The sequence below is a fragment of the Microbacterium sp. ER1 genome, from assembly GCF_023383675.1.
Taxonomy (GTDB): domain Bacteria; phylum Actinomycetota; class Actinomycetes; order Actinomycetales; family Microbacteriaceae; genus Microbacterium.
The window spans coordinates 279469-391256 of the sequence record NZ_QCXO01000138.1 but is presented as its reverse complement, the minus strand read 5'-3'; the positions used below and the strand labels follow the sequence as shown (position 1 = coordinate 391256).

General features: G+C 69.7%; 114 protein-coding genes, 1 tRNA gene and 1 pseudogene (2 of these 116 only partly in view). 69 read left to right on the top strand and 47 right to left on the bottom strand.

Going from position 1 to position 111788, the window contains the following annotated elements; translation table 11 throughout:
* On the bottom strand, positions 1-649 hold the 5' portion of the coding sequence (locus BV453_RS15250; RefSeq protein ID WP_051582188.1) for a class II glutamine amidotransferase. The gene continues 203 nt to the left of window position 1, outside the view; the window shows 649 of its 852 coding nt (coding positions 1-649); its start codon is at positions 647-649; the stop codon falls past the left edge of the window.
* An 89-nt stretch (positions 650-738) separates the two neighbouring features.
* Positions 739-1533, bottom strand: coding sequence for a hypothetical protein (locus tag BV453_RS15245; protein ID WP_249521970.1), 795 nt, complete (start codon positions 1531-1533; stop codon positions 739-741).
* Positions 1534-1617: 84 nt separating this feature from the next.
* Here BV453_RS15245 and BV453_RS15240 point away from each other — a divergent pair, with 84 nt between their 5' ends.
* The 4 genes from BV453_RS15240 (at position 1618) to pepN (ending at position 7028) form a co-directional block, all read left to right on the top strand.
* Positions 1618-2895: an MFS transporter gene (locus tag BV453_RS15240; RefSeq protein WP_025103295.1), complete on the top strand. Its 1278-nt coding sequence runs from the start codon at positions 1618-1620 to the stop codon at positions 2893-2895.
* A 9-nt stretch (positions 2896-2904) separates the two neighbouring features.
* Positions 2905-3411 (top strand): hypothetical protein, encoded by a 507-nt coding sequence (locus tag BV453_RS15235; protein ID WP_025103296.1) that lies wholly within the window; start codon positions 2905-2907, stop codon positions 3409-3411.
* Positions 3412-3484: 73 nt separating this feature from the next.
* Positions 3485-4495 carry a DNA topoisomerase IB gene (locus tag BV453_RS15230; RefSeq protein WP_249521969.1) on the top strand — a complete coding sequence of 337 codons (1011 nt, stop codon included), beginning with the start codon at positions 3485-3487 and terminating at the stop codon, positions 4493-4495.
* A gap of 49 nt (positions 4496-4544) precedes the next feature.
* On the top strand, positions 4545-7028 hold the full coding sequence (pepN, locus tag BV453_RS15225) for an aminopeptidase N (protein ID WP_249521968.1): 2484 nt from the start codon (positions 4545-4547) through the stop codon (positions 7026-7028).
* A gap of 22 nt (positions 7029-7050) precedes the next feature.
* Here pepN and BV453_RS16690 read toward each other — a convergent pair whose 3' ends face one another.
* The 4 genes and pseudogenes from BV453_RS16690 to BV453_RS15210 form a co-directional block, all read right to left on the bottom strand.
* Complete coding sequence (locus BV453_RS16690) at positions 7051-7410, bottom strand: trypsin-like serine protease (RefSeq protein WP_374209037.1); 360 nt, start codon at positions 7408-7410, stop codon at positions 7051-7053.
* Between the two features lie 119 nt (positions 7411-7529).
* Positions 7530-7781 (bottom strand): annotated as a pseudogene (locus tag BV453_RS16970) (trypsin-like serine protease); the annotation flags it as partial.
* Between the two features lie 293 nt (positions 7782-8074).
* Positions 8075-8560: a GNAT family N-acetyltransferase gene (locus tag BV453_RS15215; RefSeq protein WP_249521967.1), complete on the bottom strand. Its 486-nt coding sequence runs from the start codon at positions 8558-8560 to the stop codon at positions 8075-8077.
* 53 nt (positions 8561-8613) lie between these two features.
* The gene (locus tag BV453_RS15210) at positions 8614-9252 is read right to left on the bottom strand and encodes an MBL fold metallo-hydrolase (RefSeq protein ID WP_025103300.1); all 639 of its coding nucleotides are present in this window, start codon (positions 9250-9252) and stop codon (positions 8614-8616) included.
* Positions 9253-9404: 152 nt separating this feature from the next.
* On the opposite strand from BV453_RS15210, the gene BV453_RS15205 reads away from it, so the two are divergent.
* Positions 9405-9477 (top strand) — tRNA-Glu (locus BV453_RS15205).
* A 61-nt stretch (positions 9478-9538) separates the two neighbouring features.
* Here the strand turns inward: BV453_RS15205 and BV453_RS15200 are convergent.
* The 4 genes from BV453_RS15200 to BV453_RS15185 all read right to left on the bottom strand — a co-directional run bounded on the left by BV453_RS15200 (position 9539) and on the right by BV453_RS15185 (position 13035).
* Positions 9539-10780: an MFS transporter gene (locus BV453_RS15200; RefSeq protein ID WP_249521966.1), complete on the bottom strand. Its 1242-nt coding sequence runs from the start codon at positions 10778-10780 to the stop codon at positions 9539-9541.
* The gene (locus BV453_RS15195; RefSeq protein WP_249521965.1) at positions 10780-11328 is read right to left on the bottom strand and encodes a helix-turn-helix domain-containing protein; all 549 of its coding nucleotides are present in this window, start codon (positions 11326-11328) and stop codon (positions 10780-10782) included. Before BV453_RS15195 ends, BV453_RS15200 begins: the two co-directional genes overlap by 1 nt.
* A gap of 64 nt (positions 11329-11392) precedes the next feature.
* Positions 11393-12481, bottom strand: coding sequence for a DUF4349 domain-containing protein (locus tag BV453_RS15190; RefSeq protein WP_249521964.1), 1089 nt, complete (start codon positions 12479-12481; stop codon positions 11393-11395).
* Positions 12478-13035: an RNA polymerase sigma factor gene (locus tag BV453_RS15185; RefSeq protein ID WP_025103304.1), complete on the bottom strand. Its 558-nt coding sequence runs from the start codon at positions 13033-13035 to the stop codon at positions 12478-12480. Before BV453_RS15185 ends, BV453_RS15190 begins: the two co-directional genes overlap by 4 nt.
* Before the next feature lie 267 nt (positions 13036-13302).
* Here BV453_RS15185 and BV453_RS15180 point away from each other — a divergent pair, with 267 nt between their 5' ends.
* Positions 13303-14310, top strand: coding sequence for a TerC/Alx family metal homeostasis membrane protein (locus BV453_RS15180; protein ID WP_085606982.1), 1008 nt, complete (start codon positions 13303-13305; stop codon positions 14308-14310).
* Between the two features lie 16 nt (positions 14311-14326).
* Here BV453_RS15180 and BV453_RS15175 read toward each other — a convergent pair whose 3' ends face one another.
* Together BV453_RS15175 and BV453_RS15170 are read right to left on the bottom strand one after the other, a co-directional pair.
* On the bottom strand, positions 14327-15640 hold the full coding sequence (locus BV453_RS15175) for an LLM class flavin-dependent oxidoreductase (RefSeq protein ID WP_249521963.1): 1314 nt from the start codon (positions 15638-15640) through the stop codon (positions 14327-14329).
* Positions 15637-16932 carry an O-acetylhomoserine aminocarboxypropyltransferase/cysteine synthase family protein gene (locus BV453_RS15170; protein ID WP_249521962.1) on the bottom strand — a complete coding sequence of 432 codons (1296 nt, stop codon included), beginning with the start codon at positions 16930-16932 and terminating at the stop codon, positions 15637-15639. Before BV453_RS15170 ends, BV453_RS15175 begins: the two co-directional genes overlap by 4 nt.
* Positions 16933-17120: 188 nt before the next feature.
* Between BV453_RS15170 and leuC the strand changes: the two genes are divergently transcribed.
* The 6 genes from leuC (at position 17121) to BV453_RS15140 (ending at position 23481) form a co-directional block, all read left to right on the top strand.
* Complete coding sequence (gene leuC, locus BV453_RS15165) at positions 17121-18557, top strand: 3-isopropylmalate dehydratase large subunit (RefSeq protein WP_025103308.1); 1437 nt, start codon at positions 17121-17123, stop codon at positions 18555-18557.
* Between the two features lie 2 nt (positions 18558-18559).
* Positions 18560-19180, top strand: a complete 621-nt coding sequence (leuD, locus tag BV453_RS15160) for a 3-isopropylmalate dehydratase small subunit (protein ID WP_126892996.1) — start codon at positions 18560-18562, stop codon at positions 19178-19180.
* A 61-nt stretch (positions 19181-19241) separates the two neighbouring features.
* Positions 19242-20609: a UDP-N-acetylglucosamine 1-carboxyvinyltransferase gene (gene murA / locus BV453_RS15155; protein ID WP_025103310.1), complete on the top strand. Its 1368-nt coding sequence runs from the start codon at positions 19242-19244 to the stop codon at positions 20607-20609.
* Between the two features lie 5 nt (positions 20610-20614).
* Positions 20615-21370 carry a 1-acyl-sn-glycerol-3-phosphate acyltransferase gene (locus tag BV453_RS15150; RefSeq protein WP_029989231.1) on the top strand — a complete coding sequence of 252 codons (756 nt, stop codon included), beginning with the start codon at positions 20615-20617 and terminating at the stop codon, positions 21368-21370.
* A complete protein-coding gene (locus BV453_RS15145; protein ID WP_060922899.1) occupies positions 21360-22499 on the top strand; it encodes an NAD(P)H-dependent glycerol-3-phosphate dehydrogenase in 1140 nt (379 codons plus the stop codon). The genes BV453_RS15150 and BV453_RS15145 overlap by 11 nt, the downstream gene beginning before the upstream one ends.
* Positions 22399-23481 (top strand): D-alanine--D-alanine ligase family protein, encoded by a 1083-nt coding sequence (locus BV453_RS15140; RefSeq protein ID WP_249521961.1) that lies wholly within the window; start codon positions 22399-22401, stop codon positions 23479-23481. The genes BV453_RS15145 and BV453_RS15140 overlap by 101 nt, the downstream gene beginning before the upstream one ends.
* A gap of 22 nt (positions 23482-23503) precedes the next feature.
* Here BV453_RS15140 and BV453_RS15135 read toward each other — a convergent pair whose 3' ends face one another.
* Positions 23504-23986 carry a DUF3515 domain-containing protein gene (locus BV453_RS15135; protein WP_126892994.1) on the bottom strand — a complete coding sequence of 161 codons (483 nt, stop codon included), beginning with the start codon at positions 23984-23986 and terminating at the stop codon, positions 23504-23506.
* Between the two features lie 23 nt (positions 23987-24009).
* Between BV453_RS15135 and thiL the strand changes: the two genes are divergently transcribed.
* On the top strand, positions 24010-25005 hold the full coding sequence (gene thiL / locus BV453_RS15130; protein WP_249521960.1) for a thiamine-phosphate kinase: 996 nt from the start codon (positions 24010-24012) through the stop codon (positions 25003-25005).
* Here the strand turns inward: thiL and rsmD are convergent.
* Positions 24975-25589, bottom strand: a complete 615-nt coding sequence (gene rsmD / locus BV453_RS15125) for a 16S rRNA (guanine(966)-N(2))-methyltransferase RsmD (protein WP_249521959.1) — start codon at positions 25587-25589, stop codon at positions 24975-24977. The genes thiL and rsmD overlap by 31 nt on opposite strands.
* A 60-nt stretch (positions 25590-25649) precedes the next feature.
* Here rsmD and BV453_RS15120 point away from each other — a divergent pair, with 60 nt between their 5' ends.
* From BV453_RS15120 to mutM, 6 genes are all read left to right on the top strand, one after another.
* Entirely contained in the window at positions 25650-27824 is a 2175-nt protein-coding gene (locus tag BV453_RS15120; protein WP_249521958.1) for an ATP-dependent DNA helicase RecG, read from the top strand.
* 31 nt (positions 27825-27855) lie between these two features.
* Positions 27856-28353, top strand: a complete 498-nt coding sequence (gene coaD / locus BV453_RS15115) for a pantetheine-phosphate adenylyltransferase (protein ID WP_025103318.1) — start codon at positions 27856-27858, stop codon at positions 28351-28353.
* A 136-nt stretch (positions 28354-28489) separates the two neighbouring features.
* Positions 28490-28984, top strand: a complete 495-nt coding sequence (locus BV453_RS15110) for a DUF177 domain-containing protein (protein WP_025103319.1) — start codon at positions 28490-28492, stop codon at positions 28982-28984.
* Positions 28985-28986: 2 nt separating this feature from the next.
* Positions 28987-29196 (top strand): 50S ribosomal protein L32, encoded by a 210-nt coding sequence (gene rpmF / locus BV453_RS15105; protein ID WP_013586329.1) that lies wholly within the window; start codon positions 28987-28989, stop codon positions 29194-29196.
* A 10-nt stretch (positions 29197-29206) separates the two neighbouring features.
* Entirely contained in the window at positions 29207-29899 is a 693-nt protein-coding gene (gene rnc / locus BV453_RS15100; RefSeq protein ID WP_060923098.1) for a ribonuclease III, read from the top strand.
* A complete protein-coding gene (mutM, locus tag BV453_RS15095) occupies positions 29892-30755 on the top strand; it encodes a bifunctional DNA-formamidopyrimidine glycosylase/DNA-(apurinic or apyrimidinic site) lyase (RefSeq protein ID WP_025103321.1) in 864 nt (287 codons plus the stop codon). The genes rnc and mutM overlap by 8 nt, the downstream gene beginning before the upstream one ends.
* A 51-nt stretch (positions 30756-30806) precedes the next feature.
* Here mutM and BV453_RS15090 read toward each other — a convergent pair whose 3' ends face one another.
* The 4 genes from BV453_RS15090 to BV453_RS15075 form a co-directional block, all read right to left on the bottom strand.
* A complete protein-coding gene (locus BV453_RS15090) occupies positions 30807-32126 on the bottom strand; it encodes an FtsX-like permease family protein (protein WP_025103322.1) in 1320 nt (439 codons plus the stop codon).
* Positions 32123-32818 carry an ABC transporter ATP-binding protein gene (locus tag BV453_RS15085; RefSeq protein WP_249521957.1) on the bottom strand — a complete coding sequence of 232 codons (696 nt, stop codon included), beginning with the start codon at positions 32816-32818 and terminating at the stop codon, positions 32123-32125. Before BV453_RS15085 ends, BV453_RS15090 begins: the two co-directional genes overlap by 4 nt.
* Positions 32819-32917: 99 nt before the next feature.
* Entirely contained in the window at positions 32918-33997 is a 1080-nt protein-coding gene (locus tag BV453_RS15080; RefSeq protein ID WP_249521956.1) for a GNAT family N-acetyltransferase, read from the bottom strand.
* A gap of 109 nt (positions 33998-34106) precedes the next feature.
* Entirely contained in the window at positions 34107-34391 is a 285-nt protein-coding gene (locus tag BV453_RS15075; RefSeq protein ID WP_025103325.1) for a hypothetical protein, read from the bottom strand.
* A 521-nt stretch (positions 34392-34912) separates the two neighbouring features.
* Here BV453_RS15075 and smc point away from each other — a divergent pair.
* Positions 34913-38458 (top strand): chromosome segregation protein SMC, encoded by a 3546-nt coding sequence (smc, locus tag BV453_RS15070; protein WP_249521955.1) that lies wholly within the window; start codon positions 34913-34915, stop codon positions 38456-38458.
* A gap of 112 nt (positions 38459-38570) precedes the next feature.
* Here the strand turns inward: smc and BV453_RS15065 are convergent, their stop codons facing one another.
* Positions 38571-39248 carry an alpha/beta hydrolase gene (locus BV453_RS15065; RefSeq protein WP_249521954.1) on the bottom strand — a complete coding sequence of 226 codons (678 nt, stop codon included), beginning with the start codon at positions 39246-39248 and terminating at the stop codon, positions 38571-38573.
* A gap of 28 nt (positions 39249-39276) precedes the next feature.
* On the opposite strand from BV453_RS15065, the gene ftsY reads away from it, so the two are divergent.
* Together ftsY and BV453_RS15055 are read left to right on the top strand one after the other, a co-directional pair.
* On the top strand, positions 39277-40149 hold the full coding sequence (gene ftsY / locus BV453_RS15060) for a signal recognition particle-docking protein FtsY (protein WP_025103328.1): 873 nt from the start codon (positions 39277-39279) through the stop codon (positions 40147-40149).
* 43 nt (positions 40150-40192) lie between these two features.
* The gene (locus tag BV453_RS15055; protein ID WP_060922216.1) at positions 40193-40693 is read left to right on the top strand and encodes a DUF2004 domain-containing protein; all 501 of its coding nucleotides are present in this window, start codon (positions 40193-40195) and stop codon (positions 40691-40693) included.
* A 10-nt stretch (positions 40694-40703) separates the two neighbouring features.
* Here BV453_RS15055 and lipA read toward each other — a convergent pair whose 3' ends face one another.
* Positions 40704-41693: a lipoyl synthase gene (gene lipA, locus BV453_RS15050; RefSeq protein WP_025103330.1), complete on the bottom strand. Its 990-nt coding sequence runs from the start codon at positions 41691-41693 to the stop codon at positions 40704-40706.
* Positions 41690-42340, bottom strand: a complete 651-nt coding sequence (gene lipB / locus BV453_RS15045) for a lipoyl(octanoyl) transferase LipB (RefSeq protein ID WP_249521953.1) — start codon at positions 42338-42340, stop codon at positions 41690-41692. The genes lipA and lipB overlap by 4 nt, the downstream gene beginning before the upstream one ends.
* 87 nt (positions 42341-42427) lie before the next feature.
* Between lipB and BV453_RS15040 the strand changes: the two genes are divergently transcribed.
* Both BV453_RS15040 and ffh read left to right on the top strand, forming a co-directional pair.
* Positions 42428-43015: a TetR/AcrR family transcriptional regulator gene (locus BV453_RS15040; protein ID WP_062635215.1), complete on the top strand. Its 588-nt coding sequence runs from the start codon at positions 42428-42430 to the stop codon at positions 43013-43015.
* Positions 43016-43163: 148 nt separating this feature from the next.
* Positions 43164-44726 carry a signal recognition particle protein gene (gene ffh, locus BV453_RS15035; RefSeq protein ID WP_025103333.1) on the top strand — a complete coding sequence of 521 codons (1563 nt, stop codon included), beginning with the start codon at positions 43164-43166 and terminating at the stop codon, positions 44724-44726.
* A 12-nt stretch (positions 44727-44738) separates the two neighbouring features.
* Here the strand turns inward: ffh and BV453_RS15030 are convergent, their stop codons facing one another.
* Positions 44739-45647: an EamA family transporter gene (locus BV453_RS15030; RefSeq protein ID WP_249521952.1), complete on the bottom strand. Its 909-nt coding sequence runs from the start codon at positions 45645-45647 to the stop codon at positions 44739-44741.
* 78 nt (positions 45648-45725) lie between these two features.
* Here BV453_RS15030 and BV453_RS15025 point away from each other — a divergent pair, with 78 nt between their 5' ends.
* Positions 45726-46601: a LysR family transcriptional regulator gene (locus BV453_RS15025; RefSeq protein ID WP_249521951.1), complete on the top strand. Its 876-nt coding sequence runs from the start codon at positions 45726-45728 to the stop codon at positions 46599-46601.
* A gap of 161 nt (positions 46602-46762) precedes the next feature.
* Here the strand turns inward: BV453_RS15025 and glpK are convergent, their stop codons facing one another.
* The 3 genes from glpK to BV453_RS15010 form a co-directional block, all read right to left on the bottom strand.
* On the bottom strand, positions 46763-48277 hold the full coding sequence (glpK, locus tag BV453_RS15020; protein WP_060922209.1) for a glycerol kinase GlpK: 1515 nt from the start codon (positions 48275-48277) through the stop codon (positions 46763-46765).
* A 36-nt stretch (positions 48278-48313) separates the two neighbouring features.
* A complete protein-coding gene (locus BV453_RS15015) occupies positions 48314-49069 on the bottom strand; it encodes an MIP/aquaporin family protein (RefSeq protein ID WP_025103336.1) in 756 nt (251 codons plus the stop codon).
* A gap of 92 nt (positions 49070-49161) precedes the next feature.
* Complete coding sequence (locus BV453_RS15010) at positions 49162-50871, bottom strand: glycerol-3-phosphate dehydrogenase/oxidase (protein WP_249521950.1); 1710 nt, start codon at positions 50869-50871, stop codon at positions 49162-49164.
* 102 nt (positions 50872-50973) lie between these two features.
* Between BV453_RS15010 and BV453_RS15005 the strand changes: the two genes are divergently transcribed.
* The gene (locus BV453_RS15005) at positions 50974-51945 is read left to right on the top strand and encodes a sugar-binding transcriptional regulator (RefSeq protein ID WP_025103338.1); all 972 of its coding nucleotides are present in this window, start codon (positions 50974-50976) and stop codon (positions 51943-51945) included.
* A gap of 12 nt (positions 51946-51957) precedes the next feature.
* Here BV453_RS15005 and BV453_RS15000 read toward each other — a convergent pair whose 3' ends face one another.
* Positions 51958-53109 (bottom strand): glutamate--cysteine ligase, encoded by a 1152-nt coding sequence (locus BV453_RS15000; protein ID WP_025103339.1) that lies wholly within the window; start codon positions 53107-53109, stop codon positions 51958-51960.
* A 208-nt stretch (positions 53110-53317) separates the two neighbouring features.
* On the opposite strand from BV453_RS15000, the gene rpsP reads away from it, so the two are divergent.
* Genes rpsP through BV453_RS14970 form a run of 6 tightly spaced genes read left to right on the top strand, consistent with a single transcriptional unit; the run spans position 53318 to position 56568 of the window.
* A complete protein-coding gene (rpsP, locus tag BV453_RS14995; RefSeq protein ID WP_025103340.1) occupies positions 53318-53755 on the top strand; it encodes a 30S ribosomal protein S16 in 438 nt (145 codons plus the stop codon).
* Between the two features lie 6 nt (positions 53756-53761).
* Entirely contained in the window at positions 53762-53992 is a 231-nt protein-coding gene (locus BV453_RS14990) for an RNA-binding protein (RefSeq protein ID WP_025103341.1), read from the top strand.
* Position 53993: 1 nt separating this feature from the next.
* Complete coding sequence (gene rimM, locus BV453_RS14985; RefSeq protein ID WP_126892983.1) at positions 53994-54590, top strand: ribosome maturation factor RimM; 597 nt, start codon at positions 53994-53996, stop codon at positions 54588-54590.
* Between the two features lie 19 nt (positions 54591-54609).
* A complete protein-coding gene (gene trmD / locus BV453_RS14980; RefSeq protein WP_249521949.1) occupies positions 54610-55314 on the top strand; it encodes a tRNA (guanosine(37)-N1)-methyltransferase TrmD in 705 nt (234 codons plus the stop codon).
* A 40-nt stretch (positions 55315-55354) separates the two neighbouring features.
* The gene (locus tag BV453_RS14975) at positions 55355-56089 is read left to right on the top strand and encodes a class I SAM-dependent methyltransferase (RefSeq protein WP_249521948.1); all 735 of its coding nucleotides are present in this window, start codon (positions 55355-55357) and stop codon (positions 56087-56089) included.
* Positions 56086-56568, top strand: coding sequence for a pyrimidine dimer DNA glycosylase/endonuclease V (locus tag BV453_RS14970; RefSeq protein WP_249521947.1), 483 nt, complete (start codon positions 56086-56088; stop codon positions 56566-56568). Before BV453_RS14975 ends, BV453_RS14970 begins: the two co-directional genes overlap by 4 nt.
* Here BV453_RS14970 and map read toward each other — a convergent pair.
* The gene (map, locus tag BV453_RS14965) at positions 56531-57313 is read right to left on the bottom strand and encodes a type I methionyl aminopeptidase (protein ID WP_249521946.1); all 783 of its coding nucleotides are present in this window, start codon (positions 57311-57313) and stop codon (positions 56531-56533) included. The two genes, BV453_RS14970 and map, sit on opposite strands and share 38 nt — an antisense overlap.
* A gap of 109 nt (positions 57314-57422) precedes the next feature.
* Between map and BV453_RS14960 the strand changes: the two genes are divergently transcribed.
* The 9 genes from BV453_RS14960 (at position 57423) to BV453_RS14920 (ending at position 63862) form a co-directional block, all read left to right on the top strand.
* Positions 57423-57911 carry an MFS transporter permease gene (locus tag BV453_RS14960; RefSeq protein ID WP_249521945.1) on the top strand — a complete coding sequence of 163 codons (489 nt, stop codon included), beginning with the start codon at positions 57423-57425 and terminating at the stop codon, positions 57909-57911.
* A 169-nt stretch (positions 57912-58080) separates the two neighbouring features.
* Positions 58081-58431: a 50S ribosomal protein L19 gene (rplS, locus tag BV453_RS14955; protein WP_025103348.1), complete on the top strand. Its 351-nt coding sequence runs from the start codon at positions 58081-58083 to the stop codon at positions 58429-58431.
* Between the two features lie 119 nt (positions 58432-58550).
* Entirely contained in the window at positions 58551-59276 is a 726-nt protein-coding gene (gene lepB / locus BV453_RS14950; protein ID WP_025103349.1) for a signal peptidase I, read from the top strand.
* Positions 59273-59932: a ribonuclease HII gene (locus BV453_RS14945; RefSeq protein WP_249521944.1), complete on the top strand. Its 660-nt coding sequence runs from the start codon at positions 59273-59275 to the stop codon at positions 59930-59932. Before lepB ends, BV453_RS14945 begins: the two co-directional genes overlap by 4 nt.
* 56 nt (positions 59933-59988) lie before the next feature.
* Positions 59989-60315 carry a DUF2469 family protein gene (locus BV453_RS14940; RefSeq protein ID WP_017204525.1) on the top strand — a complete coding sequence of 109 codons (327 nt, stop codon included), beginning with the start codon at positions 59989-59991 and terminating at the stop codon, positions 60313-60315.
* Between the two features lie 111 nt (positions 60316-60426).
* The gene (locus tag BV453_RS14935) at positions 60427-60789 is read left to right on the top strand and encodes a YraN family protein (protein WP_249521943.1); all 363 of its coding nucleotides are present in this window, start codon (positions 60427-60429) and stop codon (positions 60787-60789) included.
* The gene (locus BV453_RS14930) at positions 60786-61466 is read left to right on the top strand and encodes a magnesium chelatase domain-containing protein (protein WP_308195772.1); all 681 of its coding nucleotides are present in this window, start codon (positions 60786-60788) and stop codon (positions 61464-61466) included. Before BV453_RS14935 ends, BV453_RS14930 begins: the two co-directional genes overlap by 4 nt.
* A gap of 222 nt (positions 61467-61688) precedes the next feature.
* On the top strand, positions 61689-62435 hold the full coding sequence (locus BV453_RS14925) for a hypothetical protein (RefSeq protein ID WP_249521942.1): 747 nt from the start codon (positions 61689-61691) through the stop codon (positions 62433-62435).
* A complete protein-coding gene (locus BV453_RS14920; protein WP_249521941.1) occupies positions 62432-63862 on the top strand; it encodes an SIR2 family protein in 1431 nt (476 codons plus the stop codon). The genes BV453_RS14925 and BV453_RS14920 overlap by 4 nt, the downstream gene beginning before the upstream one ends.
* Here the strand turns inward: BV453_RS14920 and BV453_RS14915 are convergent.
* Positions 63840-64598, bottom strand: coding sequence for a ComF family protein (locus tag BV453_RS14915; RefSeq protein WP_249521940.1), 759 nt, complete (start codon positions 64596-64598; stop codon positions 63840-63842). The two genes, BV453_RS14920 and BV453_RS14915, sit on opposite strands and share 23 nt — an antisense overlap.
* A 176-nt stretch (positions 64599-64774) precedes the next feature.
* On the opposite strand from BV453_RS14915, the gene BV453_RS14910 reads away from it, so the two are divergent.
* From BV453_RS14910 to BV453_RS14885, 6 genes are all read left to right on the top strand, one after another.
* Positions 64775-65938 (top strand): hypothetical protein, encoded by a 1164-nt coding sequence (locus BV453_RS14910; RefSeq protein WP_249521939.1) that lies wholly within the window; start codon positions 64775-64777, stop codon positions 65936-65938.
* 40 nt (positions 65939-65978) lie between these two features.
* Positions 65979-66881 carry an abortive infection family protein gene (locus BV453_RS14905; RefSeq protein ID WP_249521938.1) on the top strand — a complete coding sequence of 301 codons (903 nt, stop codon included), beginning with the start codon at positions 65979-65981 and terminating at the stop codon, positions 66879-66881.
* 27 nt (positions 66882-66908) lie between these two features.
* Positions 66909-67820, top strand: coding sequence for a hypothetical protein (locus tag BV453_RS14900; RefSeq protein ID WP_249521937.1), 912 nt, complete (start codon positions 66909-66911; stop codon positions 67818-67820).
* A gap of 146 nt (positions 67821-67966) precedes the next feature.
* Entirely contained in the window at positions 67967-68650 is a 684-nt protein-coding gene (locus BV453_RS14895; protein ID WP_249521936.1) for a hypothetical protein, read from the top strand.
* The gene (locus BV453_RS14890) at positions 68553-69767 is read left to right on the top strand and encodes an XRE family transcriptional regulator (protein ID WP_308195771.1); all 1215 of its coding nucleotides are present in this window, start codon (positions 68553-68555) and stop codon (positions 69765-69767) included. The genes BV453_RS14895 and BV453_RS14890 overlap by 98 nt, the downstream gene beginning before the upstream one ends.
* A 125-nt stretch (positions 69768-69892) precedes the next feature.
* The gene (locus tag BV453_RS14885) at positions 69893-70063 is read left to right on the top strand and encodes a hypothetical protein (RefSeq protein WP_249521934.1); all 171 of its coding nucleotides are present in this window, start codon (positions 69893-69895) and stop codon (positions 70061-70063) included.
* Positions 70064-70106: 43 nt separating this feature from the next.
* On the opposite strand, the gene BV453_RS14880 is transcribed toward BV453_RS14885, so the two are convergent.
* The 8 genes from BV453_RS14880 to BV453_RS14845 form a co-directional block, all read right to left on the bottom strand.
* Positions 70107-70940 carry a hypothetical protein gene (locus BV453_RS14880; protein ID WP_249521933.1) on the bottom strand — a complete coding sequence of 278 codons (834 nt, stop codon included), beginning with the start codon at positions 70938-70940 and terminating at the stop codon, positions 70107-70109.
* Between the two features lie 3 nt (positions 70941-70943).
* Positions 70944-72323: a hypothetical protein gene (locus tag BV453_RS14875; protein WP_249521932.1), complete on the bottom strand. Its 1380-nt coding sequence runs from the start codon at positions 72321-72323 to the stop codon at positions 70944-70946.
* 200 nt (positions 72324-72523) lie between these two features.
* On the bottom strand, positions 72524-72724 hold the full coding sequence (locus tag BV453_RS14870) for a hypothetical protein (RefSeq protein ID WP_249521931.1): 201 nt from the start codon (positions 72722-72724) through the stop codon (positions 72524-72526).
* A 55-nt stretch (positions 72725-72779) separates the two neighbouring features.
* Entirely contained in the window at positions 72780-73397 is a 618-nt protein-coding gene (locus BV453_RS14865) for a hypothetical protein (RefSeq protein WP_249521930.1), read from the bottom strand.
* A 147-nt stretch (positions 73398-73544) separates the two neighbouring features.
* Positions 73545-73988, bottom strand: a complete 444-nt coding sequence (locus BV453_RS14860; protein ID WP_249521929.1) for a hypothetical protein — start codon at positions 73986-73988, stop codon at positions 73545-73547.
* Between the two features lie 92 nt (positions 73989-74080).
* A complete protein-coding gene (locus BV453_RS14855) occupies positions 74081-75382 on the bottom strand; it encodes an RES domain-containing protein (protein ID WP_249521928.1) in 1302 nt (433 codons plus the stop codon).
* A 172-nt stretch (positions 75383-75554) separates the two neighbouring features.
* Positions 75555-76286: a hypothetical protein gene (locus tag BV453_RS14850; RefSeq protein ID WP_249521927.1), complete on the bottom strand. Its 732-nt coding sequence runs from the start codon at positions 76284-76286 to the stop codon at positions 75555-75557.
* Between the two features lie 119 nt (positions 76287-76405).
* Complete coding sequence (locus BV453_RS14845) at positions 76406-76747, bottom strand: hypothetical protein (RefSeq protein ID WP_249521926.1); 342 nt, start codon at positions 76745-76747, stop codon at positions 76406-76408.
* On the opposite strand from BV453_RS14845, the gene BV453_RS14840 reads away from it, so the two are divergent.
* Positions 76697-77104, top strand: a complete 408-nt coding sequence (locus BV453_RS14840) for a DNA-processing protein DprA (protein ID WP_308195770.1) — start codon at positions 76697-76699, stop codon at positions 77102-77104. The two genes, BV453_RS14845 and BV453_RS14840, sit on opposite strands and share 51 nt — an antisense overlap.
* Before the next feature lie 92 nt (positions 77105-77196).
* A complete protein-coding gene (locus BV453_RS14835) occupies positions 77197-78099 on the top strand; it encodes a tyrosine-type recombinase/integrase (RefSeq protein ID WP_249521925.1) in 903 nt (300 codons plus the stop codon).
* Positions 78100-78120: 21 nt separating this feature from the next.
* On the opposite strand, the gene BV453_RS14830 is transcribed toward BV453_RS14835, so the two are convergent.
* Positions 78121-78723, bottom strand: coding sequence for a murein hydrolase activator EnvC (locus BV453_RS14830; RefSeq protein ID WP_249521924.1), 603 nt, complete (start codon positions 78721-78723; stop codon positions 78121-78123).
* 306 nt (positions 78724-79029) lie between these two features.
* On the opposite strand from BV453_RS14830, the gene rpsB reads away from it, so the two are divergent.
* The 9 genes from rpsB (at position 79030) to BV453_RS14785 (ending at position 85789) form a co-directional block, all read left to right on the top strand.
* Positions 79030-79971 carry a 30S ribosomal protein S2 gene (gene rpsB, locus BV453_RS14825; RefSeq protein WP_025103356.1) on the top strand — a complete coding sequence of 314 codons (942 nt, stop codon included), beginning with the start codon at positions 79030-79032 and terminating at the stop codon, positions 79969-79971.
* Positions 79972-80012: 41 nt separating this feature from the next.
* Positions 80013-80840 (top strand): translation elongation factor Ts, encoded by an 828-nt coding sequence (gene tsf, locus BV453_RS14820; RefSeq protein ID WP_025103357.1) that lies wholly within the window; start codon positions 80013-80015, stop codon positions 80838-80840.
* 90 nt (positions 80841-80930) lie between these two features.
* Positions 80931-81647: a UMP kinase gene (pyrH, locus tag BV453_RS14815; RefSeq protein ID WP_025103358.1), complete on the top strand. Its 717-nt coding sequence runs from the start codon at positions 80931-80933 to the stop codon at positions 81645-81647.
* A gap of 67 nt (positions 81648-81714) precedes the next feature.
* Positions 81715-82269, top strand: coding sequence for a ribosome recycling factor (frr, locus tag BV453_RS14810; protein ID WP_062766584.1), 555 nt, complete (start codon positions 81715-81717; stop codon positions 82267-82269).
* 5 nt (positions 82270-82274) lie between these two features.
* Positions 82275-83420: a phosphatidate cytidylyltransferase gene (locus tag BV453_RS14805; protein ID WP_025103360.1), complete on the top strand. Its 1146-nt coding sequence runs from the start codon at positions 82275-82277 to the stop codon at positions 83418-83420.
* On the top strand, positions 83420-84022 hold the full coding sequence (locus tag BV453_RS14800) for a DivIVA domain-containing protein (protein WP_139833330.1): 603 nt from the start codon (positions 83420-83422) through the stop codon (positions 84020-84022). Before BV453_RS14805 ends, BV453_RS14800 begins: the two co-directional genes overlap by 1 nt.
* 67 nt (positions 84023-84089) lie before the next feature.
* Positions 84090-84773: a transglycosylase SLT domain-containing protein gene (locus BV453_RS14795; protein WP_249521923.1), complete on the top strand. Its 684-nt coding sequence runs from the start codon at positions 84090-84092 to the stop codon at positions 84771-84773.
* A gap of 9 nt (positions 84774-84782) precedes the next feature.
* Positions 84783-85070, top strand: coding sequence for a hypothetical protein (locus BV453_RS14790; protein ID WP_025103363.1), 288 nt, complete (start codon positions 84783-84785; stop codon positions 85068-85070).
* Between the two features lie 2 nt (positions 85071-85072).
* The gene (locus BV453_RS14785) at positions 85073-85789 is read left to right on the top strand and encodes an alpha/beta hydrolase (protein ID WP_126893054.1); all 717 of its coding nucleotides are present in this window, start codon (positions 85073-85075) and stop codon (positions 85787-85789) included.
* Positions 85790-85807: 18 nt separating this feature from the next.
* Here BV453_RS14785 and BV453_RS14780 read toward each other — a convergent pair whose 3' ends face one another.
* Positions 85808-86869 (bottom strand): AI-2E family transporter, encoded by a 1062-nt coding sequence (locus BV453_RS14780; protein WP_025103365.1) that lies wholly within the window; start codon positions 86867-86869, stop codon positions 85808-85810.
* Positions 86870-87047: 178 nt separating this feature from the next.
* Here BV453_RS14780 and BV453_RS14775 point away from each other — a divergent pair, with 178 nt between their 5' ends.
* Both BV453_RS14775 and BV453_RS14770 read left to right on the top strand, forming a co-directional pair.
* Positions 87048-88994 (top strand): glycosyl transferase, encoded by a 1947-nt coding sequence (locus BV453_RS14775; protein WP_249521922.1) that lies wholly within the window; start codon positions 87048-87050, stop codon positions 88992-88994.
* Complete coding sequence (locus BV453_RS14770; RefSeq protein ID WP_025103367.1) at positions 88991-89929, top strand: tetratricopeptide repeat protein; 939 nt, start codon at positions 88991-88993, stop codon at positions 89927-89929. The genes BV453_RS14775 and BV453_RS14770 overlap by 4 nt, the downstream gene beginning before the upstream one ends.
* A gap of 38 nt (positions 89930-89967) precedes the next feature.
* Here the strand turns inward: BV453_RS14770 and glgB are convergent, their stop codons facing one another.
* The 3 genes from glgB to glgX form a co-directional block, all read right to left on the bottom strand.
* Positions 89968-92169 carry a 1,4-alpha-glucan branching protein GlgB gene (gene glgB / locus BV453_RS14765; RefSeq protein WP_249521921.1) on the bottom strand — a complete coding sequence of 734 codons (2202 nt, stop codon included), beginning with the start codon at positions 92167-92169 and terminating at the stop codon, positions 89968-89970.
* Positions 92166-94235, bottom strand: a complete 2070-nt coding sequence (locus BV453_RS14760) for an alpha-1,4-glucan--maltose-1-phosphate maltosyltransferase (RefSeq protein WP_126892974.1) — start codon at positions 94233-94235, stop codon at positions 92166-92168. The genes glgB and BV453_RS14760 overlap by 4 nt, the downstream gene beginning before the upstream one ends.
* 64 nt (positions 94236-94299) lie before the next feature.
* The gene (gene glgX / locus BV453_RS14755; protein ID WP_249521920.1) at positions 94300-96372 is read right to left on the bottom strand and encodes a glycogen debranching protein GlgX; all 2073 of its coding nucleotides are present in this window, start codon (positions 96370-96372) and stop codon (positions 94300-94302) included.
* Between the two features lie 101 nt (positions 96373-96473).
* Here glgX and BV453_RS14750 point away from each other — a divergent pair, with 101 nt between their 5' ends.
* Genes BV453_RS14750 through ligA form a run of 3 tightly spaced genes read left to right on the top strand, consistent with a single transcriptional unit; the run spans position 96474 to position 101110 of the window.
* Entirely contained in the window at positions 96474-97649 is a 1176-nt protein-coding gene (locus BV453_RS14750; RefSeq protein WP_249521919.1) for a cysteine desulfurase family protein, read from the top strand.
* A gap of 9 nt (positions 97650-97658) precedes the next feature.
* Positions 97659-98756 (top strand): tRNA 2-thiouridine(34) synthase MnmA, encoded by a 1098-nt coding sequence (gene mnmA, locus BV453_RS14745; RefSeq protein ID WP_085607427.1) that lies wholly within the window; start codon positions 97659-97661, stop codon positions 98754-98756.
* Positions 98757-98794: 38 nt separating this feature from the next.
* A complete protein-coding gene (gene ligA, locus BV453_RS14740) occupies positions 98795-101110 on the top strand; it encodes an NAD-dependent DNA ligase LigA (protein WP_249521918.1) in 2316 nt (771 codons plus the stop codon).
* 3 nt (positions 101111-101113) lie between these two features.
* On the opposite strand, the gene BV453_RS14735 is transcribed toward ligA, so the two are convergent.
* Genes BV453_RS14735 through BV453_RS14725 form a run of 3 tightly spaced genes read right to left on the bottom strand, consistent with a single transcriptional unit; the run spans position 101114 to position 105199 of the window.
* Positions 101114-101593 carry a GNAT family N-acetyltransferase gene (locus tag BV453_RS14735; RefSeq protein WP_249521917.1) on the bottom strand — a complete coding sequence of 160 codons (480 nt, stop codon included), beginning with the start codon at positions 101591-101593 and terminating at the stop codon, positions 101114-101116.
* Positions 101594-101604: 11 nt separating this feature from the next.
* Positions 101605-103452, bottom strand: a complete 1848-nt coding sequence (locus BV453_RS14730) for a DEAD/DEAH box helicase (protein WP_374209035.1) — start codon at positions 103450-103452, stop codon at positions 101605-101607.
* Positions 103453-103498: 46 nt separating this feature from the next.
* A complete protein-coding gene (locus tag BV453_RS14725; protein ID WP_025103376.1) occupies positions 103499-105199 on the bottom strand; it encodes a long-chain-fatty-acid--CoA ligase in 1701 nt (566 codons plus the stop codon).
* A 64-nt stretch (positions 105200-105263) separates the two neighbouring features.
* Here BV453_RS14725 and gatC point away from each other — a divergent pair, with 64 nt between their 5' ends.
* Genes gatC through BV453_RS14695 form a run of 6 tightly spaced genes read left to right on the top strand, consistent with a single transcriptional unit; the run spans position 105264 to position 110816 of the window.
* Positions 105264-105563: an Asp-tRNA(Asn)/Glu-tRNA(Gln) amidotransferase subunit GatC gene (gatC, locus tag BV453_RS14720; RefSeq protein WP_025103377.1), complete on the top strand. Its 300-nt coding sequence runs from the start codon at positions 105264-105266 to the stop codon at positions 105561-105563.
* On the top strand, positions 105560-107077 hold the full coding sequence (gene gatA / locus BV453_RS14715; protein WP_025103378.1) for an Asp-tRNA(Asn)/Glu-tRNA(Gln) amidotransferase subunit GatA: 1518 nt from the start codon (positions 105560-105562) through the stop codon (positions 107075-107077). The genes gatC and gatA overlap by 4 nt, the downstream gene beginning before the upstream one ends.
* A complete protein-coding gene (gene gatB / locus BV453_RS14710; RefSeq protein ID WP_025103379.1) occupies positions 107077-108591 on the top strand; it encodes an Asp-tRNA(Asn)/Glu-tRNA(Gln) amidotransferase subunit GatB in 1515 nt (504 codons plus the stop codon). Before gatA ends, gatB begins: the two co-directional genes overlap by 1 nt.
* Before the next feature lie 48 nt (positions 108592-108639).
* The gene (locus tag BV453_RS14705; protein ID WP_249521916.1) at positions 108640-109896 is read left to right on the top strand and encodes a DNA polymerase IV; all 1257 of its coding nucleotides are present in this window, start codon (positions 108640-108642) and stop codon (positions 109894-109896) included.
* A 37-nt stretch (positions 109897-109933) separates the two neighbouring features.
* A complete protein-coding gene (locus BV453_RS14700; protein WP_249521915.1) occupies positions 109934-110251 on the top strand; it encodes a hypothetical protein in 318 nt (105 codons plus the stop codon).
* Complete coding sequence (locus tag BV453_RS14695; protein WP_062634657.1) at positions 110235-110816, top strand: aminobenzoate synthetase; 582 nt, start codon at positions 110235-110237, stop codon at positions 110814-110816. Before BV453_RS14700 ends, BV453_RS14695 begins: the two co-directional genes overlap by 17 nt.
* 6 nt (positions 110817-110822) lie before the next feature.
* On the opposite strand, the gene BV453_RS14690 is transcribed toward BV453_RS14695, so the two are convergent.
* The 3 genes in view from BV453_RS14690 to BV453_RS14680 are tightly spaced (each overlapping or abutting the next) and all read right to left on the bottom strand, a layout consistent with a single transcriptional unit that may run on beyond the window.
* Entirely contained in the window at positions 110823-111320 is a 498-nt protein-coding gene (locus BV453_RS14690) for a DUF2017 family protein (RefSeq protein WP_249521914.1), read from the bottom strand.
* The gene (gene clpS / locus BV453_RS14685; protein ID WP_126893245.1) at positions 111317-111616 is read right to left on the bottom strand and encodes an ATP-dependent Clp protease adapter ClpS; all 300 of its coding nucleotides are present in this window, start codon (positions 111614-111616) and stop codon (positions 111317-111319) included. The genes BV453_RS14690 and clpS overlap by 4 nt, the downstream gene beginning before the upstream one ends.
* On the bottom strand, positions 111607-111788 hold the 3' portion of the coding sequence (locus BV453_RS14680) for a metallopeptidase family protein (protein WP_025103385.1). It continues 166 nt past the right edge of the window; only the last 182 of its 348 coding nucleotides appear in the window; its start codon lies beyond the right edge, outside the window; its stop codon occupies positions 111607-111609. The genes clpS and BV453_RS14680 overlap by 10 nt, the downstream gene beginning before the upstream one ends.

The window sequence follows — 111788 nt, the reverse complement described above, 5'->3', positions numbered from 1 at the left end:
GGGAGCGGGAGCGCCCAGCCGTCGAGTACCGGAACGCCCAGACGGTGGTGCCCTCGGAGACCGCGAAGGTTCCCTGCACGGGGAAACGGACGCCATGCTCGCGCCCCACGCGCTCGGCCTCCCGGATGGCCGCCCGCATCCCCGCGATCGGATCGTCCTGCAGGCCGTGGGTCAGAGCGAGGTGGAACAGCACCTCGGAGTCGGTGGTGCCCTGGATCTCCGGGTAGAGGGAGGGATCGACGGCGAGAGTGAGGTCGCGTTTCACGGTCAGGAAGTCCGCCAGGCCGCCATTGTGCATGAAGAGCCAGTTCGCGTACCGGAAGGGGTGGCAGTTGGTCTGCTGGACCGGCGGCCCGGCGGCCGCTCTCACATGGCTGAAGAAGAGCGGGCTGCGGATCGTGCGGGAGATCTCGCGCAGGTTCAGATCGTTCCAGGCGGGCTCCATGCTGCGGAACAGTGCAGGCTTCGGAGGCTGCCCAGAGTCGTCACCGTTCGACGCCGGATACCAGCCGAGGCCGAACCCATCCCCGTTCACGGTCTCCGCGCCGAGGGGCGAGTCCAGGGACTGCGCCACGAGGGAATGTCGCGCGTCGAGGATCACCTCCGACGGGTGCAGCGGTTCTCCCACATACGCCAGCCACCGACACATGTCGACACCTCGTCCCCGACCCGGTCAGGTCTGTGCCCGACGATACGCTCGGTCGGCCTCCCCGGCGAGACCCGCGGATGGCTGACCGGCTACTCGCACTCCCCGAGGAACCCGAGATAGCACACGGCCTCATGCGTGACGGCCGCCTCGGCATCGTCGTTCGAGACCTGGCGCGTCGCCGTCTCCGGCGTCCGGGTGAGGTGCCCGAAGTCGCCGAGGGAGGCCACGTACATCCCGTCCGCGTCCTCCGCGATCATCCGGTCGATCTCGGTACGGTGCTGCGCGCACAGGTCCGCGGAGGCCGGGATGAGGTCGACCCCGGCGCATGCTCCCGCGTACTCGGCCTCCATGAGCCCGATGCAGTCCGTCCAGTCCTGGTCCACCGCGCACGGGCTCACGCCGTCGTCGGCGACGAGGTACTTGCCGGTCTCGTACTCCTCGCTGTGGAAGGTCTCGGGCTTCTCCGGTACGTCGATCTTGGTCCAGTGGCGTGCGGTCGCGAAGGCGAACACCGTCACGATCGCGGCGATCAGGAGCAGCGCGCCCACGATGCCCAGCGTCACCCAGAGTCCGACCCGGCTCTTCCGCTCCGGGCTCTCCGCGGGCGTGGGGGCCCACGGGGCGGCGACCGGTGCCGGCGGGGGTGCCGCGGCGAATCCCGGCGCGGCGGCGACGGGGAGCTCGTGTCCCCCGAGCGGTGCCGCCGCCGCAGGGGCGGTCGGCGCCGTGGCCGTGGTCGCGAGGAAGTAGTCGTACCAGGCCCGGCTCGCCTGCTCGTCCGCGGCGACCTGCTGCGCCTCGGCGTCGGTGAGCACGAGGCCCCACGCGTCACGGGCCGGTGCATGGGGGAGGGTGGAGCGGAAGTCTTCGAACGACACGGGCATGTTCGCAGAATATCGGCTTCTTCCCCGCGGCCCCGGCGGTCATCCGATGTCCCCGGCTCCTGGAACAATGACGAGGTGATCGGTATGAAGTCCTTCTGGAACGAGTTGCCCACCGAGGGACGCTGGCTGCTGTCGACCGTGGCGATCCAGACCCTCGGGCGGGGGATGACGCTGCCGTTCACGATCATCTACCTCCACGAGGTCCGCGGCTTCGACCTCGGGTTCTCGGGTGCGCTCATGAGCCTCATCGCGATCACGGGGCTCGTCGTCACCGGTCCCGGTGGCACGCTGATCGATCGCTTCGGCGCCCGGCGCGTGCTGATCGTGGGACTCCTGGCGATGATCGCGGGGTGCACGCTCCTCGCCTACGCCACGCATCCCGCCGTCGCGACGGTCGCGGTCGTGCTCATCGGGATCAACTTCGGGGTCTCCTGGCCCGGCTTCAACGCCCTCATCGCCTCGGTGGTCGACGGCGAGGTCCGTCAGCAGTACTTCGGCGTGAACTTCGCCCTCGTCAACCTCGGCATCGGCGTGGGCGGGATCATTGGCGGGTTCTTCGTCGACGTGACGGAGCCCTCGACGTTCACCACGATCTTCCTCATCGACGCGGCCACGAGCCTCATCCCGCTCGCTCTGCTCCTTGGCCCGCTCCGGCACGTGCGCACCCAGGCGGACCCGGACCCTGCGGTGACCACCGAGGGCGGTTACCGGGAGATCCTGCGGCGCCCCGCGGTGCTCTGGATGACGCTGCTGACCTTCTTCTCCGTCTTCATCGGCTACGGACAGATCGAGGCGGGCTTCCCCGCCTACGCCCGTCAGATCGCCCAGGTCTCGACCGCCGTCGTCGGCATCTCGTTCGCGGTGAACACGGCCGTCATCGTGCTGCTGCAGTTCGCCGTCCTCCGGCTCATCACTGGGCGCCGGCGCACCAGGGTCATGCAGGTAATGGCCCTCATCTGGGCCGTCTCCTGGGTCATGCTCGGCGCCGCGGGCCTGCTTCCCGACTCGGTCACGGCTGCGATCGCCGTCATCGCGTTCATGGGCGTGTTCGCCTTCGGGGAGACGATGATGCAGCCGACGATCCCGGCCATCTACAACGATCTCGCGACGGACCGCACCCGCGGGCGCTACAACGCCCTCAACTCCGCGGCCTTCCAGGGTGGTGCCATCCTCGGCCCGCTCGTCGCGGGAGTGCTCCTCGGCGTCGGCGTCAGCGGCTGGTTCATCGCGGTCATGGTCGCGGGCAGCCTCGCCGTCGGCGTGCTAGCGGTCGTACTGGAGCGGGTGCTCCCGGCAGCGGCCAACGGCAGCAGCGCCGAGGTCCATCGAACGGACGAGGTCGAACGGACGCCGCCGGTCTAGGCTCCGAGCATGGCCCTCGAACCGCTCTTCCTCCGTCTCGACCGGATCGCGGGTGGGCGGCAGGCCGGCGTGCTGATCAGCGACGCCGGTCGCACCCATCCGCGGACCGTCCGTGCCTTCACCTGGATCCTCTGGCTGCTCGTCGCCGAGCTGGTGCTCGGGGTGGGTGCCGTAGTGGTCGCCCTGGTGCTCGCCGCCGACGGCGACAGCGTGCCGTTCGCCGTGTGGATGCGCACCCTCGTGGTGCTGGCGATGACCGCGACGCTGTTCTACTTCGCCTGGCGCGCGCGCCGCGGATGGCGCTGGGCCTATCTCCGCCTGCGGCTGTTCGCGCAGATCTTCCCGGTCATCACGCTCGTCATGGCGGCGATCCCCGGCCTCTACCCGGTCTGGATGGTCACCGAGCAGATCGTCTTCAGCCTGATCATGATCGGCATCGCGGACTTCCTCACCAGCGACCACATGCGGGCGGTCTTCGCGAAGGACGCCGACCCGGATAGCACGCCGGCGGGGTGAGACGCCACTCCCTTCCGGCCGAGACCGCGGTCACTCCACACTCGGAGGAGCTGCACGGCGGGAGGAGAGACGCATGGCGCGACTGGTGCGAGTGGTGCCCGGCCAGGACCCGGGTTTCACACGGAAGCGGACGAGCTCGGGATTCCGGTACGTCGATCCGACGGGGGAGCCGGCGCCCGAGGCGGATCGCGAACGCATCAGCGACCTGGTGATCCCGCCGGCGTGGCAGGACGTGTGGATCGCGGCCGACCCGCTCGCGCACATCCAGGCCGTCGGGATCGACACCGCCGGGCGCAAGCAGTACCTGTATCACCCGCTCTGGCGGGTCTCCCGCGACCGTCGCAAGTTCGTCCGTGCGCTGGACCTCGCCGCAGCTCTGCCCAGCGCTCGGGCGCAGGTCACCAAGGCGCTCAAGGAGGACGGGCAGACGAAGGAGCGCGCCCTCGCGATCGCCTTCCGCCTCCTCGACGACGCCGCGCTGCGGATCGGTTCGGAACGCTACCTGGCGCGTCACGGCAGCCGGGGCCTGACCACGCTCCGCCGCCGCGACGTCCGTATCGATGGCGGCGACGTCGCCCTCTCTTTCCCGGCGAAGAGCGGACAGACCGCCGCGATCGAGATCACCGACGAAGCCCTCGCCGAAGCCCTCACCGACTTCGCGAGCGGTGCCTCGACCGCTTTCCTCCTGGCGTACCGGAAGGGTCGGCGGCGGGTGAAGATCACGCCCGCCGAGGTCAACACGTACCTCAAGGACGTGCTCGGGGCCAGCTTCTCGGCAAAGGACTTCCGGACGCTGCACGGCACGATCATCGCCGCGGACGCCCTCGCCCGCATCGGAGCCCTCGACCGCCGCGGTCAGCGGAACCGGGCCGAACGTCTCGCGGTGCAGGCGGCGGCGACCGCCCTCGGCAACACGACCGCGGTCGCCCGCAACAGCTACATCGATCCCCGTGTGTTCCGGCAGTACGGTCGGGGGCGGACGCTCGACCTCGACGTGACGCCCGAGACGGCGATCCGGCGACTGCTGGGCGGACCGGAGACGTCGCGGAAGGTCAACCGGCGAGGAACGGGGCGGCGCGGTTGAACGCGCCGACGCTCCCCGGTCGTCGCCGGGAAGATGCCAGGATGGGGGGATGCACACCGCGAACCTGACCCGTGAGGAGACCGCGGCGCGATCCGCTGCGATCACCCTGCACCGCATCCGCGTCGAGCTGGACCTGACCGGAGCCCCGGAGCGGGCGCGCACGGGCTTCCCGACCACGACCGTCCTGGAGTTCGATGCGACCGTCCAGAGCACGTGGCTGGACTTCATCGGCGAGGAGGTCGTCCGCGTCGAGGTGAACGGGGAGCAGCGGGATGTCGTCTACGACGGGGCGCGCCTGACGATCGACGGCCTCGCGGCCTCGAACGTCGTCCTGGTCGAGGCGGTCGGTGCCTACAGCCGGTCGGGGGAGGGTCTGCACCGGTTCCACGACCCGGCAGACGACCGCACCTACCTGTACACCCAGTACGAGCCCGCGGACTCCCGCCGGGTGATGGCCTGCTTCGAGCAGCCGGACATGAAGGCGGAGTACACCTTCGTCGTCGACGCGCCGTCCGGGTGGGAGGTGCTCTCGAACCAGTCGCCGGCTCACGTCGACCTCGGCGTCGGCGTGCAGCGGGTGCAGTTCGCCCCCACCCTGCCGATCTCGAGCTACATCACGGCGATCGCGGCCGGCCCCTATGCCCGCGTCGACGGGGAGTGGACCAGAGACGAGCAGCAGGTCGCCCTCGGGGTGTTCGTCCGCCGCTCGCTCGTCGATCACCTCGAGGCCGACGAGATCCTCGAGGTCACCCGGCAGGGGCTCGACTTCTTCACCGACGCCTTCGCCTATCCCTATCCGTGGGGCAAGTACGACCAGGTCTTCGTCCCCGAGTACAACCTCGGTGCGATGGAGAATCCCGGTCTGGTCACCTTCACGGAGGGCTACCTCTCGCGCGGCGCCGCCACCGAGGCGCAGCGGGCGAGCCGGGCCAACACGATCCTCCACGAGATGGCGCACATGTGGTTCGGCGACCTCGTCACGATGACGTGGTGGGACGACCTCTGGCTCAAGGAGTCGTTCGCCGACTACATGGGCTCGCACGCCTCGGCGGTGGCCACCCGGTTCCACGACGCGTGGGTGACGTTCGCCATGCGTCGCAAGGCCTGGGCCTATCAGCAGGATCAGCTCCCCACGACCCACCCCATCGTCGCCGACATCCCCGACCTCGAGGCCGCGAAGCTGAACTTCGACGGCATCACCTACGCCAAGGGCGCTTCGGTGCTGAAGCAGCTGGTCGCCTTCGTAGGCGACGAGGCGTTCTTCGAGGGGGCTCGCCGGTACTTCGCCGCCAACGCCTTCGGCAACACAACTCTCGACGACTTCCTCGTCGAGCTCAGCGCGGTGTCCGGCCGGGACATGACCGACTGGGCGGCCGCCTGGCTGCAGACGACGGGCGTCTCGACGATCTGGACGGAGACCGACGCCGACGGAGGACACCACCTCGTGCAGGACGACGTCCGTCCGCACCGCCTGCGGATCGGGCTGTACGACCGCGTGGATGGCCGCATCGTGCGGCGGGAGCAGCGGGAGCTGGACCTGATCGGGGAGCGCGTGGACATCGACCTCCCCGAGGCCGATCTCGTGCTGCTCAACGACGACGACCTCACCTATGCGAAGGCGCGCCTCGACGAGCGGTCCCTCCGCACCGTCGAGGAGTCGCTGTCCGACATCGAGGACCCGCTCGCCCGGGCGCTCGTGTGGTCGTCGCTCTGGAACGCCACCCGTGACGGCGAACTCGACGCGGCTCGCTTCGTCGCGATCGTGCGGGCGCACGCGCCGCGGGAGTCGAACGGCGGTCTGCTGGCCGCAGCGCTCCTCGACGCCGCTTTCGCGCTGCGGCATTTCGTCCGCGACGACCGACGCGACGCGGAGCAGCGCGCCTGGACCGAGGCCACGTGGTCGACGCTGCAGCAGGCGGACGCCGGCAGCGACGCCCAGCTCTCCTGGGCGCGCGCGCTGGCGGCGGCCTCGGCTTTCGATGACATCCATCACGCCGAGGTCCGTGCCCTGCTCGACGGCGATGTGCCCGAAGGGCTCGTCGTGGATCCCGACCTGCGCTGGCAGCTCCTCACGGCCCTCGTGACGACCGGCCACGCCGATCTCGCGGACATCGCTGCGGAGGAGGAGCGGGACGACACCGGCGACGGACGCACCGCCGCCCGCCGCGCTCGCGCCTCCGTCCCCGACGCGGCGGTGCGCGCGGCCGCCTGGACGGCCGCGTGGGACGACCGGTCGCTCACCAACGACCACCTCGATGCCGAGATCGGGGGCTTCCGCGCCGGCGGCCGCCGCGAACTCATCGAGTCCTTCGACGAGGAGTACTTCGAGCGGATCGGGACCGCGTGGTCGGAGCGGAGCATCGAGATCGCTCGTCGCCTGGTGATCGGTCTGTTCCCCGCGCGGTCCTCGCTGGACCTGGTCGATGCCTGGCTGTCGGCCACCCCCAAGGCCCCGGCGGCGCTGCGACGACTCCTCATCGAGCAGCGCGACCACCTCGCGCGTGACCTGCGGGTGCGGGGCGCTCAGGGCTGACCGACAGCGATCCCGGCAGCGGTCAGCGCCTCAGGCTCTTCGCGATGGCCTTGCCCTCAGGGGACTCTGCCAGCGTGTCCCAGAGGTCTGCGGAGCTCAGCGACACGTACACCCCTGGCGCGCCCTGCTCGCCGCAGCCGTCCCCGTAGGACACGACGCCGATCTGGTAGGCGGTGTCGCGCGCCGGAGGTCGGCGGAAAAGCGGCCCGCCGCTGTCTCCCTGGCAGGAGTCCTTGCCGACGACGCCGGCACACATGTTCACTCCCGGGCGGAAGGAGTCGTAGCTGAGCTCGCACTCCTCCGTCGCGAGTATCGGCACCTGGACCTGACGGAGCCGGTCCGGGAAGTTCCCGCGAGCGGTGTCGGTGTTGCCCCAGCCGATGACCGTCGCCGACTGTCCAGGACGGAGGAGGGCGTCCGTCCCTTGGTGGGCAGCTTCACGGGCACGATGCCCGAGACCGGGCGGTCGAGCGTCACGAAGGCGAGGTCGTAGGCCTCATCCCCCTGGAGGTACCGCGGGTGCACGACGACCGGGCCGCCGGCGTCCGCGCCGGCGAGACCGCGATCCTGACCCTGACTGCCGTCGGACAGCACGGTGCGGCCGACCGTCACCGTCACTCCGTCCACGTCGGGCACCGGGAGCCCGCTGAGGGGGTCGGCGCCCGTGACGCAATGCGCGGCGGTCATCACGACGCGCGGCGCCACCAGCGAGCCGCCACAGAAGGCCTCGCCGGCGAACTGGAGGGACGCCATGAACGGATAGGCGTCGTTCGGCACCGCCGTGCCTCCGATGATCCGCGAGCTGGCCCGTTCCTCGCGGTCGCCGAAATCGTCGTCCGCCCGTGCCGTCGCCGCCGTCGTGCCGACGAGGCCGGACGCGACGAGGGCGACGCCGGCGAGGGCGAGCCCGATCCTCTTCCTGCTCTGGTGAACTCCGGTCATCATCATGAGGACTGCTCCTTTCGTGACAGGTAACACGTTACGAGCGCCCAGTACAGCATCCGGTCACGACCGGAGCAAGAGTGCCCCGGTATCCTGGCCCGCGGTCAGGAGGTGCTGCCGGTCGCGGCCTCCACGGTCATGCCCATCACGGTCCGCACGATCCACGGATGGGCGTGGTCATCAGCGATGTGGCTCATGCCGAGCTTCTCCGCCACGCCTCGTGACGCCTGGTTCTCGGGGTGGATGATGGCGGTGAGGAGTATCGGCGCCAACGTCTGCGCGACGAGGTCGACGCAGGCGCGCGCCGCCTCGGTCGCATAGCCGCGCCGCTGGCGGTCGGCGCGGACGTGATAGCCGACTTCGAGGACGGGGGAGTCGTTCACCGACTGCCAGGTGAGACCGCAGTCGCCGAGGAACTCCCCGTCGTGCGTCTCGATGATCCAGAGACCGTGGCCGTCCTCGCGGTAGCGCTGCTGCATGCGCGCGATCCACGCGGCGGCTTCGGTTCGCGACTTCGGCGCCGGGTAGTAGGCCATGACCTTCGGATCCCCGAGGAGCGCCGCCATCTCGTCGAGGTCGTCGGCGGTCATCTCCCGGAAGGTGAGCCGCGGCGTCGGGGCGGGAAGGAGGCGTCGCGGTGCGGTCACAGATCCACGGCGTCGCCGGGTTCGAGCACGAGGAACTCGCCGCCGCCCTGCTCGGTCGCCCACTGCAGCCGCTGGCGGTGCATGTTCTTGCCGATCACGGACAGGGTCATGTCGTGCGTGCCGAACGCGCGGCGGGGCTTCACGGCGAGCACGTAGTCGATGGCTTCCCCGATCTTGAGCCACGGGGCTCCGAGCGGCGCGGCGAGGGTGCCGACCTCGACGCCCTCGGGCACCGCATAGGAGTCGCCGGGGTAGTAGAACGTGTCGTTGACGAGCACGCCCACGTTGTCGATGGTCGGGATCGACGAGTGGATCACCGCGTGCGTGCCGCCGAAGAAGCGCAGGGTGAAGGCGCCGACCTCCACGGTGTCGCCGGGGGAGACGACGGTGACCTCGTAGCCCTCCGCCGCCTTCGCCACGCCCTCCGGCCCGAAGATGGGGGTGCCGGGGGCCGCGCGGAGGATCCGGTCGAGGTGCTCCGGCGTCCAGTGGTCGGGGTGCTCGTGCGTGAGCACGATGGCGACCAGTCCGCTGAGATCGTGCAGCGGGGCGGTGAAGGATCCGGGATCGATCAGGAGGGTGTCGTCGTTCTGGTCCAGGCGAAGGGTGGCATGTTCGAACTTGGTGACGCGCATGAGACGAGTCAACTCCTTCCCGGGGGTCTGCGGCAAACGGAAATCGGCGCGCCACGCCCGGGATCTCGGGTGAAGCGGCCTCGATTTGGCGCAGTGAGAATCGCCGTGGCATACTTGAACGGTTGTCGCGGAACGGAAAAGTTCCGCAAGACGGCCCCATCGTATAGCGGCCTAGTACGCCGCCCTCTCACGGCGGTAACGCGGGTTCGAATCCCGCTGGGGTCACACAACACGACGAAAGCCCTCCGGTTCTCCGGGGGGCTTTCGTCGTTCCCGACCGTGCGCGTCAGTCGTCCGCGCGCAGCGACAGGGTCCGGAACGCGCGGGCCCGGAGCGGCACGAGCATGAGCGTCATCATCGCGCCACCGGCCACGACGAACGGCACCCAGACGGCGGTGAGGGAGGCGAGTGCGCCGAAGCCCGCCATCGCGAGCGGCATCAGGCAGTCGTCGCCGAGCCGGGTGAGGGAGCTCATCCGACCGAGGAACGCGGTGTCCACCGTCGCGGCGAACGTCGCGCTCAGCAACACGGAGGCGTATCCCGCGGTGGCACCGACCACAGCCGCGGCGACGGCCACCGTCCAGACGGGGCCGAACCCGAGCGCGACGATGCCCGCTCCCTGCACGAGGAGAGCGCCGAATCCGCTCCGCGCCTCGTGGCGCGGCCGCCATCTCGCGACCGCGGCCGCGCCCACGGCGGCACCGAGGCCGAGGAGGCCCTCGAACAGGCCGACCGCGGGAGCTCCCCAGCCTTCGGCGTGCGCCCGCAGGGCGAGGCCGATGCCGACGGCCGGCCCGACCGCGAGGTTGAGCCCGGAGAGGGCGATGACGAGCGTGCGCGTCGTGGGGTTCGCCCCGAGGTGGGCGAACGCCGCGCCGATCGCGCGCAGGGACGACGTGCGCGGGGCCCGGGCGAGCCGGAACCGCGGGCGCAGGGCGATCGCCAGGAATCCGACGACGAGGGCGAAGGTCACCGCGTTCGCCGATGCGCTCCCCGCGAGACCGGCCTGCGCGACGAGCAGGCCGCCCAGCGCGGCGCCGCCCATCGTGCCCAGGCGTGATGCCGTCTGGATGACAGCCGCGTAGGAGGGGAGATCGTCCGTGCGCACCAGCTGTCGCCCGATGGTGCCGGCCGAGGGCTCGTAGAACGCGTCGCACACCCCGAACGCCACGGCGGCGGCGAGCAGGACGGGCACGGTCGGCGCCTGCGAGACCGTCCACACGGCAGCGGCGACGAGCACGCCCACACGCGCCGCGTTGCAGACCATCATCACCCGGCGGGCGTCGGCGCGATCCGCGATGACTCCGCCGAAGAGCAGGACCATGGCGCGCGGAATCGTGCCGGCGGCGACGACGAGTCCGGCGACGGCGGGGGAGGCGATCTGCACGGCCGTCCACGCCACCGCGATCGTCCACACGGCGTCGCCGGCATCGGACAGGGCCTTCACGCCGATCCACGCGTGCACCATCCGGTCGCGCCGGAAAGGAGGAGGGGCCGAGAGCTCGAGGGGCGGGGTGAGTGCGGTCATCACGGTTCCGTGGGGAACGCGTGGGCGAAGAAGAACACGGGCGTGCGCTCCTGGCCGTCGTCCTCGTCGATCGATGCCTGCCAGTCCCGCAGCGCCTGCAGGACGCGTGCGGAGAGATCGCGCAGCTCGTCCGGGGTCGCCCAGGCGGTGGCCTCCGTGTTGGAGGCGTCGTAGTCCGCCACGGCGGGATGGCCTCGGCGGCGGCGCCAGCGCTGCAGACGGTCGATCTGCATGCGGATGCCCTGCCGCTGTGCTTCCCGGGCGAGGAGCGCATCGGCGGGGGAGTCGGCGAAGTCCTCCACCGACCAGGTGAGGCCGCGTCGTGCGACCGTCCACCAGCTCGTGCGCCGATCGCCGGTCGGGTCGGGGGCACGCGCGACGATCCCGGCGCGCTCGAGCATCCGGAGGTGATGGCTGATGCTGCCGACCTGGCTGTCGAGTGCGCGGGCGATCGCCGTCACCTGCGACGTGCCGTAGAGCAGGAGGTGGTCGTAGATGCGACGCCGCAGCGGATGGTGCACGGCGGTGATCACGGAGATGTCTTCCACGCCCCGAAGGCTATGCAGCGGTTCGGAGACGCACAAGACTTCTTGTATACCGCGGAACGTCGGGTTATTCCTCCGTGCGGGGCTCAGCGGGCGCGGCCTTCCGGCGCCGTCGGCCGCGGCGGACGAGCCAGACGACCAGGACGACGACAGCGGCCACCGCAAGCCAGGGGAGGAGGAAGCCGAACGCGATCACCAAGGCGTTGAGCGAGACGACCAGACCGTTCCATCCGGCCCGCAACCCGTCGCCGAAGCCCGCGGGGTCCGCTGCGGCCGGGGCGTCCACCCGCGACAGCTCCACCGTGAGGGACGACAGGGCCACCTGATCCTCCAGTGCGGCGAGCTGCTGTTCGTACGACTCGAGCTGTGCCTGGCGATCGGTGAGCGCGACCTCGGCCTCGATGAGATCGGCGACCGAGCCCGACTGGCTCATGAGCTCCGTGAGCCGTTGCACCGAGGCGCGGGTCGACTCCACGCGGGCGCGGAGATCGATCGCGGTGGCGGTGACGTCCTGCTTCGTGACGGAGGACGACAGGACCTCCCCGGTGTCGCCGAGGGCGGCGATCACCGTCGTCAGGTCGTCGGCGGGGACGCGGACCGTGATCCAGCCGTACCCGGAGTCCGCGGGGACCCGCTCGGCGGGGGCATCCGTCGCGACCGCCTTGCCGACCTCGGTGCTCTCGACGTAGCCGCCGTGCTCCGCGGCGAGGTCGCCGATGGCGGCAGCGGCGTCGACGATGTCCTTCACGCGCAGAGAAGCCTGGGCCGTGGCGACGATCTCCCTGGTGTCCTCGGCGGATGCCGCCGCGTCCGATCCGACGGCACCGGGGAGGGTCGCCCCTTCGACGGCCCGGTCCGGCACGGCCGAGCCCGCCTCGTCGGTCGACCAGCCCACGACGCCGTCCGCGGTGGACACGGACGAGCCGCCGCCTCCCACGGCACCGAGGATCGGCGGCGTCACCAGGACCCCGACGACGAAGGCCGCCGCGATCCCGCCGGCCGTGAGCCACCGGCGTCGACGTCTCCTGGCGCGCTCTGCGCGCGGCGGAACCGGCGGCCGCTCACCCTGGATCTCGCTGAAGACGGCGTCCTCGATCCGCGCGACGGTCGCGTCGGACACGGGCGGGAGGCTCTGCTGCGGGGTCTGGTCGTTCATGCGTCCCTCACTTCCTTGACGGCGCCGCGCAGCTGGGTGCGCACGCGCGAGAGACGGTTCCGGACGACGGCGTGCGTCACGCCGAGCTCGTCGGCGGCGGCCTGGTAGGCGTAGCCCTCGGACGCGCACAGCCGGAAGATCTCCCGGTCGAGCTCGTTCAGGGTGCCCACCTCCGCGGCGATCCGCGCGGCGAGCGCCGCCGTGATCACCTGGTCCTCGACGCTGACGACGTCGGGGAGCTGGTCGTCGGCCGCGTCCGTCGTGTGCGCCTGGTCGCGGCGCCGCTGACGCAGCCGGTTCGCTGCTTGGAAGCGGCAGATCGTCGCGAGCCAGGGGAGGATCGATTCTCCCTGCAGCTCCAGGCCCGGAAGCTTGCGCCAGGCGACCACGAAGGTCTCCTGCGTCACGTCCTCCGCGTCGGCGGCGGCGCCCAGGATGCCATGGGCGATCCAGTACACGGGGCGCACGTGGGCACGGTACAGCGCGCGGAAGGCGCTCTGGTCGCCGGCCGCCGCCTGGGCGGCCCATCGCTGGTCACTCGTCTGTGCGGGCATCCTGGTTCCGTTCGGTGTCTCTCCCTGGAGAGTGTCGGCGGATGTCCCATCGTCTCAGCACGGATGCGGATCCGCCGCCGTGTGTCGACATCCTCGTCCCGATGACCCCCACCTCCGGTAGCATGGCCCGGGCGAGAGGGAGTATCCCGAATCCGCGCGTAACGTCATCACGAGCACCGACATCGCTGCTCCGGGCGCGCGCCGCACATCTGCGGGGGAGAGACTTTCGACTCATTCCCGACCCCTCGCGAAAGGTGCACAGCGCCCGTGGACATCCCCGTCTGGTTCGAGATCACCTCGATGGTCGTCCTCACGATCATCCTGATCGGCGACCTGCTCCTCATCCGGCTGCGCCCGCACATCCCCTCCACCAAGGAGTCGACCCTCTGGGTCGTGTTCTATGTGGGTCTCGCCCTGCTCTTCGCGGTGCTGCTGGGGACCGCGGGCGGATGGCGGAACGCCGGGGACTTCATCACCGGGTGGGCGCTGGAGTACAGCCTCTCCGTCGACAACCTCTTCGTCTTCGTGCTGATCATGGCGCAGTTCGCGGTGCCGCGACGTCTGCAGCAGCAGGTGCTGATGGTCGGGATCATCATCGCGCTGGTCCTGCGCGGGCTGTTCATCCTCGTCGGCGTGACGATCATCGAGAACTTCTCGCCGATCTTCTACCTGTTCGGCGCCTTCCTCGTCTACACCGCCATCCGGCAGGCGATGCCGGAAGGCGAGCACGAGGACGACGTCAAGCGTGAGAACTTCATCGTCCGGCTGCTCCGCCGCCGGATCGACATCAGCGAGACCTACGACGGCTCGAAGATCCGCACGACCGTCGACGGGAAGCGGATGTGGACGCCGATGATCATCGTGTTCATCACGATCGGCGTCACTGACCTCATCTTCGCGATCGACTCGATCCCCGCGATCTTCGAGATCACGACCAACGGCTTCCTCGTCTTCGCCGCCAACATCTTCGCGCTCATGGGGCTGCGCCAGCTCTACTTCCTCCTCGGCGACCTCCTGGACCGCCTCCGCTACCTGCACTACGGCATCGCCGTGATCCTCGGGTTCATCGGCATCAAGCTGATCCTGCACGCGCTGCACGTCAACGAGCTCCCGTTCATCAACGGCGGTGAGCACGTGGAATGGGTGCCGGACATCGACAACATGGTGTCGCTCGCCGTGATCCTCGTGTCGATGACGGTCGCGACGATCGCGAGCCTGATCGCCTCGTCCCGGGAGAAGCGCGCCGAGAAGCGCACCATCCCGGTCGGCGACTGAGTCCGCGCGGAGCGGGTCAGAACGCCTGCAGATTCGCCTGCAGGCCGCCGTCCGCGTACTCGCGGCGGAGGAGCCCGCGGCGGCGGAGGATCGGCACCAGCTCGTCGAGGGTGCGGTGCAGGGTCACGGGATGGAAGTCGCCCCAGAGTAGTACGCCGTCGTTGCCCCACTCGCCGAGTTCCTCGACGAGATCGGCGAACTCCTCCGCGGTGCCCACGAAGCCGCTGCGGTCGCGCAGGCGGCCGGTGCGGGCGAGTGCGGTCAAGTGCGCGCGGAGCGGGGCGTCCTCGCCCCGATCGCCGATCAGGCGCTGGATGCTGCCGCGGGAGACGTGCGCTCCGAAGATCGACGTGTCGAGGGGGCGGTCCAGATCGAGGGTCGTGAGATCGGTCTCCAGATCACTCGACTGCTTCCGGGCGATCTGCGCGAGTGCGGCGTCGTCCGGGTGTGCGGAAGCGGCCACGATCCGGTCGGCCTCCTCGGCGGACGCCGTGATCACGGGCTGGATCGCGAAGAGGATCTTGACGTCCTCGGCCCGGCGTCCGCGGGCGAGAGCCGCGTCGTGCACCCGCTGCCGATACTCCCGCACCGACTTCTCGTGCAGGGGAGCGAGCGCCAGCTGGACGTCCGAGTTCGCCCCCGCGAACGCCAGGCCGCGCCCGGAGCCGCCGGGGGAGACGATGCCCGGCTCGCCGTCCGTGAAGGGCAGGGCGTTCAGAGGGCCGTCGAAGTCGTAGTGGGGGCCGCGGTGCTGCACCGGACGCATGCGCGTGCCGTCCGCGTAGACCCCGGAGACGAGATCGGCGACCAGCGCACCGTCGTCCCAGCTCCGCCAGAGCGCGCGGATGCCGGCGAGCCATTCCTCGGCACGGTCGTACGCCTCGTCATGGCCGAGTTGCGGGGCCGCCGAGAAGTGCCGGGCGCTGCCGGTGTCGGTGACCACGTTGAGGCCGAGCCGGTGCCCGCTCAGGTGCTGCAGGGTCGCGAACTGCCGGGCCGAGGTGTAGGGCAGCGAGGCCGCGGGGTTCACGGTGGGCACCACCCCGAGATGACGGGTCGCCTGGAAGAGGTACGGTGCGAGCAGCAGGGGATCGTGCTTCGGGCCGCCGAACGCATGACGCACGCGCAGGTCGATCGTGTCCGCCGAGCCGAGCGAGGGGCTGTCCTCGATGATCACGAGGTCGAAACCGGCCTGCTCCAGGGTGCGGGCGGCTTCCTGGTAGACCTCCGGTCGCGTCCAGTCGTAGTCCCAGTCCAGGGACGGATATCCCCACCCCTGAGGACCGAAGCCCCGGGCGAGGAACCACCCGAAGTGCTGCAGGCGGCTCATGCCACCGTCTCCCTGACGCTCTCGAGCACCCGCGCGAGGTCGCCGATCAGGTCGTCGACATCCTCGATACCGATCGACAGCCGCAGCGTGCCGGGGCCGACGCCGAGGATCCGACGCTCCTCGTCGGTGCGCTGCGCGTGGCTGGTCGTGCCGGGGTGCAGCACGAGCGACCGCACGTCGCCGATGTGCGTCATGTGGGTGAACACGGACACCTCCTCCACGAAGCGACGGGCCGCGGGGAGACCGCCGCGCAGCGTGAAGGTGAAGATGGAGCCGAATCCGCCGTCGAGGTAGCGCAGCGCGGTCTCGTGGTGAGGATGCGAGGGCAGGCCGACGTAGTCCACGCTCTCCACGGCGTCGTGTGCGGCGAGCCAGCGTGCGACGGCGAGGGCGTTCTGCGACTGGCGCTCCACGCGCAGGCTGAGCGTCTCGGTGCCCTGGCCGATGAGGAACGCATTGAGGGGCGAGGGCGAGGCACCGAACCGCGGAGCCACCGACTCCCTGGCGTACCCGATGCGTGCGCGGCCGCCGTGCCGGGCGAAGACGCTGGGTGCGCCGCCCCGCCCCGGCAGCACGAGGTGCGGGGCGTTGTGCCCGGCGCGCTCCGCATCGAACCGGCCGTCGTCGATCACGACGCCGCCGAGCACCGCGCCCTGCCCCGCGAGGAACTTCGACGCGGAGTGCACCACGATCGCCGCGCCGTGCTCCAGCGGTCGGAGGAGGGCGGGCGTGGCCAGGGTGTTGTCGACGATCAGGGGGACGGCGATCTCGTCAGCCACGGCGCTCACCGCCGCCACGTCGAGCACGTCGTTGCGGGCGTTGGCGAGCGACTCCGCGAACAGCGCCCTGGTCGTCGGGCGTACGGCCTCCCGCCAGGCATCCGGGTCGGCGATGTCGTCCACGAACGTCGTCTCGATGCCGAGTCGGGCGAGGTTGTCCAGGAACAGCCCGCGGGTGCCCTCGTAGATGTGGGTCGAGGAGACGATGTGGTCGCCCGCCCCCACGACCGAGAGCAGAGCGGTGGTCACCGCGGCCTGTCCGCTGGCCACGAGCACGGCGTCGGCACCGGACTCCAGGCTCGCGAGCTGCCGCTCCACCGCGTGCACCGTGGGGTTGCCGGTGCGGGTGTACCCGAATCCGGTGCCGGTGCCGAAGTGGTCGGCGGCGTGATCGAAGTCGTCGAACTCGAACCCGGCCGTCAGGTAGATCGGCGTCACACGGGAGGCGGCAGCGGCTCGGCCTCTCGCGGCGTGGACGGCGCGGGTGGCGAAGCGGGCGGTCTCGACGGTCATGCGGGGGCCTCTCGGTCGATCGGGTGAGCAACAGAGTGTCACGGCGTGTCTCGGCGTGTCCGAGCGGTGGTAACCTGACGTCATGCGGACCGTGCTCCTTCTTAGCGGCCGCGGCGAGACCTCGATCTGAGCCCCTCCTCGTCGCGGAGTCCATCGTGGGCCGAACCGCCATCCACAGGAGACACGCCATGACCACCACCGCCGGTGCGGATTCCGCACGCCCCAGGACGCTCGCCGAGAAGGTCTGGGACGACCACCTCGTCGTCAAGGGCGAGGACGGCCAGCCCGACCTCATCTACATCGACCTGCACCTCGTGCACGAGGTCACCAGCCCGCAGGCCTTCGACGGCCTCCGCAGCGAGGGACGGCCGCTCCGCCGGCTCGACCTGACCATCGCCACGGAGGACCACAACACGCCGACGTGGGAGATCGACAAGCCCATCGCCGACCTGACCAGCCGCACGCAGATCGAGACGCTGCGCCGCAACGCCGCCGAGTTCGGCGTGCGTCTGCACTCACTGGGGGACGCGGAGCAGGGGATCGTCCACGTCGTCGGCCCGCAGCTCGGCCTCACCATGCCCGGGATCACCGTGGTCTGCGGCGACTCGCACACGTCCACGCACGGCGCGTTCGGCGCGATGGCGTTCGGCATCGGCACCAGCGAGGTCGAGCACGTCATGGCGACCCAGACGCTGCCGCTGAAGCCGTTCAAGACGATGGCCATCAACGTCGAGGGCACGCTGCGTCCCGGCGTCACGGCGAAGGACATCATCCTCGCCGTGATCGCCAAGATCGGCACCGGCGGCGGTCAGGGCTACGTGCTCGAGTACCGCGGCAGCGCGATCCGCGCGCTCTCCATGGAGGGCCGCATGACGATCTGCAACATGTCGATCGAGGCGGGCGCCCGCGCCGGCATGGTGGCTCCGGACGAGACGACGTTCGCCTACCTCGAGGGGCGTCCGCACGCGCCGAAGGGCCAGGACTGGGACGACGCGGTCGCCTACTGGCGCACGCTGCCGACCGACGAGGGCGCCACCTTCGATGCCGAGGTCTTCATCGACGCCGACGAGCTGGAGCCGTTCGTGACGTGGGGGACGAACCCCGGCCAGGGCAGCTCGCTCTCCGCCTCGGTGCCGAACCCGGCGGAGATCGCCGACCCGAACGAGCGGGCCGCCGCCGAGCGGGCGCTGGAGTACATGGACCTGACGCCGGGCACGCCCCTGAAGGAGGTGCCGGTCGACGCGGTGTTCATGGGCTCGTGCACGAACAGCCGCATCGAGGACCTCCGGGCCTTCGCCTCCATCATCCAGGGCAAGAAGAAGGCCGACGGCGTCCGGGTGATGGTCGTTCCCGGCTCCGCCCGCGTGCGACTGGAGGCCGAGGCCGAGGGCCTGGACCAGGTCATCAAGGACTTCGGAGCGGAGTGGCGCTTCGCAGGATGCTCGATGTGCCTGGGCATGAACCCCGATCAGCTCGCCCCGGGGGAGCGCTGCGCCTCCACCTCGAACCGCAACTTCGAAGGGCGCCAGGGCAAGGGCGGCCGCACGCACCTCGTGTCGCCGCTCGTCGCGGCGGCGACCGCCATCCGCGGCACCCTGTCCAGCCCGAGCGATCTGGAGGCCTGACCATGGAGAAGTTCACCACCCACACGGGCATCGCCGCGCCGCTGAAGCGGTCGAACGTCGACACCGACCAGATCATCCCCGCGGTGTTCCTCAAGCGTGTCACCAAGACGGGCTTCGAGGACGCGCTGTTCCACGGCTGGCGGCAGGACCCCGCCTTCGTGCTCAACCAGGCGCCGTATCAGGGGGCGTCCGTCCTCGTCGCCGGGCCCGACTTCGGCACCGGTTCCAGCCGTGAGCACGCCGTCTGGGCGCTTCGCGACTTCGGCTTCAAGGTCGTGCTGAGCCCGCGGTTCGCCGACATCTTCCGCGGCAACGCGGGCAAGCAGGGCCTCCTCGCGGCGACCATCTCCGAGGCGGATCTGGAGCGGTTCTGGGCGATCATGGACGCCGATCCCGGCGCGCGCATGACGGTCGACCTCGAGGCGCGCACCGCCGCCATCGGCGACCCCACCGGAGGCGCGGAGGCCCGCTTCCAGGCCGACATCGGGATCGACGATTACACTAGATGGCGGCTCCTCGAAGGGCTCGATGACATCGGGCTCACGCTGCGCAACGAAGACAAGATCGCGCAGTTCGAGGCCCGTCGCGAGTCGTGGCGGCCGCGGACCCTCCCCGTCCAGTGAGACGGAGGGGGCGGGGGAGCCAGGGGTAACCCCGCCCCCGATGAATGAAGTGAGGCCCCGAATGACGACACCCGTGCGCGACGCTCTCTCCGACGACGTCCCCGCGCTGACCGGAGACGTCCTCGCCATCCGCGGAGGTCGTCCGCTGCGCGGACGGGTCGACGTGAAGGGGGCGAAGAACCTCGCCACCAAGGCGATGGTCGCGTCCCTGCTCGGGGAGACCACGAGCGTCCTGCGCGACGTGCCGGCCATCAGCGATGTCGCCGTGGTGCGCTCGCTGCTCGAGGTGCACGGCGTCCGCGTGTCGGAGGGCGACGAGCCCGGCTCCCTGGTCTTCGACCCCAGCGATGTCGAGTCGGCCCACTTCGAGGAGATCGACGCCCACGCGGGCGCCTCCCGGATCCCGATCCTGTTCTGCGGCCCGCTGCTGCACCGCCTCGGCCAGGCCTTCATCCCCGACCTCGGCGGGTGCCGCATCGGGGACCGTCCGATCGACTTCCACCTGGACGCGCTGCGCAAGTTCGGCGCGATCGTCGAGAAGCTCCCGAGCGGCATCCGCCTCTCCACGGGAGGAACCCGCCTGCACGGGGCGAACATCCACCTCCCGTACCCGAGCGTCGGCGCGACCGAGCAGGTGCTGCTGACCGCCGTCCGCGCCGAGGGCGTCACGGAGCTGCGCAACGCGGCGATCGAGCCCGAGATCATGGACCTGATCGCCGTCCTGCAGAAGATGGGCGCGATCATCTCCTACGAGCCGAACCGCGTCATCCTCATCGAGGGCGTCGAGAAGCTCCGTGGCTACGACCACCGGTCGATCTTCGACCGCAACGAGGCGGCCTCGTGGGCCTCGGCCGCCCTGGCCACGGACGGCGAGATCTTCGTCGGCGGTGCCAAGCAGCAGGAGATGCTCACCTTCCTCAACGTCTTCCGCAAGGCGGGCGGCTGGTTCGACATCCAGGAGGACGGCATCCTCTTCCGCCGCGACGGCGACATCAAGCCGGTCGTGATCGAGACCGACGTGCACCCGGGCTTCATGACCGACTGGCAGCAGCCGCTCGTGGTCGCCCTCACCCAGGCGCACGGCCGCTCGGTCGTGCACGAGACCGTGTACGAGAACCGGATGGGCTTCACCGAGGCACTGGTCAAGATGGGGGCCGACATCGTCGTGCATCCGCGCGGCCTGCAGGACGGCCCGCGGCGCGTCCCGCGTCGTGACCTGGAGCAGGCTGCCGTCATCACCGGTCCCACGCCCCTGCACGGCGCCGACATCGTGGTGCCCGACCTGCGCGGCGGCTACAGCCACGTGATCGCGGCGCTGACGGCCACCGGCGAGTCGAAGGTGTCGGGCGTCGACATCCTGAGTCGCGGATACGAGAAGTTCCTCGCCAAGCTCGACGCGCTCGGCGCCGACTTCGACGTCCTCCGGTGAGCCCGATGGCTTCCCGGTCGCCGGAGAAGACACGGCCGAGCGTGTTCTGGCCGCTCGCGGCGATCGTCGTCCCGCTGGTGTCGCTGATTGCGAAGGTTCGCATCATCGGGGCGGAGAAGCTCCCGCGAGAGGGTGCTTTCGTCCTCGCGCCGAACCACTACTCGGAGTTCGATCCGCTGATCGTCGCCTTGGCGGTCTGGCGGATCGGGCGCGCTCCGCGGTTCATGGCCAAGGAGAGCCTCTTCCGCGTGCCCGTGCTCGGGTGGTTCCTGCGCAAGACGGGGATGATCCCGGTCGCACGCACCTCGTCGGCGTCGTCCGCGAAGCAGACGATGGCCCAGTCGGCAGCTCTCGTGGAGCACGGCCGCGGCGTGATCGTGTACCCGGAGGGCACGCTCACCCGTGACCCAGACATGTGGCCTATGCGCGGCAAGTCGGGGGCGGTGCGGCTCGCCCTCGCCGACGGCATCCCGCTGATCCCGATGGCTCAGTGGGGGACCCAGGCGATCATGGGGCGCTACCAGAAGGGGCTCAGCCTCTGGCCGCTCCGGAAGCCCGTCACCGTCATCGTCGGCGACCCCGTCGACGTCTCCGATCTCCGCGGCCGCGCGGGTGAGCCGGCGGCTCTCACGGAGGCCACCAACCGACTCATGAACGCGATCACCGCGCTGCTGGAGCAGGTGCGCGGCGAGAAGGCCCCCGCGGAGCGCTGGAACCCGGCGAGCCACGGCCAGAAGGAGACCGGACGCCTTGACCCCTAAGAGAACCGCGCCGGCCGGACCCCGCGTCGCCGTGATCGGCGCCGGCAGCTGGGGAACGACGTTCGGCAAGATCCTCGCCGACGGCGGCGCCCACGTGACGATGTGGGCGCGCCGGGCCGAGCTCGCGCATGAGATCGACGAGGCGAAGCGCAACTCGCGTTACCTGCCGGGCATCAACCTGCCCCGCACGATGGCGGCCACGCACGAGCTGGCGACCGCGCTCGACGGCGTCGACCAGGTGTACCTGTCCGTGCCGAGCCAGTCGCTGCGGGAGAACCTCAAGGCACTGCGCCCGCTGATCGCTTCGGGCGACGCCAAGATCGTCAGCCTCATGAAGGGCGTCGAGCGGGGCACCGGCCTGCGCATGAGCCAGGTCATCCAGCAGGAGCTGCAGTGCGATCCCGACCGGATCGCCGTGGCCTCCGGACCGAATCTCGCCCTGGAGATCGCGCGGGAGCAGCCGACCGCAGCCGTGATCTCGTCGCGCAGCCAGGAGACCGCGGACGTCGTGGCTCGGGCCGCGCGCAACTCCTACTTCCGGACGTTCGTGAACACGGACGTCATCGGCACGGAGTTCGGCGGAGTGCTCAAGAACCTCATCGCCGTCGCCATCGGCATCGTCGACGGCGTCGGGTACGGCGAGAACACCAAGGCGTCCATCATCACCCGAGGCCTCGTCGAGATGACCGACTTCGCGGTCGCGAACGGCGCCCAGCCGGAGACCCTGCAGGGACTGGCCGGTCTCGGCGACCTCATCGCGACCTGCCAGTCGCCCCTGAGCCGCAACAACACCGCCGGGCGGCTGCTCGGGCAGGGCTACAGCTTCCAGGACGTCGTGAAGCAGATGCAGCAGACGGCCGAGGGGCTCGCCTCGGTCGCGCCGGTGCTGCAGCTCGCCCGCGAAGCCGATGTGCACATGCCGATCGTCGAGCAGGTGAAGATGGTGCTCGACGGCAAGATGGATCCCCGGGACATCGCCCCGCATCTCACGACGGACGACGACACCCCGCAGGGGGAGAGGACCAACCATGGACAAGCAGACGGTGGTGGTGCTCTTCGGAGGGCGCTCCAGCGAGCATTCGATCAGTTCCGCAACGGCGGGGGGAGTGCTGGGCGCGATCGATCGTGACCGGTATGCCGTGATCCCGGTGGGGATCACCCGCGAGGGTGCCTTCGTCCTCGAGGACGACGACCCGGCGAAGTTCCCGCTCGACGCCGCGCATCTCCCGGAGGTCGTCGACAACGGCACCCGGGTGCTCTGGCCGGAACCCGGGGGCGACCGCACCCTGCGGGTCGTGCATCCGGGCGGCGAGACCGAGGGACTCGGCGAGATCGACGTCGTGCTGCCGATCCTGCACGGACCGCACGGCGAGGACGGCACGATCCAGGGCTACTTCGACACGCTCGAGGTCCCCTACGCCGGGGGCGGCGTCCTCGACTCGGCGCTGTGCATGGACAAGCACTTCATGAAGATCGCCCTGCAGGCCGCCGGGATCGCGGTGGCGCCGGGCGTGACCGTGCGCCGTCGTGAGTGGGATGCGGATCCCGATGCCCTCCGCGCCCGCGCCGCCGACTTCGGCCTGCCCGTCTTCGTCAAGCCCGCTCGCGCCGGGTCGAGCGTCGGCGTTTCGAAGGTGTCGGCGCCGGAGGAACTCGACGCCGCCCTCGCCATCGCGTTCGCCGAGGACGACAAGGTGCTCATCGAGGCCGGTGTCACCGGCCGGGAGATCGAGGTGGCCGTCCTTGAGACGGCCGACGGCGTCCGCGCCTCCCTCCCCGGCGAGATCGTGCTGACCGACCGCGGCTTCTACGACTTCGAGGGGAAGTACCTCGGCGGCGACGGTGTCGACGTGGTGTGCCCGGCGGAGCTCACCGAGGCGGAGGTGGCCGCCGTCCAGGAGGCCGGCGTCCGGGCCTTCCAGGCGGTCGACGGTCGCGGCCTCGCCCGGGTGGACATGTTCCTCACCCCGACCGGCGAGCTCGTCGTGAACGAGCTCAACACCATGCCCGGATTCACGCCCATCTCGATGTTCCCGAAGTGCTGGGTGGCATCGGGAGTGAGCTACGGCGACCTCATCACGGAACTGGTCGAGGCGGGCCTGCGCCGCTGACGGCGTGGTTCCCCGCGCGTGCTCAGCCCGCGGGGAACTCCACCCGGTCGGTGCACTGCGCGGTCGCCGGGGCGAGCCCGGACTGGATGTTCGACGACAGGCTGTCGACGATCGACTGGAAGTCGACCTGCTCGCCGCGGCGGATGATCACCTCGATGGCCGGTTCGCGACCGTAGGTGACGAGGCGCTGGCGCTCCTCCTCCTGCTCCAGGACGAGCCAGTCGACGCCGCCGAGGGTGGTGCAGACGAGATCGGACGGGGCGGGCGGCTCCACGCCGCAGCGCAGGACGACCGTGGGGTCTCCCCAGGCGCCCGTGGCCTGCGCGTCGGTCCACACGCGCTCGTACCCGCCGACGGTGTCCGGTAGGAGCACGGAGACGTTCGCGCAGGCCGGGTCGTTCGCGTCGGCCGCCGGCTCCAGGTGCACGGTGGTGGAGCATCCGGCGAGTCCGGCGGCGAGGGCGATCGCCCCCGCGACGGCAGCGAGGCGGCGGGAACGAAGCATGTATCCAGGCTACCTTTGACGACATGCCCTCCCGACCCGACCCCGACGATCCGCGCCTGGGAGATCTCTCGGAGGGTCGCATCCTCCGCTCCATCCTCCAGCGCACCGCACCGGGCGCGCACACGCTCCTCGGTCCCGGGGACGATGCCGCCGTGGTCGCCGCCCCCTCGGCATCGGTCGTCGCGACGACGGACACGCTCGTGCACGGGCCCGACTTCCGGCTCGCCTGGACGAGCGGGTACGACCTCGGCTGGAAGGCGGCGGCGGTCAACCTCGCCGACATCGCCGCGATGGGCGCACGCCCGACCGCGCTGCTCGTGGCCCTGGCGGTGCCGCGCGACCTCCGGCTGTCCTTCGTGGAGCGCCTGGCCGACGGCTTCCGCGAGGCCTGCGCGGCGCTCGCCCCCGGGTGCGCGGTGGTCGGCGGGGACCTCACGGTGTCCGAGGTGCTCACGGTCGCTGTGACGGCTCTGGGCGACCTCGAAGGCCGCCCCCCGGTGACCAGGGCGGGGGCACGACCGGGCGATGTCGTCGCCGTCGCCGGAGAACTGGGTCACGCCGCACACGGGCTGGCCGTGCTGTTCGGACGCTTCCGAGACGGCGAGATGCCGGTCCCGGTCGATCCCGCGGCTCTCGCACCCGGGGAGAGCGCTGCGGTCGCCGCGCAGCTGCGGCCGTCGCCGCCCATCGGCCTCGGCGTCGTCGCGGCCGCGGCCGGCGCGACCGCGATGATGGACGTCTCGGACGGCCTCGCCCTCGACGCGCGGCGCCTCGCGGAGGCCTCCGGCGTCACCCTCGCGCTGGACGGCGCCGCGCTCGGCGCGAGTCCGCAGCGGGCGCTCGCGGGCGGCGAGGACCATGCGCTGCTCGCGACGTTCCCCGACGGCGTGCTGCCGCCGGGCTTCCGTGCGATCGGCGTCGTGCGTCCGCGCGGCGAGGAGGACCTGCTCTGCGACGACGGTCCCGTGGACGTCAGCGGCTGGGATCCCTACCGGGACTGGGACTCCGTCTCGGGCTGAACGTCCGCCGACGCGGTGTCCTGCGGGCCGGGCTCCGCCCACCACAGGGTCGTGTCGCCGTAGGTCTTCTCCCGGAACACCCGGAGCCCGGCGGCTGCGAAGTCGGGGGCGGCGGAGCGCCGGGCGCGTTCGACGACCACCACGGCATCGTCGCTGAGCAGCGGAGCGAGGGCGGCGAGGTCGCCGTCCATCGCCTCATCGTCGATGTCGTACGGCGGATCCGTGAACACGAGGTCGTAGGGCCCGGACGCGCGGCCGAGGAACGCTCGGACCGTCGCCTCCTGCACCCGTGCGTTCGCGGTACCGGAGGCCTTCGCGACGGCCGCGGCGTTGCGCCGCACGACGGCTGCGGCCTGCCGGCCCCGCTCGACGAGGTCGGCGCTCCGGGCGCCGCGACTCAGGGCCTCGAGCCCGAGCGCTCCCGAGCCCGCGTAGAGGTCGAGCACGCGGGCGTCCCCGATCGCGTCGAGCGACTCCAGGGCGCCGAACAGGGATTCGCGCACGCGGTCGCTCGTGGGCCTGGTCCCGGCGCCGGGGACGTCGAGCCGGGTGCCGCGTGCCGTTCCGGCGATGATCCTCGTCACCCGTTCACGATACGACAGGCCGCGGACGGTCGTGTCCGTGCGGTTCCCTAGACTCGGAGCATGTCGCTCACGCTCGAATCCTCGCTCGAGGAGGCCCTCGGTGCGGCGTCGGCCAAGACGCTCGACCGCGCCTTCGGCATGAAGACCGTCGGCGACCTGCTCGCGCACTACCCGCGTCGGTACGCCGACCCGGGGGAGCTCACTCCCATCCGCGACCTCCCGATCGGGGAGACCGTCACGATCGTCGCCGAAGTCCTCTCGTCGAGCTTCCGCCGGATGCGCAATCGACCGGGGGCCATGGTCGACGTCGTCATCGGCGACGGCGTCGGTCGCATGTCGCTGACTTTCTTCGCGAAGAACGTCGGCGCGGCGGAGTGGCGCTCCAAGGACCTGGCGGTCGGGCGCCGTGGTGTGTTCTCCGGCAAGGTCGGCGAGTTCAACGGCATGACCCAGTTCGCCCACCCGGAGTACGAGCTGTTCGACGACGAGGACGCGGCGCGCCGGCGGGCGGATGCGAGGGCGGCGGTCCCGATCCCGATCTATCCGGCCACCTCCGCGATCCAGACGTGGCAGATCGCCCGGCTCGTCGGGCGCGTCCTCGACGACCTGTCGTCGGTCCCCGACCCGCTGACCCCGGAGATCCGCACCCACGAAGAGCTGCTGACGGCGCGGGAGGCCCTGGAGGCGATCCACCGCCCGCGCTCCCGCAACGACATCGATCCCGCGGTGCGCACGCTGCGCATGCACGAGGCGCTCACGCTCCAGACGGCCCTGCTCCAGCAGCGCGACGCGGTGCGCGCCCTGGCCGCCACCTCGCGGCCGGCGACACCCGGCGGGCTGCTGGAGCGCTTCGACGCCGCCCTGCCCTACACGCTCACGCCGGATCAGCAGACCGTCGGCGCCCAGATCGCAGACGATCTCCTCGGCTCCTGGCCGATGAACCGGCTCGTGCAGGGCGAGGTCGGTTCGGGAAAGACGCTGGTGGCGCTGCGGGCGATGCTGCAGGTCGCCGAGAGCGGGGGACAGGCGGCCCTGATCGCTCCGACGGAAGTCCTCGCGGCGCAGCATCTGCGTTCGATCACGAAGATGCTCGGCCCGCAGCTCGCCCCGCTGCTGATGCCGACGCTGCTCACCGGGCAGATGCCGGCGGCGGATCGCCGCAAGGCCGCGCTGCGCGTCGCCTCCGGCCAGGCGCTGATCGTGGTCGGCACCCACGCGCTCCTCGGGGAGAAGACCACGTTCGCCGATCTCGGTCTCGTCGTGGTCGACGAGCAGCACCGCTTCGGAGTCGAGCAGCGGGAGGCGCTGCGGGCGAAGGGGTCCAGCCCGCACGCGCTCGTCCTCACCGCGACCCCGATCCCGCGGACGGTCGCGATGACGGTCTTCGGCGACCTCGACACCTCGGTCATCCGCACGATGCCGGCGGGGCGCGCCGGCATCGAGTCGTACGTGGCGCCGTTGGCCGAGCACCCGGGCTGGTTCAACCGGGTGTGGGAGCGGGCGGCGGAGGAGATCGCGCAGGGCCGGCAGGTGTTCGCGGTCTGCGCGGCCATCGACACCGCGGCGAAGACGGCCGAGGCGGGGGAGCAGGCGCTGCTCGCCCCGGAGGGCGGCAAAGGCCCTCGGTGGGGCGTCGTTCAGCTCGACGAGGCGCTGGCCACGCATCCGACCCTCGGCGGTCTGCGACGTGCGGTGCTCCACGGGAAGATGCCCTCGGAGGAGAAGGACGCCGTCATGCAGGCCTTCGCCCGCGGGGAGATCGACCTCCTGCTCGCGACGACCGTGATCGAGGTGGGCGTGGACGTCCCCAACGCGTCGACGATGATCGTGCTGGACGCCGACCGTTTCGGAGTGTCCCAGCTGCACCAGCTCCGCGGTCGGGTGGGACGAGGGGGCGTCCCGGGTCTCTGCCTGCTCGTGACCGAGGCCGAGGCCGGATCGGTGGCCCGCGAACGCGTCGATGCGGTCGCCGCCACCCTCGACGGGTTCGCGCTGGCCGAGGTCGACCTCGAACTCCGCGGCGAAGGCGACGTGCTCGGCGCGGCACAGGCCGGGGTGCGGTCGTCCCTCAAGCTGCTGCGTGTCGTGAAGGACGCCGCTCTCATCACCCGGGCCCGCGAGCTCGCGGAGGACATCCTCGCCGCCGACCCCGAGCTGGCCGCTCACCCCGGGCTCCGGGAGGCCATCGGGCGGCGCGTCACCGACGAGGATCGCGCGGCGCTGGCGAAGAACTGATCGCCGTTCCGGGTGCCCTAGGCTGAATTCCATGAGCAGCCGGATCGCCGTCGTCCCGGGTTCCTTCGATCCGCCGACCCTGGGTCACCTCGACGTGATCCGGCGCGCGGCCGCCCTCTACGACGAGCTGCATGTGCTCGTGGTGCACAACCCGGGCAAGGAGGCGATGCTGCCGATCGCGCAGCGGCTCTCCCTCCTGGAGCGTTCGATCGCCGAGGACGGCATGGCGGGCAACATCGTCATCGGCTCCTGGAGCATGGGACTCCTCGTCGACTATGCGCGCGACGTGAACGCCGGTGTGCTCGTGAAGGGCATCCGCTCGCAGGTCGACGTGGCGTACGAGTCGCCCATGGCGATCGTCAACCGGCACCTCGCCGACATCGAGACCGTCTTCCTGCTGCCCGACCCCGCGCATGCGATGGTCTCGAGCTCGCTGGTGCGTCAGGTCGCCGGTCTCGGGGGCGACGTCTCGCCGTTCGTCCCGCCGGCTGTCGCCTCGTTCCTCGACACCGGCGCGCGCGGTATCTGATCCGCGACCACGGTCCCGTTCCCGGCGGTCTCCCGGCCCTCCTCACCGGTGACCCGGGTAGCATGGCGGGGTGCGTTCCCGACTCAACAGCCCTTTCGTCCTCCCCGTCCGTGACATCGTCCGGCGCCCGGGGGAGATGCGCGAGCACTCCTTCTCGGTGCCCCTGACGGAGCAGTGGGGGGAGGGCATCGTCTCGTTCGAGGCGGGCTCGGAACTCGATCTCGACGTGCGGCTGGAGTCCGTCCACGAGGGCATCCTCGTCACCGGAGAGGCGGAGGGCGAGTACGTCGGCGTGTGCGGTCGATGCCTCACCGACATCGCTCGGCCCGTCGAAGTCGAGTTCCAGGAGCTTTTCGCGTATCCTGGTGAGGAAGAAACTGACTTCGAGGTTCAAGACGACCACGTGGATCTTGAAACTCTCGTCAGGGATGCGGCCGTACTGGCCCTTCCTTTTCAGCCGGTGTGTCAGCCGGATTGCCTCGGGCTCGACCCGGTCACAGGCGAGAGGCTGACCGAGAGCACCGGAACGGAGCAGGCCGCTCCCATCGATCCTCGGTGGAGCGCGCTCCAGCAGATCACAGACCAGGACGGCACGGCAGAACGCGGTGCCGCCGAGAAAGAAGAGAGCTAGTCATGGCTGGTAACCCCCCGAAGCGCAAGGTCTCCCGTTCGAACACCCGCTCGCGCCGTGCGCAGTGGAAGGCCGAGGCCCCCGCGCTCGTCAAGACCATCGAGAACGGCAAGGTCGTCTACAGCCGTCCGCACCAGGCGAAGGTCGTCACCGACTCGCAGGGCACCGAGCTCTTCCTCGAGTACAAGGGCCGCAAGGTCGCCGACGTCTGAGTCGCGAACCGTGACGGAGGTCCCCGGGGGGACGAGGCCTCTCCCAGATAAGCTCCGCGTCGATATCGACGCGGAGCTTCTGGAGTTGGCCCTCACCCACCGCTCCTACGCGTACGAGCACGGCGGCATCCCGCACAACGAGCGTCTCGAGTTCCTCGGCGACTCGGTGCTGGGTCAGGCCGTGACCGTCATGCTGTTCACGCGGCACCCCGAACTCGACGAGGGGGAGCTGGCGAAGCGCCGGGCGAGCGTCGTGTCGACGGTCGCGCTGGCGGAGGTCGCTCGCGGCATCGATCTCGGCAGCCACCTGCTGCTTGGGCGCGGTGAGGAGCAGACCGGTGGGCGGGACAAGGACTCGATCCTCGCGGACACCATGGAGGCCGTCATCGGCGCCACCTACCTGTCCGCCGGGCCCGAGGCCGCGACGGCGCTCGTCCTGCGTCTGACCGAGCCGCTGCTCGCCGACCCCGAGCGGTACGGCGCGGCGATGGATCCGAAGACGAGCCTGCAGGAGCTCGCAGCCCGTCTCGGCGCCACGCCGCCGCAGTACTCGGTCGAGGCCAGCGGCCCCGACCACGACCGGCGCTTCACGGCGACCGTCGCCGTCGGCGACGTGCGCATGACGGGCGCCGGCAGCAGCAAGAAGACGGCGGAGATGGCCGCGGCCCTCAGCGCCTGGCGCACGCTCAGCGAGCGTGCCTGAGCTCCCCGAGGTCGAGGTCGTCCGCTCCGGCCTCGCACCGGCCGCCGTGGATGCCGTCATCACGGGCGTCAGCGTCTTCGACGAACGCGCCCTCACCCGGCACACCGCCGGAGCCGCGGACTTCGTCCAGCGTCTGGAGGGTCGCCGCTTCACCGCGGCCGCGCGGCGCGGCAAGTTCCTCTGGCTCCCCGTGGACGATGGCGACTCCGCTCTGATCGCGCATCTGGGCATGAGCGGCCAGATGCTGCTCCGCGCGCCGGACGCGCCGACCGAGCGCCACGAGCGCGTCCGCCTCGGGATCGAGCATCCCCGGCACGGCGAGCTCGCGATCGTGTTCGCGGATCAGCGGACGTTCGGCTCCCTTGCCGTCGACGCTCTCATCGCCGACGGCCCCTCCCGCATCCCGACACAGGTCGCGCACATCGCTCGCGACCCGCTCGACCCGTTCTTCGACGACCGGGTCTTCCGGGCCGCTCTCGCCCGGCGGCACAGCGCGATCAAGCGGGTGCTGCTGGACCAGGGCGTGGTGAGCGGCATCGGCAACATCTACGCCGACGAGTCGCTGTGGGCGGCCCGCATCCATCCGGAGACACCGGCCGACGCTCTGCCGACCCGAGCCGTGAATCGCCTGCTCGCGGAAGTGCGGTCGGTCCTGCAGAAGGCTCTCGCCGAGGGCGGCACGAGCTTCGACGCCCAGTACGTCAACGTCAACGGGCAGGCCGGTTACTTCGCGCACTCCCTGAACGCCTACGGGCGCGGAGGGAAGCCCTGCCCGCGCTGCGGCACGCCGATCACCCGTGCCGCTTTCATGAACCGCTCTTCGCACTTCTGCCCGCGCTGCCAACGGAGGCGCTGACCGGGGCCGAGTCGCGCGTGGCGGGCCGGACGGACCCGGCCCGCCACCGTCTCACGCCGGAGCGAAAGCCCGATCCAGCAGCGGGCGGGTCGCCCAGGTGCTCGCCCACACGACACCGATGCCGACGGCGACGACAGTCGCGATCGTCATCAGCGAGAGGGGCGCGACGATCAGCGCGATGCCCACCAGCGGGAACACGAGCACGGCAGCGCACAGCGCGGATCCGACCGCCGTGACCAGCAGTGGCGACATGATCGCGCGACGGCGCGCGCGGTCCACGGTCTCGACGGGCATGCCCAGATGGTGCAGGCTTTCGTGCAGGTCGCTCTTGTCGAGCACGTCCGAGGCCTGATTCACGCCGACGGAGGCGGCCACCATGAGGAACGACCCGATGAGGGTGATGATGAGCCCGGTGCGGATGTCCTCCGCGAGCGCAATGCTGGACGGATCGTCGCTCGCCCCGATCGTGTCGAGGAGCGCGACGCCGGTGCCCGCGAAGACGGCCATGAAGCTCGCCATCGCGATGCCGCCGACCTGACGCCAGGCTGCCTTCGGGGAGTCGAGAACGAGGCGGGCCGCGAGCAACCGCTCCGGGCGCTCCGCCCGCCGGAGCTGGCGCCCCGCCGAGACCTTCAGCACCCACGGACCGAGCAGATTGAGGACGCTCAGCGCGAGGGCGAACATCGCAGCGAGCACGGCGATCGTCGCCACGACCCCGCCGATCATCGGGAACACCTTGATGAGCGCGAACGCGATGGCGATGCCCGCGACCGCGATGACGGCGCGGATCCAGTGCACGTTCGTCGGCGCCGTGCGCGTGCGGACCCCGAGCGGCGAGATCACGACCCGACGCAGCCCCACGACGGCGCTGCCCGCGGCGAGCAGCAGGACGCCGCCCACGACGGCGGCGATCATCACCGGGGAGAGAACGACGGCAGCCAGGCCGAGCGGCTCGCCGCGGAACGGTATCAGACCGATGAGCGGACTCAGGGCCAGGTGACCCCCGATACCGATGACGGCGCCGGCGGCGGCGACGAGGACCGACTCGACCACCGTGGCCGTCGTCACACCACCCGGGGTCACCCCGAGCAGCCGCAGCGTGGATAGCCTTTCGTCGCGGCGCCGCGCGGACAACCGGGCGGCGGCGCCGCCGAGCGAGGTCAGCGGCACGACAAGCAGGACGAGAGCGATGGCGGCGAGGCCCTGATAGAGAACAGCCTCGTCGTCGGTCCAGGTCCAGAAGGCCTGGGCCCCGCCGACGACGGTGAGGACCAGGGTCGTGACCACCGCGAAGGCGACGATCGGCAGCGCGAGGACGCTACGCTGGCCGGGAGCCGGGCGCAGGAGCAGGCCGAGGACGGAGAGATTCATGCGTTCACCGCCGAGCCGAGGATGCGGCCGTCCCGGACGGCGACGGTGCGCGTGCAGCGTGCGGCGACGTCGGCGTCGTGTGTGACGACGATGAGGGTGCGGCCCTGCCCGGTCGTGGACCAGAGGAGAGCGTCCATGACCTCGGCGGAGGTGTGCGAATCCAGAGCGCCGGTCGGCTCGTCGGCGAAGACGAGGTCCGCACCCGTCGCCTGGGCTCTGGCGATGGCCACGCGCTGCGCCTGTCCTCCGGAGAGCTCGCCGATGCGCCGTTCCTCCATACCGCCGAGACCCAGCGCCGCGAGCCACGACGCCGCGCGGGGGAGGGCGTCCTTCTTGGCGACGCCGTTGATCATCGAGGCGAGGGCGACGTTCTCCACCGCCGTCAGCTCGGGGATCAGCAGTCCCTGCTGGAAGACGAACCCGAAGCGCTCGCGACGCAGCCGGGAGCGCGCCGCCTCACCCAGCGCGGTCACGTCGATGGCCGTGCCCGTCGAGGGCTGGAAGACCACGCGGCCGCTGTCCGGTGCGGTGATTCCCGCCAGCACATGCAGGAGTGTCGTCTTCCCCGAGCCCGACGCGCCCATGATGGCGACGGACTCGCCACGGTGCACCGCGAGGTCGACACCGGCGAGGGCGTGGGTGACGCCGTAGGTCTTGACGAGGGCGTGGGCTTCGATCACGGGAGTGTTCATGCTCCCAGCCTCGCCGTGGGGCCGTGCCGGTGTCGTCGGCCCGGCGGATGAAGCTGAGCGGTGGCCGTCATCCGGGAGGATGACGGCCACCGCTCGTCGTCAGATCTTCTTCTGCCACGCCCCTGCGTACGACACGGCCACGAAGCCGATCGCCTCGTTGATGTCGAGCATCGGCCGGTTCTCCTCCGCATTGAAGGTGGAGACCACGGTCGACCCGGGGACGAGCTCCCGCCAGCGCAGGAGGTTGGCGCATTTGACGATCGTGCCGAGGCGGTGACCGCGGTGATCCTTCGCGACCAGCGTCCCGAACTGGTGGGTGGTCCCGGACTTCTCCGCGCCGATCAGCAGCTCGTTGTACGCGACGAGCGTGCCGGTGGGGACGTGCTCCACCGCCACCACGGAGACGGTCTGACCAGCGCCCGTGAGACGCGCATCCCGGCGGATCACCCGCTCCGCGTCGTACACCTCGGCGACGAAATCCATATCGCCACTGGGCGCATCGGTCGACAGCCGGGCGAGGACAGCGGCATACCCGTCGCGGAGCTCCGGCGGGGTGGGCAGCTCCCACTCGACCACGCGGTAGTCCGGCCCCGCGGCCGCGAGGGCCGCATCCAACGCGCGGCGCAGGGGCTCCGGATCGGCGCGCAGATCGAGTTCGCTGTTGCGCTCGACCTGCTCCAGGGTGAAGCCGTGGGCCTCGGCGACATCGCTCAGCGGTGTCGCCGGGATCCGTCCCCAGCCGGTCCGCGGCTGGAGCATGCGATCGGCCTCCTCGGGCCGGTGCAGGGTCCAGATCTGCAGGACGCTCCGGCCGCGCGCCCTGGCCTCGGCCTCGGCGCGGTCGAGCAGCGCGTCCTCGACACCGCGTCCGGCGTGGGCGGCCGGGACGAGGAGATCGAGCTCGGCGGCGCGCGCGTCCTCCTCCTGCGGGAAGGACACCGTCACCATGCCGATGATGTCGTCCCCCTCCCTGGCGACGAATCCGAGGTCCAGCGCATCGGAGTCGTCCTGCCAGTTGGGCAGCATCTGCGCGGCGTCCGGCGCGAGGTCGGGGAGACCGACCTGCTCGTCGCAGATCTGTCGGTTCAGGGCGCCGTACGCGCGGAAGTCCGCGGCGTTCGCATCGTCGAGGGTGGCCGGGACGATCAGCGGCGTGATCGTCAGTGCGGCGGTCGTCATGTCAGGTCCTTCGTGTCGGAGGGAGGAGGAGGTGCCGGGTGTCCCGGCGCCCGTCCGCGGGTAAACGGACGGATGCCGGGTCGGCGTCGATGCGGTCGTCATCGCCCGGTCAGCGCATTCCGCGCTGCATGTCGTACATGAGGAGGGCGTGGGATTCCGCGGCCGAACGGTGACGCTGCTCTCCGACGAGGAACAGGTCTCCGGGATCGACGGTCCACGACCGGCGCGGACGGCGGGGCCGCTGCGCCCGCTGGAACAGCCAGAGGCCGATCCGGAGCGAGAGGCGGTCCGCGATGCCGAGCTCACGGAGCTCGTCGTCGCGGGGGATCTGGAGGACCTCGCGGTCCTCGGTATCGGGCGGATGGGTGGTGCTGCGTGACAGCGTGATGTTCACGATGGTTCCTTCGAAAGGGGTGGATGGGTGCGGAAGCACCACGTCAGGACCGAGTCGTCGGCCGCGGCGGGTGCGGACGAGAGCAGCGCCTGCGGAGCCGCGGAATGCGGAGGCCGGAGGCGGCGGGGATCCATGATCCGAGGGGATCAGAGGGTGGGACGCGACAGAACAGGCGGGAGAAGACCCGGATCGGGCCTGCGTTCCCAGGCTGCGGTTCTAGCCGAGCGAGCCGTGACGGACGCCGGCGGTCACCGATGCCGCGAGGCGCGGCGCAAAGTGCGCGGGCGCGGCGAGGCCAAAGGCCTCTGCGGTGTGCTGAGTGATCATCATCGGTAACCTCCTTTCGTGTGGCGATCCGGAGGCCACCGTAGCGAAACTCTCAGGAGATCGTCAAGCAGTTCGTGGTAGCACCGGCGTGTCGCGGTGGAGGCGGGGTCCGCGACGACCGCGCGGGATACCGGCCGTTCCGCGGGATTCCGGTAGCGTAGCGGCGTGAATCTCCCCGGACGAGCGGTCGCCCCATGCACCTGAAGAGCCTGACGCTCAAGGGGTTCAAGTCGTTCGCGCAGCCCACGACCTTCGTGTTCGAGCCCGGCGTCACGTGCATCGTCGGACCGAACGGCTCCGGAAAGTCCAATGTCGTCGACGCCCTCGCATGGGTGATGGGGGAGCAGGGAGCGAAGACCCTCCGCGGCGGGAAGATGGAAGACGTCATCTTCGCCGGCACCTCGACCCGTGGTCCCCTCGGGCGCGCCGAGGTGCAGCTCACGATCGACAATGCCGACGGCGCGCTGCCGATCGAATACGCCGAGGTCACCATCAGCCGCACGCTCTTCCGCAACGGCTCCAGCGAGTACGCCATCAACGGCGAGAGCTGCCGTCTGCTCGATGTGCAGGAGCTGCTCAGCGACTCCGGCCTGGGTCGGGAGATGCACGTCATCGTGGGTCAGGGGCGGCTCGACACCGTGCTCCAGGCCTCGCCGGAGGATCGCCGCGGCTTCATCGAGGAGGCGGCCGGCATCCTCAAGCACCGTCGTCGCAAGGAGAAGACGCTGCGCAAGCTCGACGCGATGGAGGCCAACCTCACGCGTCTGAGCGACCTCGCCGGGGAGATCCGCCGACAGCTCAAGCCCCTCGGGCGCCAGGCGGAGATCGCGCGCGAGGCGCAGACCATCGCCGCCGTCGTGCGCGATGCCAAGGCCCGTCTGTTCGCCGACGACGTCGTGGCGCTGCGCACGGCCCTCGCGGACCACACCCGGACCGAGCAGGAGCGGCACACCGAGCGTCTCGTGCTGTCCGACCAGGCCGAGACGGTGCGCGCCGGGATCGCTCGGCTGGAGAAGAACCAGAACTCGATCGCGGTCGACGAGGCACGCAGCGTCGCGTTCGGACTCGAACAGGTGCAGGAGCGGATGCGCGGGCTGTACACGCTCGCCAACCAGCGCCTCGCGCTCCTCGGGTCCGAGGAGGACGACGCGGCCGTGACCGCGGTGACCGTCACGCAGGCGACCATCGACGAGGCGAAGGAGGACATCGAGACGATCTCCTCCGGCCTGGGCGACGCCCAGGACGCCGCGGCCGCCGCCAGCCGCGAGGTCGTGAACGCCCGTGCCGAGCTGGACACTCTCGACGTCGACATCGCGGAGCAGAGCGCGCTCGTCTCCGAGTACGACATGCGGCTCTCCTCGCTCCGCGGGAACGCCGATGCGGCCGGGTCCGCACTGGCCGCCGTCCGCGGTGCGGTGCTCCGTCAGGAGAACGCCCTCGAAGCAGCGCACGCCCGGCGGCGTGAGGCCGAAGAGGCCCTGGAGGCGATCGACGACGCGGAAGCTCCCGAGGGCACGGCCGTCGAGTATGCCGCCGCCTACGAGAGCGCTCAGCGTGCGGCGACGGCGGCGGAGGCGGAACGGGAGAGCCTTCGCGAGCGCCTGCACGCCGCGGAGCGCGAGGTCGACGCCCTCACGGCGAAGGCCGCCGCGTTGAGCAGTGCGCTGTCGCTCTCGGGAGGTGCCGCCGAGATCGTCGCGGAGGGCGGCCCCGGAATCCGCGGTCTCGTCGGCGATGCCGTGCAGGTGCGGGCGGGATACGAAGCCGCGATCGCGGCCGTGCTCGGTCCGCTGGCCGAGGGTGTGCTGGTCGGTTCCGCGGAGGACGCGTTCATCCTGGCGGCGGAGGCCGCGGAGCGCCGCCGTGGGGTGGTCGACTTCGTGGTCGCCGAGGCCCCGAGGGAGCGGGCGCCGCACCCGGCCGTCGACGGCGTGATCGCCGCGACCGAGACGGTGACCGCGCCGGACGGCGTCCTCGGGATCCTGGCGCATGTGCTCATCGCCGACGACCTCGATGCGGCGCGGGCCGCACGGCGCGCTCTGGACGCGGCAGGTGACACCGCGACCACGATCGTGACGACCGGGGGCGACGTCATCACCGCCCAGACGCTGCGGACCGGCTCCGGAGGGGAGCGCTCTCGCCTCGAACTCGCGGCCGAGCGCGATGCCGCGACCGAGCGGCTCACCGAGATCCAGATCGTCGTCGACTCCCTGCGCGAGGCGCGCATCGACGCCGACGAGGCCGTGGAGGAGACGCGGCGGCAAGCGAAGGACGCGCTGCGCGCGCTCCGCGAGCACGACGCCGCCCTCGCGACGCACGAGGAGCAGGTCAACAAGGTGACCGTGCGCCATGAGGCCGCTGTCGCCGAATGCGACCGTCTCGAGACCGGCCTCGCCCAGGCGCAGGCCGCCGTGGCGGACGCGGAGGCGAAGGCGGAGACCGCGAAGGCGGAGCTCGACGCTGCCGTCGCGGCGCCGCGTCCGGTGCTCGACGCGTCGGCGCGGGATGGACTGCTCGAGGCGCTGGAGCGCGCCCGCGAGGGCGAGGTCCGCGCCCGCCTGGAGGTCGAGACCCTGCGTGAGCGTGTCCGTGCCGCGCAGTCCCGGGTGACCGCGTTGGAGCGGCAGCGCGAGCAGGAGCGGGACGCCGCCGCGGAGGCCGCCCGCCGCGCTGTCATCCGCCGGGCGCAGCGCGAGGCGGCGTCCGGAGTCGTGGACGAGCTGCCGCGCATCCTCGACTCCCTCGACCGCTCGGTCACCGAGGCCCGTGTCGCCCTGGCGGAGGCGGAAGCCGCGCGGTCGGCGCAGAACGAGGAACTGGTCGCTCTGCGCGCCCAGGAGTCGTCGCTGCGGGAGCGTCTGGCCGGGCTCACGGAGAGCGTGCACGGCCTGGAGCTGCAGATCCACGAGAAGAAGCTCCACCTGAACAGCCTCTTGGAGCGCGTGTCCTCGGAGCTCTCGCTGGACGAGGACGTGCTCGTCGCCGAGTACGGTCCTGATCAGCTCGTACCGCGGGATCCCGGGGCGGAGCCGGCCGACGGCGAACTGCTCGACGACACCGCGATCCCGTTCGACCGGCGCATCCAGCAGCGGCGCCTCGCGGACGCGGAGCGGAAGCTCGCCCAGCTCGGGCGGGTCAACCCGCTCGCGCTGGAGGAGTTCGCCGCCCTGGAGCAGCGCCATGCTTTCCTCACCACGCAGCTCGCGGACCTGACGCAGACCCGGCAGGACCTCTTGACGATCATCGCCGACCTCGACGAGCGCATGCAGACGATCTTCGCCAGCGCGTTCGAGGACACCAAGGAGGCGTTCGGTCAGGTCTTCCCGCTGCTGTTCCCCGGCGGCACGGGCAGCATCTCGCTGACTGATCCGGAGAACATGCTGACGACGGGGATCGAGGTCTCGGTCCGTCCCGTCGGGAAGAAGATCGAGCGGCTGTCGCTGCTGTCCGGCGGCGAGCGGTCGTTGGCCGCGGTGGCGCTCCTGGTGGCGATCTTCAAGGCGCGCCCCAGCCCGTTCTACATCCTCGACGAGGTCGAGGCCGCCCTGGACGACGCGAACCTCGGCCGGCTCCTCACGGTGTTCGAGCAGCTGCGCGAGAGCTCCCAGCTCCTCGTCATCACGCACCAGAAGCGGACGATGGAGATCGCCGACGCGCTCTACGGCGTGTCGATGCGTCAGGACGGGGTCTCCGCGGTGGTCGGGCAGCGCGTCGGCGACCGCGCCGCCGCCGCCGTCTGACTCACCCCGGGCACGACTGCGGAGATCGTGGCCCCCACCTGGCGTGTCGACGGTCGGATCCGGCGTGTCGCCCGCGGTCCCCGAAGCTGTGCTCGGACGGACCCGGGGCGGGTCACATCGTGAGGGACTGTTCGAATGCGGTCACGGCGGCGGGGAACCCGGGGTGGTCCTGGGGGCGGTGAGCGAAACCGGAGAGGACGATGTGCTCGGCCCCGACATCGACGAGCCGTCGGGCGATGAGCTCGTACTCCTCGTTCCAGCCGCCGGTGACCACGAGGGTCGGCACCCCGGCGAGAGAATGCTCCCGGATGCCGTGTCCCCAGGGGAGATTCGCGGTCGCCCAGTGCTCCGCGACCGCCCGTTCGTCCGGCCAGGACTCGCGGTGCAGCGGGCCGCTGAACATGAGCGGGCGCAGGATCGACCAGAAGCCGTAGAGGTCGTCCTCGGCCGCGCGTGATCGCGCCTCCGTGACCACGGCGATATGCCGCTCGATCGGTGCGTCACCGCGAGCGATGTCGTACAGGGCGGGCTCGACGAGGACGAGGCCCGACACCCGCAGACCGTCGGCGAGGGCGCGGACGGCGGTCACCGCGCCGATGGAGTGGGCGAACAGGAGCGGCGTCCGGTCACGTTCTTCCTCGACGAGAGCGCCCGCCTGCGCTTCGACGGACGACTCCGGCGGGAAGCTGAGGAAGGTCCCCGACTCCGGACCCTGCGAGGGCCATGCGGCGGTGCCGCGCCTCCCGGCGCCATGGAGGAACACCCGGTGCGGGAGCGGCGCGCGGTGCATCCCTGGATGCTACCCGTAGGCTGGACGCATGGCAGAGAAGTCCTGGTCTCTCGGTCGCGCGCTGCGCGGCATGTTCGTGAAGCCCACCATCGACGAGACGACGTGGGAAGACCTGGAGACGGCGCTGATCACGGCGGACTTCGGCCCCGACATCAGCGAGCGCATCGTCGAAGAGCTGCGCGACAAGGTCGCGAAGTACCGCACCACCGACCCCAAGGACCTCCAGCGCATGCTGCGGGAGACCCTGGAGGAGCACTTCGCGAAGTTCGACACCACGCTCAAGCTCACCGAGCGCCCGGCCGTGGTCCTCGTCGTCGGGGTGAACGGCGTGGGCAAGACGACCACGATCGGGAAGTTCACGAAGTTCCTCCGCGGGTACCAGCGGAGCGTGGTCGTCGGCGCCGCCGACACCTTCCGTGCCGCCGCCGTCGACCAGCTCGCCACCTGGGCCCAGCGCGGGGGAGCGGCGATCGTCCGCCCGCAGCAGGAAGGCCAGGACCCGGCTTCCGTCGCTTTCCAGACCGTCGAGTACGCGAAGCGCGAGGGTATGGAGATCGCGATCATCGACACGGCGGGACGCCTGCACACCAAGGGCGGCCTCATGGACGAACTGGGCAAGATCCGCCGTGTCGTGGAGAAGCAGGCTCCCATCAGCGAGGTGCTCCTGGTCCTCGATGCGACGACGGGGCAGAACGGCGTCATGCAGGCGGAGACCTTCCTGCAGCACGCCGGCGTCACAGGTCTCGTGCTCACCAAGCTCGACGGCTCGGCCAAGGGCGGCTTCGTGCTCGCGGTGCAGGAGCGCACGGGCATCCCGGTGAAGCTCCTCGGCCAGGGCGAGGGCATCGACGATCTGACCGGTTTCACGCCGCACGTCTTCGTGCAGGCGCTGGTCGGCTGACACAGGGCTTCCGCCCCGAGCACCAGGCTGGTTTCATAGCGTTATGGCGATCGAACACGACTACTTCGGACTGCTGTCGTCGGGCCCCGACGGCTCGATCTTCTGGTCGGAGACGGTCGAGCTCGGCGACCAGAGCGTGACCGTGGATCTGACGGCCCCGGACCAGGACGACGTCTCCGCCGACGCCCTCGACATCGCCGCCGGGCTCATCGCCGGCCTGGAGAACGTGGACGCGACCGCACGGCGCGGGATGCTCGCCGAGGTGGACGACCGCACGAGCGAGGTGACCGAGTACATCCTGCAGCAGCAGGAGGTGTTCGGCGACGACCTCCCCGACGTCCTCATCGACGTGTCCGGGGACGCGGCCGTGGACATCATCCGATCGCTGCGCCTGATGAGCATGACGATCCTCGCGGACGAGCACGGCGGCTCCGAGCCGTTCGCCGTGCTGGAGTACGCGCTCGACGACAGCGCCACCGACGACGTGCTGCTCGTGAACCTGGGCTCCGACGGCAGCGTGCAGTCGGTCATGAGCGCCGACTGACCGCCGCTGGTCAGACCGCCTGCGCGAAGCCGAGGTCGGCGCTCTCCGCGATGTGCGCGAGGTGCGCGGGGATCTCCCGTCCCTTCGAGGTCATCGACTGCGCCCAGAGCCGTCCGGCCCGGTACGAGGAGCGCACCAGCGGCCCGGCGAGCACACCGAGGAAGCCGATCCGCTCCGCCTCCTCCTTGAACTCGACGAACTCGGCCGGCTTCACCCACCGCGACACCGGGAGATGACGCGGCGTCGGGCGGAGGTACTGGGTGATGGTGATGATGTCGCAGCCGGCGTCGTGGAGGTCCTGCAGCGCCTGGACGACCTCCTCCGGCTCCTCGCCCATGCCGAGGATGAGGTTCGACTTCGTGATGAGTCCGGCGTCGCGGGCCTGGGTGAGAACGTTCAGCGACCGCTCGTAGCGGAACGCCGGACGGATGCGCTTGAAGATGCGGGGCACGGTCTCCACGTTGTGCGCGAACACCTCCGGACGGGCATCGAAGATCTGGCCGAGGAAGGCCGGGTCGGCGTTGTGCTCGTTGGCCAGCAGCTCCACGCCGGTGTTCGGGTTCAGCTCGTGGATCTTGCGCACCGTCTCGGCGTTCAGCCAGGCACCGGTGTCGGGGAGGTCGTCGCGGGCCACGCTCGTGACGGTCGCGTAGCGGAGGTTCATCCGCTGCACGCTCTCGGCGACGCGTCGCGGCTCGTCGGTGTCGTAGTCGGCGGGCTTGCCGGTGTCGATCTGGCAGAAGTCGCAGCGACGCGTGCACTGCGACCCCCCGATGAGGAACGTCGCCTCGCGGTCCTCCCAGCACTCGTAGATGTTCGGGCAGCCGGCCTCCTGGCACACCGTGTGCAGATCCTCGCTCTTCACGAGCGAGTGCAAGGCGGAGTACTCCGGCCCCATCTTGGCCTTGGTCTTGATCCACTCGGGCTTGCGCTCGATCGGGGTCTCGGCGTTGCGGATCTCGAGGCGGAGGAGCTTGCGCCCCTCGGGTGCGGCGGTCATGCCGGGACTCCTGTCAGGTCGGGTGCGTGCGCGGTGCGGAAGGCGTCCTGCACGGCGTCGACGAGGTCGAGCGGGCCGACCACGCGGCCGGACACCTCGCTCACCGTGGTCACGCCGGCGTCGGTGATGCCGCAGGGGATGATGTCGCGGAAGGGGGCGAGACTGTTGTCGCAGTTGATGGCGAAGCCGTGCATGGTCACGCCCTGCTGCACCCGCACGCCGATCGCGGCCACCTTGTCCTCAGAGAGCGGTCGGCGCACCCACACACCGCTGCGCCCCTCGATCTGGTGCCCGTCGACCCCGAACGGACGCAGCACCTCGATGAGGATCCGCTCCAGACGCCGGACGTGTGCGACCACGTCCATCGGCTCCGGCAGCCGGAAGATCGGATACCCGACGAGCTGCCCCGGCCCGTGCCAGGTGATCTTCCCGCCGCGGTCCACGTCGATGACCGGGGTCCCGTCCTGGGGGCGCTCGTGGTCCTCCGTGCGCTTGCCCGCGGTGTAGACGGCCGCGTGCTCGAGCAGGATGAGCGTGTCGGGGCGGGCACCGGACACGACGTCCGCGTGCACGCGGCGCTGCAGGGCCCAGCCGTCAGGATAGGGGACAGGGGTCGGCATGAAGCCGGGGGTGAGGATGTCGAGCATGCGTCGTCGCTTCCCTCTAATACATGGATTGCGTCCAACAATACATCCTCGTCCGGGGTGCGGCGCGGCGCGCGGTACCGTGAAGTCATGAACCGGACTGGTCGCGCCGGCCGCCCGAAGGCCTCCTCGCGCGAGACCCTCGCCGAGGCCGCCTGCGAGCTCTTCCTGGAGCGCGGGTACGAGGCCACGTCCATCGCGGACATCACGCAGCGGGCGGGGGTCAGCCGGTCGAGCTTCTTCAACTACTTCACGTCTAAGAGCGACGTGCTGTGGTCGGGTATCGATGAGCGCATCGGCGTCGCCACCACCGCGCTGGACGACCTCGGCCGCGAGGCCACGGGGGAGCGGGTGCGGCTGATCCTCCACGGCATCGTGCAGGACTTCGCGCCGGATCCTCTGGCGCTGGCCCTGCGGAACGCGGCGGCCATGGCCCTCGAGGAGGAGCTGGTGCGGGAGACGGGCGTCCGTCTGGCCCGCCTCTCCGCCGCCATCTCCCGAGCGGCGTGCGCGGCCGGGATCGACGTCATGCGCGCCGACGTGCTCGGGGCCGCGCAGGCGGCCGCTGTCATGTCGGCGCTCCGGGTGTGGGCGGAGGAGGGCGCCGGCCGCGGCACTCCGGAGTCCGTGCTGCACGAGGCCCTCGCCCGCGTGCACGATCTCCCCTGGCGGGACTGACCGCGGTCGCGAGACCCCGGTTTCGCGCCGAGGCCCCGGCGTGCTCACGCATGCCGGGCGGGGTCTCGACAGCGAGGCGGGGTTTCGGCGAGCCGCCTCCGTGCCGCGCTGAGCGTGGAGGCTCCGCTCGCGTAGAATCGTAGGCACCATGGCTACCTTTGGCACGCTCTCCGATCGGCTCACCGACACCTTCCGCAACCTGCGCACGAAGGGAAAGCTCACCGCCGCCGACGTCGACGGCACGGTGCGCGAGATCCGTCGCGCCCTGCTCGATGCCGACGTCGCGCTCGCGGTCGTCAAGGACTTCACCGCCAAGGTGCGCGAGCGCGCTCTCGGCGACGAGGTCAACAAGGCGCTGAACCCCGCGCAGCAGGTGGTGCAGATCGTCAACGAGGAACTCGTCCAGATCCTCGGCGGTGAGCAACGGCGCCTGCAGTTCGCCAAGACGGCGCCGACCGTGATCATGCTCGCCGGCCTCCAGGGTTCGGGAAAGACGACGTTCGCCGGCAAGCTCGCCAAGCAGCTCGAGAGCGAGGGCCACACGCCGCTCCTCGTGGCGGCCGATCTCCAGCGTCCGAACGCCGTGAACCAGCTCCAGGTGGTCGCAGAGCAGGCCGGAGCCACCGTGTACGCGCCCGAGCCCGGCAACGGCGTCGGCGATCCCGTGAAGGTTTCGCGCGACGGTGTCGAGCACGCCCGCCGGCAGCAGCACGACGTGGTCATCATCGACACCGCCGGCCGCCTCGGTGTCGACGCCGAGCTCATGAAGCAGGCCGCCGACATCCGCAAGGCGGTCAACCCGGACGAGGTGCTCTTCGTCATCGACGCGATGATCGGTCAGGACGCCGTCAACACCGCCAAGGCCTTCCAGGAGGGCGTGGACTTCACCGGCGTCGTGCTCTCCAAGCTCGACGGCGACGCGCGAGGCGGAGCGGCGCTGTCGGTCGCCTCGGTCACGGGTCGCCCGATCATCTTCGCCTCCACGGGCGAGCGGCTGGAAGACCTCGAGCCGTTCCACCCCGACCGGATGGCGAGCCGCATCCTCGACCTCGGCGACATCCTCACCCTCATCGAGCAGGCCCAGCAGGCCTTCGACGAGGAGGAGGCACGCAAGGTCGCGGAGAAGCTCGCGAACGAGGCCTTCACCCTGGAGGACTTCCTCGAGCAGCTCCAGCAGATGAAGAAGATGGGCTCGATGAAGAAGATGCTCGGGATGCTCCCGGGCATGGGCCAGATGAAGCAGCAGCTCGAGGACTTCGACGAGCGCGAGATCGACCGCACCGAAGCCATCATCCGGTCCATGACGCCGGTCGAGCGTCGCAACCCCAAGATCCTCAACGGCTCGCGCCGTCTGCGCATCGCGCGCGGTTCCGGCATGACCGTCACGGACGTCAATCAGCTTGTCCAGCGCTTCGAGCAGGCCGCGAAGATGATGAAGACGGTCGCCCGTGGCGGCACGCCGAACATCCCCGGCATGGGCCCGGTGCCCGGCATGGGCAAGCCCGGCGCCTCGTCGAAGCGCGGCAAGAAGGGCAAGGGTGGGGGCGGCAACCGCTCCCGCTCCGGCAACCCCGCGAAGCGCGCGGCGGAGAACGCCGGCCTCGCGGCCTCGTCGGCACCGACCGGCTCGGGCTTCGGCCTCGGCGGGGGAGGCGCGGCCCCCTCGGAGGCGGACCTCGCTGAGATCCAGAAGCTGTTCGGCAAGGGCTGAGCGGCCGGGACCTCAGCGCACGGCGACCGGCGCGGCCGAAGGATCGACCGTGGTCGCGGGCGTGCCTCGCGGCCGTGCCGCGAACTGCCCGCCGACGAGGGCGGCGAGCGTGATCACGATGCCCGCCACCTGGACCAGGGTGAAGCTCTCGCCGACCACGAGCACGCCGAGCAGCGTCGCGACGATCGGTGAGAGCAGCGCGAGGAGCCCGGGCACGATCACGGGCAGGCGCTGGATCCCGCGGAACCACAGTGTGTACGCGACGATCCCTCCCGCCGTCGCGAGCCAGAGATAGCCGAGGAGCGCATCGGCGTCGAGGGCAGGAGGCGGGCCTTCGACCGCGAAGGTGAGGGGGAGGAGCAGCAGTCCTCCCGCGGTGAGCTGCCAGCCGGCGTAGGCCACCGGACCGACGCCGGCGGGGCGTCCCCAGCGCTTGGTGAGGATCATCCCGAGGCCGGTCGCGGTCACCCCGCCGAGAGCCGCGACGAGGCCCCAGAGGTCCAGCGCGGCGGCAGGGCCGAGGACGACGAGGGCGACCCCCGCCGCTCCGAGCACGGCTGCCGCGGCGGACACCGGGCGGATGCGCTCTCCAAGCACGAGCGCTCCGAGTCCCAGGACGATGAGCGGCTGCGCTCCGGCGACGGCGGCGGCGACCCCACCGGGGAGGCGCTCAGCCGCGAGGAACAGCAGCGGGAAGAACGCGCCGATGTTGAGGGCGCCGAGCACGACGACCCTGCCCCACCAGGCGCCGTGCGGCAGGCGCCGGGCCAGCAGCACCGCGAGGAGACCCGCAGGAAGCGAGCGGAGGAGGCCGGCGAGGAGCGGATGCCCGGCGGGGAGCAGCTCCGTCGTCACCAGGTAGGTCGTACCCCACGCCGCGGGCGCGAGGGCCGTGACGAGGGTGAGCGTGAGGCGGTTCATGCTCCCAGCCTGCGCGCCGCATTCAGATGAGTCCAACGCATTGTTGTCACGCTATCCATGACGAGCGATCATGGAGCTATGGAACTCCAGCAGCTGCGATATGTCGTCGCCGTGGCGGACACCGGCTCGTTCACCCGCGCGGCGGAGCGCTGTCACGTCACGCAGTCGGCGCTCAGCCATCAGGTCGCCGCACTCGAACGCGAGCTGGGCGTGCGGCTGTTCGCGCGCACCAGTCGCAGCGTCCGTGCGACCGAGTCCGGAGAGGCGTTCCTCCGCTCCGCGCGTCCCGCGGTGCGCGCCGCGGATCAGGCGCGGGAGGATGCCGCGGCCGCTGCGGGCGAAGTCGTCGGAACGCTCCGGCTCGGGATCATCCCCACGGTGACCGCCGTCGACGTCCCCGCGCTCCTCGTGGCCTATCGCACCGCGCATCCGGCCGCCCGCGTGGAGCTCCGCGAGGGGAACAGTGACGGCCTCATGGCCGCGATCCGTCAGGGCGACCTCGATGTCGCCTTCCTCGGACTTCGGGAGGGCGTGGAGCCCCAGGGTGTGGCGTCCCGACCCCTGTCCCACGAGCCGCTGGTAGCGGTGCTGCCTCGCGGGCACCACCTTGCCGCGAAGCGGAGGGTGCGCCTGAGCGACCTCGCGGACTCCGCTTTCGCCGACTTCCCCGCCGGAACCTCGGGACGCGCGCAGAGTGACGCGGCATTCCTGTCCGCGCGGCTCGAGCGGGACGTGGCCTTCGAATCCGACACGGCTGCGAGTCTGATCGGCCTGGTCGCTGCGGGCCTCGCCGTCACGCTGCTCGCGCCCGGGGTGGTGCGGGGCTATCGAGACGTCGTCGACACGGTGGCCATCCAGGACGGCCCCGTTCGTGTCGAGCACCTGGCCTGGGACGCCGCCGCACCGCGCAGCGCCGCCCGCGCCTTCCTCGACATCGTCGCCACGGCCTCCTGAGCCGATGTTCCGGCTGCACGACCCGCGAACGGATGCACGACGGAATCCCCGGAACGGGCGGGCCACCGTATCCGGATCGTGCAGGCGACTCCGCAGAACGTTGAGCCGGAGACGACGAGGCGGGCCCGGGAAGAACCCGGACCCGCCTCATCGTGTGGTGATCAGCGCACGTCGTCGTCGACCCAGTCCATCGACTTGGTGACGGCCTTGCGCCACAGGCGCAGCTGGCGGTCGCGCTCGGCCTCGTCGAGCGAGGGCTCCCAGCGGCGGTCCTCCTGCCAGTTGGCGGACAGGTCGTCGAGGCCGCTCCAGAAGCCGACCGCGAGGCCCGCGGCGTAGGCCGCACCGAGCGCGGTGGTCTCCGCCACGACCGGACGCACGACCGGGACGCCGAGGATGTCGGCCTGGAACTGCATGAGCGCGTCGTTGGCGACCATGCCGCCGTCGACCTTGAGCTCGCTGAGATCCACTCCGGCGTCCGCGTTGACCGCGTCGAGCACGTCGCGGGTCTGGAAGGCCACAGCCTCCAGCGCAGCGCGCGCGATGTGGTTCTTGTTCGCGTAGCGGGTGAGGCCGACGATCGCGCCACGGGCGTCCGGACGCCAGTACGGTGCGAACAGACCCGAGAACGCCGGGACGATGTACACGCCGCCGTTGTCCTCGACCTTCTCGGCCAGCTCCTCGACCTCAGGGGCGGAGGAGATGATGCCGAGCTGGTCGCGCAGCCACTGGATGAGCGAGCCGGTGACCGCGATCGATCCCTCCAGCGCGTAGTGCGTGGGCTGGTCGCCGAGCTTGTAGCCGACGGTGGTGAGCAGGCCGTTCTTCGAGCGGACGATCTCCTCGCCCGTGTTGAAGATGAGGAAGCAGCCCGTGCCGTAGGTGTTCTTGCTCTCGCCCTTCTGGAACGCGGCCTGCCCGAACGTCGCCGCCTGCTGGTCGCCGAGGATGCCGGCGATCGGCGTCTCGCGCAGCAGCGACGAGCTCTCGGCGGCACCGTAGACCTCGGAGGAGGAGCGGATCTCCGGCATCATCGAGCGCGGTACACCGAACGCCTCGAGGATGTCGTCGCGCCATTCCAGCGTCTCGAGGTCCATGAACATCGTGCGCGAGGCGTTCGTCACGTCGGTCGCGTGCACGCCGCCGTCGATGCCGCCGGTCAGGTTCCACAGGACCCAGGTGTCGGTCGTGCCGAAGAGCAGGTCTCCAGCCTCGGCCTTCTCGCGGGCCCCCTCGACGTTCTCCAGGATCCAGGTGATCTTGGTGCCGGAGAAGTAGGTCGCCAGCGGGAGGCCGACGATCGACTTGAACCGGTCGACGCCCTCGTCGCCCGCGAGGCGGTTGACGATCTCCTGCGTGCGGGTGTCCTGCCAGACGATGGCGTTGTAGACCGGCTTGCCCGTGGTCTTGTCCCACACGACGGCCGTCTCGCGCTGGTTCGTGATGCCCACGGCGGCGATGTCGTGGCGGGTCAGATCGGCGCGCCCGAGGGCCAGACCGATCACCTCCTGGACGTTGCGCCAGATCTCGGCGGCGTCGTGCTCCACCCAGCCGGCCTTGGGAAGGATCTGCTCGTGCTCCTTCTGGCCGGTGGCGACGATGCTGCCCTTCTTGTCGAAGATGATCGCGCGGCTCGACGTCGTTCCCTGGTCGATCGCGATGATGTAGTCAGCCATGTGTTCTCCTTTGAATTCCCGAGCGGTTGAGGGGGATCAGCCGGCGAGGCTGAGCAGGCCGGGGGCGGCGAGGGCGGCGATGACACCACCGATGAGCGGACCGACGACGGGAACCCACGAGTAGGACCAGTCGCTGGAACCCTTGCCCTGGATCGGGAGGATCGCGTGGGCGATGCGCGGACCGAGGTCACGCGCCGGGTTGATCGCGTAGCCGGTGGGACCACCGAGCGATGCACCGATCGCGACCACCAGCAGGGCCACCGGGAGAGCCGTGAGCGGGCCGAGGCCACCGGGCGTGCCGACCTCGATGTCGCCGTAGTCCGCGAACGCGAAGATGACGAAGACGAGGACGAAGGTGCCGATGATCTCGGTGACGAGGTTCCAGCCGTAGGAGCGGATGGCGGGGCCGGTGGAGAAGACGCCGAGCTTGTTGGCGGCCTCCGGCTCCTCGTCGAAGTGCTGCTTGTAGGCGAGCCAGACGACGATCGCGCCGATGATCGCGCCGAGGAGCTCCGCGGCGGTCGCGGTGAGGAACATCGCGAAGGTGATCTTGCCGGCGACCAGCAGGCCGATGCCGACGGCCGGGTTCAGGATGGCACCGGAGTACGCCGAGACGAGCACACCCGCGAACACCGCGAGACCCCATCCCCAGTTGACCATCAGGAAGCCGCCGCCGAAGCCCTTGTTCTTCGCCAGGGCGACGTTCGCGACCACACCGCAACCGAGCAGGACCAGCATCGCGGTGCCGACGAGCTCGGAGAGGAAGTAGAGACCGAGATTGACGTCAGTCATGTCTTCGTTGACCTTTCTTGCGGGTCGGGGCCCCTCTGCCCCGACCCCTTATGGGGTAGCACCGCGAGGAGGGCGCGGTGGTCGGAGCCCCGTCAGCCGCGGGCGCGGGACGGGATGTGGAGTCCGTGTCGCTCGTTCAGCAGCACACGCGTCTGCTCCACCTCGGCATCGTGACGCTCGCGGTCCCATCCGAGGAGGGGAGCCAGGGCGTCGGCGACCTCGTCGAGCACCTCTGCCCGGGCGCCGCCGGTGAAGGCGATGCTGGTGCGGCGGAGGATGACGTCCTCGAGACGGGTGACCATCTCCTCGTTCACCATCCACTCCAGCTCGCGCGTCGACAGGTCGCCGCCGGCGAGGGGCGCGTCGTCCCCCTGCTCGACGAAGGCCCACACGGCCGCTGCCCGGGTGCCGTAGCGCGCGAGGAGCTGCTCGGCGCGAGCGCCGGCGCCGGGGAGGTTCTCCTGGATCCAGATCCGCTTCGCCTTCTCGGTGCGCGGGAACTCGCGTCCGCCGCCGATCGCGCGACCCGCCGTGGACACGGTGCGCGTGCGGCCGAGGAGGCCGAGCACCGTGTCGGAGAGGGACTCGCCCAGGGCGCGGAACGTGGTCCACTTGCCGCCGACCAGGCTCACCAGCGGGACGGCGCCCTGGCGGTCGACCTCGACGCGGTAGTCGCGCGAGACGAAGCCGGGAGCGGTGTCCTCGTGGCGGGGGAGCGGGCGGATGCCGGAGAAGTTGTAGACGATCTGCTCACGCGTCACCGCGATGGACGGGAACACGTGGTGGACGAGGTCGAAGAAGTAGTCGATCTCCTCCTCCGTGCACACCGGCACCTCGCGCGGGTCGGCATCGATGTCGGTGGTGCCGACGAGGACGCGGCCCTTGAGCGGGTAGATCAGCACGATGCGGCCGTCGGAGTGCTCGAAGAAGATCTCGCGACCCCGCGTCGCCGCCAGCAGCTCGGGGTTGTCGAGCACGATGTGCGATCCCTTGGTGCCGCCCATGAAGTGCGTGTCGGTGCCGAGGGCGTCGTTCGTGAGGTCGGTCCACGGGCCGGAGGCGTTCACGACGACATCGGCGGTCACGGTGAACTCGGTGCCGCTCTCGCGGTCCCGGAGCGTGATCTGCTCGCCGTCGCGGCCGATCGCCTCGACGTAGTTCAGTGCCACGGCACCGGGGTGCGCGGCGCGGCCGTCCTGCAGCACATCGAGCGCGAGGCGCTCGGGGTCGTGCATCGACGCGTCGTAGTACGTGGCCGTGTACTTGATCTTCGGATCCATCGACGGCAGCTCGGCGAGGGACTTCTTGCGGCCGAGGAAGCGGTGCCGGGGCACGGTGCCGCCGTCGCGGGAGAACGTGTCGTAGATCGTGAGGCCGACCTTGATGAGGAAGGCGCCGCGCTCCTTCGGCTTCCCGCTCTTGTGCGTGAGGAAGCGGAGCGGAGCGGAGAGGATCCCGGAGAACGTGGAGTAGATCGGGATCGTCGTCTGCAGCGGCTTGACGTAGTGCGGAGCGATCTTGAGCAGACCGTTGCGCTCCTCCACCGACTCGCGCACGAGGCGGAACTCGCCGTTCTCCAGGTAGCGGATGCCGCCGTGGATCATGTGGCTCGACGCCGCGGAGGCACCGGAGGCGAAGTCACCGCGCTCGACGAGGACGACGTCGACGCCCTGCAGGGCGAGGTCGCGGAACGTGGAGATGCCGTTGATGCCGCCGCCGATAACGAGGACACTGGTGCGCCCGGATTCGCGGAGCGCGCGGACCGCGTCCCGCTCCGGGGACGTGTGGGTGGAATCGATCATCGTCGACCCTCTCTTCCTTGCTTGCCACCAGCATCGACCTCCGTGACGCCGCGCGCAAGCTCGCTGCACATATGTGCAAGGATCGAGGGAGAGGAGGTCATCATGGCGGGATCCGGAGCGCCATCGCGCGACGGCAAGCTGGTCGCCGCGCTCACCGCTGCGCAGCTCTACTACATGCAGGACAAGACCATGGAGGTCATCGCGCAGGAGCTCGGCACCTCGCGATCGTCCGTGTCGCGGCTGCTCAGCTTCGCGCGGGAGAGTGGCCTCGTCGACATCCGCATCAATTCGCCGCTGGAGCGCCTCGGGATGCTCGAGCAGCGCATCAGGGACCGGCATCGGGTGGTGGCGCATGTGGTGCCGATGGCCGAGATCGTCAGCGAGGTCGAACGTCTGGAGCGCGTCGCTCTGACCGCGGGACGACTCCTCTCGCAGTTCGTGGACTCGAACATGATCGTCGGCGTCGCGTGGGGATCGACGATCAGCGCGGTCAGCCGCGGTCTCACCCAGAAGGAGACGCACAACACGACGTTCGTGCAGCTCAACGGCGCCGGGAACACCCAGACGAGCGGTGTGGAGTACTCCAGCGACATCCTGCAGCGCTTCGGGAGCGCGTTCGGGGCGCAGGTGCAGCAGTTCCCGGTCCCCGCGTTCTTCGACGACCCCGCCACTCGCGAGGCGATGTGGCGCGAGCGCAGCACCCGGCGCGTCCTCGACCTGCAGGCGAAGATGGACATCGCCGTGTTCAGCCTCGGGTCCCCGGCCGCGGAGGTGCCCAGCCGGGTGTACGTCGGCGGCTACCTCGGTCGGGAGGACTACCGCAGTCTGCGGGAGGACCACGCGATCGGCGACGTGGCGACGGTCTTCTTCCGCGCCGACGGCTCCTGGCGCGACATCCGGCTCAATGCGCGGGCGACGGGGCCGGGCCTCGATCGGCTGCGGCGCGTGCCGAGGCGGGTCTGCGTCGTCTCCGGTGTGCCCAAGCTCGCGAGCCTGCGCGCGGCTATCGCCGCCGAGCTCATCACCGACGTGGTCCTGGACGAGGGGCTCGCGCGCCGGCTCGTCGAGGACTGAGGGGCGTTCGCGTCACTCGCCTTCGATCGAGGACTGCGGTCCGGTCCGGAACTCCCGGATGAGGTGCTGGACCACGGCGCGGAGGTCCCCGTCCGTGGCGTCGGCGACCGCGAGCTGACGGGCGTAGCTCGCTCCGCCGTCGAGGATCGTCGCGATGCTGCCGAACTCGCGCACGCACCCGAGCTCGACGGCGACCGGGGCCAGTTCCTCGATCTTCTCGGTCAGGTGCTCGCGCACGGGGCGCTGCGTGCCGATCGTGTCGACGATGACCCGGGCGTCGAGGCCGTATCGGGCCGCGCGCCACTTGTTCTCGCGGTGGAACCACGCGGGGAGGTCGGGCAGGGCGGCCCCTTCATCCAGGAGCCGGGAGAAGTGCTCGACGAGGACCTGCACGAGCGCGGCCACCGCGGCCATCTCGGAGAGCGTGGACAGGCCGTCGCACGCGCGGACCTCGATCGTGCCCCAGCGCGGGGCGGGACGGATGTCCCAGCGCACTTCCGTGGCATCGGCCATGACACCGGTGCGGACCATGTCGTCCAGGTAGCGCTCGAACTCCGACCAGTCGCGCAGCGGCCAGGGAAGGCCCGCCGTGGGCAGCTGCTGGAAGACGAGAGCGCGATTGGAGGCGTACCCCGTGCGTTCCCCGGCCCAGAACGGGCTGGACGCCGACAGCGCCTGCAGGTGGGGGAGATAGGCCGACAGTGCGTTGATGATGGGGAAGACCTTGCGCTGCTCGTCGACGCCCACGTGCACGTGGATGCCCCAGATCATCATGTTGCGCCCCCACCACTGGGTGCGCTCGATGAGGGTGTGGTACCGGGTCTTGTCGGTCACCGACTGGTCGTACCACTGGGCGAACGGGTGGCTTCCGGCGGAGAGCAGCTCGATCCCTGCCGGATCGGTGGCCGACCGCACGGCCGCGATCGCGTTGGCGATGTCGTCGACGGCGTGGGCCACGGAGTCGCCGATCCCGCTGGTCACCTCGATGGTGTTGGTCAGGAGCTCGCCGGTGACGGTGTGGCGTTCGTCCTCGCTCTCCGCCTCCAGCGCGGCGAGGAGCTCCGGCGCGCGACCGACGAGATCACCGGTCTCGGGATCGGCGAGCATGATCTCCCACTCGAGACCGACGGTGGAGCGGGCCGAAGCGGCGAAGTCGAGCTGCACGGGGACAGTCTGACACGGGGCCGGGCCTGCTCCGCAACGCCGTGTCGCCGGGTTTCGCACAAGGCGCACGCATCTGGCAGAATAGAGGGTCGGACGACGTGCTCGACCCTCTATCCAGCGCTCGTCCTCCTCATTTGAGCTTCCGCCGGGTGTGCACCCCACGCTCCAGGCGACCGGTTCGTTTCCTTCCACACCATTCAGGAGAATCGTGGCTGTCAAGATTCGTCTCAAGCGCATGGGCAAGATCCGCGCGCCGTACTACCGCATCGTCGTCGCCGACTCGCGCACCAAGCGCGACGGTCGCGTGATCGAGGAGATCGGCAAGTACCACCCCACCGAGGAGCCCTCGTTCATCGAGGTCGACTCCGAGCGTGCGCAGTACTGGCTCTCCGTCGGCGCGCAGCCGACCGAGCAGGTCACCGCCATCCTCAAGATCACCGGCGACTGGGGCACCTTCAAGGGCGACAAGGACGCGAAGTCCACCCTCAAGGTCGCCGGCGAGAAGGCCGCGTTCGAGGCCGACGCCTCGAAGAAGTCGGTCATCAAGCCCAAGGCGGAGAAGAAGGAGGAGGCCCCCGCTGCGGAGGCCCCCGCCGCTGACGCCGACGCGGAGGCCGCTGAGGCTCCCGCCGCCGACGCCGAGTAATCCATCGTGCTCGCCGCCGCGCTCGAACACATCGTCAAGGGGATCGTCGATCACCCCGAAGATGTGCGCATCCACGAATCCTCGTCGCCCCGTGGCGACCTGCTCGAGGTGCGTGTGCACCCCGACGACCGTGGACGCGTGATCGGGCGCGGCGGCCGCACGGCCAAGGCCCTGCGCACTCTCGTGAGCGCCCTCGCCGACGGGCGCCGCGTCCGCGTCGACGTCGCGGACGACTGACGTGGTGTCGCAGGACCGCATCCAGGGCCGCAACCAGCTGCGCGTCGGACGCCTGGTCAAGGCTCACGGGCTCAAGGGCGCCCTGAAGCTCGAGCTCTACACCGACAACCCGGAGCGGCGATTCGTCCCCGGGGCCGCGTTCACGTTGCAGGTGCCCGAGGCATCTCCGTGGCATGGCAAGGAGATCGTCGTCCGCGAATACCGCGTGATGAACGGCAACCCCGTCGTCTTCTTCGAGGACGTGGACGATCGCAACGCGGCCGAAAGCCTCGTCCGCGCCATCCTCTGGATGGACCAGGACGAGGACGAGACCGAGGACAACGCCTGGTTCGACCACCAGCTCGTCGGTCTGGACGTGGTCCGCGACGAGACCGTCGTCGGCCGCGTGGTCCGCGTCGAGCACCTGCCGGCGCAGGACCTCCTGATCGTGAAGCCGTCGACCGGCGGCACGGACGAGGTGATGGTCCCCTTCGTCGAGGCCATCGTCCCCACCGTCGACGTGGCGGCCGGCCGCGTCATCGTGACCCCGCCGGCCGGGCTCTTCGAGGAGCTTCCCGAGTCGGAGGACGGGACCGCCGCCTCCGACGGCGCCGAGTGACCGCTGATACGGTTCCCCCGTGCGCATCGACGTCGTCTCCATCTTCCCCTCGTACTTCGACGGACTGACGCTCTCCCTGCTCGGCAAGGCGCGAGGCTCGGGTCTGCTCGACCTCCAGGTGCACGATCTGCGCGACTGGACGCACGACCGCCATCGCACCGTCGACGACACCCCGTACGGCGGGGGAGCCGGCATGGTCATGAAGCCGGAGCCCTGGGGCCTCGCCCTCGATGAGCTCACGGCGGACGCCACCCCCGCGCCGACCATCATCTTCCCGTCGCCGGCCGGGGAGGTCTTCACCCAGGCGACCGCGCGGGACCTCGCGGGACGCGAGCACCTCGTGTTCGGCTGCGGGCGCTACGAGGGCATCGACGAGCGCGTCTTCGAGTACGCCGCCGAGCGTGGCGAGGTGCGGCTGCTGAGCCTCGGCGACTACGTGCTCAACGGCGGCGAGGTGGCGACGATGGCGATGATCGAGGCCATCGGTCGGCTGATCCCGGGTGTCGTCGGCAATCCGGAGAGCCTGGTGGAGGAGTCGCACGAGGACGGCCTCCTCGAGTACCCGTCCTACACGAAGCCGTCGGTCTGGCGGGAGCGCGCCGTCCCCGACGTGCTCCTCAGCGGCAACCACGGCGCGATCGCGGCATGGCGGCGTGAGCAGCAGCTCGTCCGCACCCGCCTGCGACGCCCCGATCTGCTGCCGGACGCGCCGACCGACGGCTGACCCTGCCATCCGTCGCGACGAGTGCTGTTAGCGTCGAGGCATGGTGGATGTGACACGCGCGCGATCGTTCGAGAGCATCGGCGAGGAGTACGACCGCTACCGGCCGGGGTTCCCGGAGCGCGCGGCCGACATCATCGTTCCGGACCGCGTGGCGACGGCGCTCGACCTCGGCGCCGGCACCGGGAAGTTCACGGGCCTGCTCGTCGCGCGGGCGACGCAGGTGATCGCGATCGAGCCGTCCGCGCCGATGCTCGCCGTGCTCGCGCGGACGCTCCCGACGGTCGACGCGCGGCCGGGGACCGCGGAGAGCATCCCCGTTCCGGACGGCTCCGTCGATGCCGTCAGCGTCGCGCAGGCGTTCCACTGGTTCGATCGGGACGCGGCGGCGGCTGAGATCGCCCGCACGCTCGTCCCTCACGGAACGCTCGGGCTGCTGTGGAATCGCGCCGACCCCGCCTGTGCCTGGGATCTCGCGTGCCACCGGGTGGCGCATCCCGCGGTCGGCGCGGACGACGACACCTCCGCGTCGGCGACAGACCTTCCCGGTTTCGTCCTGGAGATCCACGAGGAGGTGCGCTGGACCGAGCGGATCACCCGCGAGGACTACCTCCGACGGTGGGGCACGGTGAGCAGCTTCCTCGTGGCGGACGAGGCACAGCGCACGGCGATGGTGGCGGCCCTGGAAGCGGTGCTGGACGGCACGGATGAGACGCGGGGGAAGGTGGAGTTCGATCTGCCGCACCTCACCGACGTGTTCCGTTACCGCCGCGCATGAGGATCTGGTCGCTGCATCCGGAGTACCTCGACCGTCAGGGGCTCGTCGCCTGCTGGCGGGAGACCCTCCTCGCTCAGGCGGTGCTCGCCGACGCCACGAAGGGGTATCAGCGACACCCGCAGCTCGAGCGCTTCCGGGCGACGGCCGATCCCGTGGCCACGGTGGGTGCGTACCTGGTGGGCGTCGCCGATGAGGCGGACGAGCGCGGCTACCGTTTCGACCGCACTCGTATCCGGCGCGCGGAGTCGGCGGTGCCGTCGATCCCGGTCACCACGGGTCAGCTGGCACGCGAGTGGGAGCATCTGCGGGCGAAGCTCGCCGAGCGCAGTCCGGACGTGCTCAGCCGACACGGGTCTGTGGAGCTCCCGAAGGCGCACCCGCTGTTCGTCGTCGTGCCCGGGCCGGTCGCGCCCTGGGAGCGCGCCGACCCCGCGGCCGGAGTCAGTCGACGCCGAGGAACGAGCGATCCGTCAGGATGATCGGTCCGTCCTCGGTGATGGCGATGGTGTGCTCGGAGTGCGCGCCGCGGGAGCCGTCCGCGCTCCGCAGCGTCCACCCGTCGGGGTCGGTGACCAGCTCGTCCGTCGTCGCGAGGAACCAGGGCTCCAGGGCGAGCACGAGGCCGGCGCGGAGCGGGAAACCGCGTCCCGCGCGGCCGTCGTTCGCCACATGAGGGTCGCCGTGCATCGTGCGTCCGACGCCGTGGCCCCCGAAGTCGGTGTTGATGGAGTAGCCCTCGCCGTGCGCGACGTCGGCGATCGCGGCGGAGATGTCGCCGATGCGCTTTCCGACCACCGAGGTCTCGATCGCGGCGGCCAGCGCGCGTCCCGTGGTGTCGATGAGACGGAGGTCCTCGTCCCGCGGCGTACCCACGACGAAGGAGACCGCGGAGTCGGCGACCCAGCCGTCGACCGAGACGGCGAAGTCCAGGGTGACGAGGTCGCCGTCCCGGAGCGCGTAGTCGTGCGGCAGGCCGTGCAGCACGGCGTCGTTCACCGAGGTGCAGATGACCTTGCCGAAGGGGCTCGCCCCGAAGGACGGGTGGTAGTCGATGTAGCAGGACTCGGCGCCGGCCTTGCGGATCATGTCATGGGCCCGGCGGTCGATCGCCAGGAGGTTGGTGCCGACCTTCGTCTCGTCGCGCAGGGTCGCCAGCGTCTCGGCGACGAACCGGCCTGCCGCGCGCATCTCATCGATCTCGGCAGGGGTGCGCAGTTCGATCATCAGTGTCCTCTCGTCGTCTCCATTCTCCCTGATCGGACGGGGTGCCCGGCGCCTGCCGCTCTCAGCGAACACCCGTGACGCGCAGGCGCGGTCGCCGTAGCATCGGAGCATGTGGATCCGACAGGCCTTCTTCCGCTGGCTGCTGCCGTCGGCGTTCCTCCTGCCGCTGTGGCTGCTCATCGGCTGGGCCGTCTTCCAGGGCGGCTGGTCGATCCTCTGGGTGCTGCTCATCGCGATGCCCTCGGTGTTCCTGGGGCAGCTCCTGCTCACGCTGCTGACGCGCTCCCGTCCGTCGGTCCGCGCCGAGCGTGCCGTCTCGTGGTGGGACGTCGCCGGGTTCGGTCTCTGGCACGCGCTCACGATCGCGGTCGGCTTCTTCATCGACGGGGCGTTCGGCTGGCTCCTCGCGGCCGCCATCGTCGTAGGCATCGCCCTGGTCTGGCTGCAGCTGTGGCAGCTCTGGGACGAGGCGCGGGGGAGTGGGACGCGCATCCGCGAGACCATCTCCTGGTCGACGATGACGCCGCCGCGCACCGAGAGCCCGCAGACGAGCGTGCACGAGGTGATCGTGGTGCGGGAGACCGACGACCGGCTCTGACCCGCCGTTTTGGCCGGGCCTGTCATCCGTGGCAGAATGGTTCTTTGTGCCGTGACCGGCTCTGCCCCAGGGGAGCCCGCGGACGCGTCAGCGCCGTTCGGCACACTCCCATTCTTGTTCCTTCCTAATCCGTGCATCCGACCTGAGGCGAGTGCAGAGAGAGACGATCATGCAGATCCTCGACGCCGTCGACGCGGCTTCGCTCCGTTCCGACATCCCCGAGTTCTTCCCCGGTGACACCGTCAAGGTGCACGTCAACATCACCGAGGGCAACCGCTCCCGTATCCAGGTCTTCCAGGGCGTCGTCATCGGCCGCCAGGGTGACAGCGTCCGCGAGACCTTCACCGTCCGGAAGATCAGCTTCCAGGTGGGTGTCGAGCGTACCTTCCCCGTGCACTCCCCGGTGATCGACCACATCGAGGTCGTCACCCGCGGTGACGTGCGTCGCGCCAAGCTCTACTACCTGCGCGAGCTCCGCGGCAAGAAGGCGAAGATCAAGGAGAAGCGCGTCAACAACTGACGCGAAGCTTCTTCACAGCACCCCGGGACACGATGTCCCGGGGTGCTTTCGTTCTGTCCCCGGTGTGCGAACCTTGTTACTGCCGTGCGCTCACGGTGCACTCTTCGAGAAGGAACCAGATGACTGACTCTCCGTCCGCACGCCCGACACGACGGCGGCGCGGGTTCCTGGTCTTCCTCCGAGACGTGCTGGTCATCGTCGTCATCGCCGCGCTGGTGTCCTTCGTGATCAAGACGTTCGTCGTGCGCTCGTTCTACATCCCCTCGGCCTCCATGGAGCGGACGCTGCTGATCGACGACCGCATCCTCGTCGACGAGCTCACGCCGCGGTGGACCGGCTACGAGCGCGGCGACATCGTCGTCTTCAAGGATCCGGGCGGGTGGCTCGACCCGATGCCGCAGGCGCCGGCACAGCCGCCGCTGGTCAAGGCCGTCGACTGGGTTCTCACCTTCGTGGGCATCTCGGCGACCGACACCCAGGACCACCTCGTCAAGCGCGTGATCGGGGTCGAGGGCGACCACGTGGTGTGCTGCAACGCGCTGGGGCAGATCACGATCAACGGCGCCCCGATCGACGAGCTGAGCTACCTGAACCTCCCCGAGGGGGACACCGCGGCCTCCAACGAGCCGTTCGACGTCGTCGTGCCGGAGGACTCCGTATGGCTCCTCGGCGACAACCGGGACCGCTCCCGCGACGCCCGCGCACACCAGGAGCTGCCCAGCGGCGGTTTCGTCCCCGTCTCCAACATCGTGGGCAAGGCGTTCCTGACGACCTGGCCGCTCGACCGATTCGGACCGATCGACGGCCACCACGACATCTTCACCGGAGTGCCGGACCCCGAATGACCGTCATCACGCCTCGACTGACCCTGGAGCGGAAGCTCCTGGGGGAGTGCGACCTCATCATCGCCCTCGATGAGGTCGGTCGCGGCGCACTGGCGGGACCGGTGGCCGTCGGAGCAGCCGTGATGGACGCCACAGGCGCCCGCCGTCGGGTTCCGGAGGGCCTGCGCGACTCGAAGCTGGTCCCCGAGCGCCGGCGCCCCGACGTCGCCGCCCGGGCGGCCTCCTGGGTGCAGGCCTCGGCTGTCGGCTGGGCGACCGCGGCGGAGGTCGACGAGGTCGGGATCATGCGGGCGCTGGGGCTCGCCGCCTCGCGGGCCGTGGAGGGGGTCGTGGCGCTGGGCGCGACGGTCGAGAACGCCCTGGTGCTCCTCGACGGCAACCACGACTACGTCTCGCGTGTGCATCCCGTGCCCCTGCGTGTGCGGCCCGTCATCAAGGCGGATCGCGACTGCGCCTCGGTGTCCGCGGCCTCGGTGATCGCGAAGGTCGCGAGAGACGGTCACATGGCGGAGCTGCACGAGGGTCACCGTGACTACCAGTGGGATCGCAACAAGGGGTACGCGAGCCCGGAGCACCGGGAGGCCATCCGCTCGTTCGGGCTCTCCCCGTTCCACCGGTCCTCGTGGGCGATCGCCGAAGCGCCGACGCTGTTCTGAGAGGCCGCGCCCGGGATGCCGCGACCGGCGCCGGACGACCATAGGATGGACTCATCATGGATGAGGAAGCCTTCGACGACTACGACCGCGAGCTGGAGCTCGCGCTGTTCCGCGAGTACCGCGACGTCGTCTCTCAGTTCCAGTACGTCGTGGAGACCGAGCGTCGCTTCTACCTGGCCAACGAGGTCAACGTCGTGCGGCGGGACACCGAGCACGACTTCTACTTCGAGATCTCCATGAGCGACGTGTGGGTGTGGGACATCTACCGGGCCGACCGCTTCGTGAAGGCCGTCCGGGTGCTCACGTTCAAGGACGTGAACGTCGAGGAGCTCCAGCGTCGCGAGTTCGAACTGCCGCAGGAGCTCTCCCTCGACGGAGAGTGACGCGGCGCGCCGTTCCTGCACAGCGGTGACATTCTGCGCCGTTTCCACAGCCTCTGGACTGGTCGCGCGGGACCACGGCGGTGACAGGGTGCTGACGTCCATCCTTTCGGGATGGCAGCGAAAGACGACCTCGGGCGAGCCGGGGAGCAGCAGGCAGCGGACTATCTGACGACACGCGGGTATCGGATCGTCGATCGCAACTGGCGGTGTCCCCAGGGGGAGCTGGACATCGTGGCGATCCTCGGGGCTCACCTGTCCGTCATCGAGGTGAAGACGCGGCGGTCGACGGCGTTCGGGCACCCGTTCGACGCCATCGACGACCGGAAGCGTCGGCGGCTGTGGCGGCTCGCTCATGCGTGGCGGGCGGAGCATCCCGAGCTGGCGCGCGGACGGGTCCTCCGGGTGGAAGCGATAGGTATCACCGGTGCATCCCCGGAGACAGCCACCGTCGAGCACCTCGAGGACATCGCATGAGCACCGCACGCACGTGGTCCGTGGCGCTCACGGGAGCGGACGGGCACGTGGTCGAGGTCGAGGCCGACCTCTCCCCGCAGACGCCGGAGTTCCGCATCATCGGGCTCCCGGACAAATCCCTCGGGGAGGCGGTGCAGCGCGTGCACAACGCCTGCGTGAACTCCGGACTCCCGCTTCCGCAGCGGCGCCTGACGGTGAACCTCTCACCGGCGAGCCTGCCCAAGCACGGCTCCGCCTTCGACCTCGCGATCGCGGTGGCCTGCCTGGCCGCGAGCGATGTGATCGCTCGGCGCGCCGTCCGGCAGACCGTGCACCTGGGGGAGCTCGGGCTGGACGGGCGCCTGCGTCCCGTGCCGGGCGTGCTTCCCGCCGTCTTCGCCGCCGCCCGTGCGGGGTTCGAGCGTGTGATCGTGCCCCACGGCAACGCGACCGAGGCGGGTCTCGTCGCCGGCGTGGAGGTGCGTGCCGCCGCCTCGCTCGCGGAGGTCGCCACCTGGCACGGCGCGGAGGTGGACGTGCCCGACGTCGAGCCGGTCCCGGGGCCGCACCCGCCGGAGGACGACCCCGATGAGCGCGATCTGAGCGATGTCCTCGGACAGGAGGAAGCCGTCGAGGCGCTCATCGTCGCGGCCGCCGGTGGCCACAACATGCTCCTGAGCGGTCCGCCAGGCCAGTGACCTCAATCGAACATGATGAAACGACGTCGGTTCGGGGCCGAGGAGAGGGCTTTTGGGTGCGACGATGATCGGGCAACAGCGTTGATCGATCCGCACGAGCTCGCGTATGGGGGATACGATCCGCGGACGCAACACATACGGCGTGTCGTTTGGCGCGACCAATGTCGGAGGCCGGCCCTATCTTCGGGGATCATGGAACGACGAGGGGAAGGGAGTTCCGGGATGAGCACATTGTTCGACGAGGTTGAGGCGCTCACCGCTGCCGTCCTCAAGAACGTGCCGGTTGGAAGCACGATCCGGGTGAGCTTCATCAAGGGTGCCCCACGGGTGCAGCGCCGTGTGGCGGGCGCTGAGGCGAGCGAGCTGCTCATCGAGCAGGCGCGTGCGATCCGTTCAGCTGAGGGGATCCCGTTCTGGCACGCGCTGTTCATCGCAGGTGAGCTGGCGCCCGCTGGCGTGCCGACCGACATCCTTCGTTCGGCGATGTACCACCAGGACCCGTCGCAGCATGAGACGGTCGAGATCGCGACGTCGGATGAGACTCCCGCGCAGCTCGCGGAATTGGCTTCTCGCACGCCGGCGCATGGGCGCGACTCGATCGCGTTGCAGTCACGCGTGACGCTCGCCGACGGTGAAGACCGATTCCTACCGATGCTCGACTTCACCTCGAAGGCCGTCCGTCCAGGGTCCGCTTCAACCGTGCGTGCTGCGGTCGAGGTGCTCGACACCGCGGGTATCCTCTGCTCGTCGGCGCGCTCGTTCCACTTCTACGGGCACCGGCTCGTGTCCAGAGACGAGCAGCTGGACTTCTGGGCGCGGGCGCTATTGCTTACCCCGATCGTCGACGAGCGGTGGATCGCACATCAGATCCGTGGGCAGGTGGGTGCGTTGCGGTTCTCCGCGAATGAGCGCGGGATTGTGCCCAAGGTGATCGCAGAGATCACGCCGTCCGAAGATGTTCCGGCATGACCGTCTCAGCCAAGGAACTTGTGGCGAAGTACGCGGAAGCGGTCGCCGTTGGAGACGCGGCGCTCTTTGTCGGTGCCGGTACATCTCAAGGCGCGGGGCTTCCGGGGTGGACTGAGCTCATTGAGGAGGCGCGCGCCGCGGCGGACGTTCCGAGCCAGATCTCGGACGCTGTGCTCGCAGCGCAGTACATCGCCAACACTGACGGCCCAGCCGCGCTCCACGCGGCCATTCGACGGAAGATCGATGTCGATGTCCGGCCGACGGACGTGCATGCGCTGCTTTCGCATCTGCCGATCCGTGACTTCTGGACCACGAACTACGACCTTCTCGTCGAGCAGTCACTGGAAGCCGAGCATTTCGACTACCAGTGGGTCGTGGGGGAGCAAGACTACGTGGTCAAGCCTGCCGCGGGCACGTGGGCGAAGCGGGTCACGAAGATGCATGGTTCTCTCACCAAGGGGACGCCGGGAGAGCGGGGCTGGCAGGTCGACCCGGTGATCACTCGGTCCGACTTCGAGCGCTACGAGGAGCAGCATCCGATCACGTGGACGCGCCTGCGCGCGTCGTGGCTGACGAACAGCTTCCTCTTCCTCGGGTTGAGCTTCGACGACCCGAACCTAAACCTGCTGCTACGGCTGTCGCGCTCCCTGCCTGCGCACATCGACGCGCCACCGCACTATGTCGTGTTCGCCGAAAAGGCGGACCCGGTGGAGAAGAGACTTCAGCAGCTTCGCGTGTCAGACTTGGAGAAATCCGGGGTGAACGTGCACATGATCCAGTCACATGCAGACCTTCCAACGCTCCTGAGCCAGCTCGAGGTGAGATGCCGCGAAGCGCTCCTCTTCGTCTCAGGAAGCTTCGCCGCAGACGGGACGAGCGATCAGGATCGGTTCGCGACGACGGTCGCTCAGAACATCGCGACGACGCTCGCCGCGTCGGATCCTCGGACAAGGCCGATCGTGGCGTCGTTCGGTGGCCCAGCTGGGCAGGTGGTGAGCCGTCAGTTCCGAGACGCGCTGGCCCCGTCCGAGTACCGGCCCGAGCTGGTTCGCTTCTACTATCGCAAAGCGGAGACAGGCGATGAGTCGATCCCGATCGAGCACCGCGTCGGCATGGCCATCTTCACCGAGCGGACGCTCGACGACATGCGTGCCTTCGTCTTTCCGCAGGCACGCGCGATGGTCGTGATCGCTGGCAGCGCCCGGACTGGCGAAGAAGCAGGAGTGGCACGTCAGCACGGCGTTCTGGTGATCCCGGTCGGCGCGACCGGGGGAGCGGCGAAGGCCCTTTGGGACACCATGACACCCGCCGACCTCGGACTCGACAGCGAGGACGAGTTGGCGTGGTGGGATCAGCTGAACAGCGGATCGGCCACGCTCGCCGCTCATGCCGCCGGGATGTTGATCAAACGGCTGATGTTCGAGTAGCGTCGCGCACGCCGACCGCCCAGGTGAACGGCGCAGCGGACTGCTGTGCGAAGACGGCGGCGCTCTGCTCGCTGTAGCCGGGGTTGTACCGACGGCCGATGACGCAGAGCGCGGCGACTTCGGCACCGATGCGCCGGAGCGCGTACGCGGCGCTCTGCGCACGAGCGCCGGATGTGTAGACGTCATCGAGGAGGAGAACCCGCCGTCCGCGGAGGTCCTCGGTAGCCGCGAACGCGCCCTTGTTCGGTTGGTTGTGGCCGAGGCTCTCGGGCGTCCGACTCAGTCCGTACGTGACCTCGAACGGCAGCGATCCCCGCTCCTGGAGAAGCACTGCCAACGGGTGCGGGGGAGGGCGGAGCGTTGAGGGAACGATGATCGCGCCATCCGCCCCAAGGGCGCCGGCCCACTCATGGTTCTCGGCGAAGAACCGCTCCAGCACAGTCCCGATCGCCGCCCGAGCGTTCTCATCAGCGGCGACGTCGCCGTCATCCTTGTAGAACGTGAGCCAGTCACGCAGACGGCTCGGCTTCGCGTACAACGAGATCGGGATGATCGGCTGGACGTTGCCGTCGAGCGCGCGCGAGTTCTCGTCGCAGTTAAAGCACATGTCGATCCGACCGGCGAGCAGGCCGTGGCACCACGGACACACGCCCAGAGCGGCACCTGGGGGCAGCACAAGAGCCGTGTCCTCGTCCCCCGCGCAGAAGGCGATGGGAGCGTCCGCGGCATCGTGCACGCGATCGAGCGTAGCGGCGATCGAACGGACGTAAGGATGTCCAATGTCACCGCTACGCTAAGCGGAATCGGCGGTGGCGCCGAGGTGAGTGGAGCGCCGGATGCCGATTGAATCCCAGACAATCCGTAAATGGGCGCTCCGAGTGGTGCCACAGGCTCGCTGGGAGGCTCCCACTCATGTCTGATGAACCCGAGCCCGCGGAAGGCGCTCAGGACCATGAAGAGCGATCTGAGAGCCCAGGGGGCCGGGTCGACTCAGATGGAGGATTGGTGGTTCTTGGGGGACAACCTGCCGCATTTCGAATGCCGGGCGGTTTCACCAAGTCGCTGTTCCCGTCGGGCTTCTCGGCGGTTGACCTGATTGCGCCGATTAACGCCAGGCTGCAGGAGCAACTCGGTTCGCTGATCAGCCCGATGACCGAGCGCATGATCAACCAGATGACAGCAGCGCTGCCGACCGCCAGCCTGCTCAAGTCATCGGCAATCAGGTCGCCGATCTTCGAGCCTCTGTCGAGTCAGTTCAGCGTGATGCCCAAGCCATGGGTTGCGAACCTGCCGACATTGAATCTTGTTAGCCCCGCGACCACTTCGATCCTCAACAGCATCGGCGAGCGGTACACGAAGATCGTGGAGGGGCTGCACGCCTCCATCGGGCCGCTGATCGACCCGAAGGTAGTCCAGAGCCTTAGACTTTCGCTCTTGCCTCCGAACCTGCGGAGCGTCGCTGATGAGATCGGCTTCACCGACGTGCACGAGTTCATCGAGCAGGAGGGCATCCCGCTCTATCTCGTTCCGCGCGGGCGGACAGCTGTGCGGCTTCTTCGTGCCAAGGACAGAGCAGCCCGGCGTCGTGTTCTGGGCGAGTGCTTTGCGACCCTGATGGATGACTGCGAGGCAGTGCTCACGAACGTGACGCACACCGGCCTACGTGAGGAAGTGGCGTTCGCCCTCGATGGGCTGGGTGCGATGAGGGCGGGACATACGCGTTCGGCCCAGGCGATGTTCACGGTGACGCTCGACACGCTGATCTACGGCTTCTACCCGGATCGGAACGAGCGCAAGGCACTCACGAATCGGAAGAAGGACGCGGACGTTCCCGAGTCGTTCAATGACATGGGCGTTCATGAGGCGATGGTGTGGTTGCCGATCTGGAACGCGCACGAGCAGTTCTGGAAGGACAAGGGCGACGAGATCCCGCGACACTACTCGCGACATGCCAGCGTGCACGGCGTCTCCTCACGCCAGTTCAGCAAACGAAACTGCGTACAGGTGCTCATGCTCGTGACGAGCCTGATCGGGCATGCGGAGCGAGTCATGGGTGAACGATCCGGTGCTCGTTAGGTGAGAGCTCACCCGCCCGTATCCTCGGATCATGGGCAGGATGAACGAGATCTCCGCGCAGATGCGTGCTGACATCTTCGACTGGCTGGCGCTCAGTCCGTATCACTGGTCCGGCACCGAGGACGAGGATGACTTCCTCTCGCGCATCTACGACCTCTCCGCTCTTCCATCAACAGATTCTCGACCGCAGTTCCGGACCGCCGCTGAAGACATCTGGCAGCATCGTGTCCGCAACCACGACTGGGATAGCAACTGGGTCTTCGGAGACACACGATTCAACCTCCGGCATGTCGAGGACGAGGAGTTCCTCCGGTTCCTCGTCGATACGGTCAACCCGACAGTCAGGCGTGACCCGAGCGCGGCGTCCACGATGGTCGCCAGCTACAACGGTGTCCTCCGTACGAGCGGCTACGAACTCGTCCAGGATCGCAAAGTCGGAGACTCCGTGTACTACCGGGCGCGCACGACACTCACGGGAATCAACTCCCCAGGCGAAGTCCAGGTAATCCAGCTGGACACGACAAACTCGACGGTGCTCCACACGCAGCTTCGGCGGCTCAAACGGGACATCGACACCGACCCTTCGGCGGCGATCGCTCACTGCAAGGAGCTGATCGAGAGCCAGTGCAAGATCGTCCTCACCGCTCTGGGCCAGTCGTACGGCGGGGGAGACGAGCTTCCAAAGCTCTATCGATCGGCGTCGGTAGCTCTGGGGATCCACGCCGATTCGGTTCCTGGCAACGCACGAGCCTCGGAAGCTGTGAAGGGGTTGATGCGCAGTCTGTCCGCGGTCGTGCAGAGCGTCGCAGAGGCGCGAAACGCGATGGGCACGGGGCACGGGGGTGAGAGCGAGAGCCCGGCGACACGAGCCCACGCCCGGCTGATCTTCAATGCAACGGTGGCGATCACCGAGTTCATCGCCGATACCTGGGTGACACGTTAGCCGCCACACGGCTGCGATGGGAAACTGATGATGGTGCGCGGTATCGAGGCAACCGACGCCGAGCGGGAGCGTGCCAACGCTCGGACCGAGTCGGTCGTACTGAAGACCCTCTCGTCACCCGTGCTCGATGCCGCGAAGTCCACCGAGGGCATCGTGCTGCGTTCGAACTATCGAACCCCGATGCAGAGGTCGATTCTGGACCGTGCGTTCACGGAGGCAAAAACGCTGAACGCGACCGGCCATCTCACGGACGCTGTACTCCAAGCCGAGTACGGCATGCTCAGCGCTGTCGATCACGCGAGGGCATTTGCGACTCTCATCCGGAGTGCACTACGTCACTCCACAGCACTCTTGACGCTCACCCGCGGAACGCTTGAAGCGCTTGCACGGCCTCGCTGGATCATGCATGATCTTGACTTCCTTCAGCTGGCTCATCGTTCGCTCTCGCTGCTCTACTCAGATCTTCGGTATCCGGAGCGGCTTGGAGAGTTGTTGGTAAGTCGCGACGGCGAGGATGTCGATCCGGGCGAACGGCGTCGGCACCATGAGTCCGAGCTTGAACGACTGGGACTGCCGCGGCCGATAAGGGTCGATAGCTCGACGCTTGTCAGCGAACTCGTCGACAGCGACCTCGCGCATCAAGACGGAAAGCGCTTGTATTCATTGCTCTCCGCAGTCGCCCACGGTCATCGATTCGCGGTCAACGCTTTCATTCGAACCTCGCAAGACAACACGATCTTGGGGCTGTCGCCGACGCTCCCGATCGTGACCGAGTTTGCTTTCCAGATCGCGGTCACGTTGATCAGTACCGCGGAGGCGATGGTGCGATGGTCCGGAGATCCCAGTGACGAGCGATCCCGGATCGATGCGACCTGGACCCGGTTCGGCGCCCGATTGGACACGCTTCCCACCGAAGCCTTTGGGCAGAAGGAGCTCTGAACCGCTCCCGGCCACGATCTACATGATCCCGACGCGAGCGACACGCCGGACCACTTCTGAAGCAAAAATGCACGGATTATGTGTCAGACTAAAGTGAATCGACGGACGGATCTCCACCCGTCGAGCCCGACTTTGGAGGTCCTCTGATGGTTCCGAACTCGCCCGCTGATGCTCTTGGGCCGCACGCCGCTGATGCCCGTGATCTCCTCGTCGAGGTCGTGCACGCGCGGCACGATCGAGCGGCGGAGGCTCATGATGCCGCGGCGACCCGATACACGATCGGGTTCGGCGGGCAGTGGCGCGACCTGCTCGAGGACACGGTGGACGCGTTCAAGGACCGCGGCCATCTGCCCTACAAGCTCAGGCCGGCGGGTTACCGGCTCCCGATCGTCAACGGATGCCTGGTGTTCGTCTGGCGAGTGCCCGCGACGCCTGACGCGGTGAGCGGGTTCGCGTCGAGCGTGACGAGGATGAACGGCTTCTTCGCACAGGAGCCGATCGACTTGTTCGGGTCGAGCTTTGTCGACGGCGGTGAAGAGATCCGCAATGAGAGGGAGCAGGCCGAGTTCGAGCGCGCCCTCAAGGCGGCTGGTGCGGTCATGCCTGTAGTGCTCGTCATGGTCCATTCCACGCCCCGCCAGCTGACCTCCATCGACTGGGCAGTCGCCGAGTACGCGAACGGCGCGGTGCGTCTGCACGGCGAGGAGACCATTTGGGAGTCCACGCTCGGCGATGAGACTGCGACTGTCAATGTCGAGTCGTTCGACAGCGGCACGCCCGTCGCGCCGGCCGTGGAGCTGCAGACGCAGGACCGGCGTTCGGATGCGTGACGATCGACCAGGCTTGTTCGAGCTGCCGGGATCTCCCGTCAACCACGGCAGGTTTGAGCCCGCACGGTTAACCCAGGCGCGTGTGCGACAGGGGATCAGCAAGACGGATCTCGCCGGTTCGGTGGGCGTGTCCGCGGCTGCGATCGGGCAATACGAGGCAGGGGTCAACTCGCCTCGACCCGATGTGCTCGACCGTCTCGCCGTCACGCTGAGTGTGCGTCCGGACTTCTTCAGCGTGGGGCGGCCGTTGGCGCGCATCGACACCGTGAACGCGCACTTTCGCAGCCTGCGCTCCGCTCGCGTCAGTGACCGGCAACGCGCCCTGGCAACGGCGACCCTGGTATGGGAGCTCACCTTCGTGCTCGAACGATACGTGCGTCTCCCCGAGGTCGACCTGCCTAAGCTCTCTCCGGGGACGAGCCCGGCGGACGCTGCGTCCGCACTTCGGCGTCACTGGGGCTTGCCGGACGGGCCGGTCAAACACCTGGTCGCCACCGCTGAGTCGCACGGGATCGTGGTCGCCGTACGACCGCTCGGCGAGGTTGACGCAGTCGACGCGTTCTCTGTGGTGATCGTCGATCGCCCGATCCTCCTCACGACGCCGCGACGGAGTGAGAACGTGTTCCGGCACCGGTTCTCGATCGCCCATGAGATCGGACATCTGCTGCTGCACGCGGATACGGGGGAGCAATCCGCTGCGATCGAGCGAGAGGCCGACGAGTTCGCGGCGGCGTTCCTGACGCCTGCAGCGTCGATGGACGTGGCGCTCCCGCAACGCCTCGACCTCGCCGCCCTGGATCGGCTCGGGAGGACGTGGGGCGTGTCGCCGCACTCGCTGGTGCGGCGGATGGTCGAGCGCGGACGCACCACCGATTCGTCCGCGCGACGTGCATACCAGCGCCTGGCCATGGTCAATGACCCGGCTGCAGACCCGACGAGCGCGTATCCCGGGGAAGTACCCACGTTGCTGAGCAAGGCAGCGGAACTCGCGGCGGACCATGGCGTCGCCGTGCCCGCGCTGGCGGAAGCGCTCAAGCTGACGCCTGCACAGGTGCGCGACTTGCTCGGGCAGCCGGACCGACGACCGGTGCTCCGGATCGTCGGTGACGATGCTTGACAGGTGACGCGAGCGGCGCAGGCATTCCCGGATCGATAGGCTTGTCACAGTTCCGCCCGTCGTGGTCTGGGTCGGGGTGCTGGTTCGAGGCCAGTGACGGGACGCCTGTGTCACTTCTGTTCTGCATGATCGCTCTGCTCTTCATCCACTACATCGCCATCAGTCCGCGACCGAAGAAGAAGTCATCGATCAACTGGGAGGAGAAGGCTATGAACGCGATCACATCAATGTTCTGCGCGGTGGCGTCTCTGAGGGAGTGGTTCCCGCTCCAGACCAGGACGAGCGGCCGTATCTAATCACTCGTCTCGGGCGCGGATCTGCCTCTGGTGATCGCAGTTCCTAAGTTCCGACGACATCCAGGATCGCGAGCGGGCCGAGGTAGTCGTCCGCGATGGGGACCTGCTCCCAAGCGATCGTGTCACGCGGTGCGGGGTAGATCTGAAGGGCCGTGTCTATCTTGACGTCCGTCGGTCGGAGACCTTGCGGAACGTGCACCACGACGCCCACGAGGTCCGCGACTCGAATGTGGGTGACGAGAGTCAGCTCCGTGGCGCGCAGGACATCCTCAGCGCCGAGTTCTCCGGAAGTTGCTATCTCGGGAGACTTCTGAAGCCAGTCGAATACTCCGTCCTGGGTGCGGACTCGGAACAGGTGTACCGCGAAGCGTTCCGGGATCTCGGTCGCGAGGCCGTGCCGCGATTCCGCATCCACGAGCAGTCTGAACGGCTGGGAGACGTTGAGGTTGACCGCTGTCTTGGCGAACCAGCGCGCGAGCGTCTCGGCTTCGGTCGCGGTGATCGTCCCGGTCGGTGCGGGCGCCGTGAGGACTGGCGTGACGGCGCGTTCCAGTGCGGACATCCATCCGTTGTTGCAGGTGGCGCAGACTTCGCCGTTGACGTGGGCGCGAAGCGGGCGTTCGCCGCGTTCCGAGAGCTTCGCGCCGCCGAGGAGGACACTGATTCTGTGGGGCTGCACGCGTTCATCCATCGCACCGTGATGCCTGAGCAGCCACTGCGGGAAGATGTGCTCCTTCGTTCGTCTGCCGGCCCGAGCATCGCAGAACCAGCAGAACGGGACAGGCTCGATCACGCGCGCAGCCCGCAACCCTCCAGACGAGTGGAGGTTCTGGTCGAACTTCCGCAGCATCGCCGGATCGATCGAGTTCTCGGGCACCGGCTACGCCTCCTGCTTCGTGTTGAAACGGCCAGTTGTCGCCTTGAGCACGGCGCGAGCATCCTCGTGCGACATGTCGCCCAGCGCAACGCTCTGACGGAGGATGAACAGCTCTCTTGTGTCGATCAGTCCGCCGCCGTGATTCTCGGCGAATCCCGCGAGGTCGTCATCACGGTTGTCGAGAGCCCGGGGGCGTTGCGCCGGATCCTCGTTTCGGAACCCGTTGACTACGTACCAGAGTGCGTCTGGCACGCGTCCTTCGGCTGCTGCGTACGCCGCCGCTGCGGCCGCGAGCTGCTGAAGGTCGTTCGACTTGGCGGCGCCGGCGTAACCCTTCACTTCGACGAGGGCGACCCAGTCGCCGTCGGAGACTCGGAGGTCCTCCCGCTTCTTCCCCTTGTGCTGAGGGAGCGCGTCAGCATCGACAACCGCGAACCCGAACCCTTCAAGGGCCGTCTTCACAGCAGCGACGAGCTCGTCGCCGGCGTCGGAGACCAACGACCGCCAGACCTCCCCAGCCGACAAGCTCGCGTCCAAGCCGTCCGTAAGCTGCCGACGCCGGGCGGCGGCCTTGGCAACGCGTTCAGCCTCCGCCTCATCGAACGCGACGAGGCGCGCTCGCGCATCAAGCTCGGCGGGTGCGCTCCACGCGTCCGACGTCCGCCACTCCGCTCCCTCTGGGAACGCGTCGGGGTCATGGGCACGCCAGTGGGCGAACGCAACCCGAACCCAGTCCGCAAGAAACGCGCGCGCGATATCCGGCAACCAGAATGCCGAGTCGCTGCGCGTCGGGTCATCAACCGTTTCGAGGAGCGCGGCGAGGCACATACCGTTAGTCAGGCGCTCTCGGAGAAACGGTGTCTCCTCGCGATCTGGGTAGACCGGGGTAGTAAATCCAGAATAGGTAGCGCCCTGGGCGGGGCGACAGGATCGCTCGACAAGGCTCGCCACGCCGAGACTCCGCGCCTTCTCGGTTACGTCGAAGTCACGCGCGGGCTTGAACCGGGTCCGACTCGCGGTGGGCGTTCGGCCACTCCCATGCACGCCACCAGAACTCGGCGCGACACGGGGGCGCTCTTCCGGAGGTTTCGCCGCGGCGGCGAACGCGATCCGCCGATTCATGAACCATGATGAATCACTGAAGTTCGCGCCAGTGTGGATGAGCACATCGTGTTCCTCGGCATGAACGTCGTAGATGCTCGAGGCTTCCACGATGCTGCCTGCGACTGGCCGGATCGCCTGGATCTCGTCGGGCGTCAAGCCGATGGCGAGAACGCGCGGGCGCGTGGCGTCGGCAGAGAAGAGTGCTACGTCTCGCGGGTTTTGCTGCGCCTGGTCTGTCGGAGACAGGACGGTTTCCTGCTCGCGTACCTCCTCTGCCATGGCACGGACCCTTTCGATTCACCGTTGCTGACGAGAATATCGTCGGGTCAAATCAGTACATCGGACGGCCCGACATGTCCTGGAGAATTCACTTACGACTCTCGTCGCTGGTGCTGACTGCCTCGCTGATCTTTGCGACGCGGAGCTGGCGAGTCTCGATCTTCGGTCCCACCGCCGAGCGAGCCGCTGCTGAGGCCCGTTTACCGTCGTCCTTCGAACGGATCGATGAAGGAGTGGACACCGTGGTCTGGGCAGACGAACGCGATCCGAATGCCGGCGCCCTCGATGTCGGTCGGCTCAGGCAGGCAGTCCGCGCCGCATTCGGCACAAGTGCGATAGCCCTCGTTCTTCGGGACGCGGATCTCGAGGCCGTCGGCGCCGTCGAAGCGTTCGTAGTCCATTCGACGACTCTACGCAGGTGCTTAGACCGGTTCGCGTCTGTCGACCGGCCGGGTTTCAGCGCGCCAGATGGACCCCACGGATCAGTACGCCAGGGGCGGTCACGTCGTGCACTCCAGGAATCTGGGGCTCGAGCATCGTCGAGATCGGCACCGGCTCGGGGTCAATGGGATCCAAGGCTTCGCGACCGACGGATACCCACACCCGTGTACCGCTTGCCAGTTCAAGGATCGGCCCGACACGAGTCGGGTGGTCTGGGACGTCGGCATCTGCCTTCGTCATCCAAACGTTGGCCTTGGTCAGCTCGTCCCATCGATCTCGGACTTCGACGCGCTGATACCGCTCAGGCGCGGTCCACGGTCTGAGCGCCGCCCGAGTTACGCCGACCACAGATGCGAGTCGTTGACCGTCGACGAAATGGGGCGGGGCATACTTCCATGGCGCGCGATCGATGTCCGCTGGAAGTCGCGCCTCAGATGAAGAATGGCTCTCCGCAGTCTCGGCGGGGCGCCATGCGACCTCGCCGTGCAGGGAGGTCTTCCACTGGGGCACACCAGGGTCGGCGATGTACGTGTCCTCACGGTGGCACCACACGCGAAACTGCCCCACACCGAGCCCCGCATTGTGGCCGGACTGGATAGCGAAGGTGAATCGAATCGCCTGCGATCGCGCCATGGGGCCATCATGTTGCCAGAGTCACGACCGCGCAATCCCTGCCTTGGTGTTGTCGCCGATGAGTTGGGGCTCGCGGAGCGGACCACGACTGCATAGACCCCCGGTTCCGAAGGGCGCGCTGCCCTCTCGCCCAGCGCGGTGGATCTATTAGGGCCAGACCTGACCGTCGTAATGCCCAACCTGCTCTACGTGCGCCGCGCGCCCCTCGAGCCAGGCCACGACGGCCGGGTCGGTCGCCGCGTCAGCGGCGTGTCGAAGCGCTGCGGCGGCGATGTCTGCGGCGAAGGCTCCGTTGATCGCGTTGAGGCGCGCATGGTGTTTGTGCTCAATGTGCTGCTGTCCGCCTCGCGAGCTTCGGAAGCGTGTCGGCTGCCACGGCTCCGGCGCCCCGCGCCACCCGCATGTGCACACGGGCACGAGATCGCCCTCGACAGCTGCGCGCCGTTCATCGAGCTCGCGAGAGGCCGCCACCTCGAGCGGCGATCGTCGAGTCTCGATCGCTGCCACGAGTTCGCGTTCCTCAGCGCTGAGTTCCCTGGTCAGCGCCCATCCGGCGAACCTATGCTCGGGGAGTTGGGTGCGGCCCGTCATCCGGACATTCTTGCAGTCATCGATTCCCGTCATGCCTCGATCGCGCGGCCGTCGAGTTCCAGCTGGACATCTCTGGCCGCGCGAACGGGGGATTACGCGCGAGACGGTCTGGTGATCACCCACTCCGTGGCCGTCCGATGCGCGACCGGGATCGGCTCGACCTTCCGGTTCACCTCGTAGGCGACGACACTCGCTGGGTCGAGCGTGAAAGCTGGCCCGACGGGTTCGTCGTCGCCAAGCAGATCGGCGGTGAGGCGCGTTCGAGGTATACCGACAGGCTCCACCGGGGCGGAGACGTCCACGACGTTGTCGGCGTCGACGAAGAGGATGTACGTCGACGCACCCGTCTGGCTGCTGCGCATCTCGATGCCGTCGATCTTCGCCGACGGGGCCCAACGGAGGTACTCGGTGAGCACCTGGGTGGGAGCGTACTCAACATGCTGCCGATCATCGGCGATCACAGGACGAGACAGATCGGCGGCGAACTGATCGAGAAATGAGAGCATCCGCATCTCGGCCCAGTGGTCGGGGTCGAGCGGTGACGGTCGTGTTCTAACCTTTGTCAGATCCAGGATCCGCAGGTCGCGTTGGCAGGTGAACTCACCGATGACCGCGAACGGCCGGACATCGTGGACGGCGATCTCCGCCACCGCCGTGACAGGGTCCGCAGAGCAGTAGAACATGGGGATGCCGGCGGGGGACATCCGGTTCGCCGCGGCCTTGTCGCCGGGGGCGGGACCGAGATCTTCTGCCGTGTCGTAGAGCTTGCCAGTGAGTTTCTCCGCGGGGCGGCCACGGTAGACGAGTGTTCCCGGTTCCATCGTGCGCACCAGGCTGTGCTCGCCCTCGACGTAAAGGAGGAGCTCCCCAAGAAATGACGAGACACGCGCCATCGGGGATCGGCCATCCTCGTCGCCAGGGACGATGAATCGCGACACGTGCCTCGCAGTATGGACGAACTCGGACCAGCTGAGCTCCAGATCGTCGGTTGCCATTCGACTGAACCAAGTTCCCACTTCCGGGTCCCCGATCGCCTTGGTCAGCGCATCGGCGACGTGGTCGACCACGCTGTCGTCGAAGATTCCTTGCGCGAACTCGTTCACAGTGAGCCCTGTGTCCTCCAGCCCTTGGTACTCATGATCCCAATAGGGCGCGTCGTCGGCTCGTGTGTAGAAGGTCCAGAATCCGTTCATGAAGATCTCCTGGACACCGCTGAACGACACGGCAAAGGCGTCGTCTTCGCGCGTGCGGCCACAGAAGGAGCACGATGCCTCGGAGGCGAGGCCAGCATGGGTGAGGAGATATGAGTCCGTGAGGTGATCCAGGCAGATCGTCATATCGTCGAGTGAGTCGTATCCGCGTTCGTGTGCCGCGATCGCTTGCTGCTTCGCCATGCCCATAGCCGCGATCTAAGCACATCGCTCGTCCCGCCTTCACTGCGGTGAGTGCGCCGGCGAGCGCGCGGTACGTCCCCAATTCTGCTGCGGGTGCGAGCTCCGCGTCGTACGGGAGCCGACGCCTGACGCCTCACGACTACAGCAGTATGAGTCTCCTGGTCCGAAGAACTTAATCTTGACCGATCGGGGTTTCCTCTGGCTCTTCTTCGTTTGACTCGTCCGCGCTAACCAGCACCTGTCGTTCAACGGGGGACCGCCCCAGGTCCGCGCGGGCTGCGGCGAGGAACGCGTCGATGAGGTCTCGTTTCCGGTTCATCGTGAGCGGGACCGGCGGCATCTTCTCGCGTCGTGGATTGCTTGCAGCCAACTCTTTGTCATATGCGTCGGCCGCGCGGAGCACATCGTGGGACGCGACCAAGCGCATTGTCGCGAGCGGCCCCCAGGACTCCGCCCGGGTTCGATCGATCTCATCGCTCGCGAGTCTGAGACGTGCCTCGATCTCCGCCACGCGAGCGTCCTCCTCTGGCGTCCCCTTCTTGAACGGCGTGTGTGAGAGCTGTTTCCGAACGTGGGCGTAGTCGGCAAACGCGTCGGAGCGCGCGCTCTCGGCGACTAGGAAGTCCGAGTACGCGGCAGCGCGTTCACGCCGATCGGCATCCTCAGCTCGATGCCGATCTGCGCGCTCGATCGCCTCCACCCGTTGATGCTCGGCGAGTGTTCGCGCTTCAGTTGCTTCCTTCATCAACCGTGCTTGTCGATTCGCTTCCGTCTTGCGTGCTTCATTGGCGGCGTTCCGTTCTGCACGGTCTTTCACGAACTGCCGCCGAAGCGCGACGACGGCGACGATTACTGAGAGGAACGTGACGGACGACGTGATGATCGCAGCGGTGATGGTCTCCACGGCAATGACTCTGTCAGGCCATCAGCACGGCGGCAACGCCGCCGTTACCCATCGCCCCGTCTGGCCTTTCGGACGAGGACGGACCGTTCGCATTGGTCAATAGGGAGTCCGCAAGGGCCTCAAGGCACAATCTGCCCGAGCGGGTCCTCAATGTCTTCAGAGAGCGCGGCAGCGAGCGTGGGGTCCGAGTGGATGCGTGCCGTGTTCATCCAGTCCTCGAGCAAGTCGAAGAAGTCGTCGTACCGGTCTGTGGTCATGCACGACGAAAAGGTCGCGGCCGATTCCTGGAGAAAGCGAGCCCTCTCCGCGGTGGGGAGGGACGCGGTCCAAGAGATCGAGTTCGTCTCGTCACAGTCCATGAATTGGGAGTCGTTGAAGGAGCGGTTTGGTGCGAGTGAGCCGAGGCCACGGTGGTCGTCGAGGCGGGCTGGCGCAGCGGCTCCCTCAACACGGCGGGGCATGCGGCGACGCTGGGCAGGCCGCTCGGCGCGGTACCCGGTCCGGTGACGTCTGCGTCCTCGGCCGGCTGTCACCGGCTGCTGCGCGAATACGACGCGGTGTGCGTCACCTCCGCGGCGGAGGTCGCCGAGATGCTCCCTGTCGGTGCCCGGTCGCCCCGGGGACGTGAAGCGACGGACGAGGGGCGGGTGGGGCTCCTCCGCGCGCTGAGCACGCGGACCGCTCGGACGGAGGCGGAGCTCGCGCAGCGCGCGGGTCTCACCGTCGAGCGGACGAGGGCCCTGCTCGGTCTGCTCGACCTCGACGGGCTCGCTCGCCGCGACGGGGACGGCTGGCGCGGAAGGGGCGCGGCGCCCTAGGGGTACGCGCTGACGGTGTGCGGGGCGCTCGTCGTCGGTCGCGCCCGGCGGGGCGCGTCGCTCTGAAGGCGGGGGAGCGGCAGGCTGGGGATATGGACTTCGCGGTCGCCGTCGAGGCGTTCGCCGACCACCTCGAGAAGGTACGTCGGCTCTCTCCGGCGACCGTGAAGGCGTACCGCTCCGATCTGCGAGACCTCGGGGCGAGCGTCGGGGGCGGCCCGGTCGACCGGATCGACCTGGAGATGCTGCGCGAATGGCTCTGGCAGGCGACCCAGCGTGGTGACGCCCGGGCGACGCTGGCCCGACGCGCAGCCACCGCGCGGGCGTTCTTCGGCTGGACGCGCGAGCAGGACATCGTCCCCCTCGACCCCAGCCTGCGGCTCGTGGCGCCGAAGCGCGCGAAGACGCTGCCGACGGTGGCATCGAAGGACGCGATGACGGAGCTGTTGGAGCGACACCGGCAGGCGGCGTCCTCGGGCGATCCCACCGCCCTCCGCGACCATGCGGTGCTGGAGCTCCTCTACGGCGCCGCGGTCCGCGTCTCCGAGCTCTGCGGCCTCGACATCGACGACCTGGATCTCGATCGGGGCACGGCCCTCGTGCGGGGCAAGGGCGACAAGGAGCGCGTCGTCCCGTTCGGCGCGCCGGCGCGGGATGCGCTCACCGCCTACCTGCGCCGCGCTCGACCGGCTCTGCTCGCGCGGTCCGGCGCCGCGTCGCCCGCCGTCTTCCTCGGCAGTCGCGGGGGACGTATCGGTCCGCGGACGGTCTACGAGGTGGTCGCCCGTGCGCTCGCGCCCGTCGTCGGCGCCGAGACCGTCGGTCCGCACGCCCTCCGCCATACGGCGGCGACCCACCTGCTGGACGGTGGTGCGGATCTCCGCGCGGTGCAGGAGATCCTGGGGCACGCGAGCCTGGGCACCACCCAGATCTACACGCATGTCTCGGCGGAGCGGCTGACGGCGACGTATCGTCTGGCGCACCCTCGGGCCTGAGCGCGAAGCCCGCGCGTCGGGTCATCCGTCGCAGCAGGGCAGGAGGCGCGCCCGCAGGAGACCGCCGAACAGCACCATCGGGTTGAGGTACTCGCCGTCGCGTCGCACCCCGATGTGCAGCGCGCCCGGGGGAGTGTGACCGCCCGTGGCGACACGGCCGATGTCCTGGCCCCGGCGGACCGGGTCTCCCGCGCGCAGAGGCGACTCCAGGGGCTCGAACGTGCTCACGAGACCGTCGGCGTGTCGGATCGTGAGCAGCGGGCGATCGACGACGACGCCCTGGTACGCGACCACCCCCTCCGCCGGGGCGAGGACGGCGTCGCCCGCGCTCGCGACGATATCCATACCGCGGTGCCCGGGACCGTAGGCGTGCGCCGGCGCGCGGTAGGCGACGCTCACGCGCCGAGTCCCCTCGACGGGCCACCGCCAGGGAACGTCGGAGACGAACTCGTCGGGCACGGGCGTGAGGCCGTGCGGTGCCGACGCCGCTCGCGCGGCGGGAGGAGACGGGAACGGAGCACCGCCGCACAGGAGCACGACAGCGGCGAGCACGGTGGCGATCAGCACCCGGAGCAGCGAGGGGTGCGGGAAAGAGCGAGGGCGAGGAGGGGATGGAGGAGTCATCACGCGAGTGTGCGTGGCCGGTGCGGGCCGGTGGAGCGGGTTCTCTCCGCCGGGGCCGGAGGCAGGGGAGAAGACCAGGAATTGCGCTGCTGGGGAGGACGAGCTGTGGGCGCATGATCCTGTATGCTGGACGAGCACCTCGATCTCGGGGTGACTACGCGTGCCCAGAGCGACTCCGTCGTGGCATCCACTCCCGCAGGTCCCGTCTCCGAACGGGTGGGCGTGAGCCGGGCACCAGGATGTCCGACCGTCCGGTCGGCATGACAACCTCAACGGCGCGTCCCGCGCCAGAATCAGGAGACGACCATGGCTGTGGTCACCATCCGTCAGCTGCTCGACAGCGGCGTGCACTTCGGACACCAGACCCGTCGGTGGAACCCGAAGGTGAAGCGCTTCATCCTCACGGAGCGCAGCGGCATCCACATCATCGACCTCCAGCAGTCGCTCGGCTACATCGACAAGGCGTACGACTTCGTCAAGGAGACCGTGGCGCACGGCGGCACGATCCTCTTCGTCGGCACCAAGAAGCAGGCGCAGGAGATCCTCGCGGAGCAGGCCACGCGCGTCGGCCAGCCCTACGTGAACCAGCGCTGGCTCGGCGGCCTCCTCACCAACTTCTCCACCATCGCGAAGCGTCTCGCCCGCATGAAGGAGCTCGAGGAGCTCGACTACGAGAACCCCTCCGCCTCCGGCTTCACGAAGAAGGAGCTGCTGCTCAAGAAGCGCGAGCTGGACAAGCTGCACAAGTCGCTGGGCGGTATCCGTAACCTCACCAAGACGCCGTCCGCCCTCTGGGTCGTCGACGCCAAGCGTGAGCACCTCGCCATCGACGAGGCCAAGAAGCTCGGCATCCCGGTGATCGGCATCCTCGACACCAACGCCGACCCGGACGACTTCCAGTACCCGATCCCCGGCAACGACGACGCCATCCGTTCGGTGTCGCTGCTGACGCGCATCATCGCCGACGCCGCCGCCGAGGGCCTGCAGCAGAAGCACAACCCGGAGTCGGGCGACGCCGAGCCGCTGGCCGAGTGGGAGAAGGAGCTTCTCGAGGCTCCCGTGCAGGAGTCCGCTGACGCCGCCGAGGTCGTGACCGCGGACGACGAGGCCGCCGTCGTCGAGACCCCGGCCGCCGACGCCACCGCCGCCGACGAGGCCGGTGCCCAGGCGCACGACGAGGCGATCGCCGCCGCTTCCGGTGAGGAGACCGCCGAGGTCGCCGCCGCCGAGGCCGCTGACGCCAAGTAATCCCTCGTACACCCACACAACGAAGCAAGGAGCCACCACACATGGCCAACTTCACCATCGCCGACCTCAAGGCGCTGCGTGAGCAGCTCGGCACGGGAATGGTCGACACCAAGAAGGCGCTCGAGGAGGCTGACGGCGACGTCGAGAAGGCCACCGAGATCCTGCGCCTGAAGGGTGCGAAGGGCAACGCCAAGCGCGCCGACCGTTCGACCAGCGAGGGCCTCGTCGTCGCTCGCGAGCAGGACGGAGCCGTGACGCTCGTCGAGCTCGCCTGCGAGACCGACTTCGTCGCGAAGAACGAGCGCTTCATCGCGCTGGCCGACAAGGTCGCCGACGCCGTCGCCGCCGTGAAGGCCGACTCGGTCGAGGCCGCCCTGGCCGCTCCGGCGGGCGACAAGACCGTCGAGCAGCTCATCTCGGAAGAGGCCGCCATCATCGGCGAGAAGGTCGAGCTCCGTCGCGTGCGCACCGTCACCGGTGACAGCGTCGAGGTCTACCTGCACCGCACGAGCAAGGACCTGCCGCCGCAGATCGGCGTCGTCGTCGCCTACACGGGTGACGACGCCGCGACCGCGCGCAGCATCGCCCAGCACATTTCGTTCGCCAACCCGTCGTACCTGTCCCGCGAGGACGTTCCGGCGGACGCGGTCGAGAAGGAGCGCGAGATCGTCACCGAGATCTCCCGCAACGAGGGCAAGCCCGAGGCCGCCCTGCCGAAGATCGTCGAGGGCCGTGTCGCCGCGTTCATCAAGCAGGTCGCCCTGCTCGAGCAGGACTACGCGAAGGACAACAAGCTCTCCGTCGCCCAGGTGGCGAAGGACGCCGGTATCACCGTGACGGACTTCGCGCGCTTCAAGGTCGGCGCGTAGCACTGTCGAAGGGGTTCGGATCACTCGATCCGAACCCCTTCTTCATGCCCACCAGGCACTATCTTGAATCGGGACGAGAGGACATCCCCCATGACTGAACGCACCGGACGCCGCCGCGTCCTCCTGAAGCTCTCCGGAGAGGCGTTCGGCGCCGGTCAGCTCGGCGTGAACCCTGACGTGGTCAGCCAGATGGCGCGGGAGATCGCCGCCGCGGTCGACCGCGTCGAGGTGGCCGTCGTCGTCGGCGGGGGCAACTTCTTCCGCGGCGCGGAGCTCAGCCAGCGGGGAATGGACCGCGGACGAGCGGACTACATGGGCATGCTCGGCACCGTCATGAACGCGCTCGCGCTGCAGGACTTCCTGGAGCAGGCGGGCGCCGCCACCCGCGTGCAGTCCGCGATCTCGATGACCCAGGTCGCCGAGCCCTACATCCCGCGTCGCGCAGAGCGCCACATGGAGAAGGGCCGCGTCGTGATCTTCGGCGCCGGCGCAGGCCTGCCGTACTTCTCCACCGACACCGTGGCCGCACAGCGCGCCCTGGAGATCGGCGCGCAGGAGGTGCTCGTCGCCAAGAACGGCGTCGACGCCATCTACACCGCCGACCCGAACAAGCACGCCGACGCGGAGCGCATCGAGCGCGTGACCTACCGCGACGCGCTGCAGCAGGGACTCAAGGTCGTCGACTCCACGGCGTTCAGCCTGTGCATGGACAACAACATGGACATGCGCGTCTTCGGGATGGAGCCGGCGGGCAACGTGACCCGCGCGCTCCTGGGCGAGCCCATCGGCACGCTCGTCACGGCCTGAGCGCCTGCACGGGACGGGAGCCCGCTCCCGATAGAATTTCCAGAACACCCCGACGATAGGAGCCACCGTGATTGCGGACGTCCTCGCTGAAACCACCACCCGCATGTCCCGGGCCGTCGAGGCTGCCAAGGAGGACTTCTCCACGGTGCGCACGGGTCGTGCGAACCCCCAGCTCTTCCAGAAGGTGCTGGTCGACTACTACGGCACGCCGACGCCGCTGGCGCAGCTCGCCTCGCTCGCCAACCAGGAAGCGCGCACGCTCATCATCACGCCGTACGACAAGTCGGCGCTCAAGGCGATCGAGCAGGCGATCCGCGACATGCCGAACCTCGGGGCGAACCCCACGAACGACGGCAACCTCGTGCGGGTCACGATGCCCGAGCTCACCGCCGAGCGGCGCAAGGAGTACGTGAAGCTCGTGAAGTCGAAGGCCGAGGACGCCAAGGTCCACGTCCGCGGCATCCGCCGGAAGGCGAAGGACGAGCTCGACGCTCTGAAGAGCGAGCTCGGCGAGGACGAGATCGCCCGCGGCGAGAAGGAGCTGGACGCGCTGACCCGTCAGCACGTCGACCTCATCGACGACGCGCTCAAGCGCAAAGAGGCCGAACTCCTCGAGGTGTAGCTCGTATGTCCGATGAATCGCGCGGCGCCGAGGAGGGCACTCCGGTGACCCGCCGGGAGGCACAGCCGGACCGGGTCTCCGATGGGGGTGCCCCGCTCGGCGATGCGTCGTTCCCGGGATTCGACGCCGGGAGCGTGCCGCCGCGTCCTCCGCTTCCCGTCACGCCTCCCGCTCCGTCCGTCACGGCGGAGCGGCTGGACACCGCGGATCACAATGCGATCCGCGAGCAGTGGCGCCAGGCGCGGGATGAGTTCGGGACGCACGTGTCGCACGCCCGCGACCAGCTCGATCAGGCCAACGAACGCATCAAGCAGCGCACCGGCCGCGACCTCGTGCTCGCGATCGTGATCGGGCTCGCTTTCGGCGCCGCCCTCCTCGGATCGCTGCTGTTCATCAAGGCGCTGTTCGTCCCGTTCGCGCTGGCCGCCGCTCTCCTCGGCGTCTACGAGCTGTCCCGGGCGCTGCGGGCGGCCGGACGCCGCGTGGATGTGATCCCGCAGCTGGTCGCGGCCACCTTCCTGGTGCTGTCCGCGTACTTCGCCGAGCCGTGGCTGAGCTGGGTCATGCTGTTCGTCGCCGTGGCCTTCGTCATCGTGTGGCGGCTGCTCGCCCAGATGGTCGCGAAGGACGGTCGCACCTACGGTGACGTGCTCACCGACGCCGTGATCGGCGGTTTCATCCAGGTGTACGTGCCGTTCCTCGCCGGCGTGGCCCTCATCCTGCTTGAGCAGGAGGGCGGCCAGTGGTGGGTGCTGAGCTTCATCGCGATCGCGGTGGCGGCCGACACCGGGGCGTACGCCGCGGGTCTGGCGTTCGGCCGGCATCCGATGGCGCCCCGGATCAGCCCGAAGAAGACCTGGGAGGGCTTCGGCGGGGCCGTGGTCGCCTCCTTGGCGGCGGGTGTGCTCCTGGCCCTGTTCCTCCTCGATCTGCCCTGGTGGGGCGGCGTGATCTTCGGGGCGGCGATCCTGCTGTCCGCGACGCTCGGCGACCTCGGCGAGTCCATGCTGAAGCGCGACCTGGGCATCAAGGACATGAGCTCCTGGCTCCCCGGCCACGGCGGTCTCCTGGATCGCCTGGACAGCATCCTGCTGTCGACCATCCCCGCCCTGTGCCTGTACTTCCTCCTCTCTCCCTGGTTGGTGCTCTGATGAACGACAGCGGTGCTGTGATCAACGACGACGGGGTCGACACCTCTGCGCGCAGCACGGCGAAGCCTGCGTTCGCGCTCACGAGCGGTCGCACCAAGGGCTACCACCGTGCGGCCGTCGACACCTTCCTCGCCTCGGCGCGTCAGGCGTTCGAGGGCGGAGGAGACGACCTCACCGCCGAGGACGTGCGCACCGCCTCGTTCCCCCTCGTGAAGGAGGGGTATGCAGTGGCGGAGGTCGATGCCGCGCTCGGCCGGGTCGAGGATGCGTTTGCGGCCCGAGAGCGCGAGCGCGCCGTGCGCGCTCGCGGAGCTGGAGCCTGGGTGGAACAGGCCAGGGCCGATGCACAGGTGATCCTCGACCATCTCGCGCGTCCGCGGCGTCATCGGTTCGCCCGCACCGGAATCCTCACCTTCGGGTACCGCGTCGACGAGGTCGATCACGTCACCTCCCGCATCGTCCGGTACCTCCGCGACGGCGACGCGCTGACCGCCGAACAGCTGCGGTCCGCGGCGTTCCGCATGCAGCGCGGCGGCTACCGCGAGGAGCAGGTCGATGCGCTGCTCGACGCCACGATCGACGTCATCCTGGCGGTCCGCTGAGCCTGCCTGATGGCCTGTTCAGGCAGGTATGCGTAGACTGTCCACCATCGTGAACTCCCGAAACGACATGATTCCCGAACGAAGCGAGGCCGCGCTGGTACCCGCAGCGACGGCCACGTCTGCCTCCCGAGGCACGCGACGCTGGTCGCGTCGCCGGGGTGTCGCCGGTGTCTTCAGCTCTCTCGCGGTCGTCGGATTCGCCGCCGCGATGGTCGCTCCGACCGGCGTCGCCCTCGCGCAGCCGGTCGCCACGGAAGCTCCGGACTCCGTGTACGCGGCGGCTCTCGCGGACACGCAGAACCTCACCGTCACCGTGGAAGGCGCAGCGATCACCCCCGTCGAGCGCGGGTCCTTCGAGGTGTACGTCAAGCCGAAGCCCAAGCCCAAGCCGAAGCCGGCGGCTCCCGCGAGCACGCCGTCGTCCGGTTCGCAGGGCGGGTCCTCCGGCGGGGGTCTCCCGCCGTACAGCGGCGGCGGTGCGCCGGCGGAGTGGATGGCCGCGGCCGGCATCGCTCAGGGCGACTGGCAGTACGTCGACTACATCGTGTCGCGGGAGAGCGGGTGGAACCCGAACGCCACCAACTCCTCCTCCGGTGCCTGCGGGCTCGTCCAGGCTCTTCCCTGCAGCAAGGTGCCCGGCAACGGCTACAACCCGGTGGACAACCTGCGCTGGGCCACCGGCTACGCCACCGGTCGGTACGGCAGCTGGGCCGGCGCGTACAACTTCTGGGTCACCAACCACTGGTGGTGAGCCGGCACCATGCCCCGCTCACGTCGTCGTCCTTCCGCGCGCCCTGAGGGCGAGGATTCGTTCGATCGCCTCCTCGCCGGGTGGAAGCGCACCGAGGTGCGTCGTGGCGTGGAGTGGACGGTCCAGCCGGTCTCCGCCGTCCAGGCGCAGAAGGCCTACGTCTGCCCAGGCTGCGGCCGGTCCGTCGACCCCGGGACCGCGCATCTCGTCGCCTGGCGGGCGGATGGCATCCTCGGCGAGGCGGCGGCGCTGGCCGACCGCAGACACTGGCACACCCCCTGTTGGAGGATCGCATGACCATGGAGATCCGCGGACCGCTCGAGCTCCCCGCGACGCGTGAGGACATCGAGCTGCACACCGCAGACGGGCTCACGCTGGTGGGCGAGCTGGCGGTGCCCGAGACGGCCGCCCCGGTGGCCACGCTGGTGACGCTGCATCCGCTGCCGACGGCGGGCGGCTTCATGGACTCGCACATCATCCGCAAGGCGTCCGCACGCCTGCCTGCCCTGGCCGATCTCGCCGTCCTGCGGTTCAACACGCGCGGCACGACGTCGCCGCGCGGCACGAGCGAGGGCGCGTTCGACGGTGGGGCTGCGGAGCAGTTCGACGTCGCCGCCGCCATGGACTTCGTGCGTGACCGCGGACTGCCTCGCCCCTGGATCGTCGGCTGGTCGTTCGGAACGGAGCTCGCGCTGAAGTACGGCGCCGACCACGACATCGAGGGCATCATCCTGCTCTCGCCGCCACTGCACCGCGCGACGGCGGAGGAGGTCGCCGCTTGGGGGACGACCGACCACCGCGTCGTCATCCTCGTCCCCGAGCTGGACGACTACCTGCGCCCCGCCGAGGCCCGGGAGCGGTTCGCGAGCATTCCGCACGCGCAGCTGATCGCCGTCGACGGCGGGAAGCACCTGTGGGTGGGGGAGACGCAGACGCGGCGCGTGCTCACCGAGATCGTCGCCGCGGTCAACCCGTCGGCCCTGCCGCTGCCGACGCACTGGCCCGTCGAGGGCTGACGCGGAGCGACGGTCCGGTCACCGCTCGTTCATGCGGGGGATCAGCACCTGCCGATAGATGATGAGGATGCTGGCCGCCACGGGGATCGCGATGAGCGCGCCGAGCAGGCCGAGCAGGCTTCCTCCGGCGAGGGCGGCCACGACCACCACGGCGCCGGGCACCGACACGGCGCGGCTCATGATCCGCGGCGAGATCACGTACGCCTCGATCTGCATGTAGATGAGGTAGTAGATCGCCGCGGCGAGAGCCGTGCCGGGGGAGCCGAGACCGGGGATCAGGCAGACGAGGACGATGATCGTCGAACCCGTCAACGTGCCGACGAGGGGGATCAGCGAGAAGAAGAACGCGACGACGGCGAGGACGGCCGGGAACGGCGCGTCGATGATCGTGAGGTAGATGGCGCTGAGGATGCCGTTGATGACCCCCTGGCTGACCTGCCCCATGACGTAGTAGCCCACGGAGTCGGTGATCTGCTCGGAGAGGTCGATGAAGCGGTCCCGCTTGGACGCCGGCACGAGCTGGTACACCGCGCGCTTGAGCGAGGGGGTGGAGGCCGTGAGGTAGATGGTCAAGATGAGGACGATGAAGGCGCCGAACACCCCGCTCAGCACGGCCCCGCTGGCGACGAGCACACCTTGACCGATCGATCCGCCGATCTCGGCGAGGTTCGTCGCCAGCCAGTCCTCGACGTAGGCGAACACGTCGTCGACGCGGAGGTTGGGGAAGGTCTCCTGGATCCACGTGCGCAGGTCCTCGATGGCGGTTCCCCGCTGCACGATCGCCGTGATCTGCGCGATGAGCTGGGAGATCTGGTCGACCAGCACCGGGAGGACGATGAGCACGATCCCGCTGAAGACCGCCAGCACGGCGACGATCGTGACCAGGACCGCGAGCCAGCGGGGCAGGCGCCGTCGCTCGAGGAACGTGACGAGCGGATCGAGCCCGAGGCTGAGGAAGAGAGCGGTGCCGATGTAGAGCAGCACCGTGGACAGCGTCTGCACGCTGCTGATCAGCACGATGCCGAGGCCCACGCCGAGTGTCGCCACGAGGGCGGTGCGGAACGGGTTGTGGATCTTCATGCAGACTCCTCGGAACGGCTGCAGCAAGGCTACCCATGACCGGCCACGACGCGTCGCCGACGTGCCGCAGCGTCGCCAGGGGAGGGGCCTCGTGGTCAACACACAGGTGACTTCGCTAGTCTGAAATGTCGAGTGTGGCGTCACGGGCGGGAAGCCGTGGTGCGTGAGGAGACTATTCGTGCGTTTCGTATGGGCCGTCGTGGCCTTCGTGCTGGCTGCCGTGCTGATCGGTGCGGGGATCGCCCAACGCACCGTCTTCGTCGGTCCTTCGTCCCAGGAGGCCCGCGTCGACATCGAGGAGCCCGCTCCGTACGTGCTGATGGACGGCGATGTGCTCCGGATGAACCCGGGCGCGCAGAAGGTGCTGATCCGCGGCGAGGGCGAGATCTTCGCGAGCTACGGCCGTACGGCCGACATGGAGGCGTGGCTCTCTGACGCGGAGTACAACCACGTCTCGGTCGGCGACGACGACGAGCTCCTCGTCGAGCACGTCGCGGCCCCGGACCCGGAGGAGTCGGACGAGACCCCCGCGCCGGACGACTCCGAGACCCCCGCGCCGGAGGACGAGGAGTCCGCCGAGCCCGCCGGCCGCAATCCGGCCGGGTCGGACCTGTGGCTCGACTCCTTCAGCGAGAAGAACTTCCTCTCCACCGACACCATGCAGCTCCCCGAGGGGACGAGCGTGCTGATCGCCTACGACGGCAGCGAGGACGCGCCGGACGACATCGTCGTCTCCTGGCCGCTGGACACGCGGACCCCGCTCGCCGGTCCGCTCATGGTCGCGGGCGGAGTCGTGCTGCTGGTGGGGCTCGTGCTCTACGTGCTCGCGATCCGCCACCAGCGCCGTGGCCGCGGCCCGCGCCGGAAGGGGCCGGGGCCGCTGCCCACGACCCAGCCGATCGACGTGGCGGCGCTCCCGCCGTCCGAGCGGGAGGCGCTCGAGGCCGCGGACGGCACGGAGCCGAAGACTCCGGAGCGGAAGGACAACGTGGAGGACGCGGAGGTCGTCGACGAGAAGCCCACGGAGGGGAAGAACGCCATGCAGAGTGTGCGCCCGCGCCGTCGTCGGCGTCTGCTCGTCGTGCCCGCTCTCGGTCTGACCGCGGTGCTGGCCGCCGGCTGCAGCGCCGAGTCCTGGCCGGAGTTCGGGGATGCCTCTGCGTCGCCGTCGCCGAGCCCCACCGTCATCGCGCCCGACAACCAGAAACCCCCGGCGGTCACCGAGACGCAGGCCGACCGCATCCTCGGGGAGATCTCCGAGACGCTGGTGAAGGCCGACGAGGAGAAGGACCTCGATCTCGCAGCGACGCGCCTGGACGGGACCGCGCTGGCGACCCGCACCACCGACTACGCCCTGCGGGAGAAGCTGCCCGACCGCCCCGCACCGGCGGCGATCCCGACCGACGACGTCGAGGTCGTGCTTCCGGAGGCGACCGACCGCTGGCCGCGCACCGTCCTCATGCTCTCGAAGAGCACCGGCGACGACACCGTGCCGCCCGTGGTCCTCACCATGACGCAGGCGGACCCCTGGTCCAACTACAAGGTGACGAACATGGCCGAGATGTCCGCCGACGCGGCCTTCCCCGAGGTGGCGGCGAGCTGGCTCGGCACCTCCCTCGTCCCCGCGGACTCCGCGTTCCTGTCGGTGCCCCCGGACGAGGTCGCCGCCGCCTTCGCGGACGTCGTCGACAACGGGGAGAAGAGCGAGTCGTACGGGCAGTTCGACGAGCTGGCACTCAACCTCGCGAAGTCGATCACCGACAGCCGCCAGAGCCTGGTGCAGGGGCTGGCCGACGCCGGTGCCGCGGAGACCTCGACGGCGGCCTTCGACATGACGCCGACGGAGGAGGACCCGGTCTCCCTGACGACCCTGGACAGCGGTGCCATCGTCGCTGTCTCCGTGCTGGACGTCGAGACGATCACTCCCACCTCGTCCGATGTGGTGATCCGCTTCGGCGACAACGAGGAGGCCAAGGCCCTCACCGGTGCCAACGAGTCCGCCAAGGGCGCCGAGACGACCTATGCATTCCAGCTGTTCTTCGCCGTCCCCTCGCAGGGATCGAGCGACCCGATCCGGCTCCTGGCGTCGCGCCAGGACCTCGTGTCCGTGAAGGTGATCAAGTGAGCGAGATCTCTCCCGCCGCCCTGCGCGGTGCCGTCGACCTGTCCAGCCTGCGCCATCGCCCCTCCGCCCCGGCAGGCGGCTCGGCGACCGCTCCCGCCGGATCTCCGGTCACGGATGTCGTCGTCGACGCGACCGATGAGAACTTCGGCCAGGTGCTCGAGCTCTCCCGCACGGTGCCGGTCGTCGTCGACCTCTGGGCCGAGTGGTGCGGGCCGTGCAAGCAGCTGAGCCCGATCATCGAGAAGGTCACCCGTGAGCTGGGCGGACGCGTCCTCCTCGCCAAGGTCGACGTCGACGCCAACCCGCAGCTCGCGCAGAGCTTCCGCGCGCAGTCGATCCCGATGGTCGTCGCCCTCATCGCCGGTCAGCCGGTCCCCATGTTCACGGGCGCGGTTCCGGAGCAGCAGGTCCGCGAGGTGTTCGCGCAGCTGCTGCAGGTGGCGGCGCAGAACGGGGTGTCCGGGTCGCTGCCCGTCGGAGAGGGCGAGGCGGCCGAGGCCGCCGCCCCGGCCGAGCCCGAGCTGCCGCCGCTGCACGCGGAGGCCTTCGCCGCGATCGAGCGCGGGGACTACCGTGCCGCCATCACCGCCTACGAGAAGGCCCTCGCCGAGAACCCGCGCGACGAGGACGCCATCGCCGGTCTCGGTCAGGTCCGCCTGCTCGACCGCGTGCAGGGGCTCGACCTCCAGGCCGCGCGCGCAGCAGCCGCCGCCGCACCGCAGGATGTGCAGGCGCAGTTCGACGTCGCCGATCTGGACCTCGCCGGCGGACACGTCGACGACGCGTTCGGCCGTCTGCTCGACCTGTTCGCGCAGCTGCCGTCGGATCAGCGGACGCCTGTGCGCGAGCGCCTCGTCGAGCTCTTCGGTCTCATCGGAGCCGGAGACCCGCGCGTGATCGCGGCCCGCAACCGGCTCTCCTCGCTGCTCTTCTGAGCGGTCTGCGCGGGGGAACGCCCCCGCGCAGACCCCCGTCAGCCGTTGTTCACGGTGGGGACGTGGGGCTCCGGCTGATAGCGGAGCCACAGCGTCGATAGGGCCGGCAGCGTGATCGAGGCCGTCGCCGCGCCCCCGTCTCCGGATTCGGCGACCACCATCCCGAGGTTGCCGGAACCGCGTCCGCCGTAGACGTCGGCATCGGAGTTCAGGATCTCCTGCCAGACGCCGGGGCGCGGCAATCCCAGGCGGTACCCGGTGCGCTCCACGCCGGCGAAGTTGCTGACCACGACCAGACGGCCGCCGTGCGCGTCCCGCCGTTCGAAGGCGATCACGGACGGATCCCAGCTCGGTGCCCCGAGCCGCGTGAACCCCGAGCCGTCGCTGTCGCGCTCCCAGAGCGGTGCCTGCGCCCGGTACACCCCGTTCATCGCGGCGACGAAGTCCTGGAGCTGGGCGTGCGAAGGCTGGTCGCGGAGCCACCAGTCCAGCTCGCGCCCCTCCGACCACTCGGCGAGCTGTCCGAACTCCTGACCCATGAACAGCAGCTTCTTGCCCGGATGCCCCCACATGTACGCGAGGTAGGCGCGGACGTTCGCGAGCTTGTGCCAGTGGTCGCCGGGCATCTTCGACAGCAGGCTGCCCTTGCCGTGCACGACCTCGTCGTGACTGATCGGCAGCACGTAGTTCTCGCCGAACGCGTAGACGAACGAGAAGGTCATCTCGCCCTCGTGGTGCGCCCGGTACATCGGGTCTCTGCCGATGTACTGCAGCGAGTCGTTCATCCACCCCATGTTCCACTTGAATCCGAACCCGAGGCCGGCGTGATCCGTCGGCGCGGTGACACCGGGGAAGCTCGTGGACTCCTCGGCGATCATGAGGATCCCGGGGTGCAGGCGGTAGGCGGTGGCGTTGACCTCCTGGAGGAAGCGGATCGCCTCGAGGTTCTCGCGTCCGCCGTGGATGTTCGGCTCCCACTCACCCTCGCGACGCGAGTAGTCGAGGTAGAGCATCGAGGCGACGGCGTCGACGCGCAGACCGTCGACGTGGAACTCCTCGAGCCAGTACAGCGCGTTCGCGACGAGGAAGCCGCGGACCTCGGGACGACCGTAGTCGAAGATGAGCGTGCCCCAGTCCTGGTGCTCTCCGCGCCGGGGGTCGGGGTGCTCGTACAGGGGCTGACCGTCGAAGCGCGCCAGGGCGAAGTCGTCCTTGGGGAAGTGGCCCGGCACCCAGTCCATGATGACGCCGATGCCGGCCTGGTGCAGGCGGTCGATGAGGTAGCGCAGGTCGTCGGGGGAGCCGTACCGGCTCGTCGGCGCGTAGTAGCCGCTGACCTGGTATCCCCAGGATCCGCCGAACGGATGCTCGGCGAGCGGCATGAACTCGACGTGCGTGAACCCCGTCTCCTGCACGTGCGCGATCAGCGGATCCGCCATATCGCGGTAGCCCAGGCCCCCGCGCCAGGAGCCGACGTGCACCTCGTACACCGCCAGCGGCTGCGCGACGGCATGCGTGGCGGCACGACGCGTCATCCAGGCGCCGTCCTCCCAGACGTACGACGACGCCGTCACGACGGAGGCGGTCTCCGGCGGCACCTGCGCCGCCAACGCCATCGGGTCGGCCTTGAGGATCCAGCTGCCGCTCCGCGTCCGGATCTGGTACTTGTAGCGGGTCCCGACGGGGAGGTCGGGGATGAAGAGCTCCCAGACGCCGCTCGCGCCGAGCGAGCGCATGGCGTGGCTCTCGCCGTTCCAGCCGTTGTGATCGCCCACCACGCGGACCGCGGTCGCGTCGGGTGCCCAGACCGCGAACGACACGCCCTGCTCGTCGCCCTGCGTGCGGGGATGGGCTCCCAGCGCCTCCCACAGCCGCTCGTGACGGCCTTCGGCGATCAGATGAAGGTCCAGGTCGCCGAGGGTCGGCGCGTGACGGTACGGGTCGCCCGCGACGCTCTCCTCCTCGCCGCGGTAGCGCGTCGCGAGGCGGTAGGGGAGCGGCGGTCCCGGATGCGTGCCCTCCCACACCCCGTGCGCGACGTGGGTGAGCGTCAGGCGGCTGCCGTCGTCGAAGACGGCCTCCACCGTCTCGGCGAGCGGACGGCGAGCCCGGATCACGGTGACAGTGCGATCCGCCGCATCCTTCGCGGGGTGGGCGCCGAGCACGGCGTGCGGCGCGTGGTGCCGCCCTTCCGCCACGGCCTCCCAGTCGGCGTTCGCGGTGTCGTCGATGCCGCTCATGCGCGCTCCCTCACCTTCAGGATGTGGACCGGCTCGGCAAAGGCGTCGAGCCGGACGTAGTTGTGATCGGTCCAGGTCCAGACGCTGCCCGTGAGCAGGTCCTCCACCTCGTAGCTCTCACCCAGGGGGACGCCCCAGCGTGTGGTGTCGAGATGGACGGTGGTCTCGCGCACCGAGTGCGGGTCGACGTTCGCGACGACGATGAGCGTGTCCGGCCGCCCGGTTCCGGTGAAGGCGGCGTCGAGATGCTTGCTGAACACGAGGATGGCGTCATCGTCGCTCCAGTGCAGCTCGAGGTTGCGCAGCTGCCGCAGGGCCGGATGCGCCGCGCGGATCTCGTTCAGCCGCCGCAGGAGCGGAGCCAGCGATTCCCCGCGTTCCTCGGCCCCCGCCCAGTCGCGGAACTTGTACTCGTACTTCTCGTTGTCGATGTTCTCCTCGGAACCCGGGCGGGCCACGTTCTCGATGAGTTCGTATCCCGCATACACGCCGTACACGGGGCCCGCGGTGGCGGCGATGCAGGCGCGGATCCGGTAGGCCGCGCGTCCGCCGAACTGGAGGTATTCGGTGAGGATGTCGTGCGTGTTGACGAAGAGGTTCGGGCGCATGTAGTCGGCCGTCTCGTGGGAGATCGTCGTGAGGAACTCCTCCAGCTCCGCCTTGGTGTTGCGCCACGTGAAGTAGCTGTAGCTCTGTTGGAAGCCCACCGCGGCGAGCGCGCGCATCACCGCCGGTCGGGTGAACGCCTCGGCCAGGAAGATCACGTCGGGATCCGTCTCGTTCACCGTCGCGATCAGCCACTCCCAGAACTGCAGCGGCTTGGTGTGCGGGTTGTCCACGCGGAAGATCCGAACCCCCTCCGCCACCCAGTGCCGGACGATCCGGAGCATCTCGGCGGCGATCCCCTCCGGGTCGTTGTCGAAGTTCAGCGGGTAGATGTCCTGGTACTTCTTCGGCGGGTTCTCGGCGTACGCGATCGTGCCGTCGGGGAGGGTGGTGAACCACTCCGGGTGGTCGCGCACCCAGGGGTGGTCGGGAGAGGCCTGCAGCGCGAGGTCGAGGGCGACCTCCAGTCCCTCCTTCCGCGCGGCCCGCACGAAGGCGCGGAAGTCCTGCGGGGTGCCGAGGTCAGGGTGGATCGCATCGTGCCCGCCCTCCGCCGCTCCGATGGCGTACGGCGAGCCCGGGTCCCCGGCCTCGGCGACGAGGGTGTTGTTGCGACCCTTGCGGTTGGTCGTGCCGATGGGATGCACGGGGACGAGGTAGATCACGTCGAAGCCCATCCTGGCGACCTCGGGCAGGCGCTTCGCTGCAGTACGGAACGTGCCGCTGCGGACCGTTCCGTCCTTGAGGCGGCGGGCTCCCTCCGACCGCGGGAAGAACTCGTACCAGGCGCCGACTCCGGCGCGGGTGCGCTCCACGCGGAGGAGCTGCTCCGCGGAGGCGGAACGGAGCGTCGTGACGGGGCGATCGCGGAAGATCGCCGCGAGGTCGGGGTCCACGGCCCGTTCGGCGGCGACGACGGGGTCGCCGGCCCGGAGTTCCTCCGCCCAGGTCCTGAGGCGCGTGCGCTGCGCTGCGGGGCGGTCCTTCTCGGCAGCCGCCCGCTGCAGGAGCTCGGCTCCGAGGGCGGCCATCACGGGGACGTCCACCCCGGCGGCGATCTTCACGTGCGCGGCGTGCGCCCAGGTGGCGAAGTCGTCGGAGAACGCCTCGAAGCGATACCGCCAGAGACCCTCCGCATCGAGGGCGATCTCCGCCTCCCAGCGATCGGTGCCGTCGGCGAGCGCCGTGAGCCGGTGCAGGCTCTCTTCGCCGGCCGGTGAGGTCAGTCGCACGTGCACGCCGATGAGGTCGTGCCCTTCGCGGAACGCCACGACGCGGAAGGGGACGACCTCGCCCGCGAACGCCTTGGCGGGGAAGCCTCCCGGAACCACCGGCGTGCCGTCCAGCAGCGGGATCCGGGTGGTCCGAAGAGCTCCGGGCTGGTCGGCGTCGACGGCGCGCGTCGGGATCTGAACGGGGCTCCGCAGAGCCGTGGGTCGGGTTCCAGCACGAGCAGTCACATGCCGAATCTACCGCTCGGCCCTGTCGGAACCTACCGCTCGACCCCGGCGCCGAACCGTGCTATCACTCCACCCGGAACAGGCGCATGGATGTGCCGGGGATCGGCAGCACGTCACCCGGAGCGTACGTCTCCTCGGCCTCCGACGGGCGCTCGTCGGCGCTCGACCAGAGGGAGACGAATCGGCTGGCACCCTCGATCTCCTCCGGGAGCCGCACGTCGATCGGCGCCTCCGTCCCGTGCACGATCAGGAGGATGCGGTTGGCAGGTTCCTTGTCCGGTGTGGAGGCGGCGACGTACTGCAGCGTGCGATTGCCGGGATCGGTCCACTGCCCCGGTTCCATGGTCGCACCGTCCTGGTCGTACCAGTCCATGACCGAGGCGTTCGGGATGTGCTCGCCGAGGCGCGCATACCGACTCGGCCGCAGCGCCGGATTCTCCTCGCGCAACCGGGCGAGGCGCGCGACGTGGGCCCGGAGGTCGTCCTGCCAAGGCTCGAACTCCCAGGAGAGCCAGGACAGCGGCGAGTCCTGCGCGTAGGCGTTGTTGTTGCCGCGCTGGCTCCGCCCCACCTCGTCCCCGGCGGTGAGCATCGGGATGCCGGCCGAGAGGAGGAGGGTGCCGAGCAGGTTGCGCATGGCCTTGCGCCGGGCGGTGAGGATCGCGGGATCGTCGGTCGGCCCCTCGACGCCGTGGTTGAACGAGCGGTTCAGGTCGGCGCCGTCGCGGTTGTGCTCGCCATTGGCCTCGTTGTGCTTGACGTCGTACGACACGAGGTCGTGCAGCGTGAACCCGTCGTGCGCCGTGACGAAGTTGATGCTCGCGAGGGGTCCGCGGTCCTCGCTGAAGGTGTTGGACGATCCGGCGAGCCGGGTGGCGAAGCCGCCGATGCCGACCGGCGCCGAGGCCCGTCGTGCGTAGTCGATGTCGCTCAGCCAGAAGTTGCGCACGCGGTCTCGGTACCGGTCGTTCCACTCGTGCCACCCCGCAGGGAAGTTGCCCGTCTGCCAGCCGCCCAGTCCGACGTCCCAGGGCTCCGCGATGAGCTTGGTGTCCGCGAGGACGGGGTCGGCGGCGATCGCCTGCAGCAGCGGATGATCCGGAGTGTAGGCGTGAGCGCCGTCGCGCGCGATCGCCGTCGCCAGGTCGAAGCGGAAGCCGTCGATCTGCATCTCCTCGGCCCAGTACCGGAGCGAGTCCAGCACCAGTCGTGCGCCCGCGTCGGTGGCCGTGTTGAGCGTGTTGCCGCATCCCGTGGTGTCGACGTAGACGCCCGCGTCGTCCTGTCGGTAGTACCGCGCGTTGTCGATACCGCGGAGACTGGAGCGCGGCCCGCCGATGCCTTCTTCCGACGTGTGGTTGTACACGACGTCGAGGATCACCTCGAGGCCGGCCTCATGCAGCAGACGCACCATGCCCTTGAACTCGGCGATGATCGCCTCGGGGCCCCGTTTCCTGGCGTCTTCCGTCGCGTAGGCGGCGTGGGGCGTGAAGAAGTTCAGGGTGTTGTACCCCCAGTAGTTCGTCAGCCCCCGCTCCAGCAGCCGCGGCTCCGGGACGAAGGCGTGGACGGGGAGCAGCTCCACCGACGTCACCCCGAGCGTGCGGAGGTACGCGATCATGGCCGGATGCGCGAGGCCCGCGTAGGTGCCGTGCAGCGCGGGCGGGATGTCGGGGTGCCGCTTGGTCAGTCCCTTCAGGTGGCCCTCGTAGATCAGCGTCCGGTCGACGGGGATCCGCGGCTTCGTGGAGCCGCCCCAGTCGAAGCCGTCCTCGATGACCACGGCTCGCCATTCCTGGTAGCCGTGTCCCTGGGCGAGGCCTCGCGCATACGGGTCGAGGAGCAGCGTCTCCGGGTTGAACGTGTTGCCGGGCCCGTGCGGACCCTCGACGCGGAGCGCGTAGCGGACTCCGGGCTGCAGCAACGGCGTCGTGACCTCCCAGACGCCTCCGGGCCGCCGTTCGAGCGGAGCCTGGTCGACGACCCAGTCGAGGTCCGTCGCGTCGAAGACGACGAGCTCGACGGCGGAGGCGTTCTGCGACCAGACCCGCAGTGTGCCGACACCGTCGTGCAGCCGGACGCCGAGGTTGTCGAGGATCGCCCCACCGGGCACGACGGAGTCGGGGGACGAAGACATGGATACACCCTAAACGTGTTGCATTTCAGTCTCATGACAGGACGCACCCGGTCTCACGCGCAGACGGTCCGTCCGGGTCGCGGATCGGGGAGAATCGAAGCATGCGGCACTATCTCGACCACGCGGCGACGACCCCGTTGCGCCCGGAGGCCAGGGACGCGTGGCTGGAGGCGTCGGTCATCATCGGCAACGCGTCGTCGACGCATGGAGCCGGGCAGGACGCGCGCCGGGTGCTGGAGGAGTCACGGGAGCGGATCGCCGCGGTCCTCGGGTCCGATCCGATCGAGGTCGTGCTCACCTCCGGTGGGACGGAATCCATCAACCTCGCCCTCCAGGGACTGTGGCACTCGCGTCGTCCGGAGACGACCGCTGTCGTGGTGCCGGACGGCGAGCATCACGCGACGATGGACACGGTCGCAGCCCTGGTGGCCGACGGTGCCGCGGTGCGGGCCGTGCCCGTGTCGGCCCACGCGCGCATCGACGAGGACCGCTTCGCCGCGGCCCTGCCGGGGGCCGCGCTCGCGACCGCGCTCGTCGCGAACAACGAGACCGGGACGATCAACGGTGCGCCCGCGCTGGCGGCGGCCACGGCCGACGCCGGTGTACCCCTGCACCTCGACGCCGTCGCCGCTCTCGGGCATCTGCCGCTGTCCTTCCGGGACCTCCGCGGCCGCGCGGACGACGGCGTGGGCCTCGTGGCGCTCAGCGTCGCCGGACACAAGGTCGGCGCACCGGTCGGCGTCGGCGCGCTGGTGGTGGCCCGGTCCGCCCGGCTGACCCCGCTCCTGCGGGGCGGGGGCCAGCAGCGGGGTCTGCGTGCGGGCACGCAGGACGTGCCGGGAGCGGCGGCGCTGGCGACGGCGCTCGAACTCGCCGAACGGGAGCGGGCCGCCGAGAGCGTCCGGGTGGGCGGTCTGCGCGACCGCCTGGTCGAGGGCATCCGTGCGCGGGTGCCGGCGGCCGAGCTCCTGGGCGATCCCGATCACCGTCTTCCGGGTACCGCCCATCTGCTCTTCCCCGGTGCGGTGGGAGAGAGCCTGCTGTTCCTGCTGGACGTGGCCGGCGTCTCGGCCTCCACGGGCTCCGCGTGTCAGGCGGGGGTCGCCGAGCCTTCGCACGTCGTGATGGCGATGGGGCGCAGTGAGGCGGACGCCCGGAGCGTGCTGCGATTCTCCCTCGGGCGCACGTCCACCGACGCCGATGTGGATGCGGTGCTGGCGGTGATCGGAGAAGCCTACGCACGGGCATCCGGGGCCCGTGCAGCCGAGCGCTCGTAGACTGGACCCATGCGAATCCTTGCGGCCATGAGCGGTGGTGTGGACTCCGCCGTCGCGGCCGCCCGGGCCGTCGAGGCGGGGCACGATGTGGTCGGCGTGCACCTCGCGCTCTCCCGCGCCGGCGGGACCCTGCGCACCGGCAGCCGCGGCTGCTGCACGATCGAGGACGCCCTCGACGCGCGTCGCGCCGCCGACCTCCTCGGCATCCCCTTCTATGTGTGGGACTTCTCGGAGCGGTTCCGCGACGACGTGATCGACGACTTCGTCGCCGAGTACCGTGCGGGTCGGACGCCGAACCCGTGCATGCGGTGCAACGAGAAGATCAAGTTCGCCGCCCTGCTGGAGCGCGCCCTTGAGCTCGGTTTCGACGCCGTGTGCACCGGGCACTACGCGACCCTCGTCGACGGCCCGGCGGGACTCGAGCTGCACCGGGCCTCGGACAACGCGAAGGACCAGTCCTACGTGCTCGGCGTCCTCACGGCCGACCAGCTCGCGCACACCTACTTCCCCCTGGGCACCACGCCGTCGAAAGCGCAAGTGCGGGCGGAGGCGGAACAGCGCGGTCTCAGCGTCGCCCAGAAGCCGGACAGCCACGACATCTGCTTCATCCCGGATGGGGACACCCGGGGCTGGCTGGCCGAGAAGGTCGGCACGGCCACCGGTGAGATCGTCGACCGCTCCGGTGCCGTCGTCGGTGCGCACGAGGGTGCTCATGCGTTCACGGTCGGTCAGCGGCGCGGACTCAAGCTCGGCGTCCCGGCGGCGGACGGCAAGCCGCGCTTCGTGCTCGAGGTGCGCCCCGTGTCCAACACGGTGGTCGTCGGCCCGAAGGAGGCCCTGGCGATCGCCGAGATCGCGGGGGAGCGGTTCAGCTGGGCCGGCGCCGCGCCGACCTCGTCGTCGTTCGCGTGCGACGTCCAGATCCGCGCGCATGCCGAGCCGGTGCCCGCCACGGCCACGGTGACGGCCGAGGGCGTCCGCGTCGTCCCGGACACGCCCCTGGACGGCGTCGCCCCGGGGCAGACCGCCGTGCTCTACATCGGCACGCGCGTGCTCGGGCAGTTCACGATCGATGCGACCGTCTCCGCGGTCCCCGTCGGCGTCTGATCCGGGCGGATGTCGGTCGCCGCTCCTAGACTGACGGAGTGCCGGAGAACATCTCACTGGAAGACGCCCGCCGCGAGGCGGAGGAGCTCACGACCCGCATCCTCGAGGCGAAGGACGCGTACTACGGGCGTGACACGTCGCTCGTCGACGATGCCACGTACGACGGCTGGATGCGGCGCCTGGAAGAGCTCGAGCGCCTGCACCCCGAGCTGCAGGGACAGGACTCGCCCACGCAGATGGTCGGCGCGGCCGAGGCGACGGGGCTCGCGACCATCGAGCACGCCGAGCGCATGCTCAGCCTCGACAACGTCTTCTCGATCGAGGAGCTGCGCGAGTGGGCGCAGAAGACGCGCGCCGCCGCCGGGCGTGACGTCGACTGGTTGACCGAGCTCAAGATCGACGGCCTCGCGATCAACCTGCGGTACGAGGACGGCGTGCTGACGTCGGCGGCGACCCGTGGCGACGGGCGCGTCGGCGAGATCGTCACCGAGAACGCGCTCCGACTCCCCGAGATCCCGCAACGGCTCGCCGGGGAGGGGCATCCGCCGATCGTCGAGGTGCGCGGAGAGGTCTTCATCCCCGTCGCCGCGTTCGAGCGGCTGAACGCAGCGCAGGCGGCGTTCCGAGACCGCGCGTACGCGGACGCCCTCGCGCGCTGGGAGGCCAGGGGCGGCGCGAAGAAGCCGTTCGACGAGGAGAAGGCGCGGACCGCGGCGGCACGGCGTTTCCCGGCCTTCGCGAATCCCCGCAACGCGGCCAGTGGCGGCCTGCGTCAGCAGATCGACAAGAAGGACGGCCTGGAGCTGGAAGCGGGTCTGCTGCGCATCGAGTCGCTCGCGCTGTACGTGCACGGCATCGGTGCCTGGACGAACCCGCCGGTCGCGGCCCAGAGCCAGGTCTACGAGCTGCTGGCCGCCTGGGGGCTGCCGACGAGTCCGCACACGAAGGTGTGCCGCAGCATCGACGACGTCGTCGCCTTCGTCGAGCACTACGGCGAGCATCGGCACGACATCGAGCACGAGCTCGACGGCATCGTGGTCAAGGTCGACGAGCTCGACCTGCATGACGAGCTGGGAGCGACGAGCCGGGCACCCCGCTGGGCGATCGCCTACAAGTACCCGCCGGAGGAGGTGCAGACGAAGCTGCTCGACATCGTCGTCTCCGTCGGTCGCACCGGTCGCGCGACGCCCTTCGCGGTGATGGCGCCGGCTCACGTCGCCGGATCCGTGGTCCGTCAGGCCACGCTCCACAACAAGGACGTGGTGAAGGCCAAGGGCGTTCTCATCGGCGACACCGTGGTGCTGCGCAAGGCGGGCGACGTGATCCCCGAGGTGCTCGGCCCGGTGGTCGAGAAGCGGGACGGGACCGAGCGGGAGTTCGTCATGCCCGCCGACTGCCCCGAGTGCGGCACGCCGTTGCGCGCCATGAAGGAGGGGGACATCGACCTCCGGTGCCCGAACGCCCGGTCGTGCCCCGCCCAGGTGCGCGGACGCGTCGAGCACATCGGCTCGCGGGGAGCCCTCGATGTCGAGGCCCTGGGCGAGGTGACGGCGGCGGCGCTGACCCAGCCCACGAGTCCGGCGGAGCCTCCCCTGGTGACGGAGGCGGGCCTGTTCGCCCTGACCCTGGAGCAGCTCGTGCCGATCGAGGTCGTCGTGCGCGATGCGGAGACGGGTCTGCCGCGCGAGGACGAGGACGGCCTCGTGAAGACCCGCGCGCCGTTCCGACGCAACCCGACCGCGGCCGAGAAGAAGTCGGGTCTGGAGGGTCCGCAGCCGTCTTCCCAGGCGCTGACCCTGCTCGCGGAGCTGGAGAAGGCGAAGACCAAAGACCTCTGGCGGCTCCTCGTCGCGCTCAACATCCGTCACGTCGGACCGGTCGCTGCGCGGGCGCTCGCGCAGTGGTTCGGGTCGCTCGACGCGATCCGGGAGTCATCGCGGGAAGAGCTCGCCGCGGTCGAGGGCGTGGGCGGCATCATCGCGGACTCCTTGCTCGCGTGGTTCGACGTCGACTGGCACCAGGAGATCGTCCGCCAGTGGACTGATGCGGGCGTGCAGTGGGCGACGCCGGGTCACCCCGGCCCGGGAGCGGCGGTCGCGGCCGGGGGAGTGCTGGAGGGACTCACCGTGGTGGCGACGGGATCCCTCGACGGGTACACCCGCGAGGGGGCGCAGGAGGCGATCATCAAGGCCGGCGGAAAGGCGGCCTCGAGCGTGTCCAAGAAGACGGACTTCGTGGCCGCGGGGCCGGGAGCCGGCTCCAAGCTCGCGAAGGCGGAGGAGCTCGGCGTCCGCATCCTCGACGCCGCGCAGTTCCACGTCCTGGTCAACGAGGGGCCCGCGGCGCTGGACTGAGGATCAGGCGTTCTCCGGCGCCGCCGTGGTGGGAGCGAGGAACTGCCGCAGCCGTGGGGAGTCCGCGAACCCCAGCTCCTGATAGAGCCCGACGGCTGCCTCGCTCGAATGCACGGTGATCCGTTCGGCGCCGACGGAGACGGCGTGGGCGCAAGCCGCGGCGATGAGACCGCGGCCCGCTCCTCGTCCGCGATGTTCGGGAAGGACGAAGACGCTCTGGACGTCCGCGGAGAGGCGGTGCGGAGCGCCCGGCCGCGGCACGCGGGGCACGAGGGCGACCCACGCCGCGCCGACGATGCGGTCGTCGTCATCGCGCCGCGCGACGAAGGCCACGTGGGTGCGGTCGTGGGCCCGCCACCAGTCGCCCAGCTCGGCGGTGAAGGCGTCGAGCGATCGACCGGCCGTCAGGTCCGCGGGCACGTCCTCCCACTTGAGCTGGGCGAGCGCGGCGAGATCCTCCCTGCCGGCGCGGTCGATGCGCATCGTCGGTCCGCTCAGGCCTTGTGGCGGGGCTTCCGGAAAGGCTTCTCCTCGCGGTCGCGGTGCGGCGGGCGCTCGTCACGGTCGCGGCGGTTGTTCCGGTCGTAGCGGGCCGGCCGGCCGCGGCCGTCGCCGTCGCGCGAGGACGAGCCCCGCCGTGCGCCGGGACCGCGGTCAGGAGCGATCTCGATCAGCCGTCCGGAGATGCGCGTATCGCGGAGCTTGTCGAGGACGGCGGGGTCGAGGTTCGCCGGGAGCTCGACGATCGAGAAGTCGGGACGGATGTTGATCGCGCCGAAGTCGTCGCGGCCCAGACCGCCCTCGTTCGCGAGCGCGCCCACGATCTGCCGCGGCTCGACGCGGTGCCGCCGACCCACCTCGATGCGGTACGGGGTGTAGTCGCCCCGGCTGCGACGCTCCCGGGGTTCCCGGGGCTCCCGCGTCTGCCGCTCGCGCTGCGGGCGGTTGTCGGCGGCGACCGCCTGCGACAGGGCGTCGTCTGCGGGGTCGAGGAGCAGCGGCGTGGAGCCCTGGGCGACCACGGCGAGAGCGGCCGCGACGTCGCCCTCCGGCACGTCATGATGCCGGACGTAGTGGGCGATGATGTCGCGGAACGCGTCGATGCGCGACGTCTCCGACAGTGCGGTCGTGATGGCGTCGTCGAAGCGGGCGAGCCGCGTCGTGTTCACGTCCTCGGTGCTCGGCAGCTGCATCTGCGTAGGCTGCTGCCGGGTCGCCTTCTCGATGTGCTTGAGCAGGTAGCGCTCGCGCGGGGTGATGAAGCTGATCGCGTCGCCCGTCCGCCCGGCCCGCCCGGTCCGTCCGATGCGGTGCACGTACGACTCGGTGTCGGTGGGGATGTCGAAGTTGACGACGTGACTGATGCGCTCGACGTCGAGTCCGCGGGCGGCGACGTCCGTCGCGACGAGGATGTCGAGCTTCCCGTCCTTGAGCTGATTGACGCTGCGCTCGCGCTGCACCTGCGGCACGTCACCGTTGATCGCGGCGGCGGAGTACCCGCGGGCGCGGAGCTTCTCGGCCAGGGTCTCGGTCTCGTTCTTCGTGCGGACGAAGACGATCATCCCGTCGAAGTTCTCCACTTCGAGGATGCGGGTCAGCGCGTCCACCTTCTGCGCATACGAGACGACGAGGTAGCGCTGGGTGATGTTCGTGTTGGTCGCGGTCTTGGACTTGACCGTGATCTCCTCCGGGTCGCGGAGGTACTGCTGCGCGAGGCGGCGGATCTGCGCGGGCATCGTGGCGGAGAACAGGGCGACCTGCTTCTCCTCGGGGGTCTGAGCGAGGATCTGCTCGACGTCCTCCGCGAAGCCCATCTTCAGCATCTCGTCCGCCTCGTCCAGCACGAGGTACTGGAGCTCGGAGAGGTCGAGGGTGCCCTTGGCCAGGTGGTCCATGATGCGGCCGGGGGTGCCGACCACGACGTGCACGCCGCGGCGGAGGGCGGACAGCTGCACACCGTATCCCTGACCGCCGTAGACGGGCAGCACGTGCACGCCCTTCATGCGGGAGGCGTAGGACTCGAACGCCTCGCAGACCTGCAGCGCGAGCTCACGGGTCGGGGCGAGGACGAGGGCCTGCGGCGTCTTCTGCGCGACGTCGAGCCGCTCCAGCACGGGCAGGGCGAAGGCGGCGGTCTTGCCGGTTCCGGTCTGCGCCATGCCGACGACATCGCGGCCGGCGAGGAGGGTGGGGATGGTCGCGGCCTGGATGGGCGACGGGGTCTCGTAGCCGAGATCCTTGATGGCCTTGAGGACCGGCCCGGTGATGCCGAGGTCCTCGAATCCGGGGGTGGCAGGGGACTCGTCGGGGGCGTCGGCGGGGGTCACTTCTTCAGGGGTCACTTCCCAAGGGTAGCGCGCCCGGCCCCCCTCTTCCTGTGGGGCCGGCTCAGACCCCCGACGTGAGGGCGAGCAGCTTCTCCTTCACCTGCCGGCGGAGCACCTTCCCGATCAGCGACTTCGGCAGCTCGTCGACGACGAAGACGCGGCGCGGCACCTTGTACGGGGTGAGGATGCTCCGCGCGTACTCACGGATCGCCTCCACGTCGACATCGGCTCCGGGATCGACGACGATCGCCGCGACGACCTCCTCGCCCGAGTGGTCGCTGGGCAGTCCGACGACCGCGGCGTCCGCCACCGACGGATGCTGGCGCAGCGCGTTCTCCACCTCGGTCGGGGCGACGTTGAAGCCGCCGGTGATGATGAGCTCCTTGATGCGGTCGACGATGCGGACGAAGCCGGCGTCATCGATCGTGACGATGTCGCCGGTCCGGTACCAGCCGTCGACGAACACGGCCTCGGTCTCCTCGGGCTTGCCGTAGTAGCCGGAGAAGACCTGAGGACCCCGCACGATGAGCTCCCCGGCGGAGCCCTCCGGCACATCCTCGGTGGGATTCTCCGGATCGACGACGCGGCACTCCGTGCCCGGGAGAGGGAGTCCCACGGTGCCGGGAACCCGGTTGTCGGCGACCGGGTTCGCCATGAGGACGGGCGAGCACTCGCTCAGCCCGTAGCCCTCGACGAGGTAGCCGTGCGTTGCGGCCTCGAACGGGACGACGAGCTCGTGCGGGAGGGCCATGGCCCCGGAGATCGCGACCTCGATGCCCTCGAGGGAGACGCCCTTGGCGTTGGCGGCCGCGAGCAGCCGGTCGGCGATGGGCGGCACGAGCGGGAGGAACGTCGCCGGATGCTTCTTGACGACGTCGAGCACGAGGTCCGGGTCGAACTTCGGGAACAGCACCAGACGCGCGCCCATCGACATGGCGAAGGTGAGGCAGAGTGTCAGCCCGTACGCATGGAACATCGGCAGCACGGCGTACACGACGCAGCCCTTGCCGCGCTGGATCGACGGCACCCAGGCTTGGGACTGGGCGGCATTGGCGAGGAGGTTGCGGTGAGTGAGGGCGGCGCCCTTCGGTGTGCCGGTCGTGCCGGACGTGTACTGGATGATCGCCAGGTCGTCGGTGTCGGGCTGAGGATGCGAGGCGGGGATCGGGGTGCTGGCCACCACCGACTCCCACAGCACGGTGCCGCGGACGCGCTCGGTCAGCGCCGCCCTCGACTCTCTCGCCTTCGCGACCGGCAGCCGGAGGGCGAAGCGGGTGAGGGCCGGCATCGCTCGCGTCACGTCGACCGAGATGAGAGTCGAGACGGCGAGGTCGCTCGGGAACTCCTGCACCGTCGCGACGACCTTGTTCCAGACGATCGCGTGCTTGGCGCCGTGGTCCTCGAACTGCTTGCGCAGCTCGCGAGGGGTGTAGAGCGGGTTGTGCTCGACCACGACCGCACCGAGACGCAGCACGGCGTAGAACGCGACGATGTGCTGCGGGCAGTTCGGCAGGACGATCGCGACCGGGTCGCCCGCACGGACGCCGAGATCCCGGAGCCCCGCGGCGGCGCGATCGATCGCCTCCTGCAGCTGCGCATAGGTGGTCTCCCTGCCGAAGAACTGCAGAGCCGGTGCGTCGGGATAGTCGCGGGCCGAGGCGGCGACGATGTCCACGAGGGAGCCGCTGACGGGGGCGAGGTCCTCCGGAACGCCGTCGGCGTAGCTGGCGATCCACGGGCGAGGGGGCTGGAACGTGCTCACGCGCCCAGCTTAGGCGGGCCGCGCCGCGCCGAGCGGCGGGCGGCTCGCCAACTAGACTGGGGACGTGTCTGAAATCACCCCTGATCTTGTGCGCCATCTCGGCGTGCTCGCGCGCATCCAGCTGAACGACGACGAGGTGACGCGGCTCACGGGCCAGCTCGACGCCATCGTCGACAACATCGCCAAGGTGTCCGAGGTCGCGACCGCCGATGTCGCCGCGACGAGCCACCCGATCCCGCTGAGCAACGTGTTCCGTCCCGACGTGGTCGGCGAGACGCTCACGCACGAGCAGGTGCTGCAGAACGCCCCGGATCAGGCCGACGGCCGGTTCCGCGTCACCGCGATCCTGGGAGAAGAGCAGTGAGCGACATCATCCGGCTGACCGCGGCGGAGCTCGCCGACAAGCTCGCGACGCGGGAGGTCTCCAGCGTCGAGGCCACGCAGGCGCACCTCGACCGCATCGCCCAGGTCGACGGCGACGTCCATGCGTTCCTGCACGTCAACGAGCACGCGCTCGACGCGGCGGCCGAAATCGACGCCCGCCGCGCCGCGGGGGAGGACCTCGGGCCGATCGCCGGTGTCCCGCTCGCGATCAAGGACGTGCTCGTCACGACGGATCAGCCGACCACGAGCGGCTCGCGGATCCTCGAGGGGTACCGCTCGCCGTACGACGCGACGGTCGTGGCCCGCTCCCGTGCCGCCGGACTCATCCCGCTCGGCAAGACGAACATGGACGAGTTCGCGATGGGCTCCTCGACGGAGCACTCCGCCTACGGCCCGACCCGCAACCCCTGGGACCTCGACCGGATCCCCGGCGGCTCGGGTGGGGGCTCCGCCGCGGCCGTCGCCGCCTTCGAGGCCCCGCTCGCCCTCGGCTCCGACACCGGCGGATCGATCCGTCAGCCGGCGCACGTGACCGGCACGGTCGGCGTGAAGCCGACCTACGGCGGCGTCAGCCGCTACGGCGCGATCGCACTGGCGTCGAGCCTCGACCAGGTCGGCCCCGTCACCCGCACCGTCCTCGATGCCGGTCTGCTGCACGACGCGATCGGCGGCCACGATCCGAAGGACTCCACGTCGCTCGACGAGCAGTGGCCGTCCTTCGCCGCGGCCGCACGCGAGGGTGCGCGCGGGGACGGCCTCAAGGGCCTCCGTGTCGGCGTCATCCGCGAGCTTCCCGACAGCGGCTTCCAGCCGGGGGTTGCGGCCTCCTTCCGCAGCGCCCTGGCCCTGCTGGAAGCGCAGGGTGCGGAGATCGTCGAGATCGGTGCACCGCACTTCGAGTACGGCGTCGCCGCCTACTACCTGATCCTCCCGGCCGAGGCCTCGAGCAACCTGGCCAAGTTCGACTCGGTCCGCTTCGGTCTCCGGGTCACCCCGGCGGGTAACCCCACGGTGGAGGACGTGATGTCCGCCACGCGCGACGCCGGTTTCGGCGACGAGGTCAAGCGCCGCATCATCCTCGGCACCTACGCGCTGTCGGCGGGATACTACGACGCGTACTACGGCAGCGCGCAGAAGGTCCGCACGCTGATCCAGCAGGACTTCGCCGCGGCCTTCGCCGATGTCGACGTCATCGCCACGCCGTCGGCCCCGACCACGGCCTTCAAGCTCGGCGAAAAGATCGACGACCCGCTGCAGATGTACCTGAACGACATCACGACGATCCCGGCGAACCTCGCCGGCGTCCCCGGCATCTCGATCCCCAGCGGTCTCTCGGACGACGACGGGCTGCCCGTCGGCATCCAGTTCCTCGCGCCGGCGCGGGAGGACGCCCGCCTCTACCGGGTGGGTGCCGCCCTCGAGACGCTGCTCGTGGATTCCTGGGGCGCGCCGCTGCTGTCCCGTGCCCCCCAGCTGGAAGGAGGCGCGCGCTGATGGCCGCCGCCACGCTCATGGACTTCGACAAGGCGCTCGAGCTGTTCGAGCCCGTCCTCGGTTTCGAGGTGCACGTCGAGCTCAACACGAACACGAAGATGTTCTCCGACGCTCCCAACCCCGCGAACGAGGCGTACCACGCGGCGGAGCCGAACACGCTGATCGCCCCGGTCGACCTGGGACTGCCCGGTGCGCTGCCGGTCGTTAACGAGACGGCCATCCGCTCGTCGATCAGCCTCGGCCTCGCGCTCGGCTGCTCGATCGCGGAGTCCAGCCGGTTCGCCCGGAAGAACTACTTCTACCCGGACCTGGGCAAGAACTACCAGATCTCCCAGTACGACGAGCCGATCGCCTTCGAGGGGTCGGTCGAGGTGGAGCTCGAGGACGGCACCATGGTGACGATCCCGATCGAGCGCGCGCACATGGAGGAGGACGCCGGCAAGCTCACGCACATGGGCGGCTCGACCGGCCGGATCCAGGGCGCCGAGTACTCGCTCGTCGACTACAACCGCGCCGGCGTCCCGCTCGTCGAGATCGTGACGAAGACGATCTTCGGCACCGATCACCGGGCTCCCGAGGTCGCCAAGGCGTACGTCGCCGCGATCCGCGACATCGTCCGCGGACTCGGCATCTCCGAGGCTCGGCTGGAGCGCGGCAACCTGCGGTGCGACGCCAACGTCTCGCTCCGTCGTCGGGGTGAGGAGAAGCTCGGCACGCGCACGGAGACGAAGAACGTCAACTCCATGCGATCGGTGGAGCGCGCGGTGCGGTACGAGATCCAGCGTCAGGCGCAGATCCTCGCCGACGGCGGCACCATCATCCAGGAGACCCGGCACTGGCACGAGGACACCGGGACCACCTCTCCCGGACGTCCGAAGTCGGACGCCGACGACTACCGGTACTTCCCCGAGCCGGATCTGCTTCCGGTGCAGCCGCCGCGCGAGCTGATCGAGGAGCTGCGCGCCGCCCTGCCCGAGCAGCCCGTCGCCCGTCGACGCCGGCTCATGGACGAGTGGGGCTTCACCCCGCTGGAGTTCCAGGACGTGCGCAACGGCGGTCTGCTCGATGTCGTCGAGGCCACGATCGCCGCCGGGGCCACGCCGGCCGCGGCACGGAAGTGGTGGACGGGGGAGATCACCCGCCTCGCCAATGCGCAGGAGAAGGACGCGGTCGACCTCGTCAGCCCGGAGAACGTCGCGGCGCTGCAGCAGCTCGTCGACGCCGGGACGCTGACCGACAAGCTCGCACGCCAGGTGCTGGAGGGCGTGATCGCCGGTGAGGGCACGCCGCAGGAGGTCGTCGACGCACGCGGTCTCGCCGTGGTCTCGGACGACGGTGCGCTCATCGCGGCGATCGACGAGGCTCTCGCCGCACAGCCCGATGTGATGGCCAAGATCCAGGACGGCAAGGTCCAGGCCGCGGGTGCCATCATCGGTGCGGTCATGAAGGCCATGAAGGGCCAGGCCGACGCCGCCCGCGTCCGCGAACTCATCCTCGAGCGCGCCGCGCAGTGATTCTCGCCCCTGGGCCTCCATGTCGGAGGCCCAGGGGACAATGGATTCATGGGACACGGTGATGGCAGAGGCCGCATGGTGTCCTCGGCCGATGCCGACGACTCCGGTACGCGCATCCTCCACGTCGACATGGACGCGTTCTATGCGGCCGTCGAAGTGCTGGACGACCCGAGTCTCCGCGGACTGCCGCTGATCATCGGGGCTCCGGATGGCCGCTCCGTGGTCTCCAGCGCCTCCTACGAGGCACGGCGCTACGGCGTGCGCTCCGCGATGCCCGTGTCGCAGGCCGTGCGGCTGTGCCCGACGGCACGGATCGTCCCGCCGCACTTCCCCCGGTACCAAGAGGTCTCGCGGCAGGTGATGGCGATCTTCGAGTCGTTCACGCCGCTCGTGGAGCCGCTGTCGGTGGACGAGGCGTTCCTCGACGTACAGGGTGTGCGCCGGCTCTGGGGGAGCCCCGCCCGGATCGCGGCCCAGATTCGTGAGCGCGTCCTCGCCGAGGTCGGCATCACGTGCAGCGTGGGCGTGGCCGCGACCAAGCATGTGGCGAAGATGGCGTCGACGATGGCCAAGCCGGACGGGATGCTCGTGGTCGCGGAACACGACACTCTCGCCTTCCTCGCGCCGCGCCCCGTGCGAGCGCTGTGGGGCGTGGGGCCGAAGGCGGCGGAGGCCCTGGAGGCCCGCGGCCTCCGCACGATCGGCGACCTCCGCACCGCATCGCCCGAGATGCTGGACCGCGCCGTGGGGCCGGCGCTGAGCGCGAGGCTCGCGCAGCTGGCGCGGGGGGAGGACGCGCGTGCGGTCGACACGGACCGCGTGGAGAAGAGCATCGGACACGAGGAGACCTTCGACCACGACGTCGCGGATCGTGCCTTCCTCCGCGCGGAGCTGCTGCGGCTGGCCGATCGCGTAGGCGCGCGCCTGCGCCGGGCCGGGTGGGAGACCTCCACGGTCGCGATCAAGATCCGCTTCGACGACTTCCGGACCGTCACCCGCTCCCAGACGTTGCCGGAGCCGACCGCGGTCGGCCAGCGCATCGGCGAGGCGGCCCAGAGCCTGTTCGCGCTCGTCGAGCGTCGAGATCCGGTCCGCCTCGTGGGTGTCCGGGCGGAGAACCTCCGGCCGGCGGGAGGTGGCGCGCTGGCGCTGTGGGACGAGGACGAGGACTGGCGCAAGGTCGAAGGGGCCGTCGACGAGGCCATGGCGCGGTTCGGTTCGGCGACGATCAGCAGGGCGCGCCACATCGGACGCGGTGAAGGACGGGGCGCCGCGCGGCATCCGAAGGACCACGGCGTCGATTGACCGCGCGCCGCAGGCCGCCGTCGGCTACCGTGGGAACATGCCGAACATTGCACTGGAACTCGGGAATCAGGTCGCGTCCTTCGGCGTGAAGAGCGCGTACGGAGAACCGCAGGAGATCGATGGCGCCACCGTCACTCCGGTGGCGTTCACCTACGCGGGCTTCGGCGGAGCCAGCGGGGACGGCGGAGAAGGCGGCGGAGGTGGCGGCGTCTCGGTGCCGGTGGGCGTCTACGTCCGGCGCGAGGAGGGCCTGCGCTTCGAGCCGAACATCGTGACGCTCCTCGTCGTGGCCGTCCCCTTCGTCTGGGTCACCGGTCGGGCCCTCACGCGCATCATCCGTGCCCTCAAGAAGTGACGATGCGGTCGCAGCGGCGCTCTCGCACGCGGCGACGCTGATCGCGGAAGACGTCCGCGCACTCGCGGCATCCAACCCCGTCGTGCTGATCGACGGCGGGAGCGGCGCAGGCAAGACCTCTCTGGCCGCGCGCGTGGCGCGGGCCTGGCCGGTCACCGGACGCGTGCAGGTCATCGCGTTGGACTCCCTCTATCCCGGCTGGGATGGCCTCGACGACGGGGCGGAGCGCGCGCTCGAGGGCATCCTCCGTCCCCACGGACGCGGGCTTCTCGGGGCGTGGCGTCGCTGGGACTGGGAGCACGGCGAGGAGGCGGAGACCCACGCCGTCGATCCGGCCCTCGGCGTCATCGTCGAGGGCAGCGGGATCCTGCGACCCTCGACGGCACGCCTGGCCGACATCCGGATCTGGGTGGAGTCCGGCGAGTCATCGCGGAAGGCCCGTGCGCTGGCGCGGGATGGCGACACCTATCGCCCGCACTGGGACCGGTGGGCGGCGCAGGAGCGCCGTCACCTCGAGCGAGACCGTCCGAGGGAACTCGCCACTCGCGTGATCGAGGTCCCGTGATTCCGCTCAGCGGAGGGCGTCGGCGTCGCTCTCGTCCACGGCTTCGATGAGCAGCTCGAGACGGTATCCCAGCCAGTCGTAGACGGCCTGGCCGTCACCGCCGACGTCGGGTTCGTCGTCGGTGATGCCGAGCCGCGTGGCGATGACGAGCCGGATGGCGGTGAGGGTGCGGAGCCACGCGTCCACGTCCTCGCGCCGTACGAGGACGTCGCGGGGAACGCGGGCGCCCTCATCGGTCACCTCGGCGTCGGGGTCGAACACCTGCAGCGCCGTGCGCATGACCCGCGCATCGTGCAGCCGTCGGTCCAGGAGGTCCGCGCGGGTTGCCGAGGCGAACGCCGCCGCGGCGTCGTCGTCGTCCGGATAGGCGTTCGGCGTCAACCGGGCCACGCCCGGGTCATCGCCTTCGGAATCCCGGAGCAGGTCCATGAAGTCATCGACGAGCCGGGCCAGGTGCATGCCCTCGATCGTGGCGACCGAGACGGTGATCGGTGGGGTGTTCATGCGGCCTTCCTGACGGTGGCCCAGAGCCCGTAGTCGTGCATCGCCTGCGCGTGCACCTCCATGGTCTCGCGGGGTCCGGTGGCGACGATCGCGTGTCCGTCGTGGTGGACGGCGAGCATGAGGCGGGTGGCATGCTCGCGGGTGTAGCCGAAGTAGATGCGGAAGACGCGGACGACGTAGCTCATCAGATTCACCGGATCGTTCCACACGACGACCTCCCAGGGCTCCAGGGGCGCAGCGGAGAGATCGGTGGCTTCATCGATCTCGGGAAGAGCAGTCGACACGGTCAGGCCCATCCGAGCTCGTGCAGGTGGGCGTCGTCGATGCCATGGAAGTGCGCGATCTCGTGGACGAGGGTGGTGTGGATCTCGTCGCGGAGTTCGTCGATGTCCTCACACTGCGCGAGGTGCGGTTCCCGGTAGACGATGATGCGATCGGGCAGCTCACCCATCCCGTACTGCGTGCGCT

Excerpts from the sequence above, each read along its gene's own strand:
- BV453_RS15245 (WP_249521970.1), bottom strand. The coding sequence starts at position 1,533 with ATGCCCGTGTCGTTCGAAGACTTCCGCTCCACCCTCCCCCATGCACCG.
- BV453_RS15240 (WP_025103295.1), top strand. The coding sequence starts at position 1,618 with ATGAAGTCCTTCTGGAACGAGTTGCCCACCGAGGGACGCTGGCTGCTG.
- BV453_RS15235 (WP_025103296.1), top strand. The coding sequence starts at position 2,905 with ATGGCCCTCGAACCGCTCTTCCTCCGTCTCGACCGGATCGCGGGTGGG.
- BV453_RS15230 (WP_249521969.1), top strand. The coding sequence starts at position 3,485 with ATGGCGCGACTGGTGCGAGTGGTGCCCGGCCAGGACCCGGGTTTCACA.
- pepN (WP_249521968.1), top strand. The coding sequence starts at position 4,545 with ATGCACACCGCGAACCTGACCCGTGAGGAGACCGCGGCGCGATCCGCT.
- BV453_RS15215 (WP_249521967.1), bottom strand. The coding sequence starts at position 8,560 with ATGACCGCCGACGACCTCGACGAGATGGCGGCGCTCCTCGGGGATCCG.
- BV453_RS15210 (WP_025103300.1), bottom strand. The coding sequence starts at position 9,252 with ATGCGCGTCACCAAGTTCGAACATGCCACCCTTCGCCTGGACCAGAAC.
- BV453_RS15200 (WP_249521966.1), bottom strand. The coding sequence starts at position 10,780 with ATGACCGCACTCACCCCGCCCCTCGAGCTCTCGGCCCCTCCTCCTTTC.
- BV453_RS15190 (WP_249521964.1), bottom strand. The coding sequence starts at position 12,481 with ATGAACGACCAGACCCCGCAGCAGAGCCTCCCGCCCGTGTCCGACGCG.
- BV453_RS15185 (WP_025103304.1), bottom strand. The coding sequence starts at position 13,035 with ATGCCCGCACAGACGAGTGACCAGCGATGGGCCGCCCAGGCGGCGGCC.
- BV453_RS15175 (WP_249521963.1), bottom strand. The coding sequence starts at position 15,640 with ATGAGCCGCCTGCAGCACTTCGGGTGGTTCCTCGCCCGGGGCTTCGGT.
- BV453_RS15170 (WP_249521962.1), bottom strand. The coding sequence starts at position 16,932 with ATGACCGTCGAGACCGCCCGCTTCGCCACCCGCGCCGTCCACGCCGCG.
- leuC (WP_025103308.1), top strand. The coding sequence starts at position 17,121 with ATGACCACCACCGCCGGTGCGGATTCCGCACGCCCCAGGACGCTCGCC.
- leuD (WP_126892996.1), top strand. The coding sequence starts at position 18,560 with ATGGAGAAGTTCACCACCCACACGGGCATCGCCGCGCCGCTGAAGCGG.
- murA (WP_025103310.1), top strand. The coding sequence starts at position 19,242 with ATGACGACACCCGTGCGCGACGCTCTCTCCGACGACGTCCCCGCGCTG.
- BV453_RS15150 (WP_029989231.1), top strand. The coding sequence starts at position 20,615 with ATGGCTTCCCGGTCGCCGGAGAAGACACGGCCGAGCGTGTTCTGGCCG.
- BV453_RS15140 (WP_249521961.1), top strand. The coding sequence starts at position 22,399 with ATGGACAAGCAGACGGTGGTGGTGCTCTTCGGAGGGCGCTCCAGCGAG.
- BV453_RS15135 (WP_126892994.1), bottom strand. The coding sequence starts at position 23,986 with ATGCTTCGTTCCCGCCGCCTCGCTGCCGTCGCGGGGGCGATCGCCCTC.
- thiL (WP_249521960.1), top strand. The coding sequence starts at position 24,010 with ATGCCCTCCCGACCCGACCCCGACGATCCGCGCCTGGGAGATCTCTCG.
- BV453_RS15120 (WP_249521958.1), top strand. The coding sequence starts at position 25,650 with ATGTCGCTCACGCTCGAATCCTCGCTCGAGGAGGCCCTCGGTGCGGCG.
- coaD (WP_025103318.1), top strand. The coding sequence starts at position 27,856 with ATGAGCAGCCGGATCGCCGTCGTCCCGGGTTCCTTCGATCCGCCGACC.
- BV453_RS15110 (WP_025103319.1), top strand. The coding sequence starts at position 28,490 with ATGCGCGAGCACTCCTTCTCGGTGCCCCTGACGGAGCAGTGGGGGGAG.
- rpmF (WP_013586329.1), top strand. The coding sequence starts at position 28,987 with ATGGCTGGTAACCCCCCGAAGCGCAAGGTCTCCCGTTCGAACACCCGC.
- BV453_RS15090 (WP_025103322.1), bottom strand. The coding sequence starts at position 32,126 with ATGAATCTCTCCGTCCTCGGCCTGCTCCTGCGCCCGGCTCCCGGCCAG.
- BV453_RS15085 (WP_249521957.1), bottom strand. The coding sequence starts at position 32,818 with ATGAACACTCCCGTGATCGAAGCCCACGCCCTCGTCAAGACCTACGGC.
- BV453_RS15080 (WP_249521956.1), bottom strand. The coding sequence starts at position 33,997 with ATGACGACCGCCGCACTGACGATCACGCCGCTGATCGTCCCGGCCACC.
- smc (WP_249521955.1), top strand. The coding sequence starts at position 34,913 with ATGCACCTGAAGAGCCTGACGCTCAAGGGGTTCAAGTCGTTCGCGCAG.
- BV453_RS15065 (WP_249521954.1), bottom strand. The coding sequence starts at position 39,248 with ATGCACCGCGCGCCGCTCCCGCACCGGGTGTTCCTCCATGGCGCCGGG.
- ftsY (WP_025103328.1), top strand. The coding sequence starts at position 39,277 with ATGGCAGAGAAGTCCTGGTCTCTCGGTCGCGCGCTGCGCGGCATGTTC.
- BV453_RS15055 (WP_060922216.1), top strand. The coding sequence starts at position 40,193 with ATGGCGATCGAACACGACTACTTCGGACTGCTGTCGTCGGGCCCCGAC.
- lipA (WP_025103330.1), bottom strand. The coding sequence starts at position 41,693 with ATGACCGCCGCACCCGAGGGGCGCAAGCTCCTCCGCCTCGAGATCCGC.
- lipB (WP_249521953.1), bottom strand. The coding sequence starts at position 42,340 with ATGCTCGACATCCTCACCCCCGGCTTCATGCCGACCCCTGTCCCCTAT.
- BV453_RS15040 (WP_062635215.1), top strand. The coding sequence starts at position 42,428 with ATGAACCGGACTGGTCGCGCCGGCCGCCCGAAGGCCTCCTCGCGCGAG.
- ffh (WP_025103333.1), top strand. The coding sequence starts at position 43,164 with ATGGCTACCTTTGGCACGCTCTCCGATCGGCTCACCGACACCTTCCGC.
- BV453_RS15030 (WP_249521952.1), bottom strand. The coding sequence starts at position 45,647 with ATGAACCGCCTCACGCTCACCCTCGTCACGGCCCTCGCGCCCGCGGCG.
- BV453_RS15025 (WP_249521951.1), top strand. The coding sequence starts at position 45,726 with ATGGAACTCCAGCAGCTGCGATATGTCGTCGCCGTGGCGGACACCGGC.
- glpK (WP_060922209.1), bottom strand. The coding sequence starts at position 48,277 with ATGGCTGACTACATCATCGCGATCGACCAGGGAACGACGTCGAGCCGC.
- BV453_RS15015 (WP_025103336.1), bottom strand. The coding sequence starts at position 49,069 with ATGACTGACGTCAATCTCGGTCTCTACTTCCTCTCCGAGCTCGTCGGC.
- BV453_RS15010 (WP_249521950.1), bottom strand. The coding sequence starts at position 50,871 with ATGATCGATTCCACCCACACGTCCCCGGAGCGGGACGCGGTCCGCGCG.
- BV453_RS15005 (WP_025103338.1), top strand. The coding sequence starts at position 50,974 with ATGGCGGGATCCGGAGCGCCATCGCGCGACGGCAAGCTGGTCGCCGCG.
- BV453_RS14975 (WP_249521948.1), top strand. The coding sequence starts at position 55,355 with ATGGTGGATGTGACACGCGCGCGATCGTTCGAGAGCATCGGCGAGGAG.
- BV453_RS14970 (WP_249521947.1), top strand. The coding sequence starts at position 56,086 with ATGAGGATCTGGTCGCTGCATCCGGAGTACCTCGACCGTCAGGGGCTC.
- map (WP_249521946.1), bottom strand. The coding sequence starts at position 57,313 with ATGATCGAACTGCGCACCCCTGCCGAGATCGATGAGATGCGCGCGGCA.
- BV453_RS14960 (WP_249521945.1), top strand. The coding sequence starts at position 57,423 with ATGTGGATCCGACAGGCCTTCTTCCGCTGGCTGCTGCCGTCGGCGTTC.
- rplS (WP_025103348.1), top strand. The coding sequence starts at position 58,081 with ATGCAGATCCTCGACGCCGTCGACGCGGCTTCGCTCCGTTCCGACATC.
- lepB (WP_025103349.1), top strand. The coding sequence starts at position 58,551 with ATGACTGACTCTCCGTCCGCACGCCCGACACGACGGCGGCGCGGGTTC.
- BV453_RS14945 (WP_249521944.1), top strand. The coding sequence starts at position 59,273 with ATGACCGTCATCACGCCTCGACTGACCCTGGAGCGGAAGCTCCTGGGG.
- BV453_RS14940 (WP_017204525.1), top strand. The coding sequence starts at position 59,989 with ATGGATGAGGAAGCCTTCGACGACTACGACCGCGAGCTGGAGCTCGCG.
- BV453_RS14935 (WP_249521943.1), top strand. The coding sequence starts at position 60,427 with ATGGCAGCGAAAGACGACCTCGGGCGAGCCGGGGAGCAGCAGGCAGCG.
- BV453_RS14930 (WP_308195772.1), top strand. The coding sequence starts at position 60,786 with ATGAGCACCGCACGCACGTGGTCCGTGGCGCTCACGGGAGCGGACGGG.
- BV453_RS14925 (WP_249521942.1), top strand. The coding sequence starts at position 61,689 with ATGAGCACATTGTTCGACGAGGTTGAGGCGCTCACCGCTGCCGTCCTC.
- BV453_RS14920 (WP_249521941.1), top strand. The coding sequence starts at position 62,432 with ATGACCGTCTCAGCCAAGGAACTTGTGGCGAAGTACGCGGAAGCGGTC.
- BV453_RS14910 (WP_249521939.1), top strand. The coding sequence starts at position 64,775 with ATGTCTGATGAACCCGAGCCCGCGGAAGGCGCTCAGGACCATGAAGAG.
- BV453_RS14905 (WP_249521938.1), top strand. The coding sequence starts at position 65,979 with ATGAACGAGATCTCCGCGCAGATGCGTGCTGACATCTTCGACTGGCTG.
- BV453_RS14900 (WP_249521937.1), top strand. The coding sequence starts at position 66,909 with ATGATGGTGCGCGGTATCGAGGCAACCGACGCCGAGCGGGAGCGTGCC.
- BV453_RS14895 (WP_249521936.1), top strand. The coding sequence starts at position 67,967 with ATGGTTCCGAACTCGCCCGCTGATGCTCTTGGGCCGCACGCCGCTGAT.
- BV453_RS14890 (WP_308195771.1), top strand. The coding sequence starts at position 68,553 with ATGAGACTGCGACTGTCAATGTCGAGTCGTTCGACAGCGGCACGCCCG.
- BV453_RS14885 (WP_249521934.1), top strand. The coding sequence starts at position 69,893 with ATGATCGCTCTGCTCTTCATCCACTACATCGCCATCAGTCCGCGACCG.
- BV453_RS14875 (WP_249521932.1), bottom strand. The coding sequence starts at position 72,323 with ATGGCAGAGGAGGTACGCGAGCAGGAAACCGTCCTGTCTCCGACAGAC.
- BV453_RS14870 (WP_249521931.1), bottom strand. The coding sequence starts at position 72,724 with ATGGACTACGAACGCTTCGACGGCGCCGACGGCCTCGAGATCCGCGTC.
- BV453_RS14865 (WP_249521930.1), bottom strand. The coding sequence starts at position 73,397 with ATGGCGCGATCGCAGGCGATTCGATTCACCTTCGCTATCCAGTCCGGC.
- BV453_RS14860 (WP_249521929.1), bottom strand. The coding sequence starts at position 73,988 with ATGACGGGCCGCACCCAACTCCCCGAGCATAGGTTCGCCGGATGGGCG.
- BV453_RS14855 (WP_249521928.1), bottom strand. The coding sequence starts at position 75,382 with ATGGCGAAGCAGCAAGCGATCGCGGCACACGAACGCGGATACGACTCA.
- BV453_RS14845 (WP_249521926.1), bottom strand. The coding sequence starts at position 76,747 with ATGCCCCGCCGTGTTGAGGGAGCCGCTGCGCCAGCCCGCCTCGACGAC.
- BV453_RS14835 (WP_249521925.1), top strand. The coding sequence starts at position 77,197 with ATGGACTTCGCGGTCGCCGTCGAGGCGTTCGCCGACCACCTCGAGAAG.
- BV453_RS14830 (WP_249521924.1), bottom strand. The coding sequence starts at position 78,723 with ATGACTCCTCCATCCCCTCCTCGCCCTCGCTCTTTCCCGCACCCCTCG.
- rpsB (WP_025103356.1), top strand. The coding sequence starts at position 79,030 with ATGGCTGTGGTCACCATCCGTCAGCTGCTCGACAGCGGCGTGCACTTC.
- tsf (WP_025103357.1), top strand. The coding sequence starts at position 80,013 with ATGGCCAACTTCACCATCGCCGACCTCAAGGCGCTGCGTGAGCAGCTC.
- pyrH (WP_025103358.1), top strand. The coding sequence starts at position 80,931 with ATGACTGAACGCACCGGACGCCGCCGCGTCCTCCTGAAGCTCTCCGGA.
- BV453_RS14805 (WP_025103360.1), top strand. The coding sequence starts at position 82,275 with ATGTCCGATGAATCGCGCGGCGCCGAGGAGGGCACTCCGGTGACCCGC.
- BV453_RS14800 (WP_139833330.1), top strand. The coding sequence starts at position 83,420 with ATGAACGACAGCGGTGCTGTGATCAACGACGACGGGGTCGACACCTCT.
- BV453_RS14795 (WP_249521923.1), top strand. The coding sequence starts at position 84,090 with ATGATTCCCGAACGAAGCGAGGCCGCGCTGGTACCCGCAGCGACGGCC.
- BV453_RS14790 (WP_025103363.1), top strand. The coding sequence starts at position 84,783 with ATGCCCCGCTCACGTCGTCGTCCTTCCGCGCGCCCTGAGGGCGAGGAT.
- BV453_RS14785 (WP_126893054.1), top strand. The coding sequence starts at position 85,073 with ATGGAGATCCGCGGACCGCTCGAGCTCCCCGCGACGCGTGAGGACATC.
- BV453_RS14780 (WP_025103365.1), bottom strand. The coding sequence starts at position 86,869 with ATGAAGATCCACAACCCGTTCCGCACCGCCCTCGTGGCGACACTCGGC.
- glgB (WP_249521921.1), bottom strand. The coding sequence starts at position 92,169 with ATGAGCGGCATCGACGACACCGCGAACGCCGACTGGGAGGCCGTGGCG.
- glgX (WP_249521920.1), bottom strand. The coding sequence starts at position 96,372 with ATGTCTTCGTCCCCCGACTCCGTCGTGCCCGGTGGGGCGATCCTCGAC.
- BV453_RS14750 (WP_249521919.1), top strand. The coding sequence starts at position 96,474 with ATGCGGCACTATCTCGACCACGCGGCGACGACCCCGTTGCGCCCGGAG.
- mnmA (WP_085607427.1), top strand. The coding sequence starts at position 97,659 with ATGCGAATCCTTGCGGCCATGAGCGGTGGTGTGGACTCCGCCGTCGCG.
- BV453_RS14735 (WP_249521917.1), bottom strand. The coding sequence starts at position 101,593 with ATGCGCATCGACCGCGCCGGCAGGGAGGATCTCGCCGCGCTCGCCCAG.
- gatB (WP_025103379.1), top strand. The coding sequence starts at position 107,077 with ATGGCCGCCGCCACGCTCATGGACTTCGACAAGGCGCTCGAGCTGTTC.
- BV453_RS14705 (WP_249521916.1), top strand. The coding sequence starts at position 108,640 with ATGGGACACGGTGATGGCAGAGGCCGCATGGTGTCCTCGGCCGATGCC.
- BV453_RS14700 (WP_249521915.1), top strand. The coding sequence starts at position 109,934 with ATGCCGAACATTGCACTGGAACTCGGGAATCAGGTCGCGTCCTTCGGC.
- BV453_RS14690 (WP_249521914.1), bottom strand. The coding sequence starts at position 111,320 with ATGAACACCCCACCGATCACCGTCTCGGTCGCCACGATCGAGGGCATG.
- clpS (WP_126893245.1), bottom strand. The coding sequence starts at position 111,616 with ATGGGCCTGACCGTGTCGACTGCTCTTCCCGAGATCGATGAAGCCACC.